The organism is Nibrella saemangeumensis, assembly GCF_039541915.1.
Lineage (GTDB): Bacteria > Bacteroidota > Bacteroidia > Cytophagales > Spirosomataceae > Nibrella > Nibrella saemangeumensis.
Map to the genome: position 1 here is coordinate 1 of NZ_BAABHD010000002.1, position 115,343 is coordinate 115,343.

Genomic DNA, 115,343 nt, shown 5'->3' on the forward strand with positions numbered 1-115,343 from the left:
TATTAGGCCTGCCGCTAGCGTTCATCCTGAGCCAGGATCAAACTCTCCATCGTAAATAGTAATATGCAGTCTCACGACTGCTTGCCCCAAAAAGGGCTGTCTTATTTGCCTAAAGACGTTGTGCTGTATGCTGACAATTGGTCAAAGAACAAGCGCTTAACCCGTTGGCTAAGCTTGGTTGACAGTTCCAAGAAAGTCTCTTGTGGTGTCGCTTTATTGAATTGGGACTGCAAAGGTAGCACTTTTTCTGTCCCGTGTCAAGTCTTTTGCTGAAATTATTTTTTGTATTTTCGGCAGAAGATTGCCCCGCCTGATGGGTGCACTCCAAGGCCTGTTGTCAGTGCCTCTCGGAAGCGTCTCCCTCATTTGGGACTGCAAAGGTAGAGGCTTTTCTAGCCTTTGTCAAGTACCTACTCTAAAATAACTGGGAGATTTTTTGTCTAGTGGCATAAGCCTCAAAGAATCAGCGGCATGAGCGTAGAAGCTTTTTTAGACGTAGTGAAGGCAGCCTGCTAAGCTGCCCTTTTCGTCTCCCTCAGACATAAGTATAACAATAGACAAGGTCTGTTTTGTTCCCCGGTTTTACAGAAAAATCAGTAGATTTGGTGGGGTAAGCACAATAACTTTCATTTGTACTTTTACAAGTTCACACTCATTCGTTCATAGGAGAAACAATGAGCTTTTGACTAGCTTCGCTTAACTTGCAAGATGGTACCCTGTGGCAAACAGGCCCTAACTCACTGGCTGTAAATACTATGAAGATACTGCACACGGCAGACTGGCATCTGGGAAAACGGTTATATAAATATGACCTGCGGGATGACCATATTCGCTTTCTGGATTGGCTGGCCGAAACGGTAGATAACCGGCAGATCGATGTGCTGCTTATTTCCGGGGATATTTTTGATACAACTAATCCTAATGATGGGTCTATGCAGCTGTACTATCAGTTCCTGACTCGTATGCTGCCCTTGCAGAAGAAGATAATTATTACGGGTGGTAATCACGATTCGGCCAGTAAACTGAACGCTCCCCGGGAATTGCTCCGCTTTCTGAATATTCATGTAGTAGGATGCTCAACAGGAAATTGCGCCGATGAGGTGATTCGGCTGGTCAACGGCTCCTCGGATGCGGTGGTTGCGGCTGTACCTTATCTGCGAGATAGTGACCTGCGGCAGTCCATATCCGGTCAGACGTATGAAGAACGGGTTGACGCGGTGCGGATGGGTATACGCAATCACTACGAGCGAATTGTAGATTTCTGCCATTCAGATTATCGGGATGTACCGGTCCTGGCGATGGGCCATCTTTACGTAAATGGAGCAACCATCTCCGAGAGTGAGCGCGAGATTCACACGGTTGGTGGACAGGCAGCTTTTGCGTCCGAACATTTCCCGGATGGATTCGACTATGTCGCGTTAGGCCATATTCACGTGCCGCAGCAGATTGGCGCTGGTGATACGGTACGTTATAGCGGGTCACCAATTCCGTTGAGCTTTGGGGAACGGGACAACCGCCATCAGGTGCTGGAATTAACCCTTGACAATGGGAAACTTACCGCTATTGAGTCAGTTCCGGTGCCCCGCTTCCGTTCCCTGCTTCATGTAAATGGTATGCTGGATGAAGTACGGGAGAAACTGGAATCCATTGAAACCGGCGATTTGCTGCCTACGCTGGTGGAGGTATTGGTGGAGGAAGACGATGAAAGCCTGGCCGTCCGGACCCATTTTGAACAATTAACCCGCGACTATGCGCAGGCTTCTTTTGTGATTGCCAAATCCCGGCTGCTGTTTCGTAATAAGCTGAAGCGGCTGGACTCCCTGTACGTAGCCGATACGCATTTGCAGGACTTATCGTATATAGATGTATTTAATCGAAAGCTGGACGCGTTGCAGGTGGAAGGTGACGAACGGGCGGTGCTGATGGAAACCTATAAACAGTTGTACCGGATGGTCACGGAACAGCCGGCTTAATACCGTATGAAGATTCGACAGATACGTTTTCGTAATATAAATTCTTTTTACGGCGAACACCCGCCGATTCTGTTCACCAATGGTATCCTGAACAGTACGGGGTTATTTATCATTGCCGGTCCGACGGGGGCCGGAAAATCGACCCTGCTGGATATTATTACCCTAGCTCTCTTCAATCGGGCACCCCGGCTTTCCGGCGCTATTTCGCTGCAGAACATAACCGAAGAAGGGCTGATTGTGAATCAGCAGGCAGCGCGGGAGACAGGAACGGCAGCTTTTGCGGAAGTAGAATATGAGGTGGATGAAAAGGTCTACCGGTCGAAATGGTCGATTAAGAAGAACCGCAACGGCAACTGGAACAACTACGAAATGGAGGTATCGCTCCTGCCGAATAAGGAGGGCGACGGTATATTGTTCCCCATTAAAGACCTGCGGGATTTTCCGAAGAAGAATGAAGAGTTGATTGGGCTGACATACGAACAGTTTGTCCGGTCGATTGTGCTGGCGCAAGGAGCTTTTGACCAGTTCCTTAAATCCAAAGCCGCCGACCGGAGCAAGATGCTGGAGAAGATTACCGGCACGGAAATTTACCGGCAGCTCAGCCAGCGTGTTTATTCAGTGAATAAGGAATACACAGAGAAGATTGCAGCTAAAAAAAAAGAGGTTGGGCTGATTCAGGTTCTCAGTGAAGAAGACGCTGACGCGCTGAAGCAGGAGCAAAAAACGGTAGATGACCGGCTGAAGATTCTCACAGAAGAAATCACCTACTTCACCACCGAATATACCCTACTTCAAAAGGTTACCGAATCAAATCGCCAGTTGGTTAGTCTTGACAGCCGGCAACAGGCGTTAGCAACAAAACAGGCTGCCTTTGCTGCTGAAGCCGAACGCCTGCAACGCCATGAGCAGATAGCAGACTTAGCGACCGACCTGGCCGATTTAGCTCATGCCGAAAGCAGCCGGAACGAAGCGGCCAAAGGCCAGCAAGAAGCCCAAACGCATATTGGTGCGCTTCAGGAACAACTGAGTGAGGTGCTTAAACAAGGTCAATTACTCATTGGGCACCTACTTCAGGAGGATACGTTTGAGCCTCAACTTGTAAGGTTTCGGGAGCAGGTTTTAGAGCTATCGCAGCAGATTAGGCAGGAAGACGCGAAAGCAGTTCAACCGCTTCAGTCGGTATGGCGTACTATAGACAGAATAGCTGATAACTGGTATAAACAATTAGATGTCCAGGAGAGCGAACAGGCCGTTCTCCAAATTGAAGCCCGTCGACAGGAAGTGTCGGCTGAATTGACCCAATTGACAGCAACTCACCCGACGGTGGCTCCCGCTACCTTACCCAGCGAAATTGAGCGGATTATTTACCGGGAGGGTGAAGTGGCTAAACTTATTACGCTTCAGGAGCAGCAACAGGAGCGATTGCTGGAAGGTCACACCCTGAACGGGGTCATTCAGGAAAAAAAGCAGTTTATAGCCACCCAGGTTGATGCGCTGGAACAGCTGCAGGCGGAGGTTAACCTGCTCGAACAGCGGAAAGGTCAGTTAGAGGAGCGGAAGCTTCGCCTGATGCAGGAAGCCAACCTGGAGGATTTGCGGAAAGCCTTGCGGGATGGGGAGCCGTGCCCGTTATGCGGTTCGCTGGACCACCCCTACGCTCACCACTATATTCAGCAGGTGGGGACAGCAGAGGTGGAACTACAGTTGGCCACCGACGATTGGAGGCAGAAAAGCAAAGCATACGAAGCCTTACAGAAAACCGTGCTGACTGCCCAAGCCGAGGAGAAGGCTATCACCGCTCATCGGGATGAGATGCGAAGCACTTATATCGAAAGGCGGAACGAGATAAGCCAGAAGTTAGCTGCTTTGGCGCTCGATGAATCGGCCACTCCTGAAGTGCTGAAAGATGAACAGGCTTACCTTCAGCTTCAACGCAAAAATCTTACGTCGCTGCAATCGCTCTGGGAGCAGCAACATACCCTCATTCAGTTGGGCGAAGACCTGCAGATTGTACAGCAGAGCCGAAAGCGGGTGCAGGCACTAAAAGCCGAAAAGGATGCACTCTACGCTGGTGACGATATAAAGGAACGGTGTGAGCAGTTGCTGAGTCGGTTTAGTACGCTGAGCCGTCAGCGCGATACGCAGCTGGAATTCCTCAATAAAGCCGCTGAGGCATATACCCAGTTTGACAAACAGGTTACGGCCCTGACAGAACGACTTCAACCAGTACTACAGGAACGAGGCTTTGCGGATGCATCCTCTGCCAGATTGAGCCTTCTGGACAGAACGACACTTCGGCGACTACAGGAACAGAAACGGACCCTGGAAAAAGAGGCCGATGAACTCATCCGGAAGCGTACTGAAGAGCAGCAGAAACGGGATGAAGCCATAGCCGCTCGGCAGAGTGAATTGTCTTTTGACGAAGTTGAGCAAAAGCTGGATGCGGCCAAGAAAGAGGAACGGCAAAAAATAGAACAGGTTGGCTACTTCAAGAAGCAACTGGAATCGGACCAGAATGAGCGGAAACGGCGAAAAGCGTTGAACAAGGAGCTAAAAGAGTTAGAAGCAGACGCCGACACCTGGAAAAAGCTGAACCAGATGATTGGCAGCGCCAGGGGCGACGAATACAGCAAGTTTGCCCAGAGCCTGACCCTATCCCAGCTTATTGGACTGGCGAACCGCCGGTTAAAGGATTTGACTGACCGTTACCTGATTCTGAAGCCCCGCGACGGGCAGGATGATTTATACGTACTGGACCTGTATCAGGGAAGTGCTGAGCGTTCGGTAGCCAGTTTGTCGGGGGGAGAGACGTTTACGTTGAGTCTAGCGCTGGCGCTGGCGCTGTCTGACTTAGCTTCGCAGAATGTGCAGATTGATAGTCTGTTTATCGACGAAGGCTTTGGGACGCTGGACCCGGAGACGCTGGATACAGCTATTGTGATGCTGGAAAAGCTTCAGCAGGATAGCCAGAAGACGATTGGTATCATCTCCCACCGGCAGGAGGTGAAGGAACGCATCAGCGTACAGATTCAGGTAGAAAAAGGTATCGACGGGAACAGCAAATTTAAGGTTACCGAACTGGTATAAAGGCAAAAAGCCCGTACGTGTGGCTAAGACGCTTACGGGCTTTTTTATGTATACGCAGAAGCTTTTATTGTTGGTGTTGCTGAGGCTGCACCATTTGCATTATTTCTTCGGAAATACCGGTCATGGAGAAACCACCGTCGTGGAACAGGTTCTGCATGGTAACCATCCGGGTCAGGTCGGAGAAGAGTGTGATAACGTAGTTGGCACAGTCTTCGGCCGAGGCATTACCCAGCGGAGCGGTTTTATCGGCAAAGTCATAGAACCGGTCGAAACCACCAATACCGGAGCCGGCCGTGGTAACCGTCGGCGATTGCGAAACGGTGTTTACACGTACCTTCCGGAATTTGCCATAATGGTAGCCAAAGCTGCGGGCAATGGATTCCAGAATGGCTTTAGCTTCGGCCATATCGGTATAGAAAGGAAATGTCCGCTGAGCAGCCATGTACGTCAACCCTACCACTGAACCCCACTCGTTGATAGCATCCAGCTTATACGCCGTCTGCATCATTTTGTGGAACGATAGGGCCGATACGTCGACGCTCTGCTTAAACCAATCGTAATTTAAGTCCGTATAAGCGCGTCCTTTGCGGATGTTGGGACTCATGCCGATGGAATGCAGCACAAAATCAACTTTACCGCCCAGAATTTCGGTCGATTGGTTGAACAGCTTTTCCAGGTCCTCGGTAGAGGTAGCGTCCGCCGGGATAATTTCGGCTCCGCATTGCTCGGCCAGTTGTTTGATGGCGCCCATGCGCATGGCAATGGGGGCGTTAGTTAGGGTGAAGGTAGCGCCTTCTTCTTTTGCTTTCAGGGCAACTTTCCAAGCAATTGACTTCTCGTCCAGTGCGCCGGAAATGATGCCGCGTTTTCCTTGTAGTAATCCGTAAGCCATTATTTAGGTTTGATGTTCAACGTTTGACGTTTGACGTTTAAGCCAGGCATTCTAAATATTTACTGGCAAAAGCCTCAGTTAGGAGGGCAAAGTTAATTACTTTTTTTGCTGGATTGCCAATGTGGGGGTTGGGGCATAGTTTGGCTTGGACACCGGCGCTGGTTTTACGCCCAATACTTCTTCCATAAACGCGGCCGTAGCCTGATATACCCCGTTCAGGTCTTTGGAGGTAAAATGCGACGCAATTACATGGTCGCCGGCTTCCGGAAAAGCAACCTTTTCCTTCTTATCAGCAGGGGTACCCAGTTGGTCGAACATCTCCAGCATAGCAGGCACCGATACAACTTTATCCTGGTGTTCCTCATCCTTGTAGTAGTAGCCCATAAATACTGGCTGCTTTACCCTGACAAAGGTTTCTGGTGTCATGAACTTGTCCAGCATTGTTTGGAGGGTAATCAGCCCGTTGGTGTGGTATTGTGTCAGCCAGTAGTTGGCGCGGTCGGGTGTGTAGTGGGTGACTTTTACGTATTCGGAGCCCATGATGCCGTCCATAATCTGCTTGCCCCAGGGGCGGGTCACCAGTTTGAGGGCCGGATTGGCTACCGCCATGCAGGGAGAATAGAGCACAAGGCCATGAATTTCGGGATGATGGGCGGCCAGATAGAGCGTCAGCATACCGCCGGCCGAAGTGCCAATCACGACTACCTTTCCCCCAAGCGCTTTGCCGATGGCCAGCGCTGATTCGGCCGAAGCGGTATAGTTAGCGGGAGTCAGGTTCCTGAACGCATCCGACGACTTGACACCATGCTCAAACTCCCGCGCCAGGTAGAGGTTGCAGCCAAACCGTTTTGCCAACTGCTTATGCACGGGGTCACCCTCAGCCCAACTGGCTCCGAAGCCCGGCAGATAAACCAGGCTGTACGGCGTCTTCTGCTTGTGCAGGCTATCTGCCCATACGATGCGGGCCTGATTATCGGGCTTCAGGCCAGCTTTGCTCTCAGATTTGGCAATTTCTCTTTCCAAAGCCAGCAGGTCGGCTGAGACGACGGGGGTGTTCTCGGCAATCGGCCCCGGCTGCACGGTAGGGCCTACCAGATAGGCGACAATCAATACGGCCAGTAACAGGCCAAACCATTTCAGAAACGTTTTCATGCGTATTCTTTAATATCCATTCTGATGCGCCAGTCTTTGGGCAGGTAGTTGTTCACCCGGTTGCCCACGCCTTTCATCCAGCCAAGGTTCAAGCCCTGATAGCGGGCCAGCAGCCAGCCACGGGTTTGCTCATTCAGCACCAGGTTCTCCTTCTTGAAATACCGGAGAGCCTCTTCCCGGCTTAGCTCGATACCAGGCAAATCAGGGTTAACAACGGTGCTGAGGGCCAGCGCGTGAGACGGGATGAAGTCGTTACCTTTGAACATTCCCATCTCAATACCGAATCCTTTGTTGCGCAGGGCTAAATCTACGGTAATTAATTCTTTTTCAAGTACTACCGGAACAGCAATTACCTCCTGATTAGGCTTTTGCCAGTATGAAAACGCTTGAGGGTTGACCAGCCATTCAGCCAGCGCTTTAGCCTGTTTGGCATGAACCGGTTTAATGCTTTTAAAGCCTTTGGGCGTGTGCTTCTGTGAATTATATACTTCGGTTTGTTTCTGGAAAACGCTGATGAAAAAGCCCTCGCCCCTGACCCGGTGCGGATAACACTGGTATCCATACACCCCATCTTGTATCTTTTCAACCACACCCCATTCGGCAGGTAGCGTCACGCGCTGGCTGGTAAATTTCTGCTCGGTCAGCCAGCGGGCGTTTTCGATATTTTCCTCATCGTTGTAGGTACAGGTACTGTAAATAAGCAGTCCTCCCCTGTCGATTAATGAGGCAACTGTCGACAGGATTCGTTTCTGCCGGGCAGAACACAGGTCCACGTTACCTTCCGACCACTCCTTTACTGCATCCGGGTCTTTCCGGAAAAGTCCTTCGCCGGAACAGGGAGCATCCACAACCACTACATCAAAAAAGCCTGTCAAACCAACAAAATCTTCAGGGTCGTGGTTACTGACGGCCACATTGGGGTAACCCCATTTATCAATATTCTCCCGCAATACCGGCACACGGGAGCGAATGACCTCATTACATATCAGCAAGCTGTCCGGGTGCAACACAGAAGCCAGCAGCGTACTCTTACCGCCCGGTGCTGCGCATAAATCCAGCACTCGCAATGGCCGGTCAACTTTAGCGGTTTGCCGGATGGCTTCGCTCAACAGCATAGAGGAAGCCTCCTGTACATAATACGCCCCCGCCTGAAAGAGGGGGTCAAGTGTGAATACTGGCCGCTCTGGCAGATAGTACCCGTCGGCACACCAGGGCACCCGGTCCAGCGAATCCGTTGGTAATGTATTCTTTCGGGGGTTAACCCGAATGCTTACCGGTGCCTCCTGGGCCAATGCAGCCTCGAAAGCAGCATACTCAGCGCCCAGTTGCGCCTGCATCCGTTCCCGGAAAGCCTGCGGTAAATTCATGGTATTCATGCTGCAAAAGTCCCTACTCCGGGGGATTTTTCCTAAACTTGCAGTACAACCCGTACAACGGAATTGCATTCCGTTTTTATCAACCAAAGCTATTGAGCCTTAAACACAGCTGAGGCAAGCCGCTGAAAACGACTGTTACAGCTTCTATGCCCTGAATAGCTTCGTTACAATTTTTCTTACCAGCAAAACGGAATGGAATTCCGTTGTACATATGCACGACCGCTTTAAGCAAATTACCACCTTTATTTTTGATGTGGATGGGGTTCTGACGGATGGTACCGTCAATGCTCTAGAATCTGGAGAGCAGTATAGAACGTTTTACATCCGGGATGGTTACGGCATTGAGCAAGCCATCAAAGCCGGTTACAAGGTTGCTATTATTTCGGCGGGTAACCAGGTGGGGGTGCGCAAACGACTGGAGTTTCTCAAGATAAAAGACATCTTCATGGGCGGGCCCACCGACCAGAAAGTGAATGCCTATATCGGTTACCTGACGCGGGATAGCATCCTGGAAGAGGAAGTTCTGTATATGGGCGATGACCTGCCTGACTACGAAATTCTGAGCCGCAAAACCCTATTAAGCACCTGCCCGGCCGATGCAGCCGACGAAATCCAGGGGGTCTGCGACTATGTTTCCCCGAAGCCGGGTGGCCGCGGTGCCGTGCGGGACGTTATCGAACAGGTAATGAAAGCACAGGGCAAATGGGCGACGTGGTTAAAGCACGAACCTTAAAACTACCAGCTATCGACTAGCTCGTCGAAGCGCTCCAGCAGATATTTACTTTTGGGACCGGGTTTGCCTTCGCCGATGGTGAGGTCGCCAATCTCTACGATAGGCAGAACTCTCTTAGTGGTGCTGGTGGTAAATGCTTCATCAGCATCGTAGAGTTCCGACAGTAGTACCGGGCGTTCTTCTACCTCAAAATCATCCTGAGCGAGTTGCATAACCGTTCGGCGGGTGATGCCGTGAAGAATGTGCCGGTTAGGGGTAATCAGGCGCTGGCCTTTAATAATGAAGAAGTTGCTGCGGCTCAGTTCGCTAATCTCACCGTTTTTATGGTAGAGCACATCCTGCGCTCTGGCTCCTCGAATAGCCTCAGCTAATAAAATCACATGCTTATAATCGGTACTTTTTACCTCGGCCATTTCCCGCACATAATCATCCAGAATTACCCGAATCCCCTGCTCATACTGAACAGGCGTAACCGGGTGAATGTCCTCGGTCATAATGAGCAGGCTCGGCTTTACAATAGATATGCTATCCGGTGAATACCCTCCGGTCAACACAAAGCGGATAGCCGCATCGTCAAAATCGCTGCGCCCGATAAGGTCCATGACGATTTTGTACGTCTGGTCCTTGGTCAATGGCAGGCGCAGGTGCATGCGCATGGCCGAGTTCTGGAAGCGGGTCCAGTACCAGTCCCACTGAAAGGGTCGTCCGTTGTAGGTACGGAAGTAGTCGAACAGGCCGTAGCCGCGCAGCAGCCCGAGGTCGAATACGCCTACGCCAATCTGGTCGACAGGCTGGATGGTGCCGTTGTAATAGCCGTGGTGCATAACTGTTTCAGGCTTCAGCGGGGCCGCCCGGCGGTTTCAGGTTTCAAGTTCCGAGAGTCGGTTAACCTGGAACTTGAAACCTGAAACCGCCGGGCGGCCCCGCTGAAACAATCAAACTATACAAGTTTTTTGTACTTAATCCGATGCGGAGTGGCGTCGGTGCCCAGGCGCTTCCGGCGGTTTTCTTCGTACTCGGTGAAGTTTCCTTCGAACCAGTATACTTGAGAATTGCCCTCGAACGCTAGGATGTGGGTGGCTATACGGTCGAGGAACCAGCGGTCGTGGGAAATGACGACGGCGCAACCGGCGAAGTTTTCGAGACCTTCTTCCAGCGCCCGCAGCGTGTTTACGTCGAGGTCGTTGGTTGGCTCATCGAGCAGCAGCAGGTTGGCACCTTCTTTGAGCAGCATGGCCAGATGAACGCGGTTCCGCTCGCCACCGGATAGGTTACCAACTTTCTTCTCCTGGTCGGAACCGGTAAAATTGAAGCGGCTGACATAGGCACGGGCATTTGACTGCTTGCCGCCCAGCATCACCCATTCGTTACCACCCGAGATGGTTTCGAAAACGCTCTTGTTGGGGTCGAGGTTATCGTGCTCCTGGTCGACATACGCAAGCTTTACCGTTTCTCCGACAAAGAATTGACCGGCATCCGGTTTTTCCTTACCCGTGATCAGTTTGAACAGCGTCGTTTTACCGGCACCGTTAGGGCCAATGATGCCGACGATACCGCCCTGTGGCAAATTGAACTCCAGGTTTTCGAACAGCAGGCGGTCGCCAAAGGCCTTAGCGACGTTGTGGGCTTCAATCACTTTAGCCCCCAGACGCGGTCCGGGCGGGATAAAAATTTCCAGTTTATCTTCTTTCTGACGAGCCTCTTCGCCCAGCAGCTTTTCGTACGCACCGAGACGGGCCTTCGACTTGGCCTGACGGGCTTTGGGAGCCATGCGCACCCACTCCAACTCGCGCTGAAGCGTTTTCTGCCGCTTGGACTCCGTCTTTTCTTCGTTCGCCAGGCGGTTCTGCTTCTGCTCCAGCCAGGATGAATAGTTTCCTTTCCAGGGGATACCTTCACCCCGGTCCAGCTCCAGGATCCAGCCGGCAACATTATCCAGGAAATACCGGTCGTGCGTAACAGCAATCACGGTGCCTTTGTACTGGCGCAGGTATTCTTCCAGCCACAGCACCGACTCGGCATCAAGGTGGTTGGTAGGCTCATCCAAGAGGAGTACATCCGGTTCCTGAAGCAGCAGGCGGCAGAGCGCTACCCGGCGCTTTTCACCACCGGACAGATTACCGACCAAAGCCTCAGAGGGCGGCAGGCGCAGGGCATCCATGGCCCGCTCCAGCTTAGTGTCGAGTTCCCAAGCATTGTGCGTGTCCAGTTTCTCCTGAACTTCGGCCTGCCGGGCAATCAGTTTATCAAAGTCAGCATCGGGGTCGTTGAAGCCTTCGTTTATCTGGTCGAATTCTTTCAGCAAATCAACAACTTCCTGAACGCCTTCCTCAACTACCTCTTTTACAGTCTTGTTCGGGTCTAGTTTCGGCTCCTGCTCCAGCATACCTGCTGAATAGCCGGGGGAGAAAACGACATTGCCCTGGTAGTTCTTGTCGATACCCGCGATGATGCGTAAAAGCGTAGATTTACCGGACCCGTTGAGGCCCAAAACACCTATTTTAGCACCGTAAAAAAAGGAAAGATATATATTCTTTAGGATTTGTCGGTTGGGCGGAATAATTTTACTGACGCCCGCCATAGAAAATATAATAGCTTCCTGGCTCATTATTTAGATAAATTTGTGGTGGGCAAATATCGAGAAATAAACCCATAGCTCAGCCTCAATTCAGTAAAATAATGGAAACCGCTTCTCTGGTAGATGAATACGGTTACGTCAAAGACGGAAAGGTATTTTTAAAAGGCTACCACAATTACCCGGACCGCCAAATCGGTGAAGTAAAAAGAACCGAGCAAGAAGCATTAGACTATTTTAAAAATCGCTTTGTCATCGCCCAGAACAAAGTAAGCCAATTGGAACAGGAAGTCGAAGAGGCTCAGAATAAAGGCTCTTACCTGACCAAACTGGTTCAACTGCGAAAAAAGTTACTGGGATTTGACGCCATTGGCGATTTTATCCCGCTGCTCGACCGGCTCGATGATTTAGAAGTCGTACTGACCGACCTGATTAAAAACAATCAGCTTAAAAACCTGGAAATCAAGCGCGCATTATTAGCGGAAACGGAAGAGGTAGCGAGTAGTAATGACTGGAAGACAACGGCTGATGCGCTCCAGGAGATTAAAGCGAAGTGGATTAAAACCGGCCCCGTTGATAAAGAACTGGAGCCGGAAATTGAAGGTCGTTTTCAGGAACTGCTCGATGGCTTCTTCCAGCGTCGTCGGGAATTCTTCAACGAACAGAACAAAGTGATTCAGGAGCGTTTGAACCAGTACGATGACCTCATCAGGCTGGCGATTCGCGCTTCCCGTAACCACGACCTCGACGCTGCCTATCAGGAGGTGCGCCGGTTGAACAACCTCTGGAAACAGGTCGGCGAAGTGCCTATCAAAAAGAGTGGTAAGCTATACAAGCAGTTTAAGCGCTTTACCACCATGGTTTTTGATAAGTACAATGCAGCCAAAGGCATTGTCATCAAGAAACGGGTTGACCCACGTATTGAAGCCCAGATGAAGATGGCCGATGAAGCTGAGCGCTTGTCGAAGCAGAAGGATATCTTCCAGGCGGCCGAACGCGCCAAGCAGCTACTCAATAGCTGGAAGGAAGTGAGAGTGCCGTTTAAGCTACAGGACAAGCAGTTGAATGAGCGTTTCCGCGCAGCCTGCGACAAAATATTCGAATTAAGCTATCTGCATCGGGTATTGGCCCGCAAATATCCAGCGTTTGATCTGAAGAGTCAGTCGGAGCAGTTGCGGACAATGATTCGGGAGATGGAGTACCTGATCCGGCGGGAGAAGAGTGACTTGCAGATTGCGCAGCAGGATGCCGGTATGCTCAACCCGGAGAACGAACAGGATAAAATGATTCTGAACAAGATTAATACCCAGAAGCGGAAAGTGGCCATGAAGGAGTCTATCCTGAAAGAGTTTCAGTCTCAACTGACAGCGGCCGGATATTAAGCACACATATGCTCAACAGAAAAGCCACGGAACGTTCCGTGGCTTTTCTGTTTGTAAACCGAATGAGAGTGGCCAGTGTTAATACGGTATGAACACAACAGCACCATACAAGTCCATTGAACCTGGGTTTTACGAAGAAATCAAGGCAGTGGCTGCCCAGCGAAAACTCGTCCGGATGGAGTACCTGACCGACCTGCACGAATACATCCGCGCCGACGCGCTGCTCAAACGCATGTATGCCGAAGGAGATGCCGAGTTTATTGAACTTGCCTCCGGCGCTACCATTCGGCTGGACAGCATTGTCAGCATTGACGGCAAGCTGTCGCCGGATTATCCGGGCTACGAAAACTTCGCCTGCAGTCTTTAACTGATGGTGTCGAATCCGCAGTACGGCACCAGTACTTGCGGGATACGAATGCCTTCAGGTGACTGGTTATTTTCCAGAATGGCAGCCAATATCCGTGGCAGCGCTAAGGCAGACCCGTTGAGGGTATGCAGCAGTTGCGTTTTTCCGCCTTCGGCTTTGTAGCGCAACTTCAGGCGGTTGGCTTGGTAGCTCTCAAAATTAGATACAGAGCTCACTTCCAGCCAGCGCTGCTGGGCGGCCGAGAAGACTTCCATATCGTAGGTCAGAGCCGAGGTAAAGCCCATGTCACCCCCGCACAGCCGCAGTACCCGGTACGGCAGTTCCAGCTTTTGGAGCAGCGACTGCACATATTGGCTCATCTCTTCCAGTGTTTGATAGGATTCTTCCGGCTTCCGAATCTGCACAATCTCCACTTTGTCGAACTGATGCAGCCGGTTCAAGCCCCGCACATGGGCACCCCAGGAGCCAGCCTCCCGACGGAAGCAAGGGGTATATCCGACGTTTTTAACAGGCAGGTCGCTATCCTGCAGAATCATATCCCGGTAGAGGTTGGTAATAGGCACCTCCGCAGTTGGTATCAGGTACAGATCATCTTCGGTGATGTAGTACATCTGACCCTCTTTATCCGGCAACTGTCCTGTACCAAATCCGGAGTCTTTATTGATGACAATTGGCGGCTGAATCTCCAAGAAGCCGGCGTTCAGCGCTTCATCCAGGAAGAAGTTGATGAGCGCACGCTGGATACGCGCACCCTTGCCTTTGTACACCGGGAAACCGGCACCGGTAATTTTGTTACCCAGTTCAAAGTCGATGATATTATACTGCTTAATCAACTCCCAATGAGGCTGAGCGGACTCAGGTAACGAGGGTATTTCGCCGTGCTGGTACACCACTTCGTTGTCTTCGGCAGAGTGGCCTTCGGGTACGCTGCTGTGGGGCAGGTTAGGAATGGTAACCAGGACATCCTGTACCTGCTGCTCAATTGCCTTGAGCGATTCTTCCAACTCTTTGGAGCGGCTTTTCAGTTCGGCCGTCTCGGCTTTAACGGCATCAGCTTCGACTTTGTTACCGGCTTTCATCAGGGCACCAATCTCCTTCGCTTTGGCGTTGGAGCGGGCCAGTACATCGTCTAATTCTTTCTGGGTATCCCGACGCTGCTGGTCCAGACTGATCATCTGCTCAACAACCTGTTCGGCATTGGCAAACCGTCTCTTCTGCAGACCGGCTACAGTGGTTTCTTTATTCTCGCGGATGAAAGTGAGCTGGAGCATAATGAAAATGTTGTGACGCGGCCGGACTAATATAGATTTTAGTCCGGCCGCGCGGAAAGTTACAGCAATTTTACAAGGAGTTGAATCAATATTATTACAATCCAAACAGCCCCTCATTCAGCGCGTTCAGGGCCTGGGCTTTGTAGTTGCCGTGGATGAGCAGCGATATGTTTTTTTCGGAACCACCGTACGAAATCATCCGGATGGGGATGTCACGCATAGCTTCTAAAACCTTTATGGCAATACCTTCCCGGTCGGCGCTGAAGTTGCCGACGATACAGATGATACACTGATCGTAGTCGGGCTCTTCCAGGTCGCAGAAGGTGCCAAGCTCTTCCATGATTTGCGGTACGTTCGCGGGATTATCCACCGTTACCGATACAGATACCTCCGACGTGGCGATCATATCGACCGGCGTTTTGTACTTCTCGAAAATCTCGAAAATCCGGCGCAGGAAGCCGTAAGCGTTCAACATACGGGTCGAGTGGATGTACAGGGCCGTAATATTGTCCTTGGCGGCTACGGCTTTGAATACCTGGTCGCTGGTCTCGGTGGCGATGAGCGTACCGAAGGCTTCGGGCTCCATCGTGTTTTTCAGCCGAACGGGTACCCCGTATTTACGAGCCGGCGTAATGGTAGACGGGTGTAAAATCTTGGCTCCGAAATAGGCTAATTCAGCCGCTTCGTCGAAGGTGAGTTCGCGGATAGGTACGGTCTTTTTAACGATGCGCGGGTCGTTGTTGTGCATGCCGGAAATATCCGTCCATATCTGGATTTCTTCGGCCCGGATAGCGCCACCAATCAGCGATGCAGTATAGTCGGAGCCGCCCCGCTTCAGGTTGTCGATTTCACCGCGAGGGTTGCGGCAGATAAAGCCCTGAGTGATGATAAGCTGCCGGCCTTCGTGCTGCGGCAGCATCTCGGCCAGTTTTTGCTCGGTGTAATCAAGCTCCGGTTCGTTATCAGCGTCGATGCGCATAAACTCCAGGGCCGGGAGCAGTACCGAATTTTCGCCACACTCTTCGAGGTACGCCTGGAACATCTGGGTACTTAGCAGTTCACCTTCCGCCACGAGTTCTTTCTCCTGCTTCAGGGTATACGGCTTTATCTTTATCAGCGAACGAATGAAGCCGAACTCGCTTTCAACGATTTGCTGCCCTTTTGCTAGGCCTTCCGGCGTTTGGTATAATTCCTTAATGAACGCGTCGTAATGCGCTTTCAACGCGTCAATCTTCTCGTGCGCTTCGGCATCATTGTTGGCTTTGAGCGAATCGCCAATAGCAAGCAGCGCATTGGTAGTGCCCGACAAGGCAGAAAGAACAACTATTTTCTGACCGCTATCAGCGGTAATCAGCGTTCGGATGGAGTGCATACGCTCAGGTTTTCCCACCGAGGTACCGCCAAATTTCCAGACTTGCATGAAAATGAATGTGTGATTGAGAGGTGAATGATTGAGGTATTTAATGATGGAATGATTGAGTTGTTGAATGATTGAATAGAGACCATTTAAAGCACATTCTGCCATTCAATCATTCTATAATTCAACCATTCAACTGCTTTGTATCTGCTGTTGCAGGCCAAGCATCTTAATCGCCGTCATGGCGGCTTCGTCGCCTTTGTTGCCGTGTTTGCCTCCGGCGCGGTCAAGGGCCTGCTGCTGGTCGTTGGGCGTCAGGACGCCGAAGATGATGGGCTTGTTGGTTTTTAGACTGACGTTGGTCAGGCCTTGGGCTACAGCGTGGTTGATGTAATCGTTGTGCTTGGTCTCGCCCTGGATAACGCAGCCGATGCAGATAACGGCATCGATATCGTCGCGTTGGGCGAACCACAAGGCACCCGTGCTTAATTCATAGCTGCCGGGTACGTTACCGCGCATGATGTGTTCGGGATTGGCTCCGTGGGTGATCAGGGTTTGGTACGCACCGTCGAACAGGGCTTCGGTCACTTCAGCATTCCATTCGGCAACCACCAGAGCGAAGCGCCGTTGACTGATGTCCGGCAGGTTTTCGGTGGAAAAGACACTCAGGTTTTTATGGGCAGATGACATGTAGAACCAGGATTTTTACAGGATTTGAAGGATAACTCGGCAGTAGGCTGGCTGCCTAATGGTAAACAAAAAAGGACAAAGCCTTTGGCCGGCTTTGTCCTTTCGCTTAGGTTCTGTATGCCTACGCTAATTACTCACCGGCAGTGGCTTGCAGCACCGATTTATACTTCTTCGCGTTAGGCGCTTCAGCAGATACCGGGTATTTCTCCAGAATCTGATCGTATATTTTTACGGCCTCATCATTCTGCTTGTTCTGCTCATAGGCAACGGCAAGCTTCATCAGGTATGCGGGCGTAAAGAATTTGTTCTCTTTGTAGTCGGCAGCCTTTTTGTAATGAGAGATAGCCTCATCGAAGCTCTTCTTTTCCATATAGGCATCGCCAATCAGTGAGTACGCACGGGCCTGTACTAGGAGATCCGATGAGCTGAAATCGTTCAGACGCTCAATGGCTTCATCGTACTTACCCTGCTTCAGCAAGGCAGTACCGGCATAGAAATTAGCCAGATTACCGGCTTCAGCCGCACTATATTCATCAGCAATAGCTACCAGACCGGGGTTAGCGCCGTCGCCAGACAGGGCCTTTTTCAGCGAGTCGGCCTCAAACTGGTACACCGACGGAAACATTTCCACCTGGGCTTCTTCGTCCTGGCTGCTCACATACAGGCGATAGCCAACGAAGCCGGCTACTACCAGCACAACGGCCACAATAGCCCCTAAAATAAGATTACGGTTCTCCTGAAAGAAATCCTCGGCCTTCTCCAACTGGCCCGCCAACGCATCCGGGTCTTCCAGAAACTCCAACCCCGTGTTCTTTTTGCTCATACCGATTTTAATTTGGATTGCAAAATTACGAATATTTGGAATTATGGAAAAGGGTCGGGCCGAAAACTTCAATGATTACTTTCTTAGGCAGTTAGCTCCCGCACCGCCATTACCTCCGATTCCCGGACGCGCCGGATCTGATGAGGCAGTAACGTCTCTACCGCCAGGGGCTCACCCGCCAGGGTAGCAAACTCCACTTCATAGGCACGATGGTTATTCAAAATGGTAATAATGGTACCTACATCTCCTTTTTTCAGCTTACCCGATTCCAGGTCCTCCTGTAGGACCACCAACTCAAACTCATTCATGATTATCAGTAGTGTGGTTACTATTAGAGTAACCTGCATTTCTGCCGTCTTGTTTATGAAAAAGGCCTCATCAGACGCGCTGATGAGGCCTTTTTCATAAAGTTAAGTAAGATTATTCCATCAGGAATGGGTAATCCTTTTGGACGTACACGTCTTTAAAGGCCTCTTCCGGCTCCGGATACGGTGAGTCCTCTGCAAACTTCACCGACTCGTCCACCTGCGCTTTAATCTTTTTATCAATTTCGGCCAGTTCCTCTTCCGTAGCCATGCCCAGTTCCAGAACGCGGGCTCTCACCTGCTCAACCGGGTCACGCTGTTTGTATTGCTCCACCTCGTCTTTAGTCCGGTATTTCTGCGGATCAGACATGGAGTGGCCCCGGTAGCGATACGTCCGGAACTCCAAAAAAGTCGGCCCATCGCCGGCACGAGCGCGTTCAGCGGCCCGGCTTACGGCCTCGTGAACGGCTTCAACGTCCATCGCATCCACAGGCTCCGACGGCATATCATAGGCCTCACCGATGGTGTACAGCTCGGTTACGTTAGAGGTGCGTGCTACGGACGTTCCCATCGCATAGCCGTTATTTTCCACCACAAAGATGACAGGCAGTTTCCACAGCATGGCCATGTTGAAGGCTTCGTGAAGTGCTCCCTGCCGAACGGCACCATCGCCGAAGAAACAGATGCACAGGTTCTGCGTCTTGTTGTACTTCTCGGCAAAAGCGATACCGGCTCCCAGCGGAATCTGAGCGCCCACGATCCCGTGACCACCCATAAAGTTTACCTCTTTATCGAAGATGTGCATGGAACCGCCTTTGCCTTTCGACGAGCCGGTTTGCTTGGCGTACAACTCGGCCATAACGGCCTTCGGGTCGGTGCCCAGTGCCAGCGGAATACCATGGTCACGGTAGGCAGTAATCCACTTATCGTCTTTTGTCAGGGCCGTATACGAGCCTGACGAGCAGGCTTCCTGACCGATATAGAGGTGGCAAAAGCCCCGGATTTTCTGCTGACCGTAGAGTTGCCCGGCTTTTTCTTCGAATTTCCGTTGCAACTGCATAGACTCGTACCAGTACAGATACCGTTCTCTGGGGTGTTGCGTTTTCGTAGCAGTTGGCGAATCGTCGCCTTGTTTCTTTTTCTCTTTGACGCTTGCCATGAGTATATATTCAGTGTAATCAGCAGATACTACCTGTCGGTTAGATGAACAAACGACCTGTATCTTTGTTGCCAATAGCGGACCACTTCCTACCGGAACGTACAGCGTATTGGCGGCCGCGAAATTAAACATTATCCCGCTAACAACCATACCGATGCATTTGGAAAAACTCAGCCTGACTAATTTTAAGAATTACGAAGATGCCCAATTTACGTTTGGGCGGCAGGTGAATGTAATCGTCGGGTCGAACGGCAGCGGGAAAACCAATTTACTGGATGCAGTCTACTTTTTGTCCTTGAGCAAGAGTGCCTTTCATAACCAAGATGCACTCAGCGTCAACCACCAGGCTGATTTTTTTATCATCGACGGCGTCTTTAGCAAGGAGAACCGAAACACCCAGATAACGATCAGCCTCCAGCGTGGGCAGCGGAAGATGCTGCTGGCCGACAAAAAGCCCTACGAGCGCGTGAGCGAACACATTGGCCGGTTTCCGGTAGTTCTGATGGCCCCAAACGACACCGACCTGGTGCGGGAACACAGTGAAGATCGCCGGCACTTCTTCGACGGAGTCCTCTCCCAACTTGATACCGATTACCTCCGAGACTACCTGATGTACCAGCAGGTACTCAAGCAGCGGAACAGCCTGCTCAAGCTTTTTGCCGAACGAAATTATTTGGACGAAGAATTGCTGGAAACCTATAACGAGCCGCTGCTCCAACTGGCCCAGCGCATCTACGAACGCCGGAAACGCTTTGTTATCGAATTTTTACCGTCGTTCCGCAAGCACTATGCTTACCTCAGCGAAGAGCGGGAGACGGTCGATATTATCTACGAATCAGAGGTAGGTAACGAGGAGTTTGCCAAGGACTTCCGGCGGAACCGGAACCGGGACATTGTGCTTCAGCGCACCACCAAAGGCGTTCATAAGGACGATTATGTCTTTGAAATTGGTGGAGTAGCGCTCAAGAAATTCGGCTCCCAGGGCCAGCAGAAGACCTTTGTGATCGCTTTGAAACTGGCCCAGTTCGACCAGTTACAGGCTGAGAAAAACACAAAACCCCTTCTGCTGCTGGACGACATCTTCGACAAACTCGACGATCGGCGCATCGGCAAGCTCATTCAGCGCATGGACGAAGGGGTATTCGGTCAGCTTTTCATTACCGACGCCCGTCCCGAACGCACCACTCAACTTCTGGAAGCAGTGAAGGCTGATGTGAAGTTCTTTCATGTAGAACAAGCTTAAAATTATTCTTTGTGCCACGCCCAGAACGACAAGCCCATCCAGGCGTACGTGCCCCGGTGGTCACCGTTTTTGTGGAGCATGCTGGTCAAATTGCTGAAGCCGAGCGCCAACGGTCCTACCCTGGCCGACATACCAACGGCTACCCGTTGATTACCGTCAATAATAGATATCGGAAACGCCAGTTCAGCATCTTCGTCTTCGAAGCGCGGGGTAATAATCAGTCGGTCCGGTAAAGGTGCGGTGCGACCCGAAACGGCACTCATATTCTTCAGGTACAATCCATTAATGTACAGGGAACGGGCCAGCCGCAGGTCGGCCTCCAGGTGTAGCATGCTGGGCAGTTGCAACGTCATAGCGTTGCCTGGACGTTCTGTGGGACCGCCGGGGGCAAGTCTGGGCAATTGGGCTACTATATTATCACCGAGCAGGTCAAGATCTTTCTGGTAAAGTACGGTGCGCGTAGAACTACCGCTGACTTCACGACTCTGGCTTCCGGAGAAGCGAAGACTACCGCTGTTCATGATAGCAGCCGACAGCCGTAGCAGATAAGCTGGCCTAAGATCAGCAAAGGGTGTTTCATCGTTGTAGTTGCGGCCGGTAATTTCTTTACCAATTTCATAGGTAATACCCGCGTCGAGCGCCCAACCCGTGCCGTAGCCGGGTGCCGAAAGCTGAAAGCTTTGTCGCGGAGCAGAACTGTTCAATACATATTGAAAGCGGTCGAGTACGATTGATTTCTCGCTGGAAACGTCCTGCCGAATCTGGTAGTTGCCCGTTACCTGCATCTGACGATACACCCCACCGAATAGCCGACGCCCCGTAGCGCCTACACTCAGTCTATGCCACTTGCCTTCAAAAATCCGAAGCCCATAGCTGAGGCCTACTTCGGAATACTGCTGCTGGGTCAAGTTGGCATTAAGCAGGCCAGACACCGGTGTTACTCTTCGGCTATTTAGCTCGTAGCCATAAGCGCGGGTCAGCGGTAAGGGTAATCCCTGTCCATACACAAAACTCTGCATTCGGGTGTGCAGCGCAATCGCCTGCCGCCGGTCCGGGCTAAACAATACGGAAGGGCCAATGATTTCGGAAGCCACCGTATGCCGGGGCGCTTCGGTCAGTGAGCCGATCGACTGTAAATCCCGGTACAGGTTGTCACTATAGGGAATCCGGATGATGTGGAGAAAGTCATTCGTAGCGAGTTGCCGGAAGTAGCGGTTGGTGATGCTGGAGCCAATGGCCCCCACAACCTGGTACCGGTAACGCGTACCCGCCACTGCTGACGGATTTTGCAGTACCCGATAAATACCGCCATAGTTGCTGCTCATAAGCCCGGGCATATGTTGTGCCTCCGCAGCCGTGCCGGCCAGCAACCAGAATACGCCCAGCCAATATTTTTTTATCATAAAGAGAAGTTTTCGGCGGGCAATATCGCCCAAACTTATTGGTGTAGACAAGCCTCAGCGTAAGTTTCCAAAGCCTTCGCTCTACTCAATGGCAATCATTTACACATTTGCTCCGTACCATTAATTATTAGAGTGCCTGCTAAGAGGCAGGCACTCTGCCTGAATGATGAAAGTCAGCAGCTTACCTGCACTCAATCATTGAGGCCGCTACTCGTGAAGCATACCTTTACATCGTAACTTTTCAGTACACTCATGTTTCGCTACGTCTTAATTTTCCTGGTGCTGGTACACGGCCTTATTCACCTGATGGGTTTCGCCAAAGCCTTTTCTTACGGCAACTTCCCCCAACTGACCAGCTCTATTGCTAAACCGGCAGGTCTTGTCTGGTTATTAACAGCTCTATTATTTTTAGGAATGGCAGTTTTACTGTCGCTAAAAAAGGATTGGTGGTGGATAGTTAGTCTGGCAGCGGTTGTTGTGTCGCAGGTGCTGATTGTTACAGTCTGGCAGGACGCCAAAGTTGGGACCTTTGCCAATCTGATCATCCTGGTGGCGGCTATTCTGGGGTATGGCGACTGGAATTTTGAGAATCGGTACGAAAAAGATGTTAACGCCAGCTTACAGCGCATCAACCCATCTGATGCGGAACTGCTCACCGAAGCGGATATCCAGCATCTGCCGCCCTTGGTACAGCAGTACCTCCGCTACGTGGGCGCATTAAACAAACCTAAGGTAAAGGATTACCACATTGGTTTTGAAGGACAGATGCGGGAAAAGGGAAAAGACTGGTTTACGTTTACCTCCGAGCAGTACAACTTTGCCGATGTGCCCACGCGGCTGTTTTTCATGAAAGGGAAAATGTTTGGGGTAACGGTGCCCGGTTACCATGCCTATAAAAACGGTAAGGCTACCATGCAGATTAAACTGTTCGGTCTTGTTCCCATCGTAGACATTAAAGGCAACGAGATAAATAAAGCCGAAACCGTGACTATTTTCAACGATATGTGCCTGATGGCCCCGGCTACGCTGATTGATAAACGAATCACATGGGAGCCCGTTGATGACTCGTCCGTTAAGGCCACCTTTACCAACAATGGCATCACCATCTCTGCCATTCTGTACTTCAACGAGAAAGGACAGTTAACGAATTTTGTCTCCGATGACCGCTATGCAGTTGGGGACATGAAGCGGTATCGTTTCTCAACGCCTGTTAATAACTACAGAAATTTTAACGGGTATAACCTGCCCAGCCACGGAGAAGCCGTTTGGCACTACCCCGACGGAGAGTTTAGCTATGGCAAATTCAATCTCAAGCAGGTAGAGTATAATCGTACGTTGTAGTCAATCAGCCGTTCAGCATCAGATTCCCCCCCGGATTGTACCGTAACTCCTCCTCGGCTAGCATCTGCCGGACGGTCTGGGCTAACGCATCGGCGTCAGCGGAGGTAAAGAAGTCGGAGAGCTGTCGGGGTGAGAGCCCCTGGCCATTGGTGCGGGCTACGTACTGCCGGACCTGCTCCCGCACAGACGAGACATCGGCTCCGCTCCGGCGTTTGTTCTTCAGGCAGTTGTCGCAGATACCACAGGCGTCGGCGGGCTCCTCGCCAAAATAAGCCTGTAACAATCGGGTACGGCACTGCACCGGATGCTGCGCGTATTGCACGGCTGCCCGCACTTTGGCTAGTGCACGCTGTTTGCTTTGCTCCAGTTCCAGAATATTCAGTGGAAGCTGACCGGCATCGAAGCGGGGCGTCAGAAAGGTGAGTTGCGGCTTATCTTTTTGCTTTTCGTAATAGACAATGTTGCGCTGGTGCAACTGCTCCAGCATGGTCACAATCTCTGATTCAGAAACCAGAAAGGCCCTAGCCATTGCCGATTCGGAGATCGTTAGCATACCCGTGAACAATTCGCCCCCGTACAACCTCAACACCAGTTTCAGGAACGAATCAAAATGCGGGTTCAGCACCTGAAACTCGTACAACTGCCGGTGGTCAATGGCCATCATCAGCTTAGACGGGTGGTAAAAACCTTCACTCAACTCAATGAAGCCTTCGTGTTGCAGTTGTTTCAGCGCATAATGCGTCTCTGTTGGCGGGAGTTGAAACGTACTGGCAAAGGAATTGATGTCAAAATCAAAGCTGCTGAACTCCCCCCCACCGGCCGGCATGGCCGTGTAATTGCCCAGCGCCTGATATACCCGACGAATCAGGTCCACTGGCGGGTACTGCTGCTCGGTTCTGAATTCAACGGTAGTGAGGTCTGCCTGATTGTAGAGCAGCACGGCGTAGGCTTTCTGCCCGTCGCGCCCAGCCCGGCCGGCTTCCTGGTAATAAGCTTCAAGGTTGTCGGGGACATCGAGGTGAACCACTACGCGCACGTTTGGTTTATCGATACCCATACCGAAGGCATTGGTCGCGACCATGATGCGCGTCTTATCATTGAGCCAGGCATCCTGTTTGTCGGAGCGCTGGCGGTTGGTCAGACCGGCATGGTAATAATCGGCGCCAATGCCATTTCGGTAGAGAAACTCCGCTACCTGCTGGGTTTGCCGGCGGCTGCGGACATATACAATACCGCTGCCGGGCACACCTTTCAGGACTTTCAGCAGCCGTCCCTCCTTGCCTTCTTCCAGAATGGCTGAGTACGACAGATTAGGCCGGGCAAATGTCTGCCGGAATACCTGCGGATTCCGCATCTCCAGTTTCTCCTGAATATCGGCCTGCACATCGGGCGTAGCCGAGGCCGTCAGAGCAATAACCGGTGTCTCGGGAATGAGCGTGCGAAACTCGGCAATTTGCAGGTAAGGTGGCCGGAAGTCATACCCCCAGGCGGAGATACAGTGGGCTTCGTCGACGGCCAGCAGACAGACATCCATCTGCTTCACCCGCTCCATCATAATTTCGGTTCGAAGCCGCTCGGGCGATACGTAGAGGAATTTGGTGTTACCGTAGATGCAGTTGTCGAGCGCGGCATCAATCTCCCGCCAGTGCATGCCGGAGTAAATGGCCGCCGCCGGAATACCCCGCCGGCGCAACTGCTCCACCTGGTCTTTCATGAGGGCAATCAGCGGGGTTATTACCAGGCAAACACCCTTCATAGCCAATGCCGGCACCTGAAAGCAAATCGATTTTCCGCCACCGGTAGGGAGCAACACCAGCGTATCGTGCCCGTCCAATACCGCAGTGATAATGTCTTCCTGCAGCGGACGAAACGATGGATACCCCCAGAATTGCTGTAATATCTGCCGAATGGTCATAGTCCCTCTCCCAACGTCGCTAAGTTACGGCCAACCCGAGACAAAATTGATAGGGATTTGTTTATGTGTTACACAACTTTGCAGAACAACTGCGCTACGTACTATGATTGAGAAAGTTATCAAATCGGACGAAGAATGGCGACGGATGCTGACGCCGGAGCAATACCGCGTTACCCGGCAGAAAGGCACCGAGCGGGCGTTTACGGGCGAGTACTGCGAGGCTAAAGATCCCGGTACCTACGCCTGCGTATGCTGCGGCACCGAGCTGTTCGAGTCCAAAACCAAGTTTGATTCGGGTACCGGCTGGCCCAGTTTCACCGAACCTATTGAGGCCGACCGCATCCGCCACGAAAAAGACTTCAGCTACGGCATGAGCCGCATTGAGGTACTCTGCAACGTCTGCGACGCCCACCTTGGCCACGTCTTTAACGACGGTCCGCCACCGACGGGATTGCGGTATTGTCTGAACTCAGTATCACTGGTGTTGAAAAAGGAGTCTGAGGCTTAATTTGTCATCCCGACAAAGGAGGGATCTTACTGGTAGGTTAACCGCTAAGATCCCTCCTTTGTCGGGATGACAAAAAATATCGCCGGTTTTTCGTTTTTTTGAGGTATGGTAAAGTACCTCCTTCTGGCTCTCCTGCTTTTCTCAATCCTAAGTTGCTCACCCGCCCGGCGCATTAGTCGGGATCTTCAGCGAAATCCCGCGTATACCGACCATCTGACCGGCTTTGCCTTGTATGACCCGGTTCGGCAGCAAACGCTGGTGCAGCACAACGCCAACCAGCATTTTGTACCGGCATCCAATACAAAACTGTTCAGTTTCTATGCAGGATTAATGGCCCTCGGCGATTCTATTCCGGCGTTGCGGTACGTGGTACAGGGTGATTCCTTGATTTTTTGGGGTACCGGTAATCCGCTGCTGCTGAATCCGGACCTACCCGACACGGCCACGCTACGCTTTCTGCGAAATCGGCCCGAAAAGCTGTTTCTGTCTGTTAGTCATTTCTCAGGAGCCCGGTTCGGGCCCGGTTGGTCGTGGGATGATTATAACGACTACTACTCAACTGAGGTAACGCCGTTTCCCATTTATGGTAATATTGTGCGGTTCACAGCGCCTGACCGGGTACCGAACTTTTATGTAAATCCCCGCTTTTTCGCCGACAGTGTAACACGGTCAACCAATTCAAAAGAACCCAATACAATGCGCAGAGCCGAGTGGGCAAATCAGTTTGTTCGTCCGGCGGCCAATAAGCCTTTCCAGCGGGATGTGCCTTTTCACTGGACACCTGCGTTAGCGGCAAAGCTGCTGGCCGATACCCTGAAGCGTGAGGTGCAGCTAATTAACAAACCATTTGACCGTTCGGCTGCGGTAGTGTACGGTTTACCAGCCGACTCGCTGTACAAGCGGATGCTCGTCGTCAGCGATAACATGCTGGCCGACCATCTATTGCTACTCGCTTCCTCCGTCAGCGATACCTTAAATACACAATGGGCTATTCAGCAAACACTCACTAAACATTTGGGTGACCTACCCGGTCGGGCGGTTTGGGTAGATGGTTCAGGCTTATCCCGGTATAACCTGTTTACACCTAACCAATTGATCACGCTGTTACAGAAGATTTACGCTAAAGTGCCGCAGCAACGCTTATTTCAGCTGCTACCGGCCGGGGGGCGCTCCGGTACAATAAAGTCGCTCCATAAGACCGACCAGCCGTATGTCTTCGCTAAATCCGGCTCTATGAGTGGAGTATATAACCTCAGCGGCTATCTTGTCACCAGACAGGGCAAGGTCCTCCTGTTCAGCATGATGCACAACAATTTTGTGCAGCCGGTGAGCGAAATTCGCAAACGCTCCGCCGACTTTCTGGAAACGGTCAGGAACCGTTTCTAAACCCGCTTAATCAGCCGATATGCCGGATAGCTGATCAGGATAAAGCCAATGGCATACAGACTGCTGCTTAGATCGCCAATGACTACGCCGACAAGGAAGGCCAGGGAAGCAATCAGCAGGGTCCAGGTAGAAAACGGATACCCCCAGGCCAGAAACGGCCGCTTCAAGTCAGGCTCCGTTTGCCGGAGACGAATCAACGCTGCAAAGCCAGATGCGTAGCACAGCACGAAGAAGAAGGTAGCAATATCGGAGAGCTTTTCGTAAGTATTTGTGAGGATAAAGAGGATGGACGTTGCTGCTGTTAGGATCATAGCGATACCAGGTGTACCACCGGCATTGACAGAGACAATCTGCTTAAAGAACAACCCGTCGCGGGCCATGGAGAAAATTACGCGGGGGTTAAACATAATCTGGGCGTTGATAATGCCCATGATCGAAATCATCAGCAGGAACGTAACGGCCCGGGCGCTGGCCGGCCCGTATATCGCCTGGATGGCATCAGCCGCCGGCAGTTTGGACTGCGCCAATTCGGGAACTGACAGGACGTACAGCAGCGCCAGATTGACCAATACGTAAATAGCAATAATCATCAGCACCCCGCCCATCATCGAGCGCGGCAGATTTTTATCCGGATTTACGTCTTCTTCGGTAAAATAAGCGGCCGTATGCCAGCCGTCGTAGGTGTAAAAAACGGATTGCAACGCAGCCAGAATCCCTACCCAAAGGCCACCCTGCGCCAGTGGCTTAAACGACCCGGCCGGAACGCTGGCCGGTGCATCATACGCAAAACAGGCTACCACAAAGGAGAGCAGCCCTATTGCCTTTATAAAACTCATAACCTCCTGCGCCCGGCTGGCCAGGCGGACACCAATCCAGTGAAAGGCGACAAAGGCCACCAGAATGCCAATCGCCATACCCTTTATGAGTCCACTGGCACCTGGAACAAGCAGCGCTATGTACTCGCTCATCACCGAAGCCGAAAAAGCCATAGCCGCCGTACTCCCCAGCCAGCTAACCAGACCAATGACAAAACCAACGTAATTGCCAAACGCCCGGCGGGCATATACATACCAGGCTCCGGCTTTCGGCAGCATTGTCCCCAACTCGATAATAGACAGGGAGCCAACCAGTGCGTACAGACCAACGATAAGCCAGATGCTAATGATCAGTTTTGGATCGCCCAGCTCGGCGGCAATGGTGCCGGGTCGGCGTAAGATACCTGTGCCGATGGTGCCGCCGATGGTAACGGCAATGCCGAAGCCCACGCCTAACAGACGGGAGAGGTGAGTACGTTTGGCCATATGCGGCTAAAATAAGGTTTTTCGCCTAAAACCCTGTAAGTTTAAGCTCCAATGAGAGCGATTCTGACAAATCCGTATCTGCTGGTGCTGGTCGGGGGAGGAGTGGGTAGTTTGCTGCGTTACCAGGCAGCCCGCTGGATACCATCTACCGTTTCTGGTGTTGGGTTTCCGTCAGCCATTCTGCTGGTCAATGTCTTGGCCAGTGGTATACTTGGTATAGTAATGGGGTGGGCTTTATCCCGGTCAGGTAGCAGCGACGAACTTCGGTTGCTGCTGGGCGTTGGGTTTTGCGGAGGATTAAGCACGTTCTCTACCTTTAGCATGGATACTATGCTGCTGTTGCAGAATGGCCGCTGGGGAGCCGCTCTTCTTAATATCAGCCTTAACGTGATTTGCTGCCTGTTAGCCTCAGCAGTTGGTTTCTGGCTTGGTCAGAAGTTGTAAAACGCGCCGAACAAAACACCTGCCAAATTTCTTAAATGATTTGTTTATTGGGCTGACGCCCAAACGGATTTACAATCCGTTTTACTGATATGACGCATTTCGCTTACGCACAGGACGATATGGCGCTGGCCCGTCGTCTGCACGATTCACATACTATCTTCCGGGAAGCCGCGCTTACGCACCGCCGGTTCAGACACAAAGATGTTCTACCCTTACTCAACCAATTAACCAGTCAACCAATCTTCCAGGTAACCCAGGTGGGAGAATCGGTAGAGAAACGGTCAATTCACCAGGTAAAGGCGGGGAGCGGTCCGGCGAAGGTGCTGCTCTGGTCGCAGATGCATGGTGATGAAGCCACGGCAACAATGGCCATGTTCGACATTTTTAATTTTCTACAGGGAAAAGATGATGGCTTTGATGACCTCCGGACTACTATTCTCAACAAAACGACGCTTTATTTTATACCGATGCTCAACCCCGACGGGGCTGAGCGGTTCCAGCGCCGGAATGCGCTGGATATTGACCTCAACCGCGATGCGTTACGAACCCAATCACCGGAAGCCATCATTTTAAAAAACCTCCAGCAGACCCTGCAACCGCTGGTAGGCTTCAACCTCCACGATCAGAATCCCCGTTACAGCGTTGGCAAAACCGGCAAACAGGCGGCCATTACATTTCTGGCAACAGCCTACGACGAAGACCGATCGTTGAATCCGGTTCGGGAGCGATCGATGCGGCTGATTGTGGGCATGAACCGGGTGTTGCAACAGTTCATTCCCGGTCAGATTGGCCGCTTCGATGACGAATTTGAGCCACGGGCGTTTGGGGATAATATTCAGAAATGGGGAACTACGCTTATTCTGCTTGAGTCAGGAGGCTACGCTAATGATCCTGAAAAGCAGTACCTCCGCAAACTGAACTTTGTGGCTATTCTGATGGCTCTGCAAGCGATTGCCGACCAATCGTACGAAAAAGAAGCCATTGAGGAATACGCTGCTATTCCGGAAAACGGGCCGCACCTGTTCGATGTACTGATCCGGAACGTGCAGATTAATCGGAACGGAGCAAACTTCACGGTCGATGTAGGGATTAACCGCTACGAAGAAAATGCGTGCGAAAGCCAGCGCAGCGTCCGGCCGTTCTTTTACCGCAGCGTAGTAGAGGATATTGGTGATTTATCCATATTCAACGGCCTTGAAGAAATAGACGCCACCGGTCTGCAACTGGTACCGGCCCGTATACATACCGGATCTTTAGAGACTGTCAACGATCTGCAAAAGATAGATTTGGAAGCTTTGCGGCAGGAGGGCGTGGTGGTTTTCCGATTGAGCAAAGCCGTTAAAGGTGAATTTCCAACCGATCCTGTTCACCTGCTAACTGAAGGTGAATTACCTGCCCAACCGCTAAGCGTAGACCAGATCCCAACGTTTTTGTTAACGGACGGAACTTCCATTCGCCATTTGTGTGTGAATGGATTCCTGCAGAACTCCGGCGAAACGGCTGTCATACGACCCAACGGCATTGCCGAATAATATACCGCTTTTTAGAAGTAAGTCGAAACAAAATACCGATAACCTGGGAAGTAAGAGGATAATCTCCCTTCAATCATTAAAAAATCAAATCATTAATAATCAGACAATTATAGCTCGAACCAAAAATAACCCTACCGTAATATTGGCATAACATTGACGTAACATTCGCGCTCTACATTTGCGCCATGTTCGATGACTACAATGCCAATATGAAAAAGAACGTTTTATCACTCTGTCTTATATTACTCACCTTAACGTCCTTTGCCCAAACGGGCTCGATCAAAGGAACCATTAAAGACGCCAAAACCAACGAAGTTATCATTGGCGCCACCGTTCAACTGGTCGGAACTAATCCGCCCATCGGCTCGGTAACCGATATTGAAGGCAATTTTGACATCAAAAAAGTACCCGCCGGTGTTCACCAACTCCAGCTCAGCTACGTTTCCTACGCCACCAAAACCATTGCCAACGTCCGGGTTGAAGCCGACAAAACAACCCTGATCAACTCGGCGCTTGACGAAGACAACAAAACGCTTCAGGAGGTTGTCATCAGAGCCCAGAAGACGACTAACACCGAAGTCGCCGTTATTACTGAAATCAAACAGGTACAGCAGATTGCCGTCGGTATCTCGGCCCAGCAGATCCAGCGTACCCAGGACCGCGATGCCTCCGCCGTTATTCGCCGGGTGCCGGGGATATCCATCACCGATGACCGCTTTGTGGTCGTGCGCGGGCTGAACGAACGCTACAATACCGTACTGCTGAACGACATCATTACCCCCTCTACCGAGGTTGACGTGAAATCTTTTTCCTTTGACCTGATTCCCAGCTCGGCCATTGACCGGATACTGGTATTCAAATCATCGTCTGCCGACCTGCCAGGTGATGTCAGCGGGGGTGCTATCAAGATTTACACCAAGACCGTACCCGACGGCAACAGTTTGTCGGTCAACTTCTCGACTGGATACCGGAACGGAAGCACCTTTTCCTCGGCACTTTCGCATGCTGGTGGCCGCTTGGACTGGCTGGGTATCGAAGACGGCAGCCGTACGTTGCCCAATGATTTTCCCAACCGCCGGGCGGTCATCAACAGCGCCCGTTATGAGACGATCATCAACCGCTTTCGTGAGTTGCCCGATTATTACGCGGTGAAACCCATGACCGTAACGCCCGATTGGCGGGGAGGTATCAACTTCAGCCGTCGCTTCTTCCTCAACAGCACTGAGATTACCAATACTTCCTACATCAATTACTCACTCTCCCGGTTGAACAACGCCATTGTCCAGAACCGCTATAACTTCAACGCGGGCAAAACGGAGACTTTCAACGACCAACTACTGCAGGAGAATGCCCGTCTGGGTGTTATGTCAAACTGGGCATTTATTTTCAACCCCCGTACCAAAGTAGAGTTCCGCAACCTCTTCAACCAATTAGGCAACAAAGAAACCATTACCCGCGGTGGTGCCAACCTGGAGAATAACCTGGACTACAACAACGCAGCGTTCCGCTTTGAAGCGCGTAGCATCTATGCCGGTCAGTTGAGCGGTACGCACGAACTGAACGAGAAAACCCGTCTGAGGGTAATTGGCGGTCTGGGGTATACCTACCGCAACGAGCCGGATTTCCGCCGGTACACGTCAACCCGGGAGAGTGGCACCAACCAGCCCTTTGTCATCAACCTGCAGCAGTTTGAAAGCCCAACCCTGCAGCAGGCGGCCCGCTTCTACTCACGCCTTGGTGAAATTGTGGGTACGGGTGCTGCTAGTTTTGAGCGTATCCTGGGTGAAAAGACCGAGTCTGCCGACCAGCAGCGCAAGCTGACCGTGGGTACGTATGTAGAAAGCAAGAGCCGGAAGTACTCAGCCCGCTGGTTTGGCATCGTTAACCCGAATCGTATTTCTAACGAGATCCTGTCGCTGTCGCCGGAGCGCTTCTTCAACTCGGAAAACCTGCGCGCCAATCGGGTGTTCTATTCAGAGGGTACCAACTTCGATGATAAATACCAGGCTCAGAACCTCATGGCCGCCGGCTATGCCTCCCTGTACTGGCCGGTATCGCCCAAATTTAGCGGTACGCTTGGCTTCCGGGGCGAATACAACCGCCAGCAACTACAGAGCTTCGAGCGTGGTGGTGGTATCCCGGTGCGTGTTGACCGGCCTGTTTTCAACCCGCTACCGTCCGTTAACCTGACCTACAAGTTCAGCGACAAGCATGTAGCCAGAGCCGCTTATAGCACGACGGTCAACCGGCCGGAATTCCGCGAGTTGTCGCCCAGCACATACTACGACTTCAACTTTGACGTCTCACGCCGGGGGAATCCGAACCTGACCAACGCCACCATCCAGAACTACGACGTACGCTACGAGTATTACCCCAGCCAGAATGAACTGGTCACGGTAGCCCTGTTCAACAAGCAGTTTACCAATCCCATTGAAGCCGCTATTTTCTACAACGGCAGTACGGTAGCCTTCACCGTAGCCAATGCCCAGAAGGCCTACGCCCGGGGTGTTGAAGTAGAAGTCCGAAAAGCGCTGGGCAATCCGGCCAGCAATAGTTTCCTGAGCAAAACTTTGTTGACGCTGAATGCGTCGCTGATTGATAGTGATGTACGGACCGGCCTGGGCTCCAGCACGCTGAACCGGTACCTGCAGGGCCAATCGCCTTACCTGGTGAATGCCGGACTGTTCTACCATGATGATCAGCGGGGAATTCAGGCCAATGTGCTCTACAATGTAATCGGCCCGCGCATCTTCACCATTGGAGACAATGTACTAAGCGCCAACATCTTTGAAATGCCGCGGAATGTGATTGACATCAACATCATCAAATCACTTGGTCGTCATCTGGAATTGCGGGCTAGTGTACAGGACCTGCTGAACCAGCCATTCCGTCTGGTTCAGGACACGGACCGCAATAACAAGGTAACCGGCACCGACGGCACTTACCAGCAGTTCCGCCGGGGTTCTTACTCGATGCTTGGCCTCCGTTACTCACTCTGAGTTCAATCTACACAAACCAATAGCTCTCACTCAATCCAATCTCAATGAAAAAGCTAACAACCTGGACGTTTTCACTACTGGCTCTTTTCGGTTCGGCAGCCCTGGTCGTTTCGTGTAAAACCGACGATGACGGCGTTGATCCCGGAACGGTTGCTCCGGTGGGGCAGACGGTTACGGTGAAAGGTACCATCAGTCAGAACACCACCTGGACGGCCGGCAACAAATACGTGCTGGAAGGCTTTGTGTACGTAGACAACAATGCTACACTGACCATTGAGCCTGGTACCATCATCCGGGGTGATAAGGTGACAAAGGGCTCGCTGATTGTTAAGCCCGGTGCGAAGATCATCGCCGAAGGTACCGCCCAGAAGCCGATCATCTTTACCTCAAATCAACCCATCGGCCAGCGTAACTACGGCGACTGGGGCGGCATTGTGCTGCTGGGCCGCGCCAAGGTAAATAAAAGCCCGGCCACCATCGAAGGTGAAAACGTATCGACCTTTGGGGGAGAGAACGATGCCGATAATTCCGGCAGCCTGAAGTACGTCCGGATTGAGTTTGCCGGTGTAGCGTTTGAAACCGACAAGGAAATCAACGGCCTGACCCTAGGCGGTGTCGGCTCCGGCACCACCCTGGATTACATTCAGATTTCCTACAGCGGTGACGATGCCTACGAGTGGTTTGGGGGAACCGTTAACGCCAAACATCTGATTTCTTACCGGACACTCGATGATGATTTTGATACGGACTGGGGTTACCGGGGCAATGTTCAATATGCCTTCGCCCTGCGCGACCCGTCTGTCGCCGATCAGTGCTCCTGTTCAGACTCCAACGGCTTCGAGTCGGACAACGATGCCTCGGGCTCAGAAGCTGCCCCACAGACAGCCGCCAAATTTGCCAACGTGAGCATTTTTATCGCACCGGGTACGGTAAACAACAAATACCGCTCCGCCTTCCGTTTGCGCCGGAATACGGCGGTAAGTATTTATAACTCGGTTATTGCCGGGGCTTATCCCAGAGGAGGTCTGGAACTGGAAGGGACGGCTACGCAGAAGAATTTTGTCGATGGCGTTGCTGACTACCGGGGGCTGGTCCTGGCTGGTGTAACTAAAGCGGTCGTAGCCGGCGATAGCGTTCGTCTGGCCGATGCTGCCCGTAAAAATCAGTTTCGCCCGGCCGTTAGCACCCTTGGCTTAGACGCGGCTTACAACACATTGGGAACCGGCATCAAACTGCTTCCCCAAAGCAGTTCAACCCTGCTCACGGGCGGTGTACAGTTACCTCAGGGTTTTGACCCCGTGACGTTCATCGGTGCCTTTGGTACGCAGGACTGGACGACCGGCTGGACCAACTGGGATCCGCAGAATACGGAGTACTAAGATTTTTTATATTCATATTGGTGTCGCACATAAAGGCCGGAGCAATGCTCCGGCTTTTTGTTTGTACGTACCGTAAGCATTTAAACCTTTTATTCCTTTCTATAGTCAAAGAGAATATCTATCAGCAGATAGGAGGGTTGATTCTTTAACCAACTGACTTACGTATGAAACGAATAGCAAGCATCATATTTCTGTTTTTCTGGGTTCCGGCAGTATCTATGGCTCAGAACGGGGGCCTGGTAGAGGCCGGTAAAGCGGCTTTGGCCGCGGCTACCCTGACCAATTCCCAGGTAGCCTCCTATTCAAAGCAGGCCGTGCAGCAGATGGACGCCAAGTATCCAATTGCCGGGCCTGGCGATCCTTACACTCAGCGCTTAAACCGCATTGTGAGCCGTCACCGCACGGTAGGTGGTATACCTATTAATTACAAGGTGTATAAGACCCGTGATGTCAATGCGTTTGCGACAGCCGACGGCAGCGTGCGCGTTTTTCAAGGGTTGATGGATATTATGACCGATCAGGAGATACTGGCCGTTATAGGTCATGAAATCGGCCACGTGGTGAACAAAGATTCACACGACGCTATGAAAAGTGCCCTCTGGCGGACGGCCGGTATTAACGCTTTGGCGTCGACATCCGGCGCAGTTGGCCGACTGTCCCGCTCCCAGTTGAGCGGAGTGGCCGATTACCTGCTGGGCGCCAAGCACAGCCGCGATCAGGAGACAGAAGCCGACGACTATAGCTACCAATTCCTGAAGCGGAATGGCTACAGTGTCATTCCTTTGGCGACATCGTTTGAAAAACTAGCGAAGCAGGGCGGGGGTGGCCAGGTACCGCAATTCCTTTCTACCCACCCCAATAGCCAGGCCAGGGCAGCACGGATACGGTCACGGGCCCGTAGCGAGGGGTTGGGCCGGTAATTACGTTACATAGTTTTGTAAGAAGGGGGCGTGTGTCCCCTTCTTTTCTTATGCAGCCCAATCCTCTCATCAATGTGCGAACAATCGGCTGGTATTTATTAGCCTTACATTGTACTTTAGCAGAGACGCAGGTTTTGTACTCTTCAGAAAACACCTACTCGCTCATATGCCTAATCAGATTGAAGTCTGCATCATTGGAGCCGGTGCTTCGGGAATAACGGCAGCCAAAACCCTTAACCAACACGGCATTGGGTTTCACTGCTTTGAAAAAGGTTCTCAGGTCGGCGGCAACTGGCGTTACAATAATGATAACGGCCTGTCGTCGGCGTACCGGTCGCTGCACATAAACACGAACCGGGATGTGATGGCTTACTCCGATTACCCAATGCCCCGCAATTACCCGATGTTTCCGCACCACAGCCAGATAATCCGCTACTTCGACGACTATGTCGATCACTTTGGCGTACGGGAACACATTACGTTTCGTACGGCGGTTGACGAAGTAAGCCGTAATTCGGACGGCTCATACCAGGTCAGAACCAACACCGGCCTGGAGCAGACCTACAAACACGTAATTGTGGCTAACGGCCACCACTGGAATCCCCGTTATCCGGACCCTCCCTTTCCCGGTGAGTTTACGGGAGAGGTAATCCACTCCCATGACTACAAAGAACCGGCACAGATTACCGGCAAAGACCTGCTCATCGTGGGCATTGGTAATTCAGCAGTGGATATTGCCTGCGAAGCCGCCCGGCTGCACGGCGGTAAGGTAGTGATATCAACCCGCAGTGGAGCCTACATTCTGCCGAACTGGCTAATGAGCTTGCCCTTCGACTCCCTGGCAAATCCACTCACAGCCAAATTACCTATGCCCCTGCAACGAATGTTGCTCAGCGTTAGTCTGTGGCTTGCCAGAGGGCGTCAGGAAGCTTATGGCGTGCCTAAACCGACCCGACCTCTTTTGGCGGAGCATCCAACTATTTCGCAGGACCTGCTGAATTTATGCGGCCGGGGGCTTATCCGATTTAAACCGAATATTGCCGGGTTGTCGGATAGGGAAGTCGTGTTTGACGATGGCAGCCATGAATCTTTTGACATGATCATCTACGCAACGGGGTATAAGGTATCGTTCCCCTTCTTCAAAAATGGATTCTTTAACGTCGAACAGACCAATGATTTGCAGTTATACCAACGCGTGGTGCATCCCGACTTCCCCGGATTGTATTTTTTAGGGTTAGTTCAACCACTGGGAGCCATTATGCCACTGGCTGAGCTTCAGGCCAGGTGGATAGCCAAACTCATAACCGGTGAGTGCCGGCTGCCCGATCGGGACACCATGCTGGCATCCATTCAGGCGGAGGCAGCCCGCAACAAACGGCGATATAAACAGTCGGCCCGGCACACACTTCAGGTGGATTTTTTCCCTTACAAGCAAAGTCTGGAACAGGCGATGCGGAAATAGTAAAAAATAAACACACAAATTTCCCTTAGCCTATTGGATTTGGCGACTATGTAACGGAAATTCGCAACGAGAATTGTAAAACAACGGGACAAGTTAAAATCTGTTTAAAAAGTTGCCTGATATTGAGAACGTTCCTAACTTGCCCAACCGATCTATTTACCCATACCGAGTACCCGCCATTCGACAAGTTTATACACCGTAACAATGATTTCCAAGAAAGCGAAGTACGCTATCAAAGCGCTTAAAGTCCTTACCGAAGAGTTTGGCAAAGGACCTGTATTGATCTCTTATATCTCGGCCAAAGAACATATTCCGAAGAAGTTTCTGGAGGCTATTCTGCTGGAGCTTCGCAACCACGGCATTCTTCAGAGCCAGAAAGGTAAGGGTGGAGGCTATCTGTTACGGGTTGATCCGGGTCGGGTAAATCTGGCTCAGGTTCTGCGGGTTATTGATGGACCTATTGCTCCTACTCCCTGTGTTTCCCTGAATTTCTACGTTCGCTGCGACGACTGCGATGACGAAATCACCTGTACGCTCAAGCCCATTATGGAGCGGGTGCGGGATGCCAACCTTGGCGTATACGAGAATACAACCCTGCTGACCTTCGTTAATCCTTCGACTCTGGTAACGAAAGAGATACCTATTGGAGAGAAGCAAGCCGACAATGATGATGCCGGCCTGCTGTCTGCGTAATACCTAGGCGGGTTGATGTTCTTTCCGAAGCAGGTCGTTGACCGTTTTTACCGGATTGAACGTCAGGAGCGGTACCTCCACAAAGATTGTATTCCAGTCGGCCATTGCGCCGTTCCAAAGCCCGGGCAACTCCTGGGCTTTTAAGTCTTTGCCATCTTTGGATTTTTGCGTGATAAAGCCGGTCTGCGGATCCCGGTAAGCCGGTAGGTTGTATTTCTGTCCCTGCCGGTTTCTCAATCCACATACCAGATCCACTGGATTGAAGTGCGTAGCTGTTTCAAACGTTGATTTCTGACCGGCATTACTCATGTCAATCTGCGCCGACTCTACAATCTGCAGCGATACGGAGCCGTCGCTGTTCTGCGCCCAGAACGGTCCACCACCTGGTTCGCCTACGTTTTGAACCATACCGCACACGCGTATGGGGCGGTCCAGTTTCCGGCGGTAGTAATCGAGTTTTTCCGCTTTTGATAAATTGTCGAAGTTGGCCGGGGGTAACGTACTCAGTTGTCGACGCAGAAACTCATCCACTTCGGTCAGATACCCTTCGCTGATGTCTTCACTCGCCAGTAAATCCTGCAACCGGAACAGTTGCTGCTGGGTATCGAGCAGTACGGCCCCCAGCACTTTCTTATAGGTAACTGTTGTTTCTTTCAGCTCATCGGGGACAACATTATCAATGTTCTTGATGAATACCAAGTCGGCTTCGATATCGTTGAGGTTTTCGATCAACGCCCCATGCCCGGCAGGCCGGAACAGCAGCGTACCGTCCTGGTTGCGAAAGGGTGTATTGTCTGTGTTCACCGAGATGGTGTCCGTTGCTTTTTTCTGCTCCGAAAAGCTGACATCAAAGGCTACGGCCAGCCACGCTTCATAATCAGGTTTCTCTTCAGCAATCAGTTTGTCAAACCGCTCAGCATGTTCGGGTGATACCGTAAAGTGAATACGGACCAGGCCGTTGGAATTGGCGTAAGCCGCACCCTCTACCAAATGTTCCTCTACCGGCGTGCGCGGCCCATCCGGGTAGCGATGAAACTTCAATAGCCCTTTAGGGAGGCCGCCATAGTCCAGGCCTTCTTCTGTCAGTAAGGCCTTTAATACCGTCTGCCGGTCGGCCTGATCAATATCAACGCCTTGTTTTGCCAATACCTCTTTGAGATCATCATAGAAAGCAAACTCCTGCAGTCGCGCAAAGAACTCGTCAGTAGCTTTATCGGCTTTTCCTTCCAGGGCGGCAAACAGGGATTTAAACATCCGGGTAGCGGCTCCGGACGCAGGCACAAATTTCATCAGGGAGTAATCACCGGAAGCCTCATCATACCGCCGGATGTAGCTGGTTAACTGATCTTCCGGGACCCGGATAATGCCATCGCCGACGGTAGCCGCTTTGATCACATGCAGGTAGGGAAAGCCTTTGACAAAGTTCTGGATTTGCTCATCAATCTGGTTGAGCGTAGCGCCCTGCGCCAATATCTGATCCTGGTCTTGTTCGGTAAACATGAGTGGACTGAATAAAATAAAAAAGCCGTTCGAATGAACGGCAAATACGGACTTTCGGCTAATTAACGCAAGATGGTTCTCAAAAACTTAACGAGTGCCTTTAGTGAGTCCATGCCTTGAGCCACTCGTCTTCTTTCCGACGCATTGCCGCTGCTTCTTCATCTGTTTTATCACCATGCCCGCAGAGGTGCAGCAACCCATGGGCCAGTACCCGACGCATTTCCTGCTCGGCAGGTACATTAAGCTGCCGGGCATTATCAGTCACCCGGTCAACGCTGATATATATGTCGCCTTCAATCTTGCCTTCCTCCTCGCTCTGGTCAAACGTGATGATGTCGGTATAGTAGTCGTGTTCGAGGTAGTCTTTGTTGACCTGCAGGACGTACTCATCGGAGCAGAAGATGTAGTTTAACTCCCCCACTGCGAAACCTTCTTGTCCGGCCTGGGTTTTAAGCCACTGCCGGACAGTCTGTTTCTGCGGGAGTTTATAGGGGGTATCCTCGTTGAAGAATCTGATCATACGCTACTCTACTCAACAATTCTCAATTTCGCAAAGCTCAGCAGCAGTGTCTTCTCGCCAGCCGTTTCAAATTGTATAATAGCCTTGCGGTCGGTGCCGTTCTGATCCACGAGTTTCACTGTGCCGAAACCGAACTTCATATGCTCCACCCGCATACCGGGGGCAAGGCCTGAGGTATCACTCGGCGCAAAATCAGCCGATGGGATGTGCGCTACAGCCGGTTGTGGACTCTGTGATTTAGCCGTTTTCTGGGCCAGTGAACGAACGAAGCTCATGGAACCGCCAGAGGGTACTTCCCGCTCCTGAGTGGTGGAATCGGACATGCGCATGCGGGCCATCTTGAGGTACCGCTGGTCCACCTCCATTAAAAAGCGGCTGGGTTCGCAGACCTTCAGGCGACCGTAGTGATAACGGGTTTCTGCATACGACATCGTCAGCCGCTTTTCAGCGCGGGTGATGGCTACGTAAAACAGCCGGCGCTCTTCTTCCAGATCGGCGCGGCTTTCGAGCATCATCTGGCTGGGGAAGAGGTCTTCTTCCATACCGACGATGAACACGTTCCGGAACTCCAGTCCTTTGGCCGCGTGGATAGTCATCAGCGTGACTTTATCGTTGTCACCGTCTTTATCGTCCTCGTCGGCGGTGGTTAGCAGCGAGACAGACTGCAGGAAGGAACTCAAGCTTTTATCGTCGTTCTCCGGATTATCGACAAACTCCTTAATGGCGTTCAGCAATTCCTGTACGTTCTCGTAGCGGGCCAGGCCTTCTACCGTCTTGTCCTCGTACAACTCCTTCAGAATTCCGGATGCTTTGGCAATGTGAGAGGCTACGTCGTAGGCATCCTTCTTTTCGAGCATCAGCTTAAAACTTTTGATCAGATCGGCAAAGCCTTCAATGGCTATACCGGCCCGGCCGGCTACGTGTTTGGTGACGTTGGACACAATCTCCCAAATCGGAACCTGCTTCTCAGCCGCCAGCACCGCAATCTTCGCGACCGTGGTATCGCCGATACCCCGCTTTGGCAGGTTGATGATACGCTTGAAAGCCTCTTCATCGCTTTGGTTGACCGTGAACCGCAGGTATGCCAGCAGGTCTTTAATCTCTTTGCGCTGATAGAACGACGTACCGCCGATAATCCGGTATTTGATGCTCAGCTTCCGCAGGGCTTCTTCAAAAGCCCGCGACTGGGCGTTGGTACGGTACAAAATGGCAAAATCCGTATTCTTCAATCCCTCCTGCATTTTGATCTCAAACAGCGAGGTTGCAATGAGCCGGCCTTCTTCGTTGTCCGATGAGGCCTTGATAATGTCAATCAGTGGCCCCTCTTCGTTATCCGTGAAGACATGCTTCTCCAACTGGCTCCGGTTGCGGGAAATAATAGAATTAGCGGCCTGAACGATGGTTTTGGTAGAGCGGTAATTCTGCTCCAGCTTGATCACCTTGACGTTCTCTTTACCGTAATCCCGCTGAAAGTTCAGGATGTTTTCGATGTTGGCTCCCCGGAAAGCGTAGATACTCTGCGCATCATCGCCCACGATGCATATATTCTGGTGAACGGCCGCCAGCTTACGCGTAATGAGGTATTGCGATACGTTGGTATCCTGAAACTCATCGACCAGCACGTGCTGAAACTTATGCTGGTACTTGTGCAGAATATCCAGGTGGTCGCGGAACAGCACATTCGTGTTGAACAGCAGATCGTCGAAGTCCATGGCGTTGGCCTGAAAACAACGCAGGCTGTACTGCTTATAAATGCGCCCTACCTCCGGCATCCGGGCGGCAGCGTCATCAGCCTGAATGATCGGGTTGTTCAGGTAATCGTCCGGACCAATCAGCCGGTTCTTGGCGCCCGATATGCGGGAGAAAACATTATTTGCCCGGTATACCTTATCATCAAGCCCCATCTCCCGGACAATGCTCCGGATCAGCGACTTTGAGTCGTCGGTATCGTAGATGGAAAAATTGCTGGTGTACCCGATGGCTTTGGCTTCAATCCGCAAAATCTTGGCAAAGACCGAGTGGAAAGTACCCATCCAGATATTCCGGGCCTCGGTGCCAATGACGCGCTCAATCCGGTGACGCATCTCGCCGGCGGCTTTGTTGGTAAAGGTCAGGGATAAAATCCGGAAGGGATCAACCCCGTTTTCAATTAAATACGCGATGCGGTAAGTCAGCACGCGGGTCTTGCCCGAACCGGCTCCCGCTATAATCATCAGCGGCCCGTCGCCGTGCATAACAGCCAGCCGCTGGGGTTCATTCAAACTCGATAAGTAATCTATCATCAACTAGTCGCTCCTTATCAGATAACAACCAAAGGTAGCAAAAAATTTGCTGGCGGAGGATTGATTGCGAGGAGCAGGTCAGCTACGCCGATGCAGGTGAAAGCGAGTCAATTACGTATGAAAAAAATGTTTACCACTCGCAAAATTTTTAAACGTGGTGCAACGTTTGTTTGCGTACTTTGTCTTTAGTCTGTAAAATGACCTAAACAGCGAAGCGTCGCGGTACGTACCTTTTGGAAGCTAAACTTTACATAGATAGACACACCGACCTGGTCGAGCGTTGCAAACTTGGCGATCGGAAGGCTCAATATGAGCTGTATCGACAATATGCAAAAGCTATGTACAACGTCTGTATGCGTATTCTGAACCATGCCGGCGAAGCCGAGGATGTCTTGCAGGAAGCTTTTCTGGATGCTTTCAACAACATCGGCTCGTTTCGTCAGCAGTCAACCTTCGGAGCGTGGCTGAAGCAGATCGTTGTCAACCGGTCCATTAATCACCTCCGCAGCCGCTGGGGCCGTTCATCCGGACTACAGATGGTCGACATAGATGAGTACCGTCTGGGCGAAGACGAGGGCTACGATATAGCCGACGACGAGCCGTACGACGAGGAGGGCATCAAGATGGAGGTCGAACGGGTCCGACAGGCCGTGCAGGCATTGCCGGAAGGCTATCGAATCGTGCTGACGCTTTACCTGTTTGAGGGATACGATCACGAGGAAATCGGACAGACGCTGGGCATCAGCGAGTCTACCTCACGGTCGCAATACCTGAGAGCCAAGAAGCGGCTGCTCGAAATTTTAAAATAACGTTTTTCACCCCTGTATAAACAGGCTACATAAACCGTAGTAACAAAAACTAAATATGAAAGACAAACTCGAACGATTCATACGGGATAACCGGGAGGATTTCGATGTCTTTGAGCCCCGACTTGATTTATGGAAGGATATTGAACAAGGGCTGGAACAGGGAACAAACAATGCCGAATCGCCGGATGGTCCGGCCGGAACGGGTATGCGCTCCGGTGGCAAAGTCAGACCGCTGTATGGCCGCTCTGCATTCCGGAGCCGTCTGTTTGACTGGCGGGTGGCGGCTGCTGTAACCCTGCTGATGCTGACGAGCGGGTTTTTGTACCTGAACAGCCAGTACGGCATCACCAAACAGCCCGAAGTAGTCGCCGTTAACCCGGCTTACGCCAGCGACTTCGTTCAGTATACCCGGCTTATTGATACCAAACGCGCTGAACTAAAACAGTTAACGGAAAGCAACCCGGCCCTGTATCAGCAGTTTGCCACGGACCTCGAACGGCTGGAAAACAGCTACAAGAACCTGAAAGCGGATTTGCCGAAGAATCCCAATCAGGAGGTCCTGATTCAGGCCATGATTCAGAACCTTCAACTTCAGATTGACTTGTTGAACCAACAACTCAATGTCATCCAACGAATTAAAAATCAAGAAAAGCCATCCAATGAAAACATTATGTAAGGTTTTGCTGGTCTGCCTGCTGCCCATGCAGTTAATGGCCGCTCAGACAGGCCTCATCGAGAAACGAAAAACGATTATCAAAATTTACGATGTCAATTCCAAAGACAACCTGGTGGTCGATAATCAGTTTGGTCAGGTAAAGGTTGGCTTATGGGATAAGAATGAGATCCGGGTGCAAATCACTATTACGGCGAACTCAAGCGCAGAGTCTATGATTCAGCGGTACCTGGATGCCGTTGAGATTGAAGAAAAGCGTTCCGGCGACCAGATTTCACTCCGTACGATTATTAACAAAGGGTCGGCTACTACCTGGCGTATGGGTACCTGGCGGAATAAAGACGGGCAGGAAGAAAGTAACTCCGTTCGGATTGACTACGACATTACGATGCCAAAATCCAATGCGCTCAACGTAAAGAACCGGTTTGGCAACACCGATATTCAGGCATTCCGGGCCCCGCTGACGGTTCACCAACGGTACGGTAATTTTTACGCCACCGACCTTTCAGGCCAGCAGAACGACATTAACGTAGCGTACGGCAAGGCCGATATTCGCAAGCTGGAGAACGGTAAACTCGTAATTGCCTATTCCAGTCTCGACCTCGACCAGGCTAATGTGGTGTGGCTGAGTAACAAGTTCGGCAAACTGAAAATTGGCGAAGTGGGCCGCATTGAAGGAAACATCGACTACTCCGGCGCTAAAATCGGCACGGTAAAGCAGTCCTGTAACATCAATCTCGACTTCTCAGGCGGATTCAAGATCGAGCAGTTACCCAAAACGGTTGATGATGTCAAGATTAACGCTAACTATTCATCTGTTGTCTTACCCGCTTCTGATAATGTCAATTATGATTTCGACGTAACGGTTACCCATGGTGGCTTCCGCTACGCCAATGACACAAAAATCAAGTTCAAGACACAACCAAACGAGGACGAGAGCCGCCGGGGCCCCGTTTCCACCCGACAGTATTCCGGTCAGATCGGGCGAGGTACCGGAGCCAGAGTGATTGTCGTTTCTAAATTCGGTGACGTAAGTCTGCGGTAATGTCAGGACCAGCAAGAATGCTGGTCCTACGTCTTGGTACCCCTTAGAACCTATGCCGTAAGTATCTCTATAATTGCATGGTGCTGCGGAAACTGACTCAGTAACACATCGCGCTGCGCTAGCTCAAAATCGGCAAAATCAAAACCGGGCGCTACTGTGCAACCTACCAGCGCATACTCAGTACCGGTGGCCGGTTTAGCACCGAACCAGCAGCCGGCCGGTACTACCGCCTGAAACACCTCACCCTGATCCGGATTATAGCCTAACCGGATTACCGAAAGCTCACCTGCCGGATTAATTACGAACACCTCTAGTGGCCCTCCGGTATAAAAGTGCCAGATCTCATCAGCCTGTATGCGGTGCAATGTTGAATAGTGGCGGCTTTCCAACAGAAAATAAATAGCTGTACCGAAGTTGCGGTCACCAGTAAAGCGTCCAGGTAAAGCATGCTGCGAAATGGTTTCGGCGGAGCGGTAGGTTTCGGCAAAATAGCCTCCTTCCGGATGCGGCAGCATCCCCAATCTGGCCACCCAGTCGGCTGCGGTATGATGCTGTGTTGACACTTAGATAGCTATAATAGTGGTGTTGCCTGCCTGTTCTCAAGCGTTGAGCGGTAGCATAATATTAAACTCCGTATACTCTCCTTCCTGAGTATCGACGGTTATATTCCCTCTGTGCATTTTGATAATGTCCTGGCTCAGAAAAAGTCCCAGACCAGTACCTTTAGCCGTGGGCTTGGTCGTAAAGAATGGTGAGAACAGTTGTTTAACTTCGGTTTCGGAAATGCCTTTGCCGTTGTCTTTCACCCGCACTTCCAGTCCCTCACTGGAAAACCTGGTTTTAATGAATAGCTCAGGGGTGTAGGCGTTAACCCGCAGCGACTTTTCGTAAATGGAGTAGACCGCATTATTCACCAGGTTCATAATCACTGACCTAATCTCATAAGGAAGTACACTGACCTGCTGATCGGTATTATCAAAATCCGTTATCACTTTTATGGTTAGGCCTTTGTATTCGGCCCGTGCTTCTTGCAGCGCCATATTCAGACTGTTTTCGATCAGGGCATTTATATCCGTTGGAATAAACTCGCTGGAACGTTCTTTCAGGAGCTTTTCCATCCCTTTCACAATCCGGGAGGCACTGCCGCCATGTTCGCCTACTTTAGTTAAATTGGCTTCGATAAGCTGGAGCAGGTCGGTTACATCGGCATAGGTATCCTCCGTAAAATGATCCTTTTCCTGCTCTAAAACATCCTTCACTTCTCTCAGCAGATCGACGGCTAGTTGGGAGAAATTATTAATGTAATTTAATGGGTTCAGCATGCGGTCGACAATACCTTTGGTAAGCTGGCCGATGGAGGCTAACTTCTCCTGACGAATTAACTGCTCCTGTGTTTCTTTCAGGTCGGCCAGCGTTTTCTGAAGGTCGACCAGCAGTTCTTCGGTCTTTTGCTTCTCAATAAGCAGTTCCTTGGTACGCTCATCTACCTCCCGCCGGGCTACGGCCAGGTCATCCACCATTTTGTTGAAAGCAGTCCCTAGTTCGGCAATCTCATCGTTGGTCCGCGTTTCGACGCGCTGGGTCAGGTCCCCTTCGCCAACTTTGTAAGCTGCATTACGGAGCGCCAATACCGGTACCGAAATATTCCTGGCCAGCCAAAGCCCGATGGCCCCTCCGATTCCCAATACCAGAGCACTGAAAAACAGGGAAGCCAGCCGGATCTGCTTTTTAGCCTGCACAATTTCGTCGGTAGCAAACGCCAGCAGAATCTCGCCGTTCATGGCCGGTGTAGCAAAGGCAGAGCGCTTCACCACGGTGGAGTCATTCGAAACCGCACGTACATCAACAGCAGCCTTATCCGGGAAGCTCTTAAAAATGGTTCTATTCAGCTTGAAAGCAGCGTGATTGGCGTTCCAGACTGTATCTACCTGAAGCAGGCTGATATACCTTAGTTGCGGGTCATCCCGCACAAAGTCCATCGCCATCTGCACCCCTTCAAAGTTCTGCTCAGTCATGGCGATGCGGACCCCCAGCGCCACAGTATGCGCAAAATTCTGAACCTCCTTGTTGAAGTTGTTTAGCAGGTAACGTCCCTGCACCATCGGAACGTAAAACAAAATAAACGAGGTAAACAGCAGTACAACCGTCAGCACCGTTATCCAGATCTTGGTCTTTACCGTTGTACGCATAGGAAAAAACTAAAACACCTGTCCGCTACAAAGACCGCTTCCCGTCGACCAGCACAGTTTTAGCCGCTCCGGAGAGTTGACTGAGTACCCCAATGGCGCCCTGTGTCTGAGCTACAAACGATTCCAGTTCGCTTTCGGTATTGAAGAAGTTAGGCGCATCGGCCTTACCCTGAAACACCAGCGCCAGCCAGTATTTGTTAAGCTCGTGCGCTGTCATGTTAAAAATCTTTTTGCCGGTGTCCAGCCCCACGTTGGTATTGGTTTTCATCAGGGCAATGATCACTTTAGTGCCGTCGGCCCACCGCTGGCGCTCTCCCCGCAAAATCGCTCTTAACTGATTCTCTTTCAGTTCGGCCGGTACGCCCCTCGTGTGACCGATGACGGTAAGCCCGGCCTCCTGATAAAACAGGATACGAATGCCTTCATCCGGACCATCTGCTGCCGCCAGGGTTTGCGCCTGAACTACTCCGCTTGTGTAACCACCCAGCAGCAGGATCAACCCGGCTATAGTCCCTATACGATTTATGAAGTGTTTCATCTCTATTGATTAAAAACCGATGGCAAGCTGTGCTTTCAAGGCATCTGACGAACCCGAAACCTCCGAATTCCGGGTTTGATACTCCAGTTTTACAACAGTAAGGTAGCTGATTTCGTACCGCAATCCGGCCACAAATGACGTCGTGTTATCTTTAAAATAAAACACCTCGCCGGTGCTGTACCGAATATTATCAAACCGGATGTAAGGAATAAACTTTGGAGCCACCCGGACTCCAGCATAGACATACGAGGCCAGGGTATTCCGCCCCCCCGTTGAATCAGACTGGTTATTGGCCGAAGTGCCTTCGGCTACCAGTTCAAACTTCTTCCCAAAATAAGACACTGAGCCTGTGAGCAGGTTCTGTGTTACCTGTTGCCGAATAGGACGGTCGTTCACGATCGCTCCCTGAGAGATAACATCATGGTAGTAAGAAGCCATCACTTTAAGCTCCTGCACCGGCTTAATATGCACAGAAGCCGTTACAGCCTTAAACCGGTCATTGTCGATTATGTCACCCGACCCTAATCCGTTGGTAACCATCAGATCATAGCCGAAGCGTAAAGAACCTAAATTCATTCCCTGAAAACTGATACCCGTGCCCCGTAACGGTATAATACCCGCGTTAAACAGGAGCGGCCATTCAATAGTAGGGTAGAAAATCCGGCCGCGGTGGTAGACATCGTTCCAGTAATTGACGGGCGGGTGGTGCCTGCCGACCAGAATATTATGGTTTCCGTAGTAGTTGTACTTAATGACCAGCCGCTCAACGGCTACGTTGAAGCCGGTCGGCGACTGGGGTGAAACCCGAAACGAAGTTTCTCCTAAAAACGAAAAGCGATCATTCAGCTCAGAGGTTATAAATAAGGTTTGCTCACCTAAGGTAAAACCCACCCGGTTGTTTTGGTAATAAGTGACAAAATCAAAAAAGCCCCTGAGTTGGGTACGCTGGGCCAGCGCAGGAAAGGCGGAGAAAAGCCACAGAAGCAGAAAAGCCGTACGTAAGCGCTTGTTTTGTACATGTCCCATAGATGGTTGGGGTTTAGATAACCGGCAAAAAGCTAGTGCCCAGCTCCCGAAAGTACCCGTCTGCAAACAAAATGGGCAGCTCTTATATGCTGCCCAAGTTATCAATTATCTCAAAGGTATCCAGCCGTAGCTGTCTAAAAATTTCGCATGGTCCTCTGTACTAACCAGCCATTACTGTCTCGCTTTCACGATATTAGTAAACTCCCGCGATTTAAGCGAAGCTCCGCCGATAAGACCACCATCCACATCGGGGCAGGCAAACAGCTCCGGTGCGTTTTTTTCATTGCAGCTACCGCCGTACAGTATGGAGGTACTTTGGGCTGCTTCTTCGCCGTATTTTTCGGCAATATGCCGGCGCAGCAGGTCGTGCATTTCCTGGGCCTGCCCTGTACTGGCTGTCAGGCCGGTGCCGATAGCCCATATAGGTTCGTAGGCAATGACGATGCGGGCAAACTGCTCCGGCGACAGATGAAACAGGCTTTCGGTAAGTTGCGTACGCACAAAAACCTGGTGAATCTCAGCTTCCCGCTGCTCCAGCGATTCACCACAGCAGAAGATGGGTGTGAGTCCGTTTGCCAGCGCCTGGTTTACTTTTTCGGCCAGTTGCGCGTTGGTTTCCCGAAAATATTGCCGCCGTTCGCTGTGGCCCAGAATCACGTACTGCACCCCAATTGATTGCAGCATGGGGGCTGATACTTCGCCGGTATAAGCACCGGAGGCCTTTTCGTGGCAGTTTTGCGCGCCCAGCGCTACACGGCCATCCCCGGACAGGTACTGCCGGACGGTAGTCAGATAAATGGCGGGCGGGCACAACACCACCTGAACATCGCCGGTGACCTCGTCTTTAACCATATTGACCACCTCAGACACCAGGGCCGTGGCTTCGTCGAGGGTTTTGTTCATCTTCCAGTTGCCGGCTACAATTTTCTTCCGCATAGGTATGTAAGCTTTAGTAAAGAATTCTGTATCAGTTTGTCTGAACAAACTGACATACTTTTTACGTTTTAATAGTGCCGGCGAAATTAGCCAATTTTGCCGGATTGCCTTTTACCCTGTTTCAGATTTGGTTGATTGGTTGGAAACCGGTTAATCAGAAGAGGGAAAATCCGGCTCTTTAGCCAGAAAAATTGTGTTTTATTGTAAAAAAGTTTTAAATTTCGAATGTAAATCTTTACTTCTATGAAAACCCTGTGCTGGATAGTGAGCTTGTTGGGGGTGTGGCTTACGGCAGCAGGTAATGACCCCAAAGTACCAGACAAAGACCGGTATGGCTTTTATCTGACCGGTAATCGTTCCTATGCCAGAATTCCCTTTCAGCTTCACTCTAATCTTATCCTGGTCCCTGTAAAAATTAACAGTTCCGATACGCTTTATTTCATCCTCGATACGGGGGTTAGTGCCACCATCATCACAGACCCAGCCGCTTTACGCAACCAAAAGCTCAACTTTTCGCGTAAGGTGAAAATTACCGGTGCCGGTGAGGGTAATCAACTTACAGCTTCGGTTGCCATTGATAATCACATCAGTATGGGGAGTATGCATGCGGCTCACCAAAACCTCGTGGTGCTGGATGAAGACGTCCTCAAACTCTCCGAATACGTTGGGGTGCCGGTACATGGCATATTTGGCTACGAAGTATTTGACAATTTTGTAGTGTCCATCGATTTTATGTCGAAGGAAATCATCCTGATGCAGCCCCGCAAATACAAATACCGTAAGTCGAAAGGCGACCGTTACCCAATCACTATTCAGGATACCAAGCCGTATCTGGACGTAATGGCGGTAGTAGACGGCGACAGGACCATGCCGCTGCGGGTAGTGCTGGATACCGGAGCCGGTCACGCGCTGCTGCTCGACCGCACCCGCGACCCCGAATCACTGCCGCTGCCGGAAAAAGTAATTCGGGCGCAGTTGGGCCGTGGCCTGAACGGGGTCATCAACGGCAGCATGGGACGCATTGAAAAGATAAGGCTGGGCCGGTATGAGCTAAAAAACATTCTGGCGTCCTTTCCCGACAGTATTTCGTTTGGAATGAAGCTGGTCAACGCGCCGGAACGGCAGGGGAACGTCGGCTGTGAGTTGCTGCGCCGGTTCCGCGTTACGTTCAATTACCAGGAGCGGTACATTGTGCTCAAGCCCGTAAAGCGCCTGCTGAAAGAATCGTTTGAACACGACATGAGCGGCCTGGAGCTGAAAGCTAAGGGTGAGCGGTTCCGCAACTACTACATTGATAAGATTATTGAAGGCTCACCGGCAGATATGTCGGGGCTGCGCGAAGGCGATGAACTGATGTTTATCAATAACAATCCGGCCGGTGAATTAACCATCAGCGATATCTATAAGCTACTGCAGAAAGGGGAAGGCAAGGAGATCACCCTGCTGGTTCGTCGCAGCGGGCAAATCGTGGTCGCGCAGTTCGCGCTGAAACGGCTCATTTAAGCAGACTGGTCCCTCAAAAACAACAAAGCCTCTTCCGCGGAAGAGGCTTTATGGTACCATTAAATACCTTGTTAAAACACCAGGCCGGGACAATGTCGCGCAGCCGGTAGTTTTTAGATAGAAAGCGTACCTTTTTTGTGTGCGTCACGGAGGGTAGCTTCAAGACCTTTCTTATTGATGGTCTTAATTGCCGACGTTGCCACGCGCAGCGTAACCCACTCACCTTCTGACTCCAGGAAGAAACGCTTCCGCTGAAGGTTAGGATAGAATTTACGCTTTGTCTTATTGTTGGCGTGAGAAACGTTGTTTCCAACCCGCGTCCGCTTTCCCGTTATTTGACAAACTCTGGCCATGACCGTACTCGTTTTCCTTTTGAGGGTGCAAATTTGCGCAATTATTTGGTAACCTGCAAACTATCCTTCTCTTTTTTTGAAACCATACGGGCAATGGCGGCACCCGCTTTTGCAACAATACCCCCGTTTTAAATGGTAAGCCGCCGTAAAAACCAGAAAATTGTGTTCGTAATAATAATCCTCTTCGTCTAGTCCTGGCACTTTGGGTTTCTTTCGTGAGTGAGCTTTCATGTTAGTTGGCAGTCTCTGGCAAAATTGGTAGTTTTGGTGGGTAACCTGCTGTTCATACAAATGGTTATACATAATTAAGGCGTTAAAGTGCAGGTCCTTAACCGCCAGAAAACTAAGCAGATAGCATGGAGTCTACATTACACCAGTCCGCTACCGAGCGAACTATAGAGCTGGAATGGCAGTACGGAGCACATAATTATAAGCCGTTGCCGGTGGTTCTTACCCGCGGCCAGGGCGTGTTTGTCTGGGATCTCGATAACCGCCGGTATTTCGACTTTTTATCGGCCTATAGTGCGGTGAGCCAGGGACACTGTCACCCGCGCATCATCAACGCTATGATTGAACAGGCCCAACGACTGACACTGACCTCCCGCGCTTTTTTCAACGACAAGACCGGGGTCTGTGTCAAATACCTCTGCGATTATTTCGGCTACGATAAGGCGCTGATGATGAACTCCGGAGCTGAAGCCGGTGAAACCGCCCTGAAACTGACCCGTAAGTGGGCATATCTGGTCAAAGGAGTTCCGCAGGACCAGGCCCGGACGGTATACGCTACCGGAAATTTCTGGGGCCGAACGCTGGCGGCAATCTCCTCATCTACTGATTCCAGCAGCACCCGGGATTTTGGACCGCTGCTGCCTGGTTACCTGCTGGTGCCCTATAATGACCTGAATGCGCTGGAAAATCTCTTCCGCCAGGATCCGAATATTGCCGGCTTTATGGTGGAGCCGATTCAGGGCGAGGCCGGCGTGGTGGTGCCGGATGAAGGCTACCTGCGCGGAGTTCGGGAATTATGTACCAAATACAACGTCCTGTTGATTGCCGATGAAATACAGACTGGTATCGGCCGTACCGGCAAGCGGCTGGCCTGCGACTACGAAGACGTAAAGCCAGACCTGCTGGTACTGGGCAAAGCTTTATCGGGCGGGACTATGCCGGTGTCGGCGGTGCTGGCCGACGACGAAGTAATGCTCACCATTAAGCCCGGCGAACACGGCTCCACGTTTGGAGGCAATCCGCTGGCTTGTGCCGTTACGGTGGCGGCTCTTCAAGTAGTAGAAGACGAAAAACTGGCCGACAATTCGGCGGCTATGGGAGAGGTTTTCCGGGCCCGAATGAATGCCCTAGGCGAGAAGACAGACCTGGTAAAGATGGTGCGCGGCAAGGGTTTGCTCAACGCGCTGGTAATCCAGGAGCGGCCGGCGTATGGCGAAGGAACTGCGCTGGAGCTTTGTATGCGTCTGCGCGACAATGGTCTGCTGACCAAACCTACCCACGGCGATAAAATCCGGTTTGCTCCGCCCCTGGTCATTACCGAAGAGCAGATGCACGAAGCCTGCGATATTATCGAAAAGACCGCGCTTGCTTTCTAACCGCCGGCAAACCGACAAGTGGTCCGCTTTCAGAAAAACCTCAGCAGCGGCTTCTGAGAGCGGACCACTCCTTTTAAGTTTCTGGTTAATGGGTACGCGGTTTCAGGATTCGACAGGTCCAGGTCACATTTCGGATGTTCGTTACCTTATTTTCATCCAGAAATTCGTATTGCTGGTATAGATCACTCCAGATTGTGTCGCCTTTCGGTGAAAGCAGCGAAATCATAAAGAAGCCATCTGGTTCAAGGTGAGCCTGCAGTCGATTCAGCAGCTTATTCGGATTGCTGGAGAAATACAGGGCTTCGTTAATACAGATAACATCAAACTTACCCTCGGGTACATACGTATCCATATTACCCTGGTAAAACCTCGTTTTCTCGTCGCCCCGTTTCTCGTTGCCAATGCGGGCGGCTTCGCTCGATAGGTCAACGCCAACGTACCGGGAGTAATTTGACTTTTGGATACTGTCGTTCAGTACCCCTTCTCCGCAGCCGAGGTCCAGAATGGAACCTTCTTTCTTCAAATAATTGAAATACCCGGCGAGAATCTGGTGGTGAGCCAGTTCATCCAGGCGGCCCAACCAGGCCCAACCGCCATGTTTGTATTGGTGGTCCAGACGAGCTTTATAGCTCCGCAAAATTTTTCGCTGAACAAAGGATACTACTCTGTCCAAAACAGGCTCCTGTACAAGTGATTCCATTAGAGTTTTAAGGAAAAGACGGATTTGTAACTCACAAATTTAAATTAGCCTTGCCTTAAAACATATATATTATAAAAATTCTAATACACTGTACTATTAATATCGATAGTACAACTATCATAATTGCTAAATATACAACATTACAACGTTTAGATACTTATCCTTAGAACCAGCCTGGATTACCTTATCTTTTCGTCATTCTCATATAGGCCCCGCTCTTCCTCCGTACCCTCGGCATTATAGAGAATACCAGGGCCATGCCGGCGACCATTGCGAAAGTAGCCGTTAAAACGGTCGCCGTCGGCGAAATAATACGTCCCCCTGCCATTGGGTGTATTGTTCACGAACTGACCGGCGTAGCGGTCGCCGTTGCGGTAGTAGTAGATGCCTGTACCGGATCTGACGTCATCTTTGAAGCCTCCCTTGTATTTCAGCTTTCCATCGGCATAGTATTCGGTACCTGCACCATGCTTATCACCTTCGTCAAAGTCGCCTTCGTAGCGTTCGCGGGTGGGATACATGAATACGCCTTTACCGTCCAGACAGTTGCCGGAAAGGCAACCAACCCGATTGGCCGATACGCTGGCAGGCTTATTGTCAACCGGAGTTGCCGGAGCCGGTCTGCTTGACGCGATCGTGGCCGGAGCCGGTCGGCCGGCTGTCTTGGTACGGGGATACATTTCTTCGGCCTCCAGCCAGCCTTTGCGGATGTGTTCAACGCGCGACAGTTTGGCCGGATGCGTGGGGGTTGGATGCTCGTTGCCGAGTGCCCTGATGGCTACCAGCGATTCTTCCAGCGAAGCGCCTAACTGGTGCAGTACAAAGCCGGAAAACTTATCGGCTTCCAGTTCCTTCTGCGGCTGACCACCCCGCCCATCGATGGTGTGACCCTGCAAATGATGACCAATCTCATGCGCCATGATACTGATAGCCGACCAGTCGGTCTCGGTAACAGTCTCAATTCGCTGCATAAAAGCTCCGTCGTAAATAATGTAGCGTTGACCATTTACGACGGTAGCAAAGCAGTTCTGGGTATTCGGGCACTCAATGATTTTGAAATTACGCATCAGCCCAATGGGCTTCAGGATACGTTCAACCACTTTCTCGGCATGACCGTTGGACGCAGACCGGACGTAGTTGCAGTTGGCCAGCAGGCCGTTGATGCCGGAATAATTACAAACAAAATTCCCGTTGGTGGGAGGAGACTGGGGTGCCGGGGCGGGCACAAAGGCTGACAGCGTAATCAGGCCAGCGACAACACAAACCGTATACGAATTCATAAACAATGCTGGTAGTACGAATACGGTTCTAAAACGACTACCTGCCGCTCCGGATTGTTCAGCGAAACGTTTGCCGGGCAATTTTTCCGCGAGCGCCCACCGCCCAGCAGGTATTACCAGCACACGAAAGGGCATGAAAACCTTCCGTTACGGCCTGAACCCAGGTTTTTCCGTTATCTGCCGAAACACTCGTGCCCGAAGGCCCTACGGCCACCAGTCGTCCATCGGCCAACCGGCCAATCGCTTCCTTCAATCCGGGCGGCAGGACCGGCGTAACAGGCTGCCAGGTCTGACCGCCATCACTGGTAGCGATGATATTCTGCACCGGCTCTTTTTCCTGCCGGTAATCCCCCCCAACGGCCATACCATGCCGGCTGGTCCAGAACCTCAAACCGAAAATGCCCGACGAAGCGCCCGCTAGTATTGGGGTTTCTGCAACAGTCCAGCTTTTGCCCCGGTTTTGTGACCGGAACACCCGGCCGGCAGTAGCGCCACCCGAACCAATCCATACATTCCGGCGCCCTTCCACGACCATAGCCGAGTTGCTGGCGGCAAATGCCGCTTCCCCTTTATGCATCGGTGGTAGGGCATCCGGCGGTATACGCTGCCAGGTCCGGCCACCATTTTGGGTGCAGAGAAGAAACCATTTACCGTCTACCGGATCGCTGAACACAATACCGTGCCGCCGATCCCAGAAGGCAATGCCATCAAAGAATACACCCGCCGTCTGCGTCTGAAACCGAAGTTGCCACGATTTCCCACCGTCCAGGGTTTCATAGATACGGGCCTGGTTACGTTCGGCAGGGCCGGCGCTGGTTACAATAGCTCGACTGGCATCGAAAGCCACAATCCCCCGAAAATCCAGTGAGTCAGCACCGGGTATAGTTAAGACCTGCCAGCTAGCTCCTCCGTCAACGGTCCGGGCTACTGTCCCCTGGGAGCCACCGGCCCACATAATAGTGGCGCTGGGGGCACTTACGGCTCTAAAACTGGCGCTGGTACCGGGTTGCTGAAGCTGCCATTGCGCCTGACTGCGCCAGCCCGCCAGCAGGAGCAGCAAAATGATCAAGTATCGTTCCGGCATGTCGATGTCTTTTTGCTAGTGGGAAAACCCGGATGCAATCATACGAAAATTCTTAAGCCGCGCTGTGCAACCAATCCCTTTAGTTTATGTTTGAGAACGCTTATATGGCGGGATTTTAATAAATTTTTAAGCACTTATTGGCTTACAAAAGCGTTTATTTAATGCCTAACCAAGCCAAGAAAAACTAAACTATATGATCCAACGTCGTGAATGGCGCTTCTCTCTGTGTCTGATAGCAGCAGGAGCTTTTTTGATGACTTCCTGTAAAAAGGAGGTTGATTCAGTGACTCCGCAACCATCTACAATCTCTACCTCCTCGGTCTCCGACCAGGAAGTCAACAGGTGGATTCTGGAGAACATGCGCGATTATTACTATTGGAACGATAAAATACCGGCCAGTCCGAATACAACTCTGAAGCCGGCTGAGTTCTTCAAGTCGCTGCTGTATAGCTGGGACGCCACGGCCCGGCCCGACGGTGACCGGTTCTCCTGGATTCAGGAGAGCGCCGACGAACTGAAAGCCTCCCTTAACGGGGAGTCCAAAACCGATGGTATGGAGTTTCAACTATACCGCCCGGCCGGCACAGACGATATTTACGGGAAAGTACTGTATACACACCCCGGCTCACCGGCGGCTCAGGCCGGTATTAAGCGCGGTGACATCTTTTATAAAGTAAACGGGCAAAAGCTGACGTCGGCGAATTACTCCCAATTGCTGTATGGCGATGGGTCTACGTTTACCTACGGCTTTGCCAAACTGCAGGATGGCAAGGTTGTAACGACCGACGAGTCTAAAACTGTAACGGCTGTTGTCAGGCAGGAGAACCCAATCCTGATGGATACGGTGTACACCATCGCCGACAAAACCATTGGCTATTTTGTGTACAACCAGTTTGTACCCGGCCCTAACGGTAGCACTGTGAACACGTACGACAACCAGCTGGACGCTATTTTCGGCAAGTTCAAGGCGAAAGGCGTCAACGAACTGATTATAGACTTCCGCTACAATCCGGGTGGCTATGTAACATCGGCCACCAATCTGGCCAGCCTCATCGGCCGGGGTGTCGATCAGTCAAAGGTATTTGCCCGCAAAGAGTGGAACAAAACCCTGACGCCTGAACTGGAGAAGCAGTACGGGAAAGATTTCTTCTTCGACTACTTCAAAACAAAAGCCAACAACATCGGCGGTAACCTGAACCGGGTTTATGTGCTGACCACCCGCCGGACGGCCTCAGCCAGTGAATTGGTGATCAATGGCCTTCGTCCTTTCATGACCGTTACCACCATCGGTGCTACCACCTACGGTAAAAACGTTGGTTCGATCACGCTCGACGATAAGAATAAGAAGATCAAGTGGGGTATGCAGCCGATTGTATCGAAATCATTCAACGCCCTTGGGCAGTCTGATTATTCGGCCGGCTTCACACCTTCAATCAAGATTGATGAGTTACTGACGCAGGACTGGAAACAGTTTGGCGACATTAATGAAATTATGCTGAGCGAGGCCATTTACCAGATTACCGGGGCCCGGACGGCTCGTCGTGCGGCCGCCCCGCAGGAGTCTGCAACGGTGATTTCATCGTCTATTACGCAGAAGGCCGGTGGTAGCAATATGTTCGATAAAGCGCCGGTCCTGGAGACACATCAGTAAGATTTTTAGGCGTATTCTGACAAAAAGCAGCCCATTGGGTTGCTTTTTGTCGTTTATAGGAATGGGTTAAAATCGCCGGTTGTGATTAGCTCCAAAGTATCGGTTGGCCCATTGTATAAATAAACCCAGCAGGGCAACGTTCGTCTAAGGGCGGTAAGCGGCAGCAGTCTGCGTACGAACAAACCAACTCCGGAACCACTATCGGCGGTGTCCTCGTAGTCGTCGAGGATCGCCAACATACGGGCTGGGTGGTGCAGTTGGCAAATTTCGCCCCAGACGCGGTTGGTGCCAGAGGGGTCGCTGATGGCTCCGGGAAACCAGCCGACCCGGTATAGTCTCCCCGGTAGCCAGACCCGGCCCAGGTAGGTGCTCTGACGGTGAAGCTGTTCAGCGAATGGGTTACGGGCCCGCTGCATCAGGGTGCCGTATACGAATAACAAATCAGTAACCGATGACTCTTTAGGGTCCGACACTGTTTTTATAATTTTGAAAGCATTAATTTAAGCATCGACAAACACCGGACCACATGTACGAAAAAAATATAGGAACGAAACAAAAGGCCCTTCGGGTGAACCTGGACCGAAAAATCTACGGCTCCTTTGCCGAGATCGGGGCCGGCCAGGAAACAGCGGCCATGTTTTTTAAGTCAGGAGGAGCCTCCGGTACCATTGCCAAAACCATGTCGGCATACGATATGACGTTCAGCGACGCCATCTACGGGCCGGAAGAAAGCGGCCGTTACGTAGTAGAATCCCGGCTGCTGAAAATGCTCAACAAAGAATACAGCCTGCTGGAAAAGCGGCTGGCCGAAAAGCGCGGAGCCGATACCACGTTTTTTGCCTTCGCTAATACGGTTGTCGCCTTGAATTACCAGAAAACCAACGAAGGGCATGGCTGGCTGGGGCTGCGCTTTCAGCTTAATCCGCAGGCAGCCTACAACGACGTCATTATCCACGTCCGGATGCTGGATAACGAAAATATCCTGCAGCAGCAGGCGCTCGGCATCATCGGTACCAACCTGATTTACGGCTGCTTTTATTATTTCAAGTCCCCGGAAACACTGGTTCTGTCGCTAATGGATGATCTGACACCGGAGCGAATTCAGATCGATATGATTCGCTTTGACGGCCCCGATTTTGCCAATGTCGATAGCCGGCTGATGAGCTTACATCTGGTAAAGAATGGCTTTACCGACGCGGCCTTGTTTGGCCCCGACGGACGGGTGCTACAACCTTCCGAAGCGCTTTACAAAAAGCATATTCTGCTGCTGCGCGGCCGGCTGCGGCCAGTAACGAACGTTCACGTCGATATGCTGGAAAACGGACTGAAGCAGTTCCAGGCGGAACCGGACGTGGATACCGAACGGGTTGTATCCGTTTCGGAGCTAACCCTGCATAACCTCAAAGCCAATGAGCAGGGTATTGACGAGAAAGACTTCCTCGACCGGGTAGATATTTTGTGTTCGCTGGGCCAGACGGTGATGATCTCCAACTACCACGAGTACTACCGGCTGGTAGCCTATCTCTCGCGGCTGACCCGCCTGAAGATCGGCCTCATCCTTGGAATTCCCAATCTGGAGTATATTTTCGAAGAGGAGCATTACGAGTTTCTACCGGGCGGTATTCTGGAATCATTTGCAGCGCTGTTCAGCCGCAAGGTGAAACTCTTTGTGTACCCAACCCTGCGGGAGGGCAAGATCTATACCTGTCAGGAGTTTCATTTGGCGCCTAACCTGGAGCCCTTGTATCAATACCTCATCCAGAACGATAAAATCGAGGATATTAATAATTACAACGAGCAAAATCTGCATATAGTAACGGATCAGGTGCTCGACATGGTGCAGCGGGGCGAAGACGGCTGGGAACGAATGGTTCCCGAGGGTGTTGCCCGGCAGATCAAAACCAACTGTCTGTTTGGCTATCCCTGCGACGTTCAGTATACACCGATCGGCGAGCAGGTGCGCAAACAGGTCGAAGCTGAACAGGTGGCCACGAGCGAAACACAGGTATAATAGCAGAAAACCCTCCGGAAAGTCGGAGGGTTTTCTGCTGACATAGCGATCGGTCAATTATCGATTCTGATATGTCTGGTCGTAATAGCCCTGCCCGAATGAAGCTCGCAGCCGCAGGGTGTTCAGGATATAAATACCTCCCAGCGCTATAAAGTGAATGCCAATCCAAAGCCAGGCCTGGGCATTTCGGGGGCCGAACAGCATCAGGAAAAACGCCAGCGATACCGCAATGGCCGCTGCAATGGCCTGTAACGTCCGGGGAGAGAGATTATCAGCCCGCCCGGCGCGTAGCGATAAAAAGTTAAACATCGCCTGCGTGGTCAGAATAGCCCCGTATATCAGCGCCCAAAACCCCAGGTTATCCATAAACACCCGCGCTTCCTGAACGGCCATTAGCAGAATAGAAACACCAAAGCCGATATCTGCCACACTCTGTATCAGGTGAAACCAATAACTTCTGTCGAGCTGACGGAAGGGTAGCGAGAACACAAAGTGACATACGCCGGCAATGATAAACATTACACCTACAATGGTAATGGTTGCAGATGAGGGTTCATCACCCACCAGCATCGTGAGCAGTCCGATTACAATAAACAGCGCCGACTTGGCTAACAGCAGCCACCAATGCGGCATGATATGTCTTCTTTCCATAATGATAAAGTCTACTTGAACCATAGATTTTAAGCTACAACCTGGTGTTGCTGATTGTTGTTTGTGAATTTTCTGTTTCTGTCGGGAAGACGGTATACCCCTGCTCTTTTATGCTTTTTACATCAAAAAATCTGGTTTTCCGGAGCCAGGCGCTAACCAGTTGATTTAAAGACAATTTCTGCATTACTATGGGAATGCTACAAACAATGCGGTGGTTCGGCCCAAACGACCCCGTTTCGCTGATGGATATCCGGCAGGCTGGCTGCACCGGTATCGTGTCGGCGCTGCACCAGATTCCGGTTGGGGAGGTATGGTCCGTTGAAGAGATTCAAAAGCGGCAGCAGCTTATCGAAGCCGGCAATGCCCGGTATTCGCCCCTGCACTGGGTGGTAGTCGAGAGTCTGCCGGTACACGAGGACATCAAAAAAGGACGTCCGGGCCGGGATATCTGCATCGAAAACTATAAGCAGTCGCTGCGCAACCTGGCCGCATGTGGCATTAAGACCGTCTGTTACAACTTTATGCCGGTGCTGGACTGGTCGCGCACCAATCTGAATTACGAAATGCCGGACGGTTCCCGTGGCCTTCGATTTGTCTGGGAGGATTTTGCCGTATTTGACCTTTGTATTCTGAAGCGGCCGGGTGCCGAAGCCGATTACGAACCGGAGACGATCGCTGCCGCCCACCGGCAGTTTTCGCAGATGAGTCCTGAGCGGATCATGGAGTTGTCAGCGATTGTACTGCTCGGTTTGCCGGGCTCTGAAGAAAGCTTTACGCTGGAGACGTTCCAGGGCTTGCTGGATGAGTATAAAACCATCAATGACAGCGACCTGCGGGCGAACCTATACCATTTCATTCGCGAAGTGGCACCGGTGGCCCAGGAAGTTGGTATCAACCTCTGCATTCATCCCGACGACCCCCCGCGGCCGTTGCTGGGACTACCAAGGGTTGTCAGCACCGAGGCTGATCTCGCGCAACTAATGACCGCCTGCGACATAACTGCCAACGGCATCACTTTCTGCACCGGCTCGCTGGGTGTTCGCGCCGATAACGATTTACCAGGTATAATCCGGCGGTTTGGTGAGCGGATTCACTTTATCCACCTACGCGCTACCAAACGGGAAGATGACCCGCGCAACTTCCACGAAGCCGACCACCTCACGGGCGATGTCGATATGTATGCGGTTATAAAAGCCATTGTCCTGGAACAACAGCGACGTGCCAGCCTCGGTGTTGGCGAGACCTCCATTCCAATGCGACCCGATCATGGCCACCAGATGCTCGATGATCTGCACAAAAAGACCTACCCCGGCTACTCTGCCATTGGCCGCCTGCGGGGTCTGGCCGAAATCAGAGGCCTCGAACTTGGGATTCTGCGGGCATTGGCAGATAACGAATTGGTTACGCCAAACCCCGAAACCTTCTCTGCGAGCTAAGCATATGTTGAAAAGAATATTAATCGCCTTACTCGTACTGACCTACAGTGCTCACGCCGACGACGGTTACCGCCTGTGGCTGAAATACGATCTCATAAAAGATGCTGCCAGGCGCGATGGCTATGCCCGTTCCGCCCAGTTTATCGCGGTGAATGCCAGCAGTCCTATCTTACAAACAGCCGCTAGTGAGCTACAAACAGGTTTGCAGGGATTATTGGGTAAGTCGATACCTGTTAACCCGAATGCCGGCAGCCGGACCGGGGGTATTATCCTGTCTGTAAGCCCGGCACCTAATGCTGATGTGCAGACGCTCAACAACGAAGGCTACCGCATTGTCAGCCGGCAGAACAATATCATTGTCACCGGCAAAACCGCTGCCGCCGTGCTGTATGGTACGTTTGCCCTGCTGCGGCAACTGCAAACGTTGCAACCGATTACCAACCTCACCCTGACCAGCAGCCCCAAAGTACAATACCGGCTGCTCAACCACTGGGACAACGTAAACGGAACCATTGAGCGGGGCTACGCCGGTTCTTCGCTCTGGAAGTGGTACGAACTACCCGAACGGCTCGACCCACGCTACCGCGACTACGCCCGTGCCAATGCCTCTATCGGTATCAACGGCACCGTGGTGAACAATGTCAATGCCAGTCCCCGCTTTATGACCGGTGAATACCTAAAGAAGGTAGCCGCGCTGGCCAACGTCTTCCGACCCTACGGCATCAAAGTATATCTGTCAGTATACTTTCCCGCTCCGCGCACGGTGGGTGGCTTGAAGACCGCTGATCCGCTTGACCCGCAGGTGCGGAAATGGTGGGCTGATAAAGTAAAGGAAATTTACAGCGTCATTCCCGACTTTGGCGGCTTTCTGGTCAAAGCCAATTCGGAAGGAGAACCCGGTCCGCAGGATTATGGCCGCAGCCATGCCGATGGAGCCAACATGCTGGCCGAAGCGCTGGCACCGTATGATGGCGTTGTGATGTGGCGGGCGTTCGTTTACAAGGCGGACCCGAAAGGCGACCGCTTCAAAGCCGCCTACGAGGAGTTTAAGCCTTACGATGGACAGTTTAACAAAAAGGTGCTGGTGCAGGTAAAGAATGGTCCGATCGACTTTCAGGTTCGTGAGCCCTTCCACCCCATGTTTGGGGCCATGCCTCAGACGCCCCTGATGATGGAGTTTCAGCTCACGCAGGAATACCTGGGCTTCGCAACCCACATGGTCTACGAAGCACCTTTATTCAAAGAGACGCTGGAATCAGACACTTATGCCAAAGGCAAAGGCTCTACGGTGGCGAAAGTAGTTGATGGCAGTCTGCACGGGTACCCGATTACAGGTATGGCAGGGGTAGCCAATACCGGTTCCGACCGCAACTGGACCGGGCATACTATGGGTCAGGCGAATTGGTATGCTTTCGGTCGATTGGCGTGGGACCATAGCCTAACCTCGGAAGCCATTGCTGACGAATGGGTAAAAATGACCCTCACCCGTGACCCGCAGGCGGTAAAGACCATTACCGGCCTGATGCTCCGCTCGCGGGAGATTTACGCTAACTACACCAACCCGCTGGGGGTTCATCACATCATGGGTTATGGTATACACTACGGCCCCGAACCCTGGCTGGACAAAGCGCCCCGTCCAGACTGGCGGCATACCTACTACCACCGCGCCGACTCCGTAGGAATTGGTTTTGACCGGACGGCAACAGGCAGTAATGCCTTGAGTTTATATACGCCGGAAGTACAAAAACAATGGGGTACTATGGAAGCGTGCCCGCTGCCCTATCTGCTATGGTTCCATCATGTACCCTGGACCAAACGACTAAGTACCGGACGTACGCTCTGGGACGAATTTACCACCCGCTACTACACCGGTGCCGATTCGGTACGATGGATGCAACAGCAGTGGGCACAGGTAAAACCAGCCGTTGACCCGGAGATTTTTAATGACGTAGCCGGCCGGCTGGCGGTGCAGCAAAAAGAAGCCATCTGGTGGCGCGATGCCTGCGTGCTGTATTTCCAGCAGTTTGCCCGTCGGCCTATTCCTGCCCCGTTCAAAAAACCGGAACGGACGCTGGAGGAGGTAAAGCGACTGGTCGATATTTACCAGATGCGGTAATGGAATAAAGAAGGGGCCAGGCGGCCCCTTCATGCGCTTTATTTATTTCATGGTGATCATGCGCTGCGGGAGGGCCTCCTGCACGCCAGGTGTGGATAGTCGGAACGAGCGTTCGGTACTTTCAACTCCGTCACTAATCCGGAAGGTATAGTAGCCGTCTTTAATCTGGCTGAGGTCAAAGCGCTGGTGGAATGCTTTTGTTTTCTTGGACACTACACCGGAGTATACAATCTGCCGCTTGTCGTCCAGCATTTCTACCTGAAGCCGGCGATCCGTGTTATTTTTCTCTACACTCATCCATACTTTAGAGGCATCGGCGGCCGGGTACATGGCTACCGCAAACGATTTTTTGTCCGGATCACCGCCCTGACCTACTGCCAGCGACGACACAAATACCAAAGCTCCTATCAGAATTTTTGCAGCGGGTTGAACGAACGTTTTCATGGTGTTGCAGATGTTAAAAGGTGATTGTGTTGTGTTTTACATTCACCCTAAAGATGCAATCCCGAACCCGTGTGTGATGGAATTAGGAGCAGCGGCTGAAAAAAAGGATGAGTGGCTATCGGCCCAAAAACAGCTTACCACTCAGTAAAAAGCCAGAAATTTCTCAGCTTTCGGTATACTCCAGATCTTTACCGAACGTTTCGTCTAGTTTGGCCAGCGACCAGAAACCGATCACAAAACAGACCAGTCCTACAATGGCTCCGGCCCCGATAACGCCCACCAGTGGCTTCAGCATCTGAAAAGCAGGAATGGTAAGTAGCGTGGTCGCCCGGACGTTATTAGCAACCGATGTGGTGGCTGTGGCCCGCAGGTTGGTTCCAAAGTTTTCGGCGGTCACCGTCAGAAACAGGGCGATATAGCCGATAGCGAAGCCCATACCGGTGCAGGCGGCATAAAACAGGCTGGCCGCCCGGATGCCGGTAAACAGATAAATACCCACAAATACGGCTGTCAGTCCCATCATCAGACCAATGGCTCGTTTGCGCGATCGCATCCACTGACTCAACGGTCCACTGAGCAAATCGCCCACAACCATGCCAATGTAGGTAAACATTACGCACCGACCCGGCTGAATAGGCTCCGGAATGCCCAGCGCCTGACCAAACTCATTGCCGAACGTAGCCAGAATACCGATGACAAAATACGTTGGCACGGCCATGCCCATGCAGTACAAATAAGTCAGTAAACGCCTGCGCCGGGAAAACAGTAACCGAAGACTACCCCGCCCGACGGCTTTCTCCTTCATTTGCAGGTACATCCCTGACTCAAATACACTTACCCGCAGCAGCAGCAGGATCAGGCCCAATCCCCCGCCAACTAAATACGTAGTACGCCAGTCGAACAGGGTAACGGTGAAGTACGCGACCACGGCACCCATCAGGCCTACCCCGGCGATAATAGACGAGCCATAACCACGCAGTTCCTTCGGCAGAATTTCACTGACCAGGGTAATACCTGCGCCCAGCTCGCCGGCCAGACCCAGGCCGGCAACAAACCGCAGCAACGCATAAACCTGCGGGTCCTGCACAAAACTACAGGCGATATTGGCCAGCGAGTAGGTAACAATGGACCCAAATAACACCGAAAGCCGCCCTCGTTTATCACCCAATACGCCCCATAGTACCCCACCAATGAGCAGACCGGCCTGCTGCCAGTTGTAGATTCGTCCGCCGATGAGGGAAATTTCGGCCTCGGAGAGGTTTAAGTCCTTCAGGCTGGGTACCCGGACGATGTTGAACAGCAACAGATCATACACATCCACGAAATAGCCCAGAGCGGCTACCACCACGGGCAACGAAAACAGCGAGCGGTACGAAACAGATGAATGCCGGAGAGTATTCGATTGCATAAGGCAGCTTGCTTAAGGGTAAGAGCGGCTATTCGTTGGAATCAGATTATTCTTCCAGGTAATTCAGATCCTTGCCGTGGGTTTCGGGAATAGTCAGGATGGAGTAGAAGCCGATGGCAAAGCTGATCAGACCCACCACCGCGCCGGCATTTATGACATCGAGCGATGGCTTCAGGCTGATGTACAGAAAATTCATGAATATAACGGTACCACGCACCATATTGGGCACCGTAGTAGCAGCGGTGGCCCGTAGATTAGTGCCAAACTGCTCGGCCCCGATGGTGACAAACATAGCCCAGTAGCCAATACCAACACCCAAACCCACGCAGAGCATATAGAGCGTAGTGGCACTTTTCTCGCCGGTATACAGGTAAATCAGGCTAAATACCAGCGTAATCAGCATCAGCAGCGACACAGCCTTTTTCCGGGATTTCATGGCCTGACTGATAAAACCACTCGCCAGATCACCAATGGCTAGGCCTACGTAACACCACATAATAGCCAAACCAGGTCTGATCGGCTCCGCAACACCCAGCGCTTTGCCAAACTCGTTGCTGAACGTCGCCAGAATGGCAATAACAAACCAGGTAGGCAGGCCAATACCAATGCATTTCATGTATTTGGAGAACCGGGTGCGGTTGGTGAAGAACGCAAAGAAATTGCCCTTCTGGACGTGCTTCTGGCCGGCTACGTCTTTGTACATTCCTGACTCAAAAACCCCGATACGCAGCAGCAGCAACCCAAAACCCATGACTCCACCGATAATAAATGACCACTGCCAGCTAAATAACTCCACGGTAAAGTAAGCCACTACGGCCCCCAGCAAACCGATACCTGCCACCAGTGATGTGCCGATAGCCCGCAATTCTTTCGGCAGTACCTCCGATACCAGCGTGATACCCGCCCCCAACTCACCTGCCAACCCGATACCGGCAATAAACCGCATGGCTGCGTAATAGGTAATGGGATCCATAAAGGTGATCTGATCAACAAAGCCACAGGCAATATTGGCAATGGAATACGTGATGATGCTGCCGAACAGCACCGATAACCGCCCCCGTTTATCACCCAGTACGCCCCAGAGGATGCCGCCGAGGAGCAGACCACCCATCTGCCAGTTCAGAATCATGGCGCCAACGCGTGACACTTGCTCCTCGTTTAAGCCTAATTCCTTTAAGCTGGGAATGCGCACAATACCAAACAGGAGCAAATCGTAGATGTCGACAAAATACCCAAGGGCGGCTACAATAACGGGCAGACTAAAAAGAGCCTGGGTAGAAGATTTCGGCTTAGGCGTAAGCGTTGACGTTGACATAAAAAATCCAGAAGCGTAGAAAAGGAAATTCTGCAAGTATACGAAGTAGCCGTATAATTACGAAGTGGGCTACTCAGTCTGCCGTCTTTTCTGTATCTCCTGTTCCAGAAGTGGGTTCAACTGGTTCACCATTTATGGGATCATTGGCAGTAGTCGTTGTCGCTTCGGTAAGTACCGGCCCGGCATACACGACAGGTGGCGGTGGCACCAGCCGGTCAAACACCTGCCAGGCAACGCCCAGCGTAACTACTTTCAGGCCGATGCGCCCGAAAATAAACAGCTGCTGAATCAGGAAAACCAGCACTATGGCGGTCCAGCTGCTCATTCCTATCGCCCCTTCGAAAGCCAGGTAGACCGCAAACCAGCCGGTGCTGATCAGCAGCAGGAGCCAGTACAAGCCCCACGTTCGCCTACCGTGCCGAATCACCAACAAACTGGCCCGTGCGAATGCCCGTAGCGCATTCGGCTCATCCCGACGCATCATATCTACTTTGGCGTAGTCGCCGATGCACAACACCAGCGTTGCCATCAGTACAAAAGCCAGAAAGCAGCTGAAGCCAATCCAGAATAGCTCACGCTCCGACAAGGTATCACTGAAGGCCATTACCAGCAGCGTACCCGTCAGCAACCAGATAAATGCCAGTAGCGCCACCGTTAGTGCAACCAGCGCGAATAAGGCCAGGTACCGACGAAAGTAGTGACTACACGCCTGCCAGAACGCGCCCATGCTAACATACCGGTTTGGCTCGGCAAATCGCATTAGGATGCCACCGGTAAAAAATAGGCTCAGGAATAAGTAGACCACACTTACCCAACGACCAACCGATAGCAGCGGGCTGATTGCCTTACCATGCACATGCATGAAATCCGTAAATACGGTATAGTCAAACCCATCCAGCAAAGCGTCAAAAGCAAGCGAGCGGCCGGTTTCTGCCCGTAACGTATTATAAAAAGGCAAAGCCACCAATAGACCTAAAACCAGCGACACCAGGTAGATCACCAGCAGCATCCGGCCGGAACGCCTGGTTATAAGAAAGGATTGCATCAGAAAGGACATATCCGGAATGATTTACGCCAGCCAAGCCAGCCATTGCATGACGTTTTGAACCCAGAACAGCAACTTTGCCGTGTATTTGGCCACCGGCGCGGCTGAGGCCCGGACGGCATAGCTATTATTATTCAAGTTTGTATCAATATACAGCTTCCGGTCAGGGTCAACCTTTGCCCAGTCGGCCCTGGCAGGCTGGGTCAGCATAAACGTCCGGTAACGGGCCTTGCCATCCCATTGTAACCGCTGTTCGCTACCGTCGTCGAAATGCACCTGCACTTCCACCGGCATCCGGGCATCGCCCCGGCGGTAGACAGTTATGGTTGATCGGTAGTTGGCTCCCTGTTTGCTGTTCCGGACAGCCTTTAGTTCATAATCGCATACCTGATCGCCGTAGAGGATTTGCTCGAAAAACCAGTTCATATCCGGCCCGTAGCGGTAACTCAGCCGTCGGGGTACGATCTCGTTGACGATCGCGATGAAGTCTTTCGCGGCCGGGTGCTTAAACTTCCAGCGGTTGAAGTACGTTCGCATTACCTCGTCCATGAGCGGCCGGCCCAGCAGGCCCTCCAGCGTTTTCATCCAGGTAGCGGTTTTGTTGTAGGTAAGCACGCCGTAATAGCCTTCCGGCAACTGCCAGGTATTCCCAAAAGACGGGCCGATAGCCGGGTTATCCAGATGGACGTAGGCATCCCGCGACATTTCGAAGTCACCCATACGCAGCCCCAGCCAATTGACGACCGAGGATTTACGCCCGTAGGTTTCATCCATGATCCGGCCTTCGTAATACTGGTTGAATCCCTCGTCGAGCCAGGCTTCTTCAAACTCATTACTGGCCAGCAACTGCATGAAATACTGATGACCAAACTCATGAACGGTAACCATCTCGGCAAAACGTATCCCCTGCGGCAACCCCCAGGTAGTGCCGGCCGTAATAAACGTCGGGTATTCCATACCGGCCGCACCAGAGGCATGCAGGGGCGGGTCTACAATGGTCAGCGTCGAATAGGGGTAGCGACCCAGGTGTTTGTCAAAATAAGCCAGAGCCGCTTTGGCGGCATCCAGATGGCGTTGCGCCTGATAGCGGTGTTCGGGCTGTAACAGCAGTTCTATCTTAACATGACGCCACTTATCCTCCACTACCTCAAAATGCGGAGAGGCCGTCCAGGCGAAATCAACCACATCTTCGGCCCGAAACCGAATGGTCTTGGTGCCGTTCCGGTTCGCCGTTTCGCCCTGCATCTGACCGGTGGCACTTACCCAGTATTCTCTGGGTGCGGTAATGTTCACATCATACACGCCAAAATCGGCGTAAAACTCCGAATTGGCGTGAAACTGGTGCGTATTCCATTGTCCCTGCATTGCATAGCGGGTGCCGGCCGGCTCGTAAACGCCAATTTTGGGGAACCACTGCCCGACCAGAAAAAAGTCGCGGCTGTAGCCGGTACGGGCAAAGATCTGAGGCAGTTTGGCCCGAAAAGCAATGTCAAGCGTGATGGTTTCCCCTGGCCCGACAGGTTTGCTCAACGGTACCCGGATCACCGTCTGGTCGTCGGCGTTATTGTCGTCGGGCTGGAAGAATTGAATTTTTGGGGTGAGGTTCTCACCATTGCGGACCCGCATAGACAGTACGTCAATAAAGCCATACGCTTCCTTGTTGCCAGCATCAATGTATTCACCCCGCAGTTGCCCACCCGACTCACGCATGAACGAGGACTGCTGATTTTTGAAGGCGTTCAGGTAGAGGTGAAACTGAAGCTCCCGTATGACATCCGCCGACGGATTCCGCCAGACTAGTGTTTCGCGGCCCGTCAGCCGTTTGGTCGCCGGGTTCAATTCCACCTGAATCTGGTAATTGGCAATGCGTGGACTCAGGGATTGAGCTACTACCGGAGTTTGGCCCCAAACAGGTAACATGGTCACAATCAGGAACCATCTTAGTCGTTTCATTAACTTAATAGATAAGAAATAACGGCAAGTAAACTACATTTTTCTGGGTTTGCTGCCGAATAATAAAGTACCTGATGAATAAAGCAATAAGCGTTTTAATTTATCTACCTTATCGACATTATTTCAGTAAAGTACTTCATTCTATTTTTATTAAATCTATGTCCCATTATGTATTATAAAGCTATTCTTAAATCGCTATCTGTCGTTTTGCTGACTCTGGTCTTCGAAAATTGCCAGCAACCCATCGACAACCTCAGGCCTGATGCTGAAGCCGCTAAAACGGAGGCCTCTGCCAAAAAGCCGGTTAAAACCGCTCAGGTGGTTGGCCCGTACACGGTGACCTTCATCAGTATGGTTCAGCCTGTAGGAACGACCAATAGTGTCTTCACCTATACGGTTCAGCGGACCGGGCCGGCTCAGGGTAATGGGTTAAGCCACATTATCTTCAGTCTGGGAGAGTGCCTTAACTCGTCTAATGTTATAGCCGCTACCATTGATGGTAATTCGTTCTCCAATCTGGCTTTCTCGGAGGGCAAAGGTACCGGGTGTAACCCAACGGGTAGTATCCTGAAGTTTGATAACCTGGCCGACAATATTTCGAATGGTCAGGTGCATACCTTTACGTTTACGGTTAACAAGATCGTCGGTGTGGCCGATGGCTCCATTTTTACGAAAGCCGGCAGAAATTGTTATAGTGGTACCCTTTCGACACCGGCTTGTGTAACGACCTACGAACTTGGCGGTCGTATGGAAATCCGGTACTGTACGCAGTATCCGACAGGTAGCGGTATACCAGGTTCCTATGGTATTCACATAGAAGGGATTCCTGTGCTGCTAAAGCAGAACGGTCAAACCATCATGACGACGCAGACCGATTGTAACGGCTATTTCAAGTTCACCGGTATTCCGGCAGGTAGTAGCTATTTTGTTGTTGTTGAAAGTACGCCTGCCAGATCGTTCAAATACATTCACGTCATGGTTGATCCAATGACCATCCCGAGCGCGTATTACGACACACATAAGAACAATGTCGACTTCTGGCTCGATGACTTTATGCCGGGCGAGTGTGGTGACCCTGCCAATGCTGACAACCCGATTCCGGAAGTCAACAGCGGTTTTATACGCCTTGACCCGTTTGTAGGTTCGGGCATCTGCGGTTTGTAACGGACTATTTCATACAAAAAAGGCCACCGGGACTGGTGGCTTTTTTTGTATGATAAATTTTTAATCCAGTACCAGCTCGCGGTAGCCTTTTACTTATCCCGTTTGCGGACCGGTACCACTACCTCGGTATCATCCCAGGACAATAGCATATCGGTACCCTGTGGCTGGGGCGCGAAACTGATAAAGAATTGCTCGGCCGGCTTTTCCCGTTTCCGGGCTATTACCGGAACACGCAACACATCTTTTGTCTGGTCATAATCGGTACCCCACTGCCCGGTTTCTTTGTTGAAGATAACGATCCAACCCGCTTGTGAGGGTATAGACCAAAGGGAATACTCGCCTTTATCCAGCGGCTGCCCGGCTACGATTACATCCTGATCGAAATCAATTTCGGTGGCTTCATTGGCACCAGTCCGCCACACCTCACCATAGGGTACCAGCCCACCAAATATTTTGCGACCTTTTTTATAGGGCTGGCTGTATGCTACTTTTATGTGTAGGCCATTTTGCTCAATTTCAGCCGTAGCCTCCGGGCTAGCCGACTTTGTGAAGTTGCGAAAGAGCAGAAATGCGAGAAATAACCCAATAAGAACAACACCGGCAATTATCAGAACTCGTTTCATGAGAAGTCAAGATTTACTATTTTAGGGCCAATAGTATGAAAAAAGCCGGTTGGTACCAACCGGCTCCCCAAAGTATCAGGGCTGTTTTGTGGCTTTCAGCTTATCCCGCAACTGGAATAACTCATCGCGCAGGCGGGCAGCCTCCAGAAAATCGAGTTCCTTGGCAGCTTTCTCCATTTTGTTCTGCGTTTCGGCGATCAGTTGCTCCAGATCGCTCTTACCCATATACTGCACCACCGGATCAGCGGCAATCCGGATCTCTTCGGGCTCTACATAATACTGCCGCGTAGCCGGTTTGGAGTCGGCCACTTTGGTTTGTTCCAGAATAGCTTCGCGGGATTTAAGGACCGTTGTCGGCGTTATACCGTGTTCTTCATTATACGCTGTTTGAATGGCCCGGCGCCGGTTGGTCTCGTCAATGGCCTTCTCCATTGACCCCGTAATCCGGTCAGCGTACATCAGCACCTTCCCGTTGGAATTACGGGCGGCCCGGCCAATCGTCTGAATCAGGGAGCGGATATCACGGAGGAAACCTTCTTTATCGGCATCCATGATCGCTACCAGTGATACTTCGGGCAGGTCAAGCCCTTCGCGGAGCAGGTTTACCCCAACCAGCACATCGAATATACCTAACCGTAATTCCCGAAGAATTTCTACCCGGTCCAGCGTCTTTACTTCCGAGTGTATATAGCGCGTCTTGATTCCAACGCGGTCGAGGTACTTGCTCAACTCCTCAGCCATGCGTTTGGTCAGCGTGGTAACCAGTACCCGTTCGCTCCGCTTAATGCGGGCATCTATTTCTTCGAGTAAATCGTCGATCTGGTTCAGGCTCGGCCGTACCTCAATCTCGGGGTCAAGCAGTCCTGTCGGACGAATCAGCTGCTCAACGACGACGCCTTCACTGATCCGAAGCTCATAATCGGCGGGAGTGGCGCTGACGAAAATGGTCTGCCCAGCCATCTGCTCAAATTCCTGAAAGGTCAGCGGGCGATTGTCCAGCGCCGACGGCAACCGGAAACCATAATCGACCAGGGCTTCTTTGCGGGAGCGGTCACCGCCCCACATCGCCCGGATCTGCGGCATGGTGACATGGCTCTCATCCACCACTAAAAGAAAGTCTTCGGGAAAATAGTCGAGCAGACAGAACGGCCGCTGACCGGGCTTTCGCCGGTCGAAGTAGCGGGAGTAGTTCTCGATACCGGAGCAGTAGCCCAGTTCCCGCATCATCTCCAGGTCGAACTCGGTTCGCTCCTTGATCCGCTGCGCTTCCATGTCCCGAAATTCCGACTCAAAATACCGCACCTGCGCAACCATATCATCCTGTATCTCATGGATGGCGTTATTGAGGGTATCACGCCCGGTAACGAAAAGATTGGCCGGGAAGATGGTAATCAGCCGCTCGTCAGACAGCTTCTTTCCCGAACTTGGGTCAATCCGCTGAATGGCTTCAACCTCGTCGCCGAAGAAGATGATCCGGTAGGCAAAGTCAGCATACGCCACAAACACATCAACGGTATCGCCTTTAACCCGGAAGTTACCTCGCTGAAAATCGCCCTCGGTACGGCTATAGAGAATCTCTACCAGCCGGAACAGAAACTGGTTGCGGCTGATGATCTCGCCAACACCCAGCCGGACCACATTGCTTCTGAACTCCTCGGGATTACCCATACCGTAGATGCACGATACCGACGCCACCACAATCACATCGCGCCGGCCGCTCATCAGCGCCGACGTAGCCGACAGCCGCAGCTTGTCAATTTCTTCATTAATGGCCAGATCTTTTTCAATGTAGGTATTTGTGGTAGCGATGTAAGCTTCTGGCTGGTAATAATCGTAGTAGGAGATAAAGTACTCGACGGCGTTTTCAGGAAAAAACTGCTTGAACTCTCCATAGAGCTGGGCCGCCAGCGTTTTGTTGTGACTCAGCACCAGCGTTGGGCGATTGAGTTGGGCAATAACATTCGCCACAGTGAAGGTCTTACCTGATCCCGTGACCCCGAGCAGTACCTGCGCCGGTTCACCCTCCTGTATGCCGTTAACCAGCTTGGTAATGGCCTGCGGCTGGTCACCGGTCGGTTGAAATTCTGACGTTAGTTTAAAGTTCATTTGTATTTGGCGTGCAATCTGGCTAAGATACAGAAAACCGGACAGAATTGCAAAGCAGCTTTGGAATCAGGTAAGTCGTCGCAGAGACTACACGACCACCTGTGCCAACAAATGACCAGCGTCGGCAGTTACATGCTTGTAACTCAACGTTTTTATTATGGCAACCAATCAGAATAATCGACTATCAGCGCTGAAAACGAGTGTGGGAGCGTTGCTGCTGGCAGTGTGCCTGAGTTGCTCAGGCAACTCAAATGAGAATACCAACACAACCGAAACGCCGGTTTTGGGCCATGAAGGTGATACAACTATGTCAAATACGCCGGGTGGCGCTCCGATTCAGGCTCCGGCTGATAGTAACTCTGCGCAGGGCTCGACGCTACCGGGCGCCACAGTTACACCCGATGGGTCAGGCTCTGCCAATCAGGGCACCCGTCGGTAGTACAGACTACTTGTACTAAAGAGCCGTCATTGTCTTGACAGTGAGGGCTCTTTAGGTTTAACAACACAGTCAGTGTACTATTAAACTATCGTTTGCCTCTTTTTATAGTAACAGAACCAGCACCATCTTAAAGCGAGGCAGACGTTATGCTATGCTCCTGTCAGTTTATTCTAAGTTCAGTTTGATATTGATGCCGTGATGCACCAGCAGGAATAGAAACAGACCGATCCAGAGCACATCCACAAAATGCCAGTAGAGGGTGATGAGCTTTAGCCGGAGCTGATTGGGTGGATTGACGCTGTACACAAAGGAATCGATATAAGGCCGCCGGCGCAGTGCTTCTACCAGGGCAATAACCAGAAAGATCAGGCCGATCAGAATATGCAGCAGGTGCAGCCCAGAAATCAGATAGATAAAGCTACCCGACGGATTTCCTTCCAGCAACACACCGGAGACAAACAGTTGCCGCCAGCCCCAGGCCTGTAGCAGAATAAACAGGGTGCCCAGGGCCAGTGTCGTGCTCATGTTGGTGCGGTAGCTGGCAAAGCGCTCCTGCCGGAACGCCTGATTGGCGTTGTGCAGCGTGAAACTACTCAGCAGAATGGCAAAGGTGCTAATCAGAAAAACGTTGGGCAGCGGCACATCCGACCAGCCCGGCCCGGCCCGTCGAACGATATATGCCGCCAGTAAAACCGTGAAGATCAAAAGGCTGCCGGCAATACCCAGCCAGACCATGAAGCGGAACGGCTCCCGCCGTTTCGTAAAAAAGTTGCTCACCGAATACTACAATTTACCTTGCCAAACGCTGTAATGTGGAAAATGGTTTTGGCCATCCGGCGGGGCCGAAAAAATTCCGTACACGGTCGATCCCGACCCGCTCATGCTGGCATACACCGCCCCTAGTTCATATAGATTCTGCTTCAGATCGGCTAGACTGGGGTAGGCAGGGAATAGACTATCTTCAAAGTCATTATGCACACTATCCCGCCATTGGGTCACTGGTGCTTCCAGCAAATCACGCAGGGGCGTGTTGGGCGTCCGGGGGCGCACACCAGCATAAGCTTCTGCCGTTGAAATAGCCAGATTGGGATAGACCAGCAGGATGTAATAACCGGACAGATCAACATTTACCGGCTCAAAAACATCACCCTTTTCAAGACAATACATGGGTTTGTTCTGGATGAAAAACGCGCAGTCGCTGCCGAGTTGTCGGGCATAGTGTTCCATTTGCTCCGGTGTGAGTGCCAGACCGAATCGTTCGTTGAGCAGCCGGATGGTAAAGGCTGCATCAGCAGAGCCTCCCCCAAGTCCGGCCCCAATAGGAATGATCTTATGCAGATGAAGCTGCACTGGTGGTAATGCAAAATCGGCAGCTAGTAGATCATACGCTCTAGTGCACAGATTGCGGGCCGGGTCACCGGGTATGGGCTGGCCGCTGCTGGTAAACTGAAAGGCTTCGGCCGGAATAACTTCCAGCACATCCTGCCACCCGACGGGGTAGAAGCAGGATTGCAGATTATGAAAGCCATCGGGCCGCTTTTCGGTAATCTGTAAGCCGATATTGATTTTACAATTCGGGAACGTCAGCATAGGTTAGGTAATCCGCTCGACAGTACCCTGGCGGTAACCTGTCAACCGTCATAACCCTCAAACTTACAAACTTTACTTTATAGAAAGTACTTTAAATTCGGTCCGGCGGTTGCGCTGGTGTTCGGCTTCAGTACAGATAACTCCGTCGCGGCAGTTGTTCAGCAGCATGCCTTCCCCATAACCGGTTGCCCGAATGCGCCGTCGGGCAACTCCCCTCGATACAAGAAAATCAGCTACCGCCCGGGCCCGGCGATTGGAGAGTTCCAGGTTATACTGGGCGTCACCCTGACTATCGGTATGCGAACGCACTTCGATGGCTAGGCCGGGGTATTTCAGCATGGTAGCGACCAGTTTGTCCAACTCGCTGGTGGCGTTGGACCGCAGGCTATAGCGGTCAAGGTCGTAATAAATGTTCCCTACCGTAATGACATCGCCTACGCCCAGCATCCGGAGATCAGCTGACAGCGCCTTAGACTTTGGCCGGCGAACCGGGGTCGTAGTAGCCCGGCGCACCCGATTGGCGTTAGTTCCAAACGCATCTTTACTGGCCACGAGCGTGTAATCACAGTCATCGCTGAGGTTAAACGTGTAGTGTCCATCCGGCCCCGTTACGACCTGCACAATATTGCCGTCGCATTCGTTACGCAACTGTACGGTTACGCCCGCCATCGGCTTTCCGTCTTTTTCGCTGATAATTGTTCCTTGGATATGAGACCGCATCACCGGTACGGCTACGGCGTCCTCCGACAAGGTAGAGTCAGCCCCGTTCTCGTCGATATTCTCAATGCCATCCTCTAATTTCTGCAGTGGAATTTCGAGCCGGGTAGGCTGGTCGTCGGTCAAATATCGGGTGGAGAAGCCTATAGTACTGCTGGCAAACCCCTCGCGCAGGGCGGTAAAGGTAAAATTGCTGTTGGGTTCCAGACACAGGTGCAGTTCTCCATTGGCAGCGGTCTTTACCTGCTGAACCGGCGGATCTCCACCCTGCCGGCGTACGTATACCGTAACACTGTCGGTCCCCTGCGAATCATCGGCATCGTACACCCGTATGGTGAGCGCCCGGCACCCCCCTATAGCGCCTTCACGGACAAAGCGGTAGATATCGTCATTGTTGTTCTGCCGGTTACTGCTCAGATAGCCCGACTGCCGGTTACCATCGGTAATCAGCCCAAAATCATCTTTTGAGGAGTTTATAGGCGCATCCAGATGATCGACGGCCTGAACGGTCGTTCCCTGCATGGTGACATAAAATATATCCAGTCCCCCAAGTCCACGCCGGCCATCGGTCGAAAAATAGAGGTTACCGTTTTCATCAACAAACGGAAAAAGCTCGTTTCCTTTGGTGTTAATTTCCTTGCCCAGATTCACCGGCTTTGACCAGCGGCCGTTTTCCCGGCGACTTACGTATATATCCGTTCCGCCAAAGCCACCGGGCATATCCGACGCAAAAAAGAGCAGTTGATCATCATAGCTCAACGCTGGGTGGCCAACCGAGTATTCGTCGCTGTTGAACGGTAACTCCTGCACATTGTGCCAGGTGCCATTCTGGTAATCAGCCGAGTAGAGCTTCAACTTATTGATGTTATCACTGCTTTTCTTTGCTTTCCCGTCGTTATAGTTATTCCGGGTAAAGATAATCCCTGAGCCGTCGTGCAGAAAGGTAGCGGGTCCTTCGTGATAGCGGGTATTCAGCGCCTGACTGAACCGCTGCACTGGGTCAACGGGCTGAACTTCGTAGCCTAAGCCCCGGCTGATATTAATGCCAGCTTCGAAGCCGGGTACGGTGCGGGTATCGTTGGCAGACGTTCGGGTATAGGCATCGGAGCCCAGACGCCGGCCCCCGGTGTCGGCTCTGCGCTCCGGCCGGCCAGCCGATGGTTTGCTGTCGGTGCCATCGGCGTTGATAACCCGGTTCACCCTGATTTGGCTGCGATCGGGAATATAAAATAGATCCAGGTAGCCGGAGCCCCCACCGCTGCCTGTGGTTTCAATCGCGAAACTGCCTTTTTTTCCGGCTACGTAGACCAATCCGTCTTTGTAATAGGCTGGGCTGAACTCTTCGTTGGTGGTATTAAAAGCCGGGACTTCGAGTCGGTAACGCGTAGGCTGTCGTTTACCGGACGTTTGGATCTGCACCGGCTGGATGGCAGCCCGGTTGTCTTTCAACCGCAAATACCGTTCGTATTGCTGCTGCGCTTCCTGAAATTTCCCGTTACCGGCCAGGGTCTGGGCAAAAGCCAGAAGAGGAGCTGCTTTTTGAGATTCCGGGTCGGTGTCTGTAAACCATTCCCGATAGGTTCGTTCCGCTTTCTGAAGATCCCCAACCTGGCTGTAGGCATACGCCAGATTAGCCTGCACCGTGGTCAGTTGCTCAGGGGTCAGCTGGTTTCTGTATTGCCCCAGCAGTTCGGAATAAACATCAATAGCCCGGCCGAAAACTCGTCGGGTAAGGTGCCGGTCGGCCTGCTGCAACAGTGAATCCGATTGAGCCAGGGCTACTTGATAACCGAGCAAAGTCGTTATCAACACAAAAATTAAGTTACCATTATGCCTCATATACTCCGAGTAGAGATGGGGATAAATAGGCTTAGTTACAAACTAACTTAGCTAAAGCGCTATAAAGGAGCAAATTTTTATGTATTTATACGCACTTAAGGTGCTTATTTTTAGCAAAACTACTTAAGAGTCGAGCCCTATATATCCCTATGTGAGCGGTTGCTTTACGTATGATAGGTATTCATCAGCTCGAACACAGCTGTTAATATGAGAACCCTTCCCTATAAAGAAAAATTATCCGGCTTTTTTTTAGGCATTGGTTCTGGCTGAGCCTCAGCCGTAAAGTTTAGTAATCTTTCTGATTACCAGCGTGACTTTTACCGGCTGATTTTGTTTATACGCTACCAACCAGGCATAAAGCTCAGGCTGTGGAGATCTCTGGATAATCTTTTATTTATGCGATTTAACTACTGGATATGGTTATTTGTTGTTTTGCTCGTTGGTTGTAAATCGAAACCGACAGAGCCGGATCAGCCACAGCCCGGTGGTCAGCTTACGAGCGGAACGGCCAATTTCAGCCAGTACCTGGCAGTAGGTAATTCGTTGACCGCCGGGTATATGAACGGCGGATTATACCGGGAAAGTCAACTGGCCTCTTACCCCAACCTGCTTGCGCAACGTTTTCGGATGGCGAATGGCGGTGCATTTGTCCAGCCGCTCTTTCCGGACGGGCAGCAGAACGGCTCCGGCTACTACCGGCTTGCCAACACCCAGCCAGCCGGCGGGCTGCCTGTTCTTGAACAAGTAACAGCGAATACAGCCATACGCAGTCAGTCTCCGCTGATGCTAACGAAGTACACCGGCGCAGCGCCCGACAATATTGGTATTCCCGGCATCCGGCTGGCAGATGTGCAGAATCAGGCTCTATCGCAGGTAAACCCCTATTTTGAACGGCTGCTGCCCAATGGTCAGGAGACAATGACATACCTGGCCTATGTGAAAAGCCGGCCGCACACGTTCTTTAGCTGCTGGATTGGCATAAACGATGTGCTGGGTTTTGTTACCAGCGGTGGCCGGCAACCGATTACCAGCCCGGCCATCTTCCGCGATAACCTGAACGTTCTGCTGGATGCGCTTACGGCGAATAATGTCAAAGGTGTATTGGCTAATCTGACGGATATAACCGATATGCCTTACCTAACCGCCCGTACCGTTGCTCAGTTGCGGGGTAGCCAGAATGCAACAATTTATATCCGGACCGGTACGGGCGTGGTTCGGCCCGCTACCGAGGAGGATTATGTTCTGTACGATGCCGATTCAATTGGTCTTGCCAACCGAACGGGCTTTTTTAAAGGATACTTCTCAGCATACCCGCTCAATAACGAGGATGTGCTGGACGCTGAGGAGGTCAGGCAGGCCCAGAGTGCCATAGAAGCCTTTAATAAGATAATTGCCGACGAAGCGGCCGCCCGGCAACTGCCCGTCATGAATGCTCAGGCGCTGATGCGCCGGGTGAAAACAGGTTTTACCCAAGATAACATCCTGTTTAGCCCTATTTTTCCTACTGGCGAAGCCTTTTCGCTTGACGGCATTCATCCTACAGCCAGAGGGTATGCCTTACTGGCCAACGAATACCTGAAAACAATTAATACCTTTTACCAGACGCAGTTTCCGCTCTACAACCTCAATACCCTCAGGTAGTGATTACCTCTCCCCCAGTACAGCTTCTGTATCTTCACCCAGGCGCGGGGCCGGCCAGGCTGGCTGAGCGGGTGTAGCCGAAAACTTTAGTGGAACGCCAATACCTGACAGCAGCCCTGCGTTCGGGTGCTCCTGCGCCATCACCATATTCCGGGCTTGTAGGTGCGGATCACTGGCCAGTTCATCAATGTCATAAACGGGTGAAATCAGCAAGTCATGCTCCTGTCCGAGTTGCACCCAGTCGGCCCGGTCTTTTTCCAGAAACAAAGCCTGAAGCTGCTGACACTGCTGAGCCAACGCGGTTGTACCCTGAGGTAAGGCAAAGGGTACCCAGTCGGGCCGGTTAACCAGGGCACAGAACTTCTGCCAGAACTTAGGCTCCAGCGTTCCTAATGCAACATAGCCACCGTCGCGGCAGCGGTATACATTGTAATTGGGCAATCCTCCCGACAGCGGCATGGTGCCCCGTGGCAGGGGTGTTCCTGTACCGGCATACTCCGCAAACGCTACCGCCAGCAGCGGCATCACGGCATCCGTCATAGACACATCCACGTGCTGGCCCTCACCGGTGCGTTGCCGGGCCTGAAGTGCAGCCAGGGTGGCTATTACACTCATATAAGAGCCGCCGGCAATGTCGGCCAATTGCACCCCCGGAATGACAGGCGGTCCTGTTGCCTTACCCGTCAGGCTCAGAACGCCGGATAAAGCCAGGTAATTCAGATCATGCCCGGCCAGGTGCGCATAGGGGCCTGTTTGGCCAAAGCCCGTAACGGATACATAAATGATCTGCGGGTTCAAGACACGGGCCGCTTCATAGCCAATGCCCAGTGTATCCAGAAATCCGGGGCGGAATTGCTCAACGACGACATCGGCCGTTTGGACAAGCTCCAGAAACCGTTTTTGGCCTTCTGGCGTCTGATAATCCAGCAGCACGCTCCGCTTAGAGCGGTTATACGACAGGTAATGAACTGACTCCCCATTCCGGTGGGGCGGAAACACCCGGACATAATCCGGTGAATCAGATCGTTCAATTTTAATAACTTCGGCTCCCATATCAGCCATGAGCATGGTTCCGAGCGGACCAGGCAGCAAACGGGTCAGGTCGAGAATGCGCAGGCCAACAAGCGGTCCGGTGGTGGGTTTACGGTCAGGATTAGTCATAGCAGTTGACATAGTTTTGTAAATTAGAGATCCCGTCCCATACCACCAAATCAGGTAACAATCGATGTTTTCCACAATTTCATAACCTCTCTTGTGGAAAACTATCGGTTTTGGCATCTTACCTGTGAATAGCCTTGAAAGGCCGGACGCAATCAGTCGTTATATATAAAGACACAGTTACTTCTGCTGCAGAACTATGTTTTTTAAGCGGTTCCGAAAACATCAGCCAACCACCGATGCCGAGTTTGTTGCGGCCTATCAGGCTACGGGCGATCTCGAACTGCTGGGGGCCTTGTATGAGCGCCATATGGAACTGGTTTATGCGGTATGCTTTAAGTACCTGCGTGACGAAGAAGAAAGCAAAGATGCGGTCATGCAATTGTTTGAGCAATTGGTTATCGACCTGCGCCGGCATGAGGTGCAACACTTCCGGAGCTGGCTGCATAGCATAGCCCGCAATTACTGCCTGATGCAGCTCCGGAGCCGACGGGTACAGGTTGAGGAGTCTATCATGGCCCGGCAGCGGCCGGAGTATGAAGCAGACGACGATCTGCCGGCCGACGCCCTACAGGTGATTACCGATGACGACGATGCCCTGGACCTAGAGCACAACCTGAACCGCATGGATGGCTGTTTGAGCGTACTGCCACCGGAGCAAAAGCGTTGTATTGAGTTATTTTATCTGGAACAGAAAAGTTACGCCGACGTAGCCGACCAAACCGGCTATGACCTGAAACAGGTGAAGAGTTACCTGCAGAATGGACGCCGTAACCTGAAAATATGCATGGAAAAACACCATGATTAAGCCTGTACACACCGATCAACTCTCACTCAACGACCTCCAGGCTTACCTGGACGGCCGGCTGAATGATAAAGCCCGTCACCGGGTGGAGCGGATTCTGCTGGAGCAGCCCTTTTACGCCGATGCCCTTGACGGGCTTAAAGCCCTGCAGCAGAACGGAGCGTCGCTAAACGAGCAAACCGCCAGCCTGAGAGCCGCCCTGCAGGAGCGCATCCACGAATCGGCCAGCGAACGCCGGCTGCTCCCGCTTTGGCTGACTGCCGCCACCGCTTGTATCGTGCTGGTACTCAGCGTAGCCATCTACCTTATCTTCGTTGTCCAACAGCCCGCTCCCAGGCCTGTTCAGCCAAAACAGACCAAAGTGGTTGAGGTAGAGCTAACGCCATTGGATAGCCTAAAAGGGAAAAAGGATGATAAAGAGAGAAAAAAAGCAGATGAGTGATGGAGAGAAAGGCTCTTTTCTCGAGTGCTCTACTCCTTTCTCCCCTCATAAACCCCCTTATACGTAACCGCATCCATGACCACCTTTGCGATAATTTCGCGCATGATTTCGGAGGTACCACCGGCAATGGTCCCCACACGGGCGTCGCGGTAGGCCCGACAGATGGGGTAGTCCTCGATGTAGCCGTAGCCTCCAAAAAACTGCAGGCACGTATCCACCACCCGTTTCTGCATCTCGGATGTATGAAGTTTGGCCATGGAACATTCTTTGACCACAACCTCTCCCTGGGTAAACAGCCAGCAGGTGTGGTAAACAAACTGCCGGGCTACCTCTATCTCCGTGGCAACATCGGCTATTTTGTGCCGTATCGCCTGAAACATCCCGATTTTCCGGCCAAAAGCTTCCCGCTCGTGCAGGTAATTAAGTGTCCATTCCAGCGCCAGCTCCGCCCCCGAAACGGCCATGACGGCAGCAACCAGCCGCTCCAGCTGCAGGCTCTCCATGAGGTAATAGAAGCCCATGTGCTGCATACCGATCAGATTTGTGGCGGGTACCCGTACCTCATCGAAGCGGATCTCGGCGGTGTCGGAGCTATGCCACCCCATTTTATTCAGTTTAGTGCGACTGATGCCGGCGCTCTCCAGGTCGACTACCATCAGGCTGATGCCGTTTGTGCCAGCTTCGGGTTTGGTTTTTACGGCCAGGGTAATAAAATCGCCGTAGGTACCATTGCTGATGAAGGTTTTAGCTCCGCTGATGACATATTCATCGCCGTCCAGCCGGGCCGAAGTCCGGATAGCCGATACATCAGAACCAGTATCGGGCTCTGTAATGCCGAGGGCCGCTATTTTTTCGCCTTTAATTGCCGGTACCAGGTAACGTTGCTTCAGGTCTGTACTGCCCGCTTTGGCAATGTGGTTGATTGCCATATACTCATGCACACTGACGGCGGTCGCGAAACCACCCATTCCGCAACGGGCTAACTCCTCCAGAAAGACCACTGAGAACCAGAAATCAGCTCCGGCACCACCGTATTCTTCGGAGAAGGGTAGTCCTAAGTAACCCAGGTCGCCCATCCGGCGGAAAATGCTGTGGGGAATGCGCCGTTTGGTCTCCCATTCTTCCGTTTGAGGCACTATTTCCTGGTCGATAAACTGCCGGACGCTCTGACGGAATAAGGCATGATCCTCGGTGAAGTATAAGGAAGAACGTTTCATATAAAGAAGGAATGCTTTAGTTTCGCTAAAAAATTACCAATAATCTTAATACCAACGGCTGTTACGCGTTTACCTTTGCTTTTCCACCGAGAGCCCAATTGGGCACCTTAAACATTTGCCAACAGATGCACGTTAACCGGTCATCAACCAATTCTCAATACACCATGCACCTCAACTTTTCTGTCCGACTATTCACACTACTGACGGCCACCATCTTTTTTTGTCATACGGTCACCTACGCGCAGCAGCGCTGGAGCGCCGGTCCACGCTTAGGGTTGAATTTATCCAAGTTTGTCGGGACAGGTAATGATACCCGGTACGCTCCCGGAGCTGTGGTGGGTGGATTTATTATGTACAGCGACATTCGCCATTTCGGCGCATCGCTGGACGTCCTGTATTCACAAAAGGGGGCAAGGCAAGGCGCACCGGCAACAACGATAGACCGAATTAATTATCTGGAACTTCCGCTGGCATTCCGCTATTTCCTGACGCTCAATGGTGACTTCCGGCCCAATATCTTTGTCGGCCCATCCCTGGCATTCAATCTGAACAACCAACAGTTCAAGAACTCAGATATTGGATTGTTCGCTGGTCTGCAGTTAAACTGGCGGGCCGGGAATCGCCAGCGCTTCCTGATTGACGGCAAGTACACCTACGGTCTGCCAGACATTTACATAGGGCCAGGAAGCAACGTAATCGAGACTCACAACTCTACATTTACCCTTACACTAGGCTATAGCTTCGGTATAGGCCGGAATTACTAACCTAAACAATATAACAAAAAAGGCATCTGGGTATCTGGATGCCTTTTTTGTTGTCTCACTTACAAATAATCCATCGGATCGTCGGCAATGCGGGTATTATCGTGAAAGGTATCCATCAGGTCCATATCCTCCACCGAGATAGCGAAATTCAGAACGTCAAAGTTCTCCCGAATGCGATCCTGTTTTACCGATTTGGGAATGGTAACCACACCGTGCTGCAGCGACCACCGCACGAGGAGTTGATACGTTGATTTGCCATACTTTTCAGCTAAGGCTACCAACCGGGAATCATTACGCTTCAGACCCCGGACCAGGGGCGCGTAACCTTCCGGCTGAATACCTTTCTGCCGGCAATAATCCAGCACTTCGGGCAGGTTGCAGTAGGGGCTGAACTCGATCTGGTTCACAGCCGGGACGATCTCCGCCTGGGCCATCAGTTCGTCGAGGTGAGGCTGGTAGTAGTTGGAGACTCCAATGGCCCGTACCCGCTCGTCGGCGTACAGGCGCTCCAGCGCCCGCCAGGTGTCCAGTCGGGTTTCGCGCACCGGCCAGTGAATCAGGTATAGGTCGACATAGTCGGTGCGCAGTTTATCCAGACTTTTGTCGAAGGCCCGGAGCGTGGCCTCGTAGCCCTGATCGGTATTCCAGACTTTAGTGGTAATAAAGAGTTCCCGGCGCGACAGACCGCTGGCCTGGATGCCGTCGGCGACTTCATGTTCGTTGTAGTAGGCAGCCGCCGTGTCAATCAGCCGGCATCCGGCTTCGAGCGCCCACTCAACCGCCTGCTGAACTTCCTGATTGTGGCCGGGAGCATAGACGCCCAGCCCGAGCATGGGCATTTCCACGCCATTGTTGAGGGTAGTTGTCGGAAACGTCACTTGTATTGATTTAACGTATAGTTGCTGGTCTATAAAGCCCTGCCTAGCCGGATTACCCGTACCGGATGCCCGGTACCAGCAACCAGCAGATACGACTGCGGCCCGGCCTGCACTACTTTAAGGTCACGAACCTCGCCGGTCCAGCCAAAACCAGACTGTGCCGGACTCCGGTACAGGAATTTTCCATTGCCTTTGTTGAGCAACACTCCCCCCTGATTCGCATCCATATTGCCCATCCGGACCCGGTTGCGTAACTGATTTCCGCCGAGCAGAATATCTTTTTTACCGTCCTGATCCACATCCACAGCTGCAACCGCAAATACGGGTGCGGTTTGCGCTTGAATGGGGAGGGCCTCGGCCCGAAACTGCTTCGGCTCGTTCCAGAAGATCAATGTTCGTAATTCACCTGCCTGCAATTGAAGCATGGGCTGTGGCTCCGCCGGAGAAAAAACGTCGGTCAGATCGGCTTTGGCGTACCGAACGTAGTCCGGGTATTTTTTGCGGAGTGGCGTAAACTGGTCCAGCATCTCGTCGCGGGCGTAGAACGGATACAGCTTTCCGGCTTCGGGAACGGCCAGCACCGGTATAACCTGATCGGCACGGCCACCCGGTATGCCCCATAGCGTGAGCGGCTGGTCGGGGCTGGTTCTGAGTTGCGAGTTAAGGCCCAGATTACCCGCTATCAGGTCCGGGTCGCCATCGTTATCCAGGTCCTCGGCCAGTAACCGATTCCAGCAGCCGGAGGTGTTGGGTAGTATCCCTGCGGCCTCCTTCAACCGGCCATCTGTAAATCGGAATGCCCGTAGCGGACCAAACTCAACGGCCAGTACCAATTCGGGCTGTTTATCCTGATTCAGATCGATCCATACGGCATCGGTAATCATACCTGCCTTTTGCAGATCCGGCGCTAAGCCATTAGTCTCGTCGGTAAAGACACCTTTTCCGTCGTTCAGCAGCAGTCGACTGCCGGGTGCTTTGGGATACTGACCGGGTATTACCCGGCCGCCAATAAATACATCGAGGTCACCGTCACCGTCCAGATCCACCGTGCGCACACAGGAGGCACTAAGCCGGACATCCGGAAAGCCCGTACTCCGGATGAGCCGACCCTTGCCGTCGTTCAGGTACAGCCGGGTCTGTAGCCGGTCATCCTTGTCTGGTAATTCGTAGCCGGCGCTGGCGACCAGCAGATCGAGGTCGTCGTCATCATCGGCATCAAACCAGGCTGCATCGGCATCGGCACAGGCTGCGTCGACCTGCAAAGCAGGCTGCGTAGTAGCAACCCAGCGGCCACCCTGCTGCAAAAAGACCTGACCACTCTGGCCCCGCCCTCCGCCGACGAACAGATCCGTCTGGCCATCGGCGTTTACGTCTGCGGTTGCCATATGCGGCCCTACAGACGATATGGGGTGTGGCAGCAACGGCTGAATCTTGTAATCGTTCGTAATTGGGGCCTGGTGGGTAAAGGTTAAAAGGCCGTTCACCGCCTGCCCATACCCGGCTGTTGCAACCGGGTAGCGGTACATCTCGCCCGCATCGCGATAAGACAACGTCAGTTTACCGGCCTGCACCGATTTCCGCACCACCTGCGAACGACCATCGGCCCAGACAACCCGCACCGAATCGGCTTGTGGCTGGGCTCCCAACCCGAACAGCAGGGGTGTGTACTGGGCCGACTGAAACCCCCGCACCGGCGAAAACTCCTGCACCTGCGGCTGGCCCTGGCTGTATACCATCACCCGTGCGCCGATCACCTGCGCCGGCCTGGCGGCTTTCAACTCTATCGTGAGGGCGTAATTCTTCACCAGCCGCTCGGCCTGGTTTCGGTAGATACCTGCTTCCGCGTTGGCATTGTTGACGACCAGGTCGGCATCGCCGTCATTGTCCAGATCGGCGTATACGGCACCATTGGAGCAGGTGGGTTCATTCAGGCCCCAGTCGGCGGTTCGATTGGTAAAGGTGAGATTTTTACTGTTTGAGTAGATGTAGTTCGGCTCTTTGATGGCGGGCATCTGGGCAATAACCTCCATAGGATCGGCGGGCTGCCCGGTCTGTTGCGCCTTCAACTGCTCATCCATGGTGTATTTCAGAAACTGCATATTGGTGTAGTCCCTGACGTAGCCGTTAGTCACAAACAGATCCTTCCAGCCATCATTATCAAAGTCGGCCCACAGACCCGCCCAACTCCAGTCGGTGTTGGAGATACCCGCGAGTTGACCGATTTCGCTGAAGGTAGGCGTAAGGGAAGTAGTAGCCACTTCAGTACCCGATGCTCCATTATTCAGTTGGAGCATATTGCGCATCGTCTGGTGGTGGAAACCGGCCTGGAGCAGTTGTTCGTTCTTGTCGAAATTATCGTCGCCCGAGGTGAGTTTGATGCGTTCGTTGTGTTCGGGCAGCATGTCGAGGGTGAGCAGGTCGATCCAGCCGTCGTTGTTGATGTCGGCGGCATCGGAGCCCATGGAGTACAGGGAGGTATGGCCCATAGCCTCCCGCACTACCTCGCGGTAAGTGCCGTTCTGCTGGTTCAGGTAGAGGTAATCGTTTTCGTTATAATCGTTGGACACGTACAGGTCCAGCCAGCCGTCGTTGTTGAAATCCGATACGGCCACGCCCAGCCCGAAGCTGAGGACATTGGCGGTCAGACCGGCTTCTTTGGTCACGTCGGTAAAGTGGGGGCGTCCGTCGCGGCCGCTGTCGTTGCGGTATAATTTACTGCTGTAGTTGGGGTTATCCTGCGATCGCATATCGGCCAGCAGCCGGCTGAAGCCCGCATACTCCTGCACCGAATGGTTGAGCAGAAAAACGTCCAGGTCGCCGTCACGGTCGTAGTCGAAAAACGCGGCCTGGGTAGAGTAGGCCGGGTCATCGAGGCCGTATTCGGCGGCTTTTTCTGAGAAGGTAAGGTCTTTGTTGTTGATGAACAGCAAATTCCGGCGGAGCTTAGGGTTTTGGGCGGCCGAGCGGCAGACATAGATATCCAGCCAGCCGTCTTCGTTGATGTCGACCAGGCTGACACCCGTATTCCAGCCGTCGGTAGCCTCCACGCCCGCCTTCCGCGTAATATCCTCAAACTCAAAGTCACCTTTGTTCAGGTACAGCCGGTTCGCCGAGAGGTTACCGGTAAAATATAGATCCACCAGCCCATCGTTGTTGAAGTCGCCGGCCGCTACGCCCCCGCCATTGTAAAAGTACCCGTATTTAAGGACGTTAAAGTCTGGTGACTCTTCGAGGTTATTGGCAAACCGGATGTTGGTACGGGACGACGGCAGCTTCTCAAACAGCGTATCGGTCTGCCGGCAGGAGAACAGCAGCCAGACACAACTCAGAACCAGCAGGCGCAACGGGTATTTCATGGAATCAGGTAGTCGGAGAAATGCAATATACTCAAAAGCCTGGGTTACCACGAAAAACGGGCAGCCTTTCGACTGCCCGTTTTTCGGAAATCAGATGGAGAATTAGTTCTTATCCCACCAGAGCGGGGTACTTACTTTATCGGGGCCGCCCAGCAAACTTTCGGCGGCTTTGACGGCGGCACCGTTGGTTTGTTTTTCAACATCCAGGAACGGTATGCGACGGATAAAGGTACCCGCCGGCAGGTCGGCATTATCGGAGTTCGCTATCGGGTAGAGTTTCGGGAAGCGGGTCCGGCGGAACTCGGCGAAGGCCTCCAGCCCGTCAGGGTACAGGGCCAGCCATTTCTGGGTGCCGATCTGCTCCCGCTGAACAGCCTCCGTAGCGCCCCACTTAACCGGGATGTTTGACAGGGCCGGCGACTTTAATCCGTCTTCGGGCGCAATCGGCGTTTTGTCGCTATTGATATAGGCGGTGATCGCATCGGCAGCGGTGATACCCCACTGCCTCATCGACATTTCAATACCTTTTTCGTACATCGCCTGAGCCGTTCCGCCCATGTTCCAGCCGTTCAGAGCGCCTTCAGCCCGCAGCAGATACGCTTCGGCTGCGTGCATGATGTTCTGCGGGACCGTCAAGTTGCTTGTCCAGGCGGCACCGCTACCCGATACCCAGCGCGTTCCAACGTTTGAGTTGGCGTTGTTGGAGTTGATAGCCTCCCCCAACTGAGCGGGTGTTAAGCCATTCCGCAGGCCTTCGAACGTATTTGTGGTTGTTGCGGGCTGGAAGTAAATACCAATACGCGGGTCTGCATAGCCTTTCAGCACCGATTCCATGGAAGCCGACATCCGGAACTCGTTCCAGACCGCAATCCGACCCAAGCCGTTGTGGTCGCTACCAGCAAGGTTTTTCACCATCCAGGCATCATCGGCAATATCGGTCATCACTCCACCCGCAACGGCCGCTTCAGCCTGTGTCTTGGCCACGGCCGGAGTCACTTTGGAGACCCGTAATGCGAGCCGCAGGCGCAGCGTATTGGCAAACTTGATCCACTTGTTTACATCACCCTTGTAAATCAGGTCGAAGTTACCATAGGGTTTTTCCGCCGTTTTTCCTTTCAAAACGGTTGTAGCTTCATCGAGTTTCTTGAAGAAGTCTTCGTAGATTTTATCCTGAGGATCATAAGCCACCGACCGGCCCGGCTCACCAGCTTTAAAATACGGAATGGGGCCGTAATAGTCGGTCAGGCGGTGGAACGCCATGACCCACCAGATTTTAGCCAGCGCATTCTCGGCCGATGCCTTATCGGTCTGGTCGAGCAGCGTTTTCAACTGCGGCACCACCTGCGTATAGATCGGATTCCAGTGACCCGGTAACCAGTCCATCCGCATCACGTACCGGTCGGACGGAAAATAGGTGGCCGAGGTGGCAAAATACTGGCTGTATAGATCGGCAAAGAGATTCTGCGCGATCTGATAAGTGCCGTCGGAATAAGACGCCTGCTGCTGCGCCCGTGAGAACAGATACGGGTATTCGTTAGCGCCCAGGGTGGTCAGCTTGGTTTTGTTGGTATTCAGTTCCTCAAACTTGTCGGTGCAACCAGCCATCAGGATCGTTGCGCCGGCCACCATACCAGCCCCGGCCAGTTGTTTGAGCGATATATGAAGTTTATTCATGGAGTACAATGTTTAACGGAATCGGAATTATCAAATCAGGATAAGTAAGTCGCATTGGACCGCAACACTGACTAAAAGCCGAGTTTAAGGTTCAGACCAATGGTCCGGGTCGACGGCAGGTTACCGTATTCGACGCCCTGGAAGTTACCGGCACCCAGGTTCACATCCGGGTCGAACGGCAGCTTACGCTTCTCCACTCCCGGAATATCGAGCGTGGCGTACCCCCGGTAGATAAAGAACAGGTTACGGCCAACCAGCGACAGACGGGCATTTTTCACGAAGAAGCTGCCCGGCATCGGGATATTGTAGCCGAATGAGAACTCCCGCAGACGCACATTGGTGGTTGAATACGTAAAGAACTCACCCCACGAATACCGGCCACCCGATACGGTGGTCCAGAAGGTTTCGGCATTGATGGCTTTGGCGTTGACTTCGCCTTTATCCGTGACGGCCGGCAGTACCCAGCCTCCTTCGCGGTTGTTGGTGGTGTAAGCCGCAGCGCCGTCGAATGCCAGGTTAGCTTCCGTGCCCGAGGTCATGGTACCGCCAAAGCGGCCGTCGATCAGGATACCGGCCGTAAACCGGCCGTAATTGAACTGGTTGTTCCAGCCCAGCATAAACTTAGGGTTGAAATTGCCAATCTTCTTCTGCGCACTCACTACCGGCTTGCCGTTCGCGTCGACCACAAACCGGCCCTGTGCATCTGTTTGCCAGCCCTGGGCGTACATATCACCGTAGGAGCCACCTTCGGCCACTACCGGCCCGGCCGTGCGGCCATAGCCACCAGCCAGGAAGGCCAGTTTGATGTCGGGGTGCAGTTCAATGATCTTGTTGGTGTTGCGCGAGAAGTTGAGCGTCATATCCCAGTTGAGGTTTCCCTCCCGCAGCGGCTTGCCCGTCAGCGTCACTTCAATACCCCGGTTCTCAATATTACCGGCGTTGACAAATTGGTTAGAGAATCCTGAGGCCGGTGCCAGCCCGAGCGTCAGCAACTGGTTGACAGTATTACTCTTGTAGTAAGTCACATCCAGCCCGAGCCGGTTGCCGAAGAAGCGCCAGTCGAGACCAAATTCGAGCGACGAGGAGATTTCGGGCTTCAGGTTCTCAGCCGGCCGGGTAGCCTCCCGCGAGACGAAACCGCCCGTGCCGCCCTGCGAGAACGAATATGTTTGGGCCAGCAGATACGGATCGGTGTCGTTACCGACCCGGGTATAAGCCGCCCGCACCTTGGCGAACGAAATCCAGGCCGGCAGGTTTGTCATGTCGGAGATGATGGCGTTCACCCCCACCGACGGGTAGAAGTACGAATGCGGAGCCGGCAGGGTCGACGACCAGTCATTACGCGCCGTCAAATCAAGTGTCAGGTAGTCTCTGAAAGAAAGCGCTGCCGTTCCGTACACCGACTGAATCTCCTTTTCCGACAGACCAACGACCTGCACCAGGTTACGGGCGAAGGACAGGTCGAACTTGTTAGGCACGAGCAAGCCGTTAGCCGTAGCCCCTACCGTCGACAGCTTTTGGAACATCCTGGCCGCCCCGAAGTTGTACGTTACCTTCAGCGACTCGCCTAATTTGTTCTCGCCTGACAGCAGCACATCCATGTTGGTTTCGGTCGTTTCGGAAACAAAATCCTGGTAGCTACCACCGGGGCCAGCAAACAGCAGCGTGCGGTCGGACCACCTGCGCTGGATGCGGTCGCTGTAGCGGTCGAGGCTGATCCGGCCCTGAATGTTCAGCCAGTCGGTAAGCTGGTACCGGGCTGATCCTAAGGCAATGACCCGATTCCGTTTTTCCAGATCGGCGGTGCGGTTGATGGTCCAGTAGGGGTTCATGTAGATGGATGACGAACCCCAGTAAGTTGGCAACCCGGCGGCCGTTTCAAACTCCTTGTACTTGTTCAGATCTACCGACCGGGGAACCTTGTACACGTTCATCATAATAGCACTTTCCTCACCTGAGCGCGGCTTGTTGTTGATGCTTTGGTCGGTATAGGTAACCTTGGCATCCGTCGAGAAGCGGGACGACAGCTGCGTGTTGATGCGCAGGTTCAGGGTATGACGGGTCAGATCGTTGTTCGGCAGGATACCCTGATTCAGGTTGTGGGTGTACGACATATACGTCTGCACTTTGTCGGTTCCCCCCGAGATGCCGATGGCGTTGTTGGTTGAAACGCCACTCCGGAAAAAATCGCGGATGTTGTTCGGGTAGAACGTGCCGCCCTTGGCCCCCCAGCTTCCGTTGGACGTAGCGCTGGTGGTGCCGCCGTTCCCCTGTCCGTATTCGTTCTGCAACTGAGGTAACAGCAGCGGGTTCTCGACCACCACGCCCGAGTTTATATCGGCCGAGATCCGGCCCGATTTTCCGCGCTTGGTGGTAATCATGATCACGCCGTTGGCCGCCCGGCTCCCGTACAATGCCGAGGCTGCAGCTCCTTTCAGGATGTTCATCGACTCAATATCGTCGGGGTTGATATTATTAGCACCGTCGGAGCCGTTGATACCGCCGAAGTCGCTGCCGACTTGTCCACGTACGCTGTTGTCGATAGGGACACCATCAATGACAAACAGGGCGTTATTATTACCTCGGATGGAGCGGTTACCCCGCAGGGTTACGCGGGTGGCGCTACCCGGTCCGCTGGCGCCCTGCGTAATCACCAGACCGGCTGCCTTACCCTGCAGCGTATTCACAAAGTTGGCATCGCGCACATCGGTCAGCTGCTTCCCGTCTATTTTCTGGGTGGCATAGGTGAGTGTTTTGGCTTGGCGCTCAATACCCAGCGCCGTCACCACAACCTCGTTCAGCGTACGGGAGTCAATCTCCAGCGAAACATTGAGCTGCGTGGTGCCCGCATTAAAGGGAACTTCCCGGTTGTTGAAGCCTACCGACGATACAACCAATACGCCCGACTCAGGGACCAGCATCTGGAACCTCCCTGTTGCGTCGGTATTTGTACCACGAGTTGTGCCTTTTAACACAACGTTTGCGCCGGGCATAGGTTGGCCGGTTTCGTCTCTAACAAGACCTGAAATCTGCCTTTCCTGCGCCCAAAGCGCACAGGTAGCCAGCAGAAAGACCAACAGTGTAGTGAGTAGTGGTCTCCACATACATCATAGGGGTTAAATGGTGAAAATAGGTTTATAGATAATCTTTATAAAAAAGATTCAAGCGATAAGAAGCCAACCCGGCATAGCTTGGCCCAAATAGGGTGGCCGGAGGACTCAATGCCCGCGGTCGGAAGGCCGGGCGACCGGCTGTTTATGAAGCTGAGTTAACCTGTTCTCCTGGCAGCGAGGCCTTAGGAAAACAGGTAAGCTGCTTGTTGAGCAGATGTATAACAAGTGGCAGTCAAGGTAGACAATTGGGAAAAGTATGTCAAGAAAAGTGCGATTTACTTTTTTGAACGGCTGTGCAGCGAGGGATGAGCGCGAAGCCCGGAAAGGCGGGGGCTTTCACGTAATTGTACGCGTGCGACTGCGTACTCCTCCCTGATTTGCAAAATCCGGTATTATCCGCTAGTTGGCCGGCTGAAACCGCCGTACCTTTGTCTCAATATTCCACACCACACACGATCTTCCCAAAACAAAAACTGCATCCGGAACCCCAACCGGATGCAGTTTTTGTTTTGGCTTCTTCCTGCCGGTGTGTCGGCAGGAACAGGTCACCGCCCAAACGTACCAGGTCGGCGCGGCCAGGCCGAGTTACGCTCCCGGCCATCGATCGAATATTTACCGGGACCCGTAAAAAATAACGTAGTATACAATAGTATATAAAGGAGGGGCAGTTCGCGATCACCGAAAGGCTTACCGGCATTAGCCAGGAAGGCGGCTACCAGCATGGTGATTATAATCGGCAGAACAGCCAGACGGGTCTGAAAGCCAATCAGCACCAGCAACGCACAACCCACCTCCGCCAGCATAGCCAATACCAGCGAAGGGCCGCTGCCAATACCAAGCGGATCACCAAACGTCATGGTCCCGTTCAGGACCTTTGTTAGTTTCGGTATACCGTGGGTGAGCATAAAACCCGTGAGTAATATGCGCAGAATCAACAACCAGACATGAATGGCAGACTGGGTGGCGGCCGTACCCAATAGTGGTTTCATAAGCAAACGTTTGCAAAGTACAGAGCATAGGTACAGGTTACTGTTAAGTCTATTCAGTAGCCTACGCCTATAGACGTAATAACGGACAGCTTTTGTAAGTGTTTTACCGATTTTGCAGAGAGAGCCGAAATGACAGAAGAGCGGTACAGGGCGTAGTTTCACCCAAAAGAAAAAAGGCACTCGACAATTAAGTCAAGCGCCTGTCATACAGGTGGGTACAGAGAGCGGGAAACGGGTCTCGAACCCGCGGCCTGCAGCTTGGGAAGCTGCCGCTCTACCAACTGAGCTACTCCCGCCAACCGTTTGGTATGCCCAAAGATTCAAAAAAAATAAACGTTTGTCAACGCCTGATTAAAAATACTTCTGGCAAATTTTTACTATTCCCCGGATCGATTCAGCCGGTAATACCTACCCGCAATTGTATCAAAGATGTATCTTGTAGCATTATGAGATACCTATCCCTGATTTTCCTCCTGTTTATTCTGACAACTTCTTTTCATAAGCCAGGCGCCCAAACCGCCTGGATACGCATCAACTGGCTTGGTTATCAACCCAATGGCATTAAGGCGGCCGTTTGGGGCAGTAAAATCAATGAACCGCTGAAGCGTTTTCAACTGGTAGAGGCTCAGACTGGAAAAGCTGTTTACGAACACACCGCCGGAAACGCGTTTGGTACGTACGGCCCTTTTGTGCAATCGTACCGGCTGGATTTTTCAGGTTTTCGGAAGCCCGGCACGTACTACCTCAAAGCAGGTACGGTGCAGTCGCCGGAGTTCCGGATTGGGGAGAGTGTATACGATGGCACCGCCGATTTCTGCCTGCGCTATATGCGGCAGCAGCGCAGCGGTTTCAACCCCTACCTGAAAGATTCCTGCCATACGCACGATGGGTATACGATGTACGGGCCGATGCCCGACAGCACGCATATCGATGTCTCGGGCGGGTGGCACGATGCCTCCGACTACCTCCAATACTCGACCACCTCGGCCAACGCCACCTACCACCTGCTGGCCGCTTACCGGGATTTTCCGGGCGTCTTTACGGATACCCACCAGGCAAATGGCCTGGGAGGCAGCAATGCCGTAGCTGATGTGCTGGACGAAGCCCGCTGGGGCCTGGACTGGCTGCTGAAGATGCACCCCAAAGACGACTGGCTATTTAACCAGCTCGCCGACGACCGCGACCATATGGGCATGCGCATCCCGAAAGAAGACAACTTCTACGGCAAAGGCTTTGAGCGGCCGGTCTACTTCTGCACCGGCCAGCCACAAGGACTCTTTAAATACAAGAACCGGGCAACCGGCGTAGCCTCCACGGCCGGAAAATTTAGCAGTGCCTTCGCGCTGGGGTATCAACTGCTGCGGCAACGTGATCCGGCTTATGCCAATCAACTACAGCACCGTGCCCAAACGGCCTATGTGCTTGGTCTTCAGAAGCCGGGTGCCTGCCAGACTGCCCCCGGCCGGGCTCCGTACTTTTATGAAGAAGATAACTGGACCGACGATATGGAACTGGCCAGTGTGGAACTCCACAACCTGGCTAAAGCTATGGGTCAACCCCAGGGTGATTATCTAGCTAAAGCGGTGGCTTACGCCCGTCAGGAGCCGGTGACGTCGTGGATCAAAAACGATACGGCCCGCCATTACCAGTGGTATCCGTTTATCAACGTAGGCCATTACGAACTGGCGAAGCAGCTTACTACCAGCCAGCGCCGGCCAATCATTAACTATTACAAAGCAGGTATCGAAACAATCTGGCAGAAAGCGAAAACCAATGCGTTTCACCGTGCTATACCATTTATCTGGTGCAGCAATAACCTGACCACCTCCTTCGCCATTCAATGCTACTGGTACCGCAAGTTAACCGGCGATACCCAATACGCCCAACTGGAGCAGGCCTGCTTCGACTGGCTATTTGGCTGCAATCCATGGGGTACCAGTTTTGTATATGGCCTCCCAAGCTGGGGCGACACACCCGTTGATCCCCATTCGGCCTTTACCCACCTGAAAAACTACCCGATTGATGGGGGCTTAGTCGACGGTCCCGTTCTCGGCAGTATTTATAAAAACCTGATTGGCATTACCCTAAAAGACCCTGATGAATACGCTGAATTCCAGAGCGACCTGGTTGTTTACCACGACGATTACGGCGACTACAGCACCAACGAACCGACCATGGACGGCACGGCATCACTCATTTATCTGCTGGCCGCTAAGGAAGCAGAGAGGAAAGCGACACGTAAAAAATAATTGAGTACATTACCCTCAAAATTTGCTGTTTGACCCCTTCTCCCAACATGGAAACAAAGACTGTTACGGAATTTAAGCCCTACGTCTCTCCCTCCCAATCCCCGGCCGAGTTCACCCTGAAGGCGGTCATTACGGGCGCGCTGTTCGGCGTATTGTTCGGGGCCGCCACGGTGTACCTGTCGCTGAAAGCCGGTTTGTCGGTATCGGCTTCCATTCCCATTGCGGTGCTGGCGATTTCGCTGGGGCAGCGGTTTCTGAAAACAACCATTCTCGAAAATAACATTATCCAGACCACCGGCTCGGCGGGCGAATCCATCGCGTCGGGGGTGGTCTTTACCCTTCCCGGCTTTCTGTTCCTGACGCAGGCCGAAAACGGGCAGAGCGTCGGTGCGGAGTTTTTTAACTACTGGACCATTCTCACACTGGCCATTCTGGGCGGACTGCTCGGCACATTGATGATGATTCCGCTGCGCCGGGCGCTGATCGTGCAGGAGCATGGCGTCCTTCCTTATCCGGAGGGAACGGCCTGCGGCTCGGTGCTGATTGCCGGCGACCGGGGCGGAAACTTTGCCAAAACCGCCTACCAGGGTCTAGGCTTCGCGCTGGCGTACGCTGTACTTCAAAAAGTCTTACACTTCATTGCCGAGGTCCCTACCTGGGCTACCAACCAGGCCAACCGGTATTTTCCGTCGGCGACCGTCAACGGTGAGATTACGCCGGAGTACCTGGGCGTGGGGTATATTATTGGTTTCCGCATCTCAGCGGTGCTGGTCGGTGGCGGTATCCTGGCGTGGCTGGCGCTCATTCCGTTGTTAGCATCGCTGGTGCCGGGCGATGTAATTGCCCAGCAGTTGATTAAGTTCGGCTACCTCACCAACCTGGAAACGGCCGGCGGCCCCGGTGGCTGGAACCCGGCAACCCGTACGTTTACCGATACCGCATCGGCGATTTACCGGGCCTACATCCGGCAAATTGGGGCAGGTGCCGTAACGGCCGGCGGTTTTATGACGCTGCTGAAAACCATACCGACCATCGTCTCCTCTTTCAAAAGCAGCTTTGGCAAAGTGCAGCAGGTCGGCGTTGAGGGCGGTGTCCGGCGGACGGAGCAGGATTTGTCGATACGCGTGGTAGTGATTGGCAGCCTGGTGCTGGTAGCGCTGATGGTTATACTACCCCAAATTCCGGGTGATTCGCTGCTGACGAAGCTACTTATCGGCGTGCTGGTTATTGTCTTCGGCTTTTTCTTCGTAACGGTAGCCAGCCGGATTGTGGGCCTGATTGGGTCCAGTTCCTCGCCGGTATCGGGCATGACCATTGCCACCATTATGGGTACCGCGCTGGTGTTTATTGGCATGGGATTAACCGGTAAGTTCTACGAACCGGCCGTGCTGGTCGTGGGTGGGATGATCTGTATTGCAGCCGCCACCGCCGGGGCTACCTCGCAGGATTTGAAAACCGGTTATCTGGTGGGCGCTACACCCAAGTACCAGCAGATGGCCCTGTTTGTCGGTGTTATTGTCTCGTCGCTGGCCATTGGCGCAACCGTTAAGGTACTCGACACACCCACGCCCGACCTGGTGGCGCAGGGCATTACCCACGCCATTGGCAGCGATAAATTTCCGGCTCCGCAAGGTACGCTGATGGCTACGCTCATCAAAGGTCTTCTGTCGTTTAACCTCGACTGGCAGTTTGTGCTGGTCGGTGCCTTTTTCGCCTTAGTCATCGAATTAATGGGCATTAGTGCGCTGGCGTTTGCCGTTGGCCTTTACCTACCCCTCTCGACTACCCTGCCTATCTTCGTGGGCGGATGTGTCAAAGCGGCTGTAGACTGGAACGCCAAGCGGAAGAACATCGTGGAGGAAGATGCCGATCTGGGTCGCGGCAACCTGTTTGCCACCGGTCTGGTTGCGGGGGGCGCGCTGGCGGGCGTATTGATTGCCCTGCTATCGGTTAACGACAATGTCTACAACGCCCTGGCCAGCATTTCCCTGGAACCGGCCTTAGCCAGTGCTTTAGGCGAAGGCGGTTATCACCTGCTGGGTGCTTTGATGTTTGCGGCCCTGGCGCTGGTACTGTACCGGGTAGCAACAAAACGAGTGGAAGCTTAATTCTCTGCCTGTTCTCTGTTCGTCCGCAATACAAGCGCGGACGAACAGAGGATGACTTAAACCGCTCTACGGCCCTGGAGTACGGGTCGTTTGTCCTTCTGCCCTTTAGACATGGCAGTGATGCTATTCAGGAATTCAATCTGTATGCCATCCTGCCCAAAACGACAGGTTACCGTGTCGGAATGCGGGGTTTCGGTGAACCGCCATGTCATCACAAATGTATTCTCATCCGTCCAGGCCCCACTGGCGGCTACGCGGCTGGATGTTCCCGGCTTTTTGGGACTAGGGACCAGATTCGGCGGAGTGCCGGGCATGGTAGTCCTGCCATCTGTCCACCGGCCAATACCGGCCGTAATGGCGTGTATGCCGGTTTCGTCCTGTACTTTAAATAGACACGTATTTTTGTCGAAAGTCAGCGATACGGTCTGGATCTTCAGGTCGTTGGGTTCCAGCCGGAATGTCTTGCCCGACACGGCCGACTGTAACGAGGATGCTGCCGGCTGAGTGGACAGCGGCATTATCAGCGAAGTGATCTTCTGTTTCAACTGAGCCTGTGCCGTACTATTTTGCGGTAAAGCGCCCGCTTTCATAGCCGGTAACAGAATAGTCCAGATCTGGTTGAGCGTTGACTGCATATTGGCTGTTTCGCTCGTAATGGCAACTACTGCATCCTGCTCGGGCATTACCACGCAGTATTGTCCGTAAGCACCATCGCCCCGATAGCTGTTGTGCCGGCACCGCCAGAACTGATAGCCATACCCCTGGCTCCAGTCACTCTCCGGATTTGGCTTGCTGGCTCCGGTACCTGGCGTGCCGGATTGCACCTGAAAGGAGGTAGCTTCGCTGACCCAGGCCTCCGGCACGAGTTGCTTCCCACTCCAGCGGCCTTTCTGCAAATACAACTGTCCGAATTTGGCGATGTCCTCCGTCTTTAGGCTGAGTCCCCAACCGCCGGTATTAATCCCCTGCGGATTAACATCCCAGGTAGCGCCTACAATGTTCAGCGGCTCAAATAAGCGAGGTGTCAGGTATTGTAATACCGTCTGACCGGTTATCTTTTGCAGAATTGCCGAGAGCATGAACGTAGCCCCGCTGTTGTAGACAAAATGAGTTCCCGGCTGATGATCGACCGGCAGGGCTAGAAAATTCTTTATCCAGGTATCGCTGGCTCTCATCGCGCCGGTGGTGTCTTTGTCATGACCGGTCGACATGGTCAGTAAATCCTTGATGCGCATTGCAGCCAGATTGGGTCCAACCTTTTCGGGCGTATCGCTGGGGAAGAAGGAAATAACCCGGTCTTCTACCTTCAGTAGGTTCTCGTTTACCGCCAGACCAATAGCCGTTGACGTAAAGCTCTTGCTCAGCGAATAGAGCGTATGTTTCAGTTCCGGTGCGTACGGTGCCCACCAGCCTTCGGCTACCACCTTTCCGTGGCGGACAATCATCAGGCTGTGGAGGCCGGCATTGTTCTCTTCCAGCGACTCAACCAGCGCCAGAATATCGGAGGAGGCTATACCCTCAGCTTCCGGCGTACTGCGGACGAGCCTGGCTACTGGTCGGGACCAGGCTAAATCTGGTAACGTTGTGGCTATGCCCAGGCCGGCAGCACCCAGGCCCAGGTATTTCAGAAATTCCCGGCGATTCGTTTTCATGAAGTTAGGGGTAGGGTATTCTATTACGAAGAGGTAGCGGCAACAAAAATCTACTCAGATAGCGTAATCTCGTCCGCTTTTACGCAAATGCTCCGGCCACCGGCTCTACCGTAATGATTATAAACTTTGATGTAGGCGTATTACTGATGTGGGCAACGCTGGCAATGGGCACCAACGGATTGGCTTCCGGGTAATAAGCAGCCGTATTGCCTTTTGGAATGTCGTACGGTATGGCAATGAATTTCTCCAGCTTCCGCTGCTGACCCTCAAAGTGGCTGGTGATGTTTACCAGTTGCTTCTCTCCAATGCCCCGTTCCTGCATGTCCTGAGCGTTCATGAAGATTACTCGCCGTTCGCCGTAGACACCCCGGTAGCGGTCATTGTAGTCGTAGACGGTGGTGTTGAACTGGTCGTGGCTGCGGATGGTCATTAGCACCAGTTGGCCGGGCTCCAGTTCGTGCTTCTTCATCTCCGTCACCGTAAAGTTCGCCTTACCGTTTTCCGTGGTGAAGTTACGTTCGCGGGGGCCGTTGGGCAGGTAGAAGCCGCCGAGCTGACGGATCTTTTGGTTAAACTTATCGAAACCGGGGATGACACGGGCGATGACCTCGCGGATACGGTCGTAATTATCCACAAATCCTTGCCAGTCGACTGTGCTGCGGGTACCTAAGGTCGCCATGGCGATACCGGAAACAATGGCCACTTCGCTCCTCATTTCACCCTCCAGCGGTTTCAGCACGCCTTTGTTCTGGCTGACCACACCCATTGAGTTTTCGCAGGAGGTAAACTGCTGCCCCGACGCCTGTGTATCAATATCCAGGTGGGCCAGCGTCGGCAGCATTAGGGATGTTTCGCCGGTTACCAGATGCCCGCGATTGAGTTTGGTGCTGATGAATACCGTCAGCCGTTGCTTCCGCATTCCCTCAGCCACAAACTCCGTATCGGGCGAAGCCGACAGAAAGTTGCCGCCCAGACTCATGAAGACCTTGGTTTTCCCTTCGTACATGGCTTTGATGGTCTCCACCGTATCCAGGCCATGGTCGCGGGGCGGCTGAAAGTTAAACTCTTTTTCCAGTGCATCCAGAAATTCTTTGTGCGGACGCTCCCAGATACCCATCGTCCGGTCGCCCTGCACGTTGGAGTGGCCACGCACCGGACAAACACCCGCGCCGGGTATACCGATGGCTCCTTTCAGCAAGTGCAGGTTGACGATCTCCTGAATGGTCATCACCCCGTTTTTCTGCTGCGTGAGGCCCATGGCCCAGCAGGTGATGATCTTCTGTTTGGTTGCCATCAGGTTGGCGGCTTCCCGCAACTGCTCCCGCGACAAGCCGCTTATCTCCTCAATATCCTCCCAGCTTGTGTTCCGGATATTGGTCAGAAAAGCTTCGTAGGTGGTCGTATATTGGTTGATAAACGCATGGTCAACCACCGTGCCGGGATTCTGCTCCTCAGCTGCCAGCAGGTGCTTCAGGATCCCCCGCAGCACGGCCATGTCGCCGTTTACCTTTACCTGTAGGTACAGGTCGGTAATTTTGGTCCCTCTCCCCAGCAGTGTACCCACCGCCTTGACGGGGTTTAGAAAGTCCTGCGGGTTTTTGAAGTGGTCCAGACCGGCTTCCCGCAATGGATTAACGGCAATGATTTTAGCTCCATTATGTTTGGCGTGTTGCAGCGCCGTCAGCATCCGGGGGTGATTGGTGCCGGGGTTTTGCCCCATAATCAGAATCACTTCCGCATCGTGAATATCGTTCAGCGTTACCGATCCTTTACCTAAGCCAAGGGTGGGACTGAGGGCCGAACCGCTGCTTTCGTGACACATATTGGAGCAGTCGGGCAGGTTGTTGGTGCCGAACTGCCGCACAAAAAGCTGGTACAGAAATGCCGGTTCATTGGGTACCTTGCCCGAGGTGTAAAAGATAGCTTCGTCGGGCGAGGCCAGCGCGTTCAGTTCATCGGCGATCAACCGAAACGCATCGGACCAGGCAATGGGGCGGTAATGGGTATCGCCCTTACGAAGAACCAGTGGGTGCGTCAGGCGACCGGCGTTATTCAGGTCTCGGTCGGTCATGTGCGATAAGTCCACCACGCTGTGCTTCGCAAAGAAATCCGGGCCGGCCCGGCGGGTGTCGGCATCGGAGGCAGTGGCTTTAGCGCCGTTTTCGCAGAACTCGGCAATCGCCCGGTCCCGGTCGGGATCGGGCCAGGCGCAGGATGAGCAGTCGAATCCATCTTTCTGGTTGAGTTTCAATAAGGCGTGGGTACCCCGGCTGACACCGGCTTCACCCCAGGAAAAGGCCATGGATTTCAGCACGGCAGGTACACCGGCAGCCACGCTGGCGGGTTTACCCAACGTCAGGCCCGTAAATTCCTCGGGTGGCTGGGCCAGTACAGAAAACTTATATTTGGCATTCACAGTATCGGGGGCGGGGAAAATCCGGGTATCGGTATCCGGCTTACCGGCCGGGTCGTAATGGTCGTTGGTTCGCTCCGTACCCTGGCCGGGGCGTTCACCGCTTTTAGGCTCATTCGCCACATGCTGCTCGGCCGGGTTGCTGGGTTTGGCACTATTATTTGGAGACTTTTCCATAACGCGTTTGCACCACCCTGGAGACGATGCTGTTACTGTAAACCTGTATAGCTTGTGAAGGTTTTTGCTTTCCCTCCCGTTCATTTCTATAACTTCAGCCGGATACCATTTCTACTGAGAACGCCCGCTACCCATACGCATAGCAAAGCAAACACCAGCGATTTTAATAGCCCGACAACGCCGGTGAGCAGGAATGCGGGCAGGCTAAGATCCGCCAGCACCACAATGGCGTAGGCAAAATAGGGCATCAGGTAGCACAGGAGCGTGTCTGTCCCGCCCGGTTTAATGACGTTGAACCAGGGCGATTTACCGCGCAGATCAGCCAGCCAGTACACGGCCATAAAGGCCAGGATGGTAAACGCACTGCACAGGAACAGCCACGGCGGAGTGGACCTGATTTTGGAGATGTCCCAGAAGGTGCGGGTATAAAAACCCAGCAGGAGCAGTACGGCCGCGATGGCCCCTAACACCAGCATTAAAGCACGATTGTTGGTCTGCTTCCGGTAGTACTGGAAGATGAGTGTGGTGAGGATGCCGCCCAGCGTGAAGGCCGGTAACGTGCCGCCGATAATGGCGTTTGGCAGTAGTTTTAAGAAACTGTCTTTGGGAATCAGTTGCGCGCTGGCGATCATACTCAGCGCACAGAATACCAGCCAGATTATCAAAAGTGGAGCGAATTTCCCCCGACTGACCGTATAGCTCAGCGCTCCCACCAGATACGACCAGCCGATAAGGCCCAGAATACCCCACCAATACGTAGAAAAGCGGTTGACAGCGTCGCCCTCTCCGCCCCGGTATATAACCGCCAGGGTGAGCAGGATGCCGATGCCGGCCAACTGCGCGAGCCGGACAATCCACGCATTAGCCGTCTTCGGGTATGCATTCCAGATCAGGATAAACGCCAGGCACGATAAAGAATACCACACCACCCGCTCCATACCGGTAGCCTCGGCGTTGATATTCTCGCCGTTCACCAGAAACAAGCCCATGACCAGTAGGGCCAGCGTCCGGCCCGCAATATGGCGCAGCAACTGAAAGGTATTGTCGCCCTTCTGCCGCCGGGCGCTCACGGCAAAGGGTATCGACATACCCACAATAAACAGGAAAGCCGGAAAGATGGTATCGGCGAAACCCAGCCCGTCGGCCTGAGCGGGTACATGCTCCAGCCAGGTGGGGATACCCGTCAGCGACCACAGGTCATTGACAAATATCATGAATACCATGGTGATGGCTCGCATAATGTCGATAGAAGCAATTCTGGTAGGTGCAGCCTGCCGGGCCGAACCGGTGGCGGGTGGAGTAGCGATGGGGTTTACCATATATCTTCCGGATGAGAGCATTGGGTATATTTGCTAACTTGCCGGAAAAGTACAATCATAAATTGAAATTGTAAATCCCTAAACCTGTTTCGCTTCGTACCGGAGACAGTAACCGGGCACCTCCTTTTGCCTTTATTCCATAATTGCCCTTACCCATGAAACGGAAAACGTTAACGCTTGCTTTCCTGGTAACGGCCGGATTGTCGATCCGGCTGCTACTGTCCTATACCTCAGTCCATCAGACACCCGACCCGGCGGTAAAAGCCAAACTGGCCGGCGACATCGAGAAGTCGATTAAAACGGAGCTATTGAATAAGTGGTATCCACAGGCGGTTGATACCGAATACGGCGGCTTCCTCAGCACCTTTACGTATGATTGGAAACCGACCGGCACCCAGGACAAGATGATTGTGACGCAGGCCCGCCACATCTGGTCCAACGCCAAAGCGGCCCAGTTGTACCCGGAGGTAACGCATTGCCTCAGCAGCGCCCGACACGGTTACCTGTTCCTGCGCGATAAAATGTGGGACAAGACACATGGCGGCTTCTACACGCTGGTCGACCGGCAGGGCAACGCCAAACGGGGATCGAACGGCTCCTTACAAAAAACAGCCTACGGAAACGCGTTTGCTATCTACGGGCTGGCGGCTTACTACCAGTCCTCCGGCGACACCAGTGCATTGAACCTGGCGAAAAAAACCTTTATGTGGCTGGAAAACCATAGCCACGACCCTACCCTAAAAGGCTACTTTCAGGATCTGGCCGAAGATGGCACCCCGGTCAAGCGCACCGCCGACACGCCGGTGACCTCAACCGTAGGTTACAAAGACCAGAACAGCTCCATCCACCTGCTGGAAGCCTTCGCCGAGCTCTACCAGGTATGGCCCGATCCGCTGGTGCGCGAACGCCTGCAGGAAATGATGGTGCTAATCCGCGATGTCATTGTGACGCCTAAAGGTTACCTGACGCTGTTCCTGACACCCGACTGGAAGCCGATCTCCTTCCGCGATGAATCTGAGGAAGAAATCCGGAAGCACTACTACCACATCGACGAGGTATCCTTCGGGCACGACATCGAAACGGCGTTCCTGTTGCTGGAAGCCTCGCACGTGCTGGGGCTGGAACACGATGCCAAAACCATGCAGATCGCCAAAAAGATGGCGGACCATACCATCCGAACCGGCTTTGATCCCGGCGTTGGCGGCATCTACGACGGCGGGTACTACTTCAAAGGCAAAGACGATATAACCATTATCCGCGAGGGCAAAAACTGGTGGGCGCAGGCCGAAGGCCTGAATACGCTGCTGATGATGGCTGATTTGTACCCCAACGACCCGCTCGATTATTTCAGCCGCTTCCAGAAGCAGTGGGACTACATCAACAAGTACGTAATCGACCACGAGCATGGCGAGTGGTTTCAGGGGGGGATCGATAAGGAACCGAAGCACAAAACCGGATTAAAAGGCCAGATCTGGAAAGCATCTTATCACCAGTTCCGATCGCTCTTCAGTGTAGTGCAACGGCTGCGGCCGGATACCACCCCGCCAACTGCGCCTAAAAACGTAAAGGCCAGCGTAGCAAATAATGCCGTACAGGTAACCTGGGACAAATCGACTGACAACCGCAACCTGATCGGCTATACCATTTACCAGAACGGCAAAAAAATTGGATTCACCCCGCTGACGAGCTTCTCGGTACCCGATGCAAGCCGGCAGAAAGGAAGCAAAGTAACCATACGGGCTGTCGATTTTCAGGGTAACCAGTCAGGTGTAAGTAACACAACGGCAATTTAAGTGTAGCATGAAAACAAATGAAGTGCGGTTTATCTCAATAAGTAGACAGGTATTCTTAATTACGATTATCATTGGACTCTATACAGCTATATCCGGAACACAAGCCCTTGGACAAGCACAAAATGCATATGCTACCGATAAGCAGGTAATTGCCAAAGGGCAGCAGTTGTTTCAGCAGAACTGCTCAGCCTGCCATAACTTCCTGCAAAAAGGGATTGGTCCGAACCTGGCGCAGGTAACGGCCGAGGTATCACCCCAGTGGCTAAAGAAGTTTATCCATAATGCCCCGGCCGTTATTGCCAGTGGCGACGCCCGTGCGACTAAGTTGTACAAGGAGTACCAGCAATACATGCCGGCGTTCACCAGCCTGAGCGATACCGACCTGCAGGCGCTGATGTCGTTTATCCACAGCCGGCAGAAAAGCGCAGCCAGCCCAGAAACGGATAAAATGCTGGGGGATGCATTGAAGGACCCAATTCCAACCAAAATTCAAAAGTCCGGCCTGCAGCTCAGTCTGGAGAAAGTAACCACGGCACCGGCCACCGCCAACCAGGTACCTCTGGCCCGTATTACCCAAATGAGGGTATTACCCGGTGTTAAAGGTCAAAAAGACCGGCAGTTTATTGTCGACCATCGGGGGCAACTATACGAGATGGTGGCTGATAAACTGGAAATCTTCATGGACATGAATAAGGAGCGTGCCGGCTTCATCAATAAACCCGGACTGGCTACGGGCTTCGGCAGTTTTGCCTTCCACCCCGAATTTTACCAGAATGGCTTGCTCTACACCACCCATACCGAAAAAGCCAATGCGGCCCCGGCCGATTTTGCATATCCCGACTCCATCAAGATAACCCTGCAGTGGGTAGTTACCGAATGGAAGATGACCGACCCGACTAGCTCCGATTTCAAAGGCACTGGCCGGGAGTTGTTTCGGGTTAACATGGTATCACCCATCCACGGAATGCAGGAAATAACCTTCAACCCATTGGCGAAGCCCGGCAGCCCGGACTACGGATTGCTGTACATTGGTATAGGCGATGGCGGAGCTTCCGAAAACGGCTTTTATTTTATCTGCAACGACAACACCAAGATCTGGAGTTCCGTCCTGCGGATAGACCCGCGTGGCACCAACAGCCGCAACGGCCGCTACGGCATACCGGCCAACAACCCGTATGCCAAAAGCACCAACCCGGCGGTCAAGAAGGAGGTATTCTGCCGGGGTTTCCGCAACCCCAACCGCATCTGCTGGACACCCGACGGCAAGATGCTGATTACCGACATCGGCCACGCCAATGCCGAAGAGCTTAACATCGGCGTAGCCGGAGCCGACTACGGCTGGCCGGAACGGGAAGGTACGTTTGTCATCAACCACCGGGGCAAAATGGCGCAGGTATACGCGCTACCCCAGGAGAAACGTCAGTACACCTACCCCGTTGCCGAGTACGATCACGATGAAGGCAACGCCATTTCCGGCGGCTTTGTCTACACCGGCACCGCCATTCCCGAACTTACCGGCAAATACATCTTCGGCGACATCGTAAACGGCCGCGTCTTCTACGTCGATAGCCGCCAGCTAAAACTTGGCGACCAGGCTCCCGTGCAGGAACTGGACATCCAGCTAAACGGAGCCGTAACGGATTTCCGAACGCTCAGTGGCAGTAAGAAAACAGACCTCCGGTTTGGACAGGGTCTGAATCAGGAGCTGTATCTGTTCACTAAAGCAGATGGAGTTATTTATAAAGTAGTGGATAGCAGTTTAACCAAATAGGTTTTTATTACTTGACAAAAGTCAGTTTATCAGCTAACTACGGTTAGGGCCGGGGCGGAAATCGCGGGGTAGCTTTGTGTCATATTCTGATAACAACCAAGAGCTATTTCCATGAAAACGATTCTGGTCCCTACTGATTTCTCAGCGCATGCCGGCGAGGCCCTCCGCGCAGCCGCTTCTTTAGCCCGCAAATCCGGCAGCGAACTCGTGCTGCTGCACGCCAATGATATCATGGCCTATACCACTCCGCTGATCGAGTATTATGAATTCGAAAAGAGCGTAGCAGAAATTTACGAAGAAAAAGTCAACGAACGCTTCGATAAAATCCTGAATGAGGTAACCAACGATTCGGCCTTTGCCGGCATTCCAATCCGCACTGCTATCCGGGTAGGCACGCTGGTCGATGTGCTGGATACGGTCATTCAGGAAGAAGGAGCCGATCTGGTTGTGATGGGTACCCTGGGCGCTACCGGCTCAGATGAGTTTATGGTGGGCTCTAACACCCAGAAGGTGATCCGTCGGGCGTCCTGCCCCATACTGACTATTCCGCTGCACGTCGACAGCACCAACTTCTTCACGGTGGTCTTCCCGTCTACGCTGAAGGACGATCAGGTCGTGTCCTTCCAGTTCCTGGCCGATTTTCAGCGGATCTGCGAAAACGAAGTATATCTGCTGTATCTGAACAACCCGGCCGATCTGCCCGACGACGGAGCTATTGAAGCCCGTGCCTACGAACTGGCCGAAGAGGCTGGATTGACACTGGCGGGGGTGTATACAGCCAAAGAGAGCATCTTCAACGAAGAGGAAGCTATTTTAAATTTTGCCAGTGAGCAAAAGGCAAGTCTGATTGCCATGGGTACGCACCAGCGCAGAGGTCTGTCGCACCTGCTGTTCGGCAGTGTTACCGAAGACACAATCAGCCACGCCCGTATTCCGGTAATGAGTATTCCGTTGCAGATGACGTTTGTCGAAGATGCTTCGGCCGTGCAGGCGTAAAGTAATAGCCATTCGGCAGGGGTGGAGGAGCGGGTAGCTACCCGCTCCTCCACCCCTGCTGTTTTACTGCTGTGTAAACTTTTTATAAACGTCGCGGTAAGCCACTCCGCCGTTTTTCCCGAAAGCCGGGAAGTACGTTACAAACACGGGAATGACTCCTTTTACCAGATAAGGTTTGTTCTCCGGTTTTATCCCGGCTGCGGGGACCTGATAACAACCGTGATCAGCGTACTTGAGCGGTCGCCAGTCGCTCCGGGAAGCCAGCAGCAGATTAGTCAGCGTTAATGGCTTTTGCAGACGGATACAGCCGTGACTCGCCATAGTAGGTGAATCGCAGAACGCTTTCCGCTCGTTGGTGTCGTGCAGGTATATGTCTTCGAAGGATTGGTGGAAGTTGATCCGGACCACCCCCAGCGGATTATCTGCCCCTGGCTCCCTCTTTAGCCAGTAGCGTTTGTTGAACTTCTTGACGGAGATGTTACGGAATAATTTGTCGCTGAAGTCGAATCGCCGACCGTCTTTCTTACGGGCAGCAAAGTATTTTGGGCCTATCGTGTTGGCGTGAATCTGATCCAGATAACTCTTTACCTCACCAGCCGGGGCGGTCCAGTACGGAAACAAGTTAACCTGCCGGACGGCGGTATAGAACCTCGGTGTCCGCCGAACCGAACTCCCTACCTTTACGGCCATGCTCAGCCGTACCTCCGAGCCTTTGTCAATAACATTTAACCGGCCCTGGGGTATATTGATGTGGAGCATTCGGTCGTAGTGACTGAACCGATTGAGAAGCCGGTGGCCATTGACCGACATCGTCAACAAGCGAGTTTGTTCCCCTGGTTTGGTATAGATCTGGGCCAGTCTTCGGCTCAGCAGCCGATATTCCCCACTTTTCGGTTCCAGCTGCGCTACAGCCGGCTCCCATTTCCCCGTCCGGGCAATCTGGCTCAGCGCCGACGCGATGCGGGCATTGTCCAGTCGCTCTTCTACATTCTTCCGGTCGGTATAGTCAAAATAGGTTTGATCCTTTACGCCATAAGCGAGCTTAAACAGGAGCTGGTACAGGCTGGCACTGTCGGTACTCATCCGTTCAAACTTTACCCCTCGTGATTCTGCGTATTTCACCAGCGCGGTCGGCGCTTTGTAGTTTATCGATGCATTTGGTACGGCTCCTACGCTGGCTAATGCGAGCAGCAGACAGATTTGATATTTTTTCATAACGTCTTTCTTCAATGCTTTTTTGTCATCCCTCGGCACCGGCCGGCCGACTGCGTCTACGCGACCCGGTCAGGATGACAGAAAAAGTGGCACTCTTTTTTCTTAACGGCTAACCGTCTCCCCTATTATTGCCAGCGTCCGGCCTAATCCCTGCTTCCGATCCGTCCGAATACCGTATCTTGCGGGCTGATTTACTATAACCCTTACTACTTTATGAAAAATTCCCGCTTCGGCACCACGCTGGTGCTTCTCTGTTTCCTTAGCTGTTTCGCCAGCCTGACCAGCTACGCTCAGACCAGTATGAAAACCGGTTCGCTCGCCGATGTTGCCTTTATGGAAGGCCGCTGGCTGGGGACCTTCAACGGCGGTCCTATAGAGGCCGCCTGGATTGCGCCGGTTGGCGACAATCTCAGCGGCTTCATGCGCATGATGAGAGACAACAAAGTCACCATGTACGAGATGCTGGTTTTTGAGCAGACCGACCGTGGTCCTATCGTGCTGGTGAAGCACTTTGGCCCTGGTCTGGTAGGCCGCGAAGAGAAAGATGTCTCAGACCGCTATAAATTTATTGAAGCCGGCAAAGACCGAGCCCTGTTCGAGAAGGAAGACGGCTCCATCCGGATTATTTACGAGAAGCGTTCACCGGACCAGTTAGTTATTCAGCGGGGACAGCAGAAAGAGGGGAAGTGGGCCTTCAACGATCTGTTTGTCTTTAACCGGGTCAGGTAGAAGCCGCTCCTACTTCTCCTCCAAACAGTAGATCGTACCGTCGGCGCTGCCGATGAAAAGCTGCTTTCCGGAAAGAGTTGGGGCGGAGAAGATGGCCCCCATGCGGTAGTACAGTTGCAGGAAATCTTCGGGCACGCGGATGATTGAACCGATGTCTGCCCGGAAGGTATCATCCGGCTTAAAGTAGCGATCGCGGTTCTGCCGGTAGCCGTCCGTGGTGAATGTCCAGCGGACGGCGCCAGTCTTCAGATCGATGCTGAATACCTTGCCCATCAGCGTACCGAAGTAGCCGGTAGCCGCCGAAAAAGCCATCCCGCCGAAGATATTAAATTGAGTATTTATACGCCATAGTTCTCTGCCGGTCCGACCATCCACAGCCGCCAGCAGACGGTCGTCGGAGGTACCGATGTACAACACTGAATCCCGCACAGTCAGCGTGGTGGCCCAGCCCAGCGGAAATGATTTTGTCCAGTGTCCGTAGCCGGCCTGGGCGTCGAGGGCGTAGAGGTTATAATCCCGGCTGCCGATATATACCAGCCCGTTGCCCACTACCGGCAAGCCCTGCATCTCCCCCTTCGGAAAGTACCGATGCCCCACTGATTTAAACTTCCAGATTAGCGCCCCGGTATGTGTGTTCAGTGCGTACAGGTAGCCGTCCAGCGAGCCAACAAACAGTCGGTCGTTCTGGATGGCCGGCGTGGTGTGCACAATATCACCGGTCTGATAACTCCAGAGCAGGTCCCCCGTGTCGGCTTTCAGCGCATAGACCCGACCGTCGCCGGAGCCAACGTAAAGGGTGTTGTTATGCAACCGGGGCGACGAATGAAAGTAGTCCGCAAAGTCGTACCTGCGCTCCCCCAGGATGCCGCCCAACGTCCGGAACTGCCACAGCCGCTTACCCGTGGTTGGATCAAACGCATGCAGAATCGCATCGCCCCCCATGACGTAAAGCTGGTTCGTTCCCAGGCAGGGGGTAGAGCGAATGACCCCGTTTAGCTTAACCTTCCAGATCGCCGTTCCGGTGTTTACGTTGATGGCATATAGCGTGCTGTCGAGGCCACCTACATACGCTGTATTCTCCCGAATAACCGGCGCCCCAATGACCGGGCCCTGCGTCTTCAGCTTCCATTTCACGGCTGGCTCCCGGCTACTGTCGACGGAGTTTACGGGCGCTGACGATTGGCCTAAAGCCAGTGAATGGATGGCGATCAGGAAAGTAGCAAGACCTGCTTTCATGGGCAGTGAGATTGGGATGAAACACTGACTTTCAGGAAAGATACCAGAAGCGCCAAAATGTTGCATCGCAGATCACCAGACAAATCAATTTTCACCGTCAAACGCTTTACACAACCACCGTGGAAAGCCCAACTTATTTGTTTCAGTCCCAACAGTTGGATAAGCAACAGAATATGATAACTATTTTAGCTTTTTGTTTCTTTCAGAATCTTTCGCAGTAATATTGTGAGGTTCCACTGGTCATCCAGGGACAGCGGAGTCATCAATTCAGCGATGGACCGTTCGACGCAGGCGCTGGCTGGCTTCTCCAGTTCACGGCCCTGCTTGGTCAGGTAAACCAGATTGATACGGCGGTCGTTTCGGTCTGGAATCCGGGCGATCAGGCGCTTTTCTTCCAGCAAATCGACAATACGGGTCGTGCTGGCCCGATCGCGCCGACTGCGGGCCGCCAGTTCGATTTGGGAGATGCCGTCTTTGGTCCACAGCACCGCCATAACCCGGTACTGCTCGGGGGTGATCGGCAGACCGGTAGCTTTCATCTGACCCTCTACTTTGCGGGCGAGTTCGGTAGTGACTTCGCCTACCAGGCGGGCGAAATTATTCTGGTGATCCACGGGCTAGTTTGTTAGTTATGCAACATCGCTAAAACTAGTAATTTCCACGTGGAAGCACATACATCGGGCCGGAAATTTTACGATAGTTCCGCCCCTGCTTTTAACTATCGAAATAAGGGTTCTCTTCCTGATCGGAGAGGAGGTCGAACACGTTCAGGATATAGATCGCGTCTCCTGCTGTCTGGTAATAAAGCACCCGGTTGCGGGCGATCAGGAGCCGCCGTACCGTGTCATATTCGTAGGAGGCTACACCCGTATCGGGAATTTCCTGAAGCAGCTTCAGCTTATCATCCAGCGTACCGATAAATTCCTCGGCTACGGCCTTCGACCAGTTACTGCGGAGATACGTCACGAGCGCCTGTAGCTCCCGGGTAGCCTCCCGAGTCCAGATTATTTTAGCCATCGGGAGATCGTTTTCTTAACATCCTGGTGCCTGACTACCTCGCCTGTTTTTACCTGTTCCAGGGAAAGTTCGAGCCGCTGCCGCTGCTCATCAATGAGCTCGTCGGTCACTTCAGCAGGTAGCTGATCGGCATCCGCCAAGGCGTCAAATATCGTTTTTAATCGGTCGGTATCTTCAATCCGGTCTATCAATTCGTGAAACCGGGCACGTACCTGCATTGCCTCCATATAGCTGCCTTTTCCTCTATAACCAGATACGACCCGGTTTGGGTTGCTAAATCCTGGGTTATCTCACAAAAGGGACACGCCTACCGGCTGCTTCCGGATAAACTTCCGCACGTTTTCGATAAACCAGTCCGGGCTTTCCTGGTACGGCGCGTGCCCACCTTCATAGATCACCAGCCGTGCTTTGGGAAAGCGAAAAGCGGTATAGTGCGTCGGGCCAACGGCATAGTCCTGCGCACCGGCAATAACCAGCACCGGTACCGAAATCTGAGCCGTCAGGGGTGTCATATCCTGCATGTACTCACCATTACCCCACACTTTCATGCCATACTCGCCGTTGAAATTGGGGATCGCTTTAAAGCTTACCGAATCGCTCAGGGCTTTAGCCTGCGGGGTTTTAAACATCAGCTTATACCAGACTTTGTTTTCTTCGAGTTGCTGACTGATGCGGCCCATCCGCTCCATGACAGGTACCGCCGGATCTTTATACGGCTTTGTATCCGCAATTTTCAGCTCCCGGATGCCAAAGTCGATCCAGCTTTCGGCTGAACGGGGCAGGTCAAGCGTCGTATTTACGTAAATCATTGAACGCACATGCGCCTTGTGGTGTGCGCCATAGTTGGTCATCAGCAAGCCGGCAAAGGAGTGTCCCATCACCGACCAGTTATCCAGGCCTAAATACTGCCGTAGTTCTTCCAGATCTTTTTCCAGCCGGGCAATGGAATAGTCTGCGGAAGGCGCACTGCCCGAGCGGCCACTCCCTCGCAGATCGATATAGATCATGCGCATGAACGCTTCGACGTTGTGCCCGCCGGAAGCCTCAAAGTAGTGGCTAGTAGAACCCGGACCACCGTGCAGAAACAGGCAGGGCTCACCCTGTCCGGCCATACGAACATACAGCCGGGTACTATCAGATGTAGTGAAATAGAATGTCTTTTCGGGTGTTTGCCCGCCGTAAGTCAGCGACGTAACGAGCAGGCCAGCTAAAAGAGCGATTAGCGTTTTCATGGTATTTTCTGGTTGTGTGGCTGATTATCTTTATACAAAATTAGCCTGGCGGAGACCCGCCCGCCCGTTAATCTGACCGAATCCCGGATATGGGTGGACCGGTGCCGCTATTGACCTGACAGACACCTCTCCAGCCCCTGTTGCTTTTCTGGCTACACGCTTTTTTAGCCTTTATCTTTCCTGCCGTTAATAGGTATTTTTCCCTGCTGCGTACATTCCGGCAAATACACTCTAATTTGCACCTTTATTTATCAGAGGCCAGCTTTATGATACCCGATACGCCGAGACCATTTTACCACCGCCTGTCTCACTCCTTACTCTCCTTAGCCATCATTACCGCAGCGATTTACTTCGGGCAGGATATACTGGTACCCCTGGCGCTATCAGGTCTCCTGGCGGTCCTGCTACGCCCGGTCGAAAACTGGTTTATTCGTCGGGGGATGCACAAAGTCATGGCGATCCTTATGGCTGTAGCCCTGGCAATTACGGTAGTCGCCGGTATTACCTTTATGCTATCTGTTCAGCTATCTGAATTTACCGACGATTTACCCCGACTTAAACAAAGTTTTAATGATGTGTACCGCAACGTCCGGCGCTGGATTCGCCGGGAGTACAACCTTACTTATAGTCAGCAGGAGCAGTACCTCAAAAAGGCCCAGGCCCAGACCCTGGAAAGCCTACAGGGGGCCGAAACCCTGGGCATGATTACCGGACCGCTGGGTACGCTGCTACTGATGCCCTTTTATGTCTTTTTGCTACTGTATTACCGGACCATGCTGCTCAATTTTCTGATTGCCTTATTTGCTAAGCAGCATTTCAAACGGGTAAGGGAGGTACTGGGTCAGGTCAAGAGCATCATTCAGAGCTACATGGTTGGTTTGCTGATCGAAACTGCCAGCGTTGCGGCTCTGAACTCCATAGGGTTACTCCTGCTGGGCGTAGAATATGCTATTCTGATGAGCGTGGTAGCAGCCATTCTGAACCTGATTCCCTACATTGGCGGCATTGTTGCCACCTTCATGGCCGTAGCCGTTACACTGATCAACCATCAGGATGTAGGTACCTTATTAGGGGTATTAGGCGTATTTATCGTCGTGCAGATTATCGACAATAACCTGCTGGTACCGCTTATTGTAGCCTCCAAGGTACGTATTAATGCCTTGGTGTCGATTATCGGTGTA

At 52.5% G+C, this 115,343-nt stretch carries 93 protein-coding genes and 1 tRNA gene (1 of these 94 running past the window's edge); 38 read left to right on the forward strand and 56 right to left on the reverse strand.

What is annotated here, in order from left to right:
* Positions 1-755 precede the first annotated feature (755 nt).
* Together sbcD and ABD949_RS00500 are read left to right on the forward strand one after the other, a co-directional pair.
* Complete coding sequence (gene sbcD, locus ABD949_RS00495; RefSeq protein WP_345239573.1) at positions 756-1,973, forward strand: exonuclease subunit SbcD; 1,218 nt, start codon at positions 756-758, stop codon at positions 1,971-1,973.
* 6 nt (positions 1,974-1,979) lie between these two features.
* Entirely contained in the window at positions 1,980-5,060 is a 3,081-nt protein-coding gene (locus tag ABD949_RS00500; RefSeq protein ID WP_345239575.1) for an AAA family ATPase, read from the forward strand.
* Between the two features lie 64 nt (positions 5,061-5,124).
* Here ABD949_RS00500 and ABD949_RS00505 read toward each other — a convergent pair whose 3' ends face one another.
* The 3 genes from ABD949_RS00505 to ABD949_RS00515 all read right to left on the reverse strand — a co-directional run bounded on the left by ABD949_RS00505 (position 5,125) and on the right by ABD949_RS00515 (position 8,471).
* Positions 5,125-5,952, reverse strand: a complete 828-nt coding sequence (locus ABD949_RS00505; RefSeq protein WP_345239577.1) for an enoyl-ACP reductase FabI — start codon at positions 5,950-5,952, stop codon at positions 5,125-5,127.
* Positions 5,953-6,048: 96 nt separating this feature from the next.
* Positions 6,049-7,104, reverse strand: coding sequence for an alpha/beta hydrolase (locus ABD949_RS00510; protein WP_345239580.1), 1,056 nt, complete (start codon positions 7,102-7,104; stop codon positions 6,049-6,051).
* Positions 7,101-8,471 (reverse strand): methyltransferase RsmF C-terminal domain-like protein, encoded by a 1,371-nt coding sequence (locus ABD949_RS00515; protein ID WP_345239582.1) that lies wholly within the window; start codon positions 8,469-8,471, stop codon positions 7,101-7,103. Before ABD949_RS00515 ends, ABD949_RS00510 begins: the two co-directional genes overlap by 4 nt.
* 220 nt (positions 8,472-8,691) lie before the next feature.
* On the opposite strand from ABD949_RS00515, the gene ABD949_RS00520 reads away from it, so the two are divergent.
* Entirely contained in the window at positions 8,692-9,213 is a 522-nt protein-coding gene (locus ABD949_RS00520; protein ID WP_345239584.1) for a KdsC family phosphatase, read from the forward strand.
* A 2-nt stretch (positions 9,214-9,215) separates the two neighbouring features.
* Here the strand turns inward: ABD949_RS00520 and ABD949_RS00525 are convergent, their stop codons facing one another.
* Both ABD949_RS00525 and ettA read right to left on the reverse strand, forming a co-directional pair.
* Positions 9,216-10,037 (reverse strand): aminotransferase class IV, encoded by an 822-nt coding sequence (locus ABD949_RS00525; RefSeq protein ID WP_345239586.1) that lies wholly within the window; start codon positions 10,035-10,037, stop codon positions 9,216-9,218.
* 116 nt (positions 10,038-10,153) lie between these two features.
* On the reverse strand, positions 10,154-11,821 hold the full coding sequence (ettA, locus tag ABD949_RS00530) for an energy-dependent translational throttle protein EttA (protein WP_345239587.1): 1,668 nt from the start codon (positions 11,819-11,821) through the stop codon (positions 10,154-10,156).
* A 71-nt stretch (positions 11,822-11,892) separates the two neighbouring features.
* Between ettA and ABD949_RS00535 the strand changes: the two genes are divergently transcribed.
* Positions 11,893-13,170: a DUF349 domain-containing protein gene (locus ABD949_RS00535; protein WP_345239589.1), complete on the forward strand. Its 1,278-nt coding sequence runs from the start codon at positions 11,893-11,895 to the stop codon at positions 13,168-13,170.
* 88 nt (positions 13,171-13,258) lie between these two features.
* The gene (locus tag ABD949_RS00540) at positions 13,259-13,537 is read left to right on the forward strand and encodes a hypothetical protein (protein WP_345239591.1); all 279 of its coding nucleotides are present in this window, start codon (positions 13,259-13,261) and stop codon (positions 13,535-13,537) included.
* Here the strand turns inward: ABD949_RS00540 and serS are convergent.
* The 6 genes from serS to pdhA form a co-directional block, all read right to left on the reverse strand.
* On the reverse strand, positions 13,534-14,808 hold the full coding sequence (gene serS, locus ABD949_RS00545) for a serine--tRNA ligase (protein WP_345239593.1): 1,275 nt from the start codon (positions 14,806-14,808) through the stop codon (positions 13,534-13,536). The two genes, ABD949_RS00540 and serS, sit on opposite strands and share 4 nt — an antisense overlap.
* Before the next feature lie 94 nt (positions 14,809-14,902).
* Complete coding sequence (locus tag ABD949_RS00550; RefSeq protein ID WP_345239595.1) at positions 14,903-16,228, reverse strand: aspartate kinase; 1,326 nt, start codon at positions 16,226-16,228, stop codon at positions 14,903-14,905.
* A 129-nt stretch (positions 16,229-16,357) separates the two neighbouring features.
* A complete protein-coding gene (gene ribH / locus ABD949_RS00555) occupies positions 16,358-16,855 on the reverse strand; it encodes a 6,7-dimethyl-8-ribityllumazine synthase (protein ID WP_345239596.1) in 498 nt (165 codons plus the stop codon).
* A gap of 130 nt (positions 16,856-16,985) precedes the next feature.
* Positions 16,986-17,678 carry a tetratricopeptide repeat protein gene (locus ABD949_RS00560; protein WP_345239598.1) on the reverse strand — a complete coding sequence of 231 codons (693 nt, stop codon included), beginning with the start codon at positions 17,676-17,678 and terminating at the stop codon, positions 16,986-16,988.
* An 83-nt stretch (positions 17,679-17,761) separates the two neighbouring features.
* Positions 17,762-17,986, reverse strand: a complete 225-nt coding sequence (locus tag ABD949_RS00565; protein ID WP_345239600.1) for a DUF4926 domain-containing protein — start codon at positions 17,984-17,986, stop codon at positions 17,762-17,764.
* A gap of 112 nt (positions 17,987-18,098) precedes the next feature.
* The gene (gene pdhA, locus ABD949_RS00570; protein ID WP_345239602.1) at positions 18,099-19,142 is read right to left on the reverse strand and encodes a pyruvate dehydrogenase (acetyl-transferring) E1 component subunit alpha; all 1,044 of its coding nucleotides are present in this window, start codon (positions 19,140-19,142) and stop codon (positions 18,099-18,101) included.
* 154 nt (positions 19,143-19,296) lie between these two features.
* On the opposite strand from pdhA, the gene recF reads away from it, so the two are divergent.
* Positions 19,297-20,385, forward strand: coding sequence for a DNA replication/repair protein RecF (recF, locus tag ABD949_RS00575; RefSeq protein WP_345239604.1), 1,089 nt, complete (start codon positions 19,297-19,299; stop codon positions 20,383-20,385).
* Between the two features lie 2 nt (positions 20,386-20,387).
* On the opposite strand, the gene ABD949_RS00580 is transcribed toward recF, so the two are convergent.
* Positions 20,388-21,788, reverse strand: coding sequence for a DUF5723 family protein (locus tag ABD949_RS00580; RefSeq protein ID WP_345239606.1), 1,401 nt, complete (start codon positions 21,786-21,788; stop codon positions 20,388-20,390).
* Between the two features lie 252 nt (positions 21,789-22,040).
* Here ABD949_RS00580 and ABD949_RS00585 point away from each other — a divergent pair, with 252 nt between their 5' ends.
* Positions 22,041-23,129: a DUF6544 family protein gene (locus ABD949_RS00585; protein WP_345239607.1), complete on the forward strand. Its 1,089-nt coding sequence runs from the start codon at positions 22,041-22,043 to the stop codon at positions 23,127-23,129.
* A 4-nt stretch (positions 23,130-23,133) separates the two neighbouring features.
* On the opposite strand, the gene ABD949_RS00590 is transcribed toward ABD949_RS00585, so the two are convergent.
* Positions 23,134-25,044, reverse strand: coding sequence for a RecQ family ATP-dependent DNA helicase (locus ABD949_RS00590; RefSeq protein WP_345239609.1), 1,911 nt, complete (start codon positions 25,042-25,044; stop codon positions 23,134-23,136).
* Positions 25,045-25,147: 103 nt separating this feature from the next.
* Here ABD949_RS00590 and msrB point away from each other — a divergent pair, with 103 nt between their 5' ends.
* Both msrB and dacB read left to right on the forward strand, forming a co-directional pair.
* Positions 25,148-25,552, forward strand: coding sequence for a peptide-methionine (R)-S-oxide reductase MsrB (gene msrB, locus ABD949_RS00595; RefSeq protein WP_345239610.1), 405 nt, complete (start codon positions 25,148-25,150; stop codon positions 25,550-25,552).
* Positions 25,553-25,657: 105 nt separating this feature from the next.
* A complete protein-coding gene (gene dacB / locus ABD949_RS00600; protein WP_345239612.1) occupies positions 25,658-26,938 on the forward strand; it encodes a D-alanyl-D-alanine carboxypeptidase/D-alanyl-D-alanine endopeptidase in 1,281 nt (426 codons plus the stop codon).
* Here dacB and ABD949_RS00605 read toward each other — a convergent pair.
* Positions 26,935-28,239: an APC family permease gene (locus ABD949_RS00605; protein ID WP_345239613.1), complete on the reverse strand. Its 1,305-nt coding sequence runs from the start codon at positions 28,237-28,239 to the stop codon at positions 26,935-26,937. The two genes, dacB and ABD949_RS00605, sit on opposite strands and share 4 nt — an antisense overlap.
* 51 nt (positions 28,240-28,290) lie before the next feature.
* On the opposite strand from ABD949_RS00605, the gene crcB reads away from it, so the two are divergent.
* The 7 genes from crcB to ABD949_RS00640 all read left to right on the forward strand — a co-directional run bounded on the left by crcB (position 28,291) and on the right by ABD949_RS00640 (position 37,668).
* Entirely contained in the window at positions 28,291-28,683 is a 393-nt protein-coding gene (gene crcB / locus ABD949_RS00610) for a fluoride efflux transporter CrcB (protein ID WP_345239614.1), read from the forward strand.
* 89 nt (positions 28,684-28,772) lie between these two features.
* Positions 28,773-30,215 (forward strand): M14 family zinc carboxypeptidase, encoded by a 1,443-nt coding sequence (locus ABD949_RS00615; RefSeq protein WP_345239615.1) that lies wholly within the window; start codon positions 28,773-28,775, stop codon positions 30,213-30,215.
* A 209-nt stretch (positions 30,216-30,424) separates the two neighbouring features.
* The gene (locus ABD949_RS00620) at positions 30,425-33,214 is read left to right on the forward strand and encodes a TonB-dependent receptor (protein ID WP_345239617.1); all 2,790 of its coding nucleotides are present in this window, start codon (positions 30,425-30,427) and stop codon (positions 33,212-33,214) included.
* A gap of 44 nt (positions 33,215-33,258) precedes the next feature.
* A complete protein-coding gene (locus ABD949_RS00625; protein WP_345239618.1) occupies positions 33,259-34,593 on the forward strand; it encodes a T9SS C-terminal target domain-containing protein in 1,335 nt (444 codons plus the stop codon).
* Between the two features lie 164 nt (positions 34,594-34,757).
* Positions 34,758-35,513 carry a M48 family metalloprotease gene (locus ABD949_RS00630; protein WP_345239620.1) on the forward strand — a complete coding sequence of 252 codons (756 nt, stop codon included), beginning with the start codon at positions 34,758-34,760 and terminating at the stop codon, positions 35,511-35,513.
* A gap of 166 nt (positions 35,514-35,679) precedes the next feature.
* Positions 35,680-36,975, forward strand: a complete 1,296-nt coding sequence (locus ABD949_RS00635) for a flavin-containing monooxygenase (RefSeq protein ID WP_345239622.1) — start codon at positions 35,680-35,682, stop codon at positions 36,973-36,975.
* Positions 36,976-37,179: 204 nt separating this feature from the next.
* Complete coding sequence (locus ABD949_RS00640; RefSeq protein ID WP_345239624.1) at positions 37,180-37,668, forward strand: RrF2 family transcriptional regulator; 489 nt, start codon at positions 37,180-37,182, stop codon at positions 37,666-37,668.
* A 3-nt stretch (positions 37,669-37,671) separates the two neighbouring features.
* Here the strand turns inward: ABD949_RS00640 and ABD949_RS00645 are convergent, their stop codons facing one another.
* From ABD949_RS00645 to ABD949_RS00655, 3 genes are all read right to left on the reverse strand, one after another.
* Complete coding sequence (locus ABD949_RS00645) at positions 37,672-39,168, reverse strand: DUF4301 family protein (RefSeq protein WP_345239625.1); 1,497 nt, start codon at positions 39,166-39,168, stop codon at positions 37,672-37,674.
* A 100-nt stretch (positions 39,169-39,268) separates the two neighbouring features.
* Positions 39,269-39,688 carry an rRNA maturation RNase YbeY gene (gene ybeY / locus ABD949_RS00650; protein WP_345239626.1) on the reverse strand — a complete coding sequence of 140 codons (420 nt, stop codon included), beginning with the start codon at positions 39,686-39,688 and terminating at the stop codon, positions 39,269-39,271.
* A gap of 8 nt (positions 39,689-39,696) precedes the next feature.
* Positions 39,697-41,970, reverse strand: a complete 2,274-nt coding sequence (locus tag ABD949_RS00655; RefSeq protein ID WP_345239628.1) for an ATP-dependent helicase — start codon at positions 41,968-41,970, stop codon at positions 39,697-39,699.
* Positions 41,971-42,203: 233 nt separating this feature from the next.
* On the opposite strand from ABD949_RS00655, the gene ABD949_RS00660 reads away from it, so the two are divergent.
* The 3 genes from ABD949_RS00660 to ABD949_RS00670 are packed head-to-tail and all read left to right on the forward strand — an operon-like array spanning position 42,204 to position 44,497.
* Positions 42,204-42,779 carry an RNA polymerase sigma factor gene (locus ABD949_RS00660; protein WP_345239629.1) on the forward strand — a complete coding sequence of 192 codons (576 nt, stop codon included), beginning with the start codon at positions 42,204-42,206 and terminating at the stop codon, positions 42,777-42,779.
* A gap of 55 nt (positions 42,780-42,834) precedes the next feature.
* Positions 42,835-43,455: a hypothetical protein gene (locus ABD949_RS00665; RefSeq protein ID WP_345239630.1), complete on the forward strand. Its 621-nt coding sequence runs from the start codon at positions 42,835-42,837 to the stop codon at positions 43,453-43,455.
* Positions 43,439-44,497 carry a hypothetical protein gene (locus tag ABD949_RS00670; RefSeq protein WP_345239632.1) on the forward strand — a complete coding sequence of 353 codons (1,059 nt, stop codon included), beginning with the start codon at positions 43,439-43,441 and terminating at the stop codon, positions 44,495-44,497. The genes ABD949_RS00665 and ABD949_RS00670 overlap by 17 nt, the downstream gene beginning before the upstream one ends.
* 50 nt (positions 44,498-44,547) lie before the next feature.
* On the opposite strand, the gene ABD949_RS00675 is transcribed toward ABD949_RS00670, so the two are convergent.
* The 5 genes from ABD949_RS00675 to tpiA all read right to left on the reverse strand — a co-directional run bounded on the left by ABD949_RS00675 (position 44,548) and on the right by tpiA (position 49,186).
* Entirely contained in the window at positions 44,548-45,060 is a 513-nt protein-coding gene (locus ABD949_RS00675; RefSeq protein ID WP_345239634.1) for a cupin domain-containing protein, read from the reverse strand.
* Between the two features lie 36 nt (positions 45,061-45,096).
* A complete protein-coding gene (locus ABD949_RS00680) occupies positions 45,097-46,686 on the reverse strand; it encodes a sensor histidine kinase (protein WP_345239636.1) in 1,590 nt (529 codons plus the stop codon).
* Positions 46,687-46,711: 25 nt separating this feature from the next.
* A complete protein-coding gene (locus ABD949_RS00685) occupies positions 46,712-47,224 on the reverse strand; it encodes a hypothetical protein (protein ID WP_345239638.1) in 513 nt (170 codons plus the stop codon).
* Between the two features lie 9 nt (positions 47,225-47,233).
* The gene (locus ABD949_RS00690; RefSeq protein WP_345239640.1) at positions 47,234-48,250 is read right to left on the reverse strand and encodes a hypothetical protein; all 1,017 of its coding nucleotides are present in this window, start codon (positions 48,248-48,250) and stop codon (positions 47,234-47,236) included.
* Between the two features lie 171 nt (positions 48,251-48,421).
* Positions 48,422-49,186 carry a triose-phosphate isomerase gene (gene tpiA, locus ABD949_RS00695; RefSeq protein WP_345239641.1) on the reverse strand — a complete coding sequence of 255 codons (765 nt, stop codon included), beginning with the start codon at positions 49,184-49,186 and terminating at the stop codon, positions 48,422-48,424.
* Positions 49,187-49,429: 243 nt separating this feature from the next.
* On the opposite strand from tpiA, the gene ABD949_RS00700 reads away from it, so the two are divergent.
* Positions 49,430-50,689 carry an aspartyl protease family protein gene (locus ABD949_RS00700; protein WP_345239642.1) on the forward strand — a complete coding sequence of 420 codons (1,260 nt, stop codon included), beginning with the start codon at positions 49,430-49,432 and terminating at the stop codon, positions 50,687-50,689.
* 113 nt (positions 50,690-50,802) lie between these two features.
* Here the strand turns inward: ABD949_RS00700 and rpmB are convergent, their stop codons facing one another.
* Entirely contained in the window at positions 50,803-51,042 is a 240-nt protein-coding gene (rpmB, locus tag ABD949_RS00705; protein ID WP_345239644.1) for a 50S ribosomal protein L28, read from the reverse strand.
* 60 nt (positions 51,043-51,102) lie between these two features.
* Positions 51,103-51,345 carry a C1orf53 family protein gene (locus tag ABD949_RS00710; protein ID WP_345239646.1) on the reverse strand — a complete coding sequence of 81 codons (243 nt, stop codon included), beginning with the start codon at positions 51,343-51,345 and terminating at the stop codon, positions 51,103-51,105.
* A 53-nt stretch (positions 51,346-51,398) separates the two neighbouring features.
* Between ABD949_RS00710 and rocD the strand changes: the two genes are divergently transcribed.
* Positions 51,399-52,646, forward strand: coding sequence for an ornithine--oxo-acid transaminase (rocD, locus tag ABD949_RS00715; RefSeq protein ID WP_345239648.1), 1,248 nt, complete (start codon positions 51,399-51,401; stop codon positions 52,644-52,646).
* Positions 52,647-52,731: 85 nt separating this feature from the next.
* Here rocD and ABD949_RS00720 read toward each other — a convergent pair whose 3' ends face one another.
* From ABD949_RS00720 to ABD949_RS00730, 3 genes are all read right to left on the reverse strand, one after another.
* The gene (locus ABD949_RS00720; RefSeq protein WP_345239650.1) at positions 52,732-53,346 is read right to left on the reverse strand and encodes a class I SAM-dependent methyltransferase; all 615 of its coding nucleotides are present in this window, start codon (positions 53,344-53,346) and stop codon (positions 52,732-52,734) included.
* Positions 53,347-53,525: 179 nt separating this feature from the next.
* Entirely contained in the window at positions 53,526-54,626 is a 1,101-nt protein-coding gene (locus ABD949_RS00725) for a hypothetical protein (RefSeq protein ID WP_345239652.1), read from the reverse strand.
* A 58-nt stretch (positions 54,627-54,684) separates the two neighbouring features.
* A complete protein-coding gene (locus ABD949_RS00730; RefSeq protein WP_345239654.1) occupies positions 54,685-55,710 on the reverse strand; it encodes a WD40/YVTN/BNR-like repeat-containing protein in 1,026 nt (341 codons plus the stop codon).
* Positions 55,711-55,903: 193 nt separating this feature from the next.
* On the opposite strand from ABD949_RS00730, the gene ABD949_RS00735 reads away from it, so the two are divergent.
* Complete coding sequence (locus ABD949_RS00735; protein WP_345239656.1) at positions 55,904-57,361, forward strand: S41 family peptidase; 1,458 nt, start codon at positions 55,904-55,906, stop codon at positions 57,359-57,361.
* Between the two features lie 53 nt (positions 57,362-57,414).
* On the opposite strand, the gene ABD949_RS00740 is transcribed toward ABD949_RS00735, so the two are convergent.
* Positions 57,415-57,834 (reverse strand): gamma-glutamylcyclotransferase family protein, encoded by a 420-nt coding sequence (locus ABD949_RS00740; protein WP_345239658.1) that lies wholly within the window; start codon positions 57,832-57,834, stop codon positions 57,415-57,417.
* A 53-nt stretch (positions 57,835-57,887) separates the two neighbouring features.
* Between ABD949_RS00740 and ABD949_RS00745 the strand changes: the two genes are divergently transcribed.
* Positions 57,888-59,372: a TonB-dependent receptor gene (locus tag ABD949_RS00745; RefSeq protein ID WP_345239659.1), complete on the forward strand. Its 1,485-nt coding sequence runs from the start codon at positions 57,888-57,890 to the stop codon at positions 59,370-59,372.
* 57 nt (positions 59,373-59,429) lie between these two features.
* Here the strand turns inward: ABD949_RS00745 and ABD949_RS00750 are convergent, their stop codons facing one another.
* Entirely contained in the window at positions 59,430-60,023 is a 594-nt protein-coding gene (locus tag ABD949_RS00750; RefSeq protein ID WP_345239661.1) for a DUF308 domain-containing protein, read from the reverse strand.
* Positions 60,024-60,211: 188 nt separating this feature from the next.
* Between ABD949_RS00750 and uxuA the strand changes: the two genes are divergently transcribed.
* Together uxuA and ABD949_RS00760 are read left to right on the forward strand one after the other, a co-directional pair.
* Complete coding sequence (gene uxuA / locus ABD949_RS00755; protein WP_345239662.1) at positions 60,212-61,459, forward strand: mannonate dehydratase; 1,248 nt, start codon at positions 60,212-60,214, stop codon at positions 61,457-61,459.
* Between the two features lie 4 nt (positions 61,460-61,463).
* Positions 61,464-63,575, forward strand: coding sequence for an alpha-glucuronidase family glycosyl hydrolase (locus ABD949_RS00760; RefSeq protein WP_345239663.1), 2,112 nt, complete (start codon positions 61,464-61,466; stop codon positions 63,573-63,575).
* Positions 63,576-63,617: 42 nt separating this feature from the next.
* On the opposite strand, the gene ABD949_RS00765 is transcribed toward ABD949_RS00760, so the two are convergent.
* The 5 genes from ABD949_RS00765 to ABD949_RS00785 form a co-directional block, all read right to left on the reverse strand.
* On the reverse strand, positions 63,618-64,019 hold the full coding sequence (locus ABD949_RS00765; RefSeq protein ID WP_345239666.1) for a hypothetical protein: 402 nt from the start codon (positions 64,017-64,019) through the stop codon (positions 63,618-63,620).
* Between the two features lie 163 nt (positions 64,020-64,182).
* Complete coding sequence (locus tag ABD949_RS00770) at positions 64,183-65,427, reverse strand: MFS transporter (protein WP_345239668.1); 1,245 nt, start codon at positions 65,425-65,427, stop codon at positions 64,183-64,185.
* A 46-nt stretch (positions 65,428-65,473) separates the two neighbouring features.
* Positions 65,474-66,742 carry an MFS transporter gene (locus ABD949_RS00775; protein WP_345239670.1) on the reverse strand — a complete coding sequence of 423 codons (1,269 nt, stop codon included), beginning with the start codon at positions 66,740-66,742 and terminating at the stop codon, positions 65,474-65,476.
* Between the two features lie 73 nt (positions 66,743-66,815).
* Complete coding sequence (locus ABD949_RS00780; protein ID WP_345239672.1) at positions 66,816-67,799, reverse strand: hypothetical protein; 984 nt, start codon at positions 67,797-67,799, stop codon at positions 66,816-66,818.
* Positions 67,800-67,811: 12 nt separating this feature from the next.
* Positions 67,812-69,740, reverse strand: a complete 1,929-nt coding sequence (locus tag ABD949_RS00785) for a M1 family metallopeptidase (protein ID WP_425576711.1) — start codon at positions 69,738-69,740, stop codon at positions 67,812-67,814.
* Between the two features lie 168 nt (positions 69,741-69,908).
* Between ABD949_RS00785 and ABD949_RS00790 the strand changes: the two genes are divergently transcribed.
* Positions 69,909-70,904 (forward strand): hypothetical protein, encoded by a 996-nt coding sequence (locus ABD949_RS00790; RefSeq protein ID WP_345239674.1) that lies wholly within the window; start codon positions 69,909-69,911, stop codon positions 70,902-70,904.
* A gap of 89 nt (positions 70,905-70,993) precedes the next feature.
* On the opposite strand, the gene ABD949_RS00795 is transcribed toward ABD949_RS00790, so the two are convergent.
* Both ABD949_RS00795 and uvrB read right to left on the reverse strand, forming a co-directional pair.
* The gene (locus tag ABD949_RS00795) at positions 70,994-71,527 is read right to left on the reverse strand and encodes a DUF2911 domain-containing protein (RefSeq protein ID WP_345239676.1); all 534 of its coding nucleotides are present in this window, start codon (positions 71,525-71,527) and stop codon (positions 70,994-70,996) included.
* Positions 71,528-71,602: 75 nt separating this feature from the next.
* The gene (gene uvrB / locus ABD949_RS00800; RefSeq protein ID WP_345239677.1) at positions 71,603-73,633 is read right to left on the reverse strand and encodes an excinuclease ABC subunit UvrB; all 2,031 of its coding nucleotides are present in this window, start codon (positions 73,631-73,633) and stop codon (positions 71,603-71,605) included.
* Positions 73,634-73,790: 157 nt separating this feature from the next.
* Between uvrB and ABD949_RS00805 the strand changes: the two genes are divergently transcribed.
* A complete protein-coding gene (locus ABD949_RS00805; protein ID WP_345239678.1) occupies positions 73,791-74,072 on the forward strand; it encodes a hypothetical protein in 282 nt (93 codons plus the stop codon).
* 165 nt (positions 74,073-74,237) lie between these two features.
* Here ABD949_RS00805 and ABD949_RS00810 read toward each other — a convergent pair whose 3' ends face one another.
* The 3 genes from ABD949_RS00810 to ABD949_RS00820 form a co-directional block, all read right to left on the reverse strand.
* The gene (locus ABD949_RS00810) at positions 74,238-74,849 is read right to left on the reverse strand and encodes a cytochrome c oxidase subunit 3 (protein WP_345239680.1); all 612 of its coding nucleotides are present in this window, start codon (positions 74,847-74,849) and stop codon (positions 74,238-74,240) included.
* Positions 74,850-74,855: 6 nt separating this feature from the next.
* Complete coding sequence (gene ispE / locus ABD949_RS00815) at positions 74,856-75,662, reverse strand: 4-(cytidine 5'-diphospho)-2-C-methyl-D-erythritol kinase (protein WP_345239682.1); 807 nt, start codon at positions 75,660-75,662, stop codon at positions 74,856-74,858.
* Positions 75,663-75,734: 72 nt separating this feature from the next.
* The gene (locus ABD949_RS00820; RefSeq protein WP_345239684.1) at positions 75,735-78,176 is read right to left on the reverse strand and encodes a carboxypeptidase regulatory-like domain-containing protein; all 2,442 of its coding nucleotides are present in this window, start codon (positions 78,174-78,176) and stop codon (positions 75,735-75,737) included.
* 438 nt (positions 78,177-78,614) lie between these two features.
* Between ABD949_RS00820 and ABD949_RS00825 the strand changes: the two genes are divergently transcribed.
* A complete protein-coding gene (locus ABD949_RS00825) occupies positions 78,615-79,859 on the forward strand; it encodes an SGNH/GDSL hydrolase family protein (RefSeq protein WP_345239687.1) in 1,245 nt (414 codons plus the stop codon).
* Positions 79,860-79,862: 3 nt separating this feature from the next.
* Here ABD949_RS00825 and ABD949_RS00830 read toward each other — a convergent pair whose 3' ends face one another.
* On the reverse strand, positions 79,863-81,020 hold the full coding sequence (locus ABD949_RS00830; RefSeq protein ID WP_345239689.1) for a CaiB/BaiF CoA transferase family protein: 1,158 nt from the start codon (positions 81,018-81,020) through the stop codon (positions 79,863-79,865).
* Positions 81,021-81,216: 196 nt separating this feature from the next.
* On the opposite strand from ABD949_RS00830, the gene ABD949_RS00835 reads away from it, so the two are divergent.
* Positions 81,217-81,825: an RNA polymerase sigma factor gene (locus ABD949_RS00835; RefSeq protein ID WP_345239690.1), complete on the forward strand. Its 609-nt coding sequence runs from the start codon at positions 81,217-81,219 to the stop codon at positions 81,823-81,825.
* The gene (locus tag ABD949_RS00840; RefSeq protein ID WP_345239691.1) at positions 81,818-82,264 is read left to right on the forward strand and encodes an anti-sigma factor family protein; all 447 of its coding nucleotides are present in this window, start codon (positions 81,818-81,820) and stop codon (positions 82,262-82,264) included. The genes ABD949_RS00835 and ABD949_RS00840 overlap by 8 nt, the downstream gene beginning before the upstream one ends.
* Positions 82,265-82,293: 29 nt before the next feature.
* Here the strand turns inward: ABD949_RS00840 and ABD949_RS00845 are convergent, their stop codons facing one another.
* Positions 82,294-83,481: an acyl-CoA dehydrogenase family protein gene (locus ABD949_RS00845; RefSeq protein WP_345239692.1), complete on the reverse strand. Its 1,188-nt coding sequence runs from the start codon at positions 83,479-83,481 to the stop codon at positions 82,294-82,296.
* A gap of 164 nt (positions 83,482-83,645) precedes the next feature.
* On the opposite strand from ABD949_RS00845, the gene ABD949_RS00850 reads away from it, so the two are divergent.
* Entirely contained in the window at positions 83,646-84,245 is a 600-nt protein-coding gene (locus ABD949_RS00850; protein ID WP_345239695.1) for a porin family protein, read from the forward strand.
* 59 nt (positions 84,246-84,304) lie between these two features.
* Here the strand turns inward: ABD949_RS00850 and ABD949_RS00855 are convergent, their stop codons facing one another.
* From ABD949_RS00855 to ABD949_RS00880, 6 genes are all read right to left on the reverse strand, one after another.
* Positions 84,305-85,123, reverse strand: coding sequence for an aldo/keto reductase (locus ABD949_RS00855; protein ID WP_345239697.1), 819 nt, complete (start codon positions 85,121-85,123; stop codon positions 84,305-84,307).
* 29 nt (positions 85,124-85,152) lie between these two features.
* The gene (locus ABD949_RS00860) at positions 85,153-88,479 is read right to left on the reverse strand and encodes a VCBS repeat-containing protein (RefSeq protein ID WP_345239699.1); all 3,327 of its coding nucleotides are present in this window, start codon (positions 88,477-88,479) and stop codon (positions 85,153-85,155) included.
* A 102-nt stretch (positions 88,480-88,581) separates the two neighbouring features.
* Entirely contained in the window at positions 88,582-90,153 is a 1,572-nt protein-coding gene (locus ABD949_RS00865) for a SusD/RagB family nutrient-binding outer membrane lipoprotein (RefSeq protein WP_345239701.1), read from the reverse strand.
* 71 nt (positions 90,154-90,224) lie between these two features.
* Complete coding sequence (locus tag ABD949_RS00870) at positions 90,225-93,257, reverse strand: SusC/RagA family TonB-linked outer membrane protein (RefSeq protein WP_345239703.1); 3,033 nt, start codon at positions 93,255-93,257, stop codon at positions 90,225-90,227.
* Positions 93,258-93,811: 554 nt separating this feature from the next.
* Entirely contained in the window at positions 93,812-94,255 is a 444-nt protein-coding gene (locus ABD949_RS00875; protein WP_345239705.1) for a DoxX family protein, read from the reverse strand.
* Positions 94,256-94,478: 223 nt separating this feature from the next.
* Positions 94,479-94,551, reverse strand: a tRNA-Gly gene (locus ABD949_RS00880).
* Positions 94,552-94,701: 150 nt separating this feature from the next.
* Between ABD949_RS00880 and ABD949_RS00885 the strand changes: the two genes are divergently transcribed.
* Both ABD949_RS00885 and ABD949_RS00890 read left to right on the forward strand, forming a co-directional pair.
* Positions 94,702-96,504, forward strand: coding sequence for a glycoside hydrolase family 9 protein (locus tag ABD949_RS00885; RefSeq protein WP_345239707.1), 1,803 nt, complete (start codon positions 94,702-94,704; stop codon positions 96,502-96,504).
* 47 nt (positions 96,505-96,551) lie between these two features.
* Positions 96,552-98,612 (forward strand): OPT family oligopeptide transporter, encoded by a 2,061-nt coding sequence (locus ABD949_RS00890; RefSeq protein WP_345239708.1) that lies wholly within the window; start codon positions 96,552-96,554, stop codon positions 98,610-98,612.
* Positions 98,613-98,668: 56 nt separating this feature from the next.
* On the opposite strand, the gene ABD949_RS00895 is transcribed toward ABD949_RS00890, so the two are convergent.
* The 3 genes from ABD949_RS00895 to ABD949_RS00905 all read right to left on the reverse strand — a co-directional run bounded on the left by ABD949_RS00895 (position 98,669) and on the right by ABD949_RS00905 (position 104,173).
* Positions 98,669-100,264: a serine hydrolase gene (locus ABD949_RS00895; protein ID WP_345239709.1), complete on the reverse strand. Its 1,596-nt coding sequence runs from the start codon at positions 100,262-100,264 to the stop codon at positions 98,669-98,671.
* A gap of 79 nt (positions 100,265-100,343) precedes the next feature.
* Positions 100,344-102,854 (reverse strand): FdhF/YdeP family oxidoreductase, encoded by a 2,511-nt coding sequence (locus ABD949_RS00900; RefSeq protein WP_345239710.1) that lies wholly within the window; start codon positions 102,852-102,854, stop codon positions 100,344-100,346.
* A gap of 86 nt (positions 102,855-102,940) precedes the next feature.
* On the reverse strand, positions 102,941-104,173 hold the full coding sequence (locus ABD949_RS00905; RefSeq protein ID WP_345239712.1) for a heparan-alpha-glucosaminide N-acetyltransferase domain-containing protein: 1,233 nt from the start codon (positions 104,171-104,173) through the stop codon (positions 102,941-102,943).
* 155 nt (positions 104,174-104,328) lie between these two features.
* Between ABD949_RS00905 and ABD949_RS00910 the strand changes: the two genes are divergently transcribed.
* The 3 genes from ABD949_RS00910 (at position 104,329) to ABD949_RS00920 (ending at position 108,733) form a co-directional block, all read left to right on the forward strand.
* Positions 104,329-105,966, forward strand: a complete 1,638-nt coding sequence (locus ABD949_RS00910; protein WP_345239714.1) for an AGE family epimerase/isomerase — start codon at positions 104,329-104,331, stop codon at positions 105,964-105,966.
* Between the two features lie 7 nt (positions 105,967-105,973).
* Positions 105,974-107,737, forward strand: coding sequence for a PQQ-dependent sugar dehydrogenase (locus ABD949_RS00915; protein ID WP_345239716.1), 1,764 nt, complete (start codon positions 105,974-105,976; stop codon positions 107,735-107,737).
* A 111-nt stretch (positions 107,738-107,848) separates the two neighbouring features.
* The gene (locus ABD949_RS00920) at positions 107,849-108,733 is read left to right on the forward strand and encodes a universal stress protein (protein ID WP_345239718.1); all 885 of its coding nucleotides are present in this window, start codon (positions 107,849-107,851) and stop codon (positions 108,731-108,733) included.
* A 63-nt stretch (positions 108,734-108,796) separates the two neighbouring features.
* Here the strand turns inward: ABD949_RS00920 and ABD949_RS00925 are convergent, their stop codons facing one another.
* Positions 108,797-109,948, reverse strand: coding sequence for a L,D-transpeptidase family protein (locus ABD949_RS00925; RefSeq protein WP_345239720.1), 1,152 nt, complete (start codon positions 109,946-109,948; stop codon positions 108,797-108,799).
* Between the two features lie 213 nt (positions 109,949-110,161).
* On the opposite strand from ABD949_RS00925, the gene ABD949_RS00930 reads away from it, so the two are divergent.
* On the forward strand, positions 110,162-110,677 hold the full coding sequence (locus tag ABD949_RS00930; RefSeq protein ID WP_345239722.1) for a DUF6265 family protein: 516 nt from the start codon (positions 110,162-110,164) through the stop codon (positions 110,675-110,677).
* A 9-nt stretch (positions 110,678-110,686) separates the two neighbouring features.
* Here the strand turns inward: ABD949_RS00930 and ABD949_RS00935 are convergent, their stop codons facing one another.
* From ABD949_RS00935 to ABD949_RS00955, 5 genes are all read right to left on the reverse strand, one after another.
* Positions 110,687-111,913 (reverse strand): outer membrane protein assembly factor BamB family protein, encoded by a 1,227-nt coding sequence (locus ABD949_RS00935; protein ID WP_345239723.1) that lies wholly within the window; start codon positions 111,911-111,913, stop codon positions 110,687-110,689.
* Between the two features lie 185 nt (positions 111,914-112,098).
* A complete protein-coding gene (locus tag ABD949_RS00940) occupies positions 112,099-112,527 on the reverse strand; it encodes a MarR family winged helix-turn-helix transcriptional regulator (RefSeq protein WP_345239724.1) in 429 nt (142 codons plus the stop codon).
* A 100-nt stretch (positions 112,528-112,627) separates the two neighbouring features.
* Entirely contained in the window at positions 112,628-112,930 is a 303-nt protein-coding gene (locus ABD949_RS00945; RefSeq protein ID WP_345239726.1) for a type II toxin-antitoxin system RelE/ParE family toxin, read from the reverse strand.
* Positions 112,918-113,157, reverse strand: coding sequence for a hypothetical protein (locus ABD949_RS00950; RefSeq protein ID WP_345239727.1), 240 nt, complete (start codon positions 113,155-113,157; stop codon positions 112,918-112,920). Before ABD949_RS00950 ends, ABD949_RS00945 begins: the two co-directional genes overlap by 13 nt.
* Before the next feature lie 63 nt (positions 113,158-113,220).
* A complete protein-coding gene (locus ABD949_RS00955) occupies positions 113,221-114,162 on the reverse strand; it encodes an alpha/beta fold hydrolase (protein ID WP_345239729.1) in 942 nt (313 codons plus the stop codon).
* 266 nt (positions 114,163-114,428) lie between these two features.
* On the opposite strand from ABD949_RS00955, the gene ABD949_RS00960 reads away from it, so the two are divergent.
* Positions 114,429-115,343, forward strand: partial view of an AI-2E family transporter gene (locus tag ABD949_RS00960; protein WP_345239731.1) — the 5' portion only. The gene runs 210 nt beyond the window's last position; only the first 915 of its 1,125 coding nucleotides appear in the window; its start codon is at positions 114,429-114,431; the stop codon falls past the right edge of the window.

Coding starts and splice junctions, on each gene's coding strand:
- sbcD (WP_345239573.1), top strand. CDS start 756: ATGAAGATACTGCACACGGCAGACTGGCATCTGGGAAAACGGTTATAT.
- ABD949_RS00500 (WP_345239575.1), top strand. CDS start 1,980: ATGAAGATTCGACAGATACGTTTTCGTAATATAAATTCTTTTTACGGC.
- ABD949_RS00505 (WP_345239577.1), bottom strand. CDS start 5,952: ATGGCTTACGGATTACTACAAGGAAAACGCGGCATCATTTCCGGCGCA.
- ABD949_RS00510 (WP_345239580.1), bottom strand. CDS start 7,104: ATGAAAACGTTTCTGAAATGGTTTGGCCTGTTACTGGCCGTATTGATT.
- ABD949_RS00515 (WP_345239582.1), bottom strand. CDS start 8,471: ATGAATTTACCGCAGGCTTTCCGGGAACGGATGCAGGCGCAACTGGGC.
- ABD949_RS00520 (WP_345239584.1), top strand. CDS start 8,692: ATGCACGACCGCTTTAAGCAAATTACCACCTTTATTTTTGATGTGGAT.
- ABD949_RS00525 (WP_345239586.1), bottom strand. CDS start 10,037: ATGCACCACGGCTATTACAACGGCACCATCCAGCCTGTCGACCAGATT.
- ettA (WP_345239587.1), bottom strand. CDS start 11,821: ATGAGCCAGGAAGCTATTATATTTTCTATGGCGGGCGTCAGTAAAATT.
- ABD949_RS00535 (WP_345239589.1), top strand. CDS start 11,893: ATGGAAACCGCTTCTCTGGTAGATGAATACGGTTACGTCAAAGACGGA.
- ABD949_RS00540 (WP_345239591.1), top strand. CDS start 13,259: ATGAACACAACAGCACCATACAAGTCCATTGAACCTGGGTTTTACGAA.
- serS (WP_345239593.1), bottom strand. CDS start 14,808: ATGCTCCAGCTCACTTTCATCCGCGAGAATAAAGAAACCACTGTAGCC.
- ABD949_RS00550 (WP_345239595.1), bottom strand. CDS start 16,228: ATGCAAGTCTGGAAATTTGGCGGTACCTCGGTGGGAAAACCTGAGCGT.
- ribH (WP_345239596.1), bottom strand. CDS start 16,855: ATGTCATCTGCCCATAAAAACCTGAGTGTCTTTTCCACCGAAAACCTG.
- ABD949_RS00560 (WP_345239598.1), bottom strand. CDS start 17,678: ATGAGCAAAAAGAACACGGGGTTGGAGTTTCTGGAAGACCCGGATGCG.
- ABD949_RS00565 (WP_345239600.1), bottom strand. CDS start 17,986: ATGAATGAGTTTGAGTTGGTGGTCCTACAGGAGGACCTGGAATCGGGT.
- pdhA (WP_345239602.1), bottom strand. CDS start 19,142: ATGGCAAGCGTCAAAGAGAAAAAGAAACAAGGCGACGATTCGCCAACT.
- recF (WP_345239604.1), top strand. CDS start 19,297: ATGCATTTGGAAAAACTCAGCCTGACTAATTTTAAGAATTACGAAGAT.
- ABD949_RS00580 (WP_345239606.1), bottom strand. CDS start 21,788: ATGATAAAAAAATATTGGCTGGGCGTATTCTGGTTGCTGGCCGGCACG.
- ABD949_RS00585 (WP_345239607.1), top strand. CDS start 22,041: ATGTTTCGCTACGTCTTAATTTTCCTGGTGCTGGTACACGGCCTTATT.
- ABD949_RS00590 (WP_345239609.1), bottom strand. CDS start 25,044: ATGACCATTCGGCAGATATTACAGCAATTCTGGGGGTATCCATCGTTT.
- msrB (WP_345239610.1), top strand. CDS start 25,148: ATGATTGAGAAAGTTATCAAATCGGACGAAGAATGGCGACGGATGCTG.
- dacB (WP_345239612.1), top strand. CDS start 25,658: ATGGTAAAGTACCTCCTTCTGGCTCTCCTGCTTTTCTCAATCCTAAGT.
- ABD949_RS00605 (WP_345239613.1), bottom strand. CDS start 28,239: ATGGCCAAACGTACTCACCTCTCCCGTCTGTTAGGCGTGGGCTTCGGC.
- crcB (WP_345239614.1), top strand. CDS start 28,291: ATGAGAGCGATTCTGACAAATCCGTATCTGCTGGTGCTGGTCGGGGGA.
- ABD949_RS00615 (WP_345239615.1), top strand. CDS start 28,773: ATGACGCATTTCGCTTACGCACAGGACGATATGGCGCTGGCCCGTCGT.
- ABD949_RS00620 (WP_345239617.1), top strand. CDS start 30,425: ATGAAAAAGAACGTTTTATCACTCTGTCTTATATTACTCACCTTAACG.
- ABD949_RS00625 (WP_345239618.1), top strand. CDS start 33,259: ATGAAAAAGCTAACAACCTGGACGTTTTCACTACTGGCTCTTTTCGGT.
- ABD949_RS00630 (WP_345239620.1), top strand. CDS start 34,758: ATGAAACGAATAGCAAGCATCATATTTCTGTTTTTCTGGGTTCCGGCA.
- ABD949_RS00635 (WP_345239622.1), top strand. CDS start 35,680: ATGCCTAATCAGATTGAAGTCTGCATCATTGGAGCCGGTGCTTCGGGA.
- ABD949_RS00640 (WP_345239624.1), top strand. CDS start 37,180: ATGATTTCCAAGAAAGCGAAGTACGCTATCAAAGCGCTTAAAGTCCTT.
- ABD949_RS00645 (WP_345239625.1), bottom strand. CDS start 39,168: ATGTTTACCGAACAAGACCAGGATCAGATATTGGCGCAGGGCGCTACG.
- ybeY (WP_345239626.1), bottom strand. CDS start 39,688: ATGATCAGATTCTTCAACGAGGATACCCCCTATAAACTCCCGCAGAAA.
- ABD949_RS00655 (WP_345239628.1), bottom strand. CDS start 41,970: ATGATAGATTACTTATCGAGTTTGAATGAACCCCAGCGGCTGGCTGTT.
- ABD949_RS00665 (WP_345239630.1), top strand. CDS start 42,835: ATGAAAGACAAACTCGAACGATTCATACGGGATAACCGGGAGGATTTC.
- ABD949_RS00670 (WP_345239632.1), top strand. CDS start 43,439: ATGAAAACATTATGTAAGGTTTTGCTGGTCTGCCTGCTGCCCATGCAG.
- ABD949_RS00680 (WP_345239636.1), bottom strand. CDS start 46,686: ATGCGTACAACGGTAAAGACCAAGATCTGGATAACGGTGCTGACGGTT.
- ABD949_RS00685 (WP_345239638.1), bottom strand. CDS start 47,224: ATGAAACACTTCATAAATCGTATAGGGACTATAGCCGGGTTGATCCTG.
- ABD949_RS00690 (WP_345239640.1), bottom strand. CDS start 48,250: ATGGGACATGTACAAAACAAGCGCTTACGTACGGCTTTTCTGCTTCTG.
- tpiA (WP_345239641.1), bottom strand. CDS start 49,186: ATGCGGAAGAAAATTGTAGCCGGCAACTGGAAGATGAACAAAACCCTC.
- ABD949_RS00700 (WP_345239642.1), top strand. CDS start 49,430: ATGAAAACCCTGTGCTGGATAGTGAGCTTGTTGGGGGTGTGGCTTACG.
- rpmB (WP_345239644.1), bottom strand. CDS start 51,042: ATGGCCAGAGTTTGTCAAATAACGGGAAAGCGGACGCGGGTTGGAAAC.
- ABD949_RS00710 (WP_345239646.1), bottom strand. CDS start 51,345: ATGTATAACCATTTGTATGAACAGCAGGTTACCCACCAAAACTACCAA.
- rocD (WP_345239648.1), top strand. CDS start 51,399: ATGGAGTCTACATTACACCAGTCCGCTACCGAGCGAACTATAGAGCTG.
- ABD949_RS00720 (WP_345239650.1), bottom strand. CDS start 53,346: ATGGAATCACTTGTACAGGAGCCTGTTTTGGACAGAGTAGTATCCTTT.
- ABD949_RS00725 (WP_345239652.1), bottom strand. CDS start 54,626: ATGAATTCGTATACGGTTTGTGTTGTCGCTGGCCTGATTACGCTGTCA.
- ABD949_RS00730 (WP_345239654.1), bottom strand. CDS start 55,710: ATGCCGGAACGATACTTGATCATTTTGCTGCTCCTGCTGGCGGGCTGG.
- ABD949_RS00735 (WP_345239656.1), top strand. CDS start 55,904: ATGATCCAACGTCGTGAATGGCGCTTCTCTCTGTGTCTGATAGCAGCA.
- ABD949_RS00745 (WP_345239659.1), top strand. CDS start 57,888: ATGTACGAAAAAAATATAGGAACGAAACAAAAGGCCCTTCGGGTGAAC.
- ABD949_RS00750 (WP_345239661.1), bottom strand. CDS start 60,023: ATGGAAAGAAGACATATCATGCCGCATTGGTGGCTGCTGTTAGCCAAG.
- uxuA (WP_345239662.1), top strand. CDS start 60,212: ATGGGAATGCTACAAACAATGCGGTGGTTCGGCCCAAACGACCCCGTT.
- ABD949_RS00760 (WP_345239663.1), top strand. CDS start 61,464: ATGTTGAAAAGAATATTAATCGCCTTACTCGTACTGACCTACAGTGCT.
- ABD949_RS00765 (WP_345239666.1), bottom strand. CDS start 64,019: ATGAAAACGTTCGTTCAACCCGCTGCAAAAATTCTGATAGGAGCTTTG.
- ABD949_RS00770 (WP_345239668.1), bottom strand. CDS start 65,427: ATGCAATCGAATACTCTCCGGCATTCATCTGTTTCGTACCGCTCGCTG.
- ABD949_RS00775 (WP_345239670.1), bottom strand. CDS start 66,742: ATGTCAACGTCAACGCTTACGCCTAAGCCGAAATCTTCTACCCAGGCT.
- ABD949_RS00780 (WP_345239672.1), bottom strand. CDS start 67,799: ATGTCCTTTCTGATGCAATCCTTTCTTATAACCAGGCGTTCCGGCCGG.
- ABD949_RS00785 (WP_425576711.1), bottom strand. CDS start 69,740: ATGAAACGACTAAGATGGTTCCTGATTGTGACCATGTTACCTGTTTGG.
- ABD949_RS00790 (WP_345239674.1), top strand. CDS start 69,909: ATGTATTATAAAGCTATTCTTAAATCGCTATCTGTCGTTTTGCTGACT.
- ABD949_RS00795 (WP_345239676.1), bottom strand. CDS start 71,527: ATGAAACGAGTTCTGATAATTGCCGGTGTTGTTCTTATTGGGTTATTT.
- uvrB (WP_345239677.1), bottom strand. CDS start 73,633: ATGAACTTTAAACTAACGTCAGAATTTCAACCGACCGGTGACCAGCCG.
- ABD949_RS00805 (WP_345239678.1), top strand. CDS start 73,791: ATGGCAACCAATCAGAATAATCGACTATCAGCGCTGAAAACGAGTGTG.
- ispE (WP_345239682.1), bottom strand. CDS start 75,662: ATGCTGACGTTCCCGAATTGTAAAATCAATATCGGCTTACAGATTACC.
- ABD949_RS00825 (WP_345239687.1), top strand. CDS start 78,615: ATGCGATTTAACTACTGGATATGGTTATTTGTTGTTTTGCTCGTTGGT.
- ABD949_RS00830 (WP_345239689.1), bottom strand. CDS start 81,020: ATGACTAATCCTGACCGTAAACCCACCACCGGACCGCTTGTTGGCCTG.
- ABD949_RS00835 (WP_345239690.1), top strand. CDS start 81,217: ATGTTTTTTAAGCGGTTCCGAAAACATCAGCCAACCACCGATGCCGAG.
- ABD949_RS00840 (WP_345239691.1), top strand. CDS start 81,818: ATGATTAAGCCTGTACACACCGATCAACTCTCACTCAACGACCTCCAG.
- ABD949_RS00845 (WP_345239692.1), bottom strand. CDS start 83,481: ATGAAACGTTCTTCCTTATACTTCACCGAGGATCATGCCTTATTCCGT.
- ABD949_RS00850 (WP_345239695.1), top strand. CDS start 83,646: ATGCACCTCAACTTTTCTGTCCGACTATTCACACTACTGACGGCCACC.
- ABD949_RS00860 (WP_345239699.1), bottom strand. CDS start 88,479: ATGAAATACCCGTTGCGCCTGCTGGTTCTGAGTTGTGTCTGGCTGCTG.
- ABD949_RS00865 (WP_345239701.1), bottom strand. CDS start 90,153: ATGAATAAACTTCATATATCGCTCAAACAACTGGCCGGGGCTGGTATG.
- ABD949_RS00870 (WP_345239703.1), bottom strand. CDS start 93,257: ATGTGGAGACCACTACTCACTACACTGTTGGTCTTTCTGCTGGCTACC.
- ABD949_RS00875 (WP_345239705.1), bottom strand. CDS start 94,255: ATGAAACCACTATTGGGTACGGCCGCCACCCAGTCTGCCATTCATGTC.
- ABD949_RS00885 (WP_345239707.1), top strand. CDS start 94,702: ATGAGATACCTATCCCTGATTTTCCTCCTGTTTATTCTGACAACTTCT.
- ABD949_RS00890 (WP_345239708.1), top strand. CDS start 96,552: ATGGAAACAAAGACTGTTACGGAATTTAAGCCCTACGTCTCTCCCTCC.
- ABD949_RS00895 (WP_345239709.1), bottom strand. CDS start 100,264: ATGAAAACGAATCGCCGGGAATTTCTGAAATACCTGGGCCTGGGTGCT.
- ABD949_RS00900 (WP_345239710.1), bottom strand. CDS start 102,854: ATGGAAAAGTCTCCAAATAATAGTGCCAAACCCAGCAACCCGGCCGAG.
- ABD949_RS00905 (WP_345239712.1), bottom strand. CDS start 104,173: ATGGTAAACCCCATCGCTACTCCACCCGCCACCGGTTCGGCCCGGCAG.
- ABD949_RS00910 (WP_345239714.1), top strand. CDS start 104,329: ATGAAACGGAAAACGTTAACGCTTGCTTTCCTGGTAACGGCCGGATTG.
- ABD949_RS00915 (WP_345239716.1), top strand. CDS start 105,974: ATGAAAACAAATGAAGTGCGGTTTATCTCAATAAGTAGACAGGTATTC.
- ABD949_RS00920 (WP_345239718.1), top strand. CDS start 107,849: ATGAAAACGATTCTGGTCCCTACTGATTTCTCAGCGCATGCCGGCGAG.
- ABD949_RS00925 (WP_345239720.1), bottom strand. CDS start 109,948: ATGAAAAAATATCAAATCTGTCTGCTGCTCGCATTAGCCAGCGTAGGA.
- ABD949_RS00930 (WP_345239722.1), top strand. CDS start 110,162: ATGAAAAATTCCCGCTTCGGCACCACGCTGGTGCTTCTCTGTTTCCTT.
- ABD949_RS00935 (WP_345239723.1), bottom strand. CDS start 111,913: ATGAAAGCAGGTCTTGCTACTTTCCTGATCGCCATCCATTCACTGGCT.
- ABD949_RS00945 (WP_345239726.1), bottom strand. CDS start 112,930: ATGGCTAAAATAATCTGGACTCGGGAGGCTACCCGGGAGCTACAGGCG.
- ABD949_RS00950 (WP_345239727.1), bottom strand. CDS start 113,157: ATGGAGGCAATGCAGGTACGTGCCCGGTTTCACGAATTGATAGACCGG.
- ABD949_RS00955 (WP_345239729.1), bottom strand. CDS start 114,162: ATGAAAACGCTAATCGCTCTTTTAGCTGGCCTGCTCGTTACGTCGCTG.